102 protein-coding genes and 3 pseudogenes (2 of these 105 cut by a window edge) are annotated in these 115,343 nt (G+C 47.5%); 46 read left to right on the forward strand and 59 right to left on the reverse strand.

The features are described from left to right. From polA to PSE6802_RS0103705, 5 genes are all read left to right on the forward strand, one after another. Positions 1-717, forward strand: the end of a protein-coding gene (polA, locus tag PSE6802_RS0103685) for a DNA polymerase I (protein ID WP_019498714.1). The gene continues 2,094 nt to the left of window position 1, outside the view; the window shows 717 of its 2,811 coding nt (coding positions 2,095-2,811); its start codon lies off the left edge, out of view; its stop codon occupies positions 715-717. A 100-nt stretch (positions 718-817) separates the two neighbouring features. Then, the gene (gene nadC / locus PSE6802_RS0103690; protein WP_019498715.1) at positions 818-1,672 is read left to right on the forward strand and encodes a carboxylating nicotinate-nucleotide diphosphorylase; all 855 of its coding nucleotides are present in this window, start codon (positions 818-820) and stop codon (positions 1,670-1,672) included. Positions 1,673-2,047: 375 nt separating this feature from the next. Beyond that, the gene (locus tag PSE6802_RS0103695) at positions 2,048-5,692 is read left to right on the forward strand and encodes a WD40 domain-containing protein (RefSeq protein WP_026103034.1); all 3,645 of its coding nucleotides are present in this window, start codon (positions 2,048-2,050) and stop codon (positions 5,690-5,692) included. 61 nt (positions 5,693-5,753) lie between these two features. Next, positions 5,754-8,132, forward strand: coding sequence for a carotenoid oxygenase family protein (locus tag PSE6802_RS0103700; RefSeq protein WP_019498717.1), 2,379 nt, complete (start codon positions 5,754-5,756; stop codon positions 8,130-8,132). A gap of 437 nt (positions 8,133-8,569) precedes the next feature. Further along, a complete protein-coding gene (locus tag PSE6802_RS0103705) occupies positions 8,570-9,298 on the forward strand; it encodes a carbonic anhydrase (RefSeq protein WP_019498718.1) in 729 nt (242 codons plus the stop codon). Here PSE6802_RS0103705 and PSE6802_RS0103710 read toward each other — a convergent pair. From PSE6802_RS0103710 to pruA, 3 genes are read right to left on the reverse strand one after another with little or no spacing between them, the layout of a single operon-like run. Then, a complete protein-coding gene (locus tag PSE6802_RS0103710; protein ID WP_019498719.1) occupies positions 9,277-10,062 on the reverse strand; it encodes an ABC transporter permease in 786 nt (261 codons plus the stop codon). The two genes, PSE6802_RS0103705 and PSE6802_RS0103710, sit on opposite strands and share 22 nt — an antisense overlap. Further along, entirely contained in the window at positions 10,062-13,016 is a 2,955-nt protein-coding gene (locus PSE6802_RS27605) for an ATP-binding protein (protein WP_019498720.1), read from the reverse strand. Before PSE6802_RS27605 ends, PSE6802_RS0103710 begins: the two co-directional genes overlap by 1 nt. A 53-nt stretch (positions 13,017-13,069) precedes the next feature. After that, positions 13,070-16,138, reverse strand: coding sequence for an L-glutamate gamma-semialdehyde dehydrogenase (pruA, locus tag PSE6802_RS27610; RefSeq protein ID WP_019498721.1), 3,069 nt, complete (start codon positions 16,136-16,138; stop codon positions 13,070-13,072). Positions 16,139-16,465: 327 nt separating this feature from the next. On the opposite strand from pruA, the gene PSE6802_RS0103725 reads away from it, so the two are divergent. Continuing rightward, positions 16,466-16,687 (forward strand): DUF4327 family protein, encoded by a 222-nt coding sequence (locus PSE6802_RS0103725; RefSeq protein ID WP_019498722.1) that lies wholly within the window; start codon positions 16,466-16,468, stop codon positions 16,685-16,687. 312 nt (positions 16,688-16,999) lie between these two features. Beyond that, positions 17,000-17,938 carry a cyanophycinase gene (locus tag PSE6802_RS0103730; RefSeq protein ID WP_019498723.1) on the forward strand — a complete coding sequence of 313 codons (939 nt, stop codon included), beginning with the start codon at positions 17,000-17,002 and terminating at the stop codon, positions 17,936-17,938. Between the two features lie 95 nt (positions 17,939-18,033). On the opposite strand, the gene PSE6802_RS0103735 is transcribed toward PSE6802_RS0103730, so the two are convergent. Continuing rightward, positions 18,034-19,632 (reverse strand): Ppx/GppA phosphatase family protein, encoded by a 1,599-nt coding sequence (locus PSE6802_RS0103735; RefSeq protein WP_019498724.1) that lies wholly within the window; start codon positions 19,630-19,632, stop codon positions 18,034-18,036. A gap of 491 nt (positions 19,633-20,123) precedes the next feature. Here PSE6802_RS0103735 and PSE6802_RS27615 point away from each other — a divergent pair, with 491 nt between their 5' ends. After that, complete coding sequence (locus PSE6802_RS27615) at positions 20,124-20,717, forward strand: CAP domain-containing protein (protein ID WP_162139195.1); 594 nt, start codon at positions 20,124-20,126, stop codon at positions 20,715-20,717. Between the two features lie 9 nt (positions 20,718-20,726). Next, positions 20,727-22,994, forward strand: a complete 2,268-nt coding sequence (locus tag PSE6802_RS0103745) for an FdhF/YdeP family oxidoreductase (RefSeq protein ID WP_019498726.1) — start codon at positions 20,727-20,729, stop codon at positions 22,992-22,994. Positions 22,995-23,202: 208 nt separating this feature from the next. Here PSE6802_RS0103745 and PSE6802_RS0103750 read toward each other — a convergent pair whose 3' ends face one another. The 9 genes from PSE6802_RS0103750 to PSE6802_RS33105 form a co-directional block, all read right to left on the reverse strand. Continuing rightward, entirely contained in the window at positions 23,203-24,735 is a 1,533-nt protein-coding gene (locus PSE6802_RS0103750; protein ID WP_019498727.1) for a YifB family Mg chelatase-like AAA ATPase, read from the reverse strand. Then, on the reverse strand, positions 24,736-25,482 hold the full coding sequence (locus PSE6802_RS0103755; protein ID WP_019498728.1) for a DUF4276 family protein: 747 nt from the start codon (positions 25,480-25,482) through the stop codon (positions 24,736-24,738). Beyond that, entirely contained in the window at positions 25,479-26,678 is a 1,200-nt protein-coding gene (locus tag PSE6802_RS0103760; RefSeq protein WP_019498729.1) for an AAA family ATPase, read from the reverse strand. The genes PSE6802_RS0103755 and PSE6802_RS0103760 overlap by 4 nt, the downstream gene beginning before the upstream one ends. A 9-nt stretch (positions 26,679-26,687) precedes the next feature. Continuing rightward, positions 26,688-27,563 carry a diaminopimelate epimerase gene (gene dapF / locus PSE6802_RS0103765; protein ID WP_019498730.1) on the reverse strand — a complete coding sequence of 292 codons (876 nt, stop codon included), beginning with the start codon at positions 27,561-27,563 and terminating at the stop codon, positions 26,688-26,690. 213 nt (positions 27,564-27,776) lie between these two features. Next, complete coding sequence (trpD, locus tag PSE6802_RS0103770) at positions 27,777-28,814, reverse strand: anthranilate phosphoribosyltransferase (RefSeq protein WP_019498731.1); 1,038 nt, start codon at positions 28,812-28,814, stop codon at positions 27,777-27,779. 27 nt (positions 28,815-28,841) lie between these two features. Continuing rightward, positions 28,842-29,219, reverse strand: coding sequence for a nuclear transport factor 2 family protein (locus PSE6802_RS0103775; protein WP_019498732.1), 378 nt, complete (start codon positions 29,217-29,219; stop codon positions 28,842-28,844). 648 nt (positions 29,220-29,867) lie between these two features. Next, entirely contained in the window at positions 29,868-30,086 is a 219-nt protein-coding gene (locus tag PSE6802_RS34010) for a hypothetical protein (RefSeq protein WP_019498733.1), read from the reverse strand. A gap of 657 nt (positions 30,087-30,743) precedes the next feature. Beyond that, a complete protein-coding gene (gene thyD / locus PSE6802_RS0103785; protein ID WP_019498734.1) occupies positions 30,744-31,661 on the reverse strand; it encodes a thylakoid membrane protein ThyD in 918 nt (305 codons plus the stop codon). 211 nt (positions 31,662-31,872) lie between these two features. Continuing rightward, the gene (locus tag PSE6802_RS33105) at positions 31,873-32,016 is read right to left on the reverse strand and encodes a hypothetical protein (RefSeq protein ID WP_156815395.1); all 144 of its coding nucleotides are present in this window, start codon (positions 32,014-32,016) and stop codon (positions 31,873-31,875) included. Between the two features lie 78 nt (positions 32,017-32,094). On the opposite strand from PSE6802_RS33105, the gene PSE6802_RS0103790 reads away from it, so the two are divergent. Further along, positions 32,095-33,258, forward strand: a complete 1,164-nt coding sequence (locus PSE6802_RS0103790) for an NAD-dependent epimerase/dehydratase family protein (RefSeq protein WP_019498735.1) — start codon at positions 32,095-32,097, stop codon at positions 33,256-33,258. A 60-nt stretch (positions 33,259-33,318) separates the two neighbouring features. On the opposite strand, the gene PSE6802_RS0103795 is transcribed toward PSE6802_RS0103790, so the two are convergent. Further along, positions 33,319-34,368, reverse strand: a complete 1,050-nt coding sequence (locus PSE6802_RS0103795) for a PPC domain-containing protein (protein ID WP_019498736.1) — start codon at positions 34,366-34,368, stop codon at positions 33,319-33,321. A gap of 296 nt (positions 34,369-34,664) precedes the next feature. Between PSE6802_RS0103795 and PSE6802_RS30745 the strand changes: the two genes are divergently transcribed. Continuing rightward, complete coding sequence (locus PSE6802_RS30745; RefSeq protein ID WP_019498737.1) at positions 34,665-36,386, forward strand: protein kinase domain-containing protein; 1,722 nt, start codon at positions 34,665-34,667, stop codon at positions 36,384-36,386. Positions 36,387-36,402: 16 nt separating this feature from the next. Here PSE6802_RS30745 and PSE6802_RS0103805 read toward each other — a convergent pair whose 3' ends face one another. Together PSE6802_RS0103805 and PSE6802_RS33110 are read right to left on the reverse strand one after the other, a co-directional pair. After that, positions 36,403-38,718: a heavy metal translocating P-type ATPase gene (locus PSE6802_RS0103805; RefSeq protein ID WP_225902638.1), complete on the reverse strand. Its 2,316-nt coding sequence runs from the start codon at positions 38,716-38,718 to the stop codon at positions 36,403-36,405. 66 nt (positions 38,719-38,784) lie between these two features. Further along, the gene (locus PSE6802_RS33110; protein WP_156815397.1) at positions 38,785-38,925 is read right to left on the reverse strand and encodes a hypothetical protein; all 141 of its coding nucleotides are present in this window, start codon (positions 38,923-38,925) and stop codon (positions 38,785-38,787) included. A 244-nt stretch (positions 38,926-39,169) separates the two neighbouring features. On the opposite strand from PSE6802_RS33110, the gene PSE6802_RS27625 reads away from it, so the two are divergent. Beyond that, on the forward strand, positions 39,170-40,087 hold the full coding sequence (locus tag PSE6802_RS27625) for an MBL fold metallo-hydrolase (RefSeq protein WP_051050549.1): 918 nt from the start codon (positions 39,170-39,172) through the stop codon (positions 40,085-40,087). 24 nt (positions 40,088-40,111) lie between these two features. On the opposite strand, the gene PSE6802_RS0103820 is transcribed toward PSE6802_RS27625, so the two are convergent. The 6 genes and pseudogenes from PSE6802_RS0103820 to PSE6802_RS0103845 all read right to left on the reverse strand — a co-directional run bounded on the left by PSE6802_RS0103820 (position 40,112) and on the right by PSE6802_RS0103845 (position 45,865). Further along, positions 40,112-40,306: a hypothetical protein gene (locus tag PSE6802_RS0103820; RefSeq protein WP_019498742.1), complete on the reverse strand. Its 195-nt coding sequence runs from the start codon at positions 40,304-40,306 to the stop codon at positions 40,112-40,114. A 193-nt stretch (positions 40,307-40,499) separates the two neighbouring features. Further along, a complete protein-coding gene (locus tag PSE6802_RS0103825; protein ID WP_019498743.1) occupies positions 40,500-41,198 on the reverse strand; it encodes a hypothetical protein in 699 nt (232 codons plus the stop codon). A 283-nt stretch (positions 41,199-41,481) separates the two neighbouring features. After that, positions 41,482-41,622 (reverse strand): annotated as a pseudogene (locus PSE6802_RS36080) (glycoside hydrolase family 19 protein); the annotation flags it as partial. 396 nt (positions 41,623-42,018) lie between these two features. Next, positions 42,019-43,272 (reverse strand): IS256 family transposase, encoded by a 1,254-nt coding sequence (locus PSE6802_RS0103835; RefSeq protein ID WP_019498360.1) that lies wholly within the window; start codon positions 43,270-43,272, stop codon positions 42,019-42,021. After that, a complete protein-coding gene (locus PSE6802_RS0103840; RefSeq protein WP_019498745.1) occupies positions 43,266-45,671 on the reverse strand; it encodes a beta strand repeat-containing protein in 2,406 nt (801 codons plus the stop codon). The genes PSE6802_RS0103835 and PSE6802_RS0103840 overlap by 7 nt, the downstream gene beginning before the upstream one ends. After that, positions 45,641-45,865 carry a hypothetical protein gene (locus PSE6802_RS0103845; protein ID WP_156815398.1) on the reverse strand — a complete coding sequence of 75 codons (225 nt, stop codon included), beginning with the start codon at positions 45,863-45,865 and terminating at the stop codon, positions 45,641-45,643. Before PSE6802_RS0103845 ends, PSE6802_RS0103840 begins: the two co-directional genes overlap by 31 nt. A 190-nt stretch (positions 45,866-46,055) precedes the next feature. On the opposite strand from PSE6802_RS0103845, the gene PSE6802_RS33115 reads away from it, so the two are divergent. From PSE6802_RS33115 to PSE6802_RS0103865, 5 genes are all read left to right on the forward strand, one after another. Then, a complete protein-coding gene (locus tag PSE6802_RS33115; protein WP_156815399.1) occupies positions 46,056-46,244 on the forward strand; it encodes a hypothetical protein in 189 nt (62 codons plus the stop codon). Positions 46,245-46,728: 484 nt separating this feature from the next. Further along, entirely contained in the window at positions 46,729-47,976 is a 1,248-nt protein-coding gene (locus PSE6802_RS0103850; RefSeq protein ID WP_019498747.1) for an RNA-guided endonuclease InsQ/TnpB family protein, read from the forward strand. Positions 47,977-48,038: 62 nt separating this feature from the next. Next, positions 48,039-49,052, forward strand: coding sequence for a pentapeptide repeat-containing protein (locus PSE6802_RS0103855; RefSeq protein ID WP_019498748.1), 1,014 nt, complete (start codon positions 48,039-48,041; stop codon positions 49,050-49,052). A gap of 100 nt (positions 49,053-49,152) precedes the next feature. Continuing rightward, entirely contained in the window at positions 49,153-50,010 is an 858-nt protein-coding gene (locus tag PSE6802_RS0103860) for a hypothetical protein (RefSeq protein WP_019498749.1), read from the forward strand. Between the two features lie 190 nt (positions 50,011-50,200). Then, entirely contained in the window at positions 50,201-51,040 is an 840-nt protein-coding gene (locus PSE6802_RS0103865) for an IS5 family transposase (RefSeq protein WP_019498088.1), read from the forward strand. Positions 51,041-51,091: 51 nt separating this feature from the next. Here PSE6802_RS0103865 and PSE6802_RS0103870 read toward each other — a convergent pair whose 3' ends face one another. Further along, positions 51,092-52,165: a fatty acid desaturase family protein gene (locus tag PSE6802_RS0103870; RefSeq protein ID WP_019498750.1), complete on the reverse strand. Its 1,074-nt coding sequence runs from the start codon at positions 52,163-52,165 to the stop codon at positions 51,092-51,094. A 172-nt stretch (positions 52,166-52,337) separates the two neighbouring features. Here PSE6802_RS0103870 and PSE6802_RS0103875 point away from each other — a divergent pair, with 172 nt between their 5' ends. Then, the gene (locus PSE6802_RS0103875; protein WP_019498751.1) at positions 52,338-53,471 is read left to right on the forward strand and encodes an SAM-dependent methyltransferase; all 1,134 of its coding nucleotides are present in this window, start codon (positions 52,338-52,340) and stop codon (positions 53,469-53,471) included. On the opposite strand, the gene cobT is transcribed toward PSE6802_RS0103875, so the two are convergent. Both cobT and mrdA read right to left on the reverse strand, forming a co-directional pair. Then, on the reverse strand, positions 53,454-54,542 hold the full coding sequence (gene cobT / locus PSE6802_RS0103880; RefSeq protein ID WP_036945407.1) for a nicotinate mononucleotide-dependent phosphoribosyltransferase CobT: 1,089 nt from the start codon (positions 54,540-54,542) through the stop codon (positions 53,454-53,456). The genes PSE6802_RS0103875 and cobT overlap by 18 nt on opposite strands. A 96-nt stretch (positions 54,543-54,638) precedes the next feature. Beyond that, positions 54,639-56,453 carry a penicillin-binding protein 2 gene (gene mrdA, locus PSE6802_RS0103885; RefSeq protein WP_019498753.1) on the reverse strand — a complete coding sequence of 605 codons (1,815 nt, stop codon included), beginning with the start codon at positions 56,451-56,453 and terminating at the stop codon, positions 54,639-54,641. 102 nt (positions 56,454-56,555) lie between these two features. On the opposite strand from mrdA, the gene PSE6802_RS0103890 reads away from it, so the two are divergent. Beyond that, positions 56,556-56,951, forward strand: coding sequence for a sll0565 family protein (locus tag PSE6802_RS0103890; protein ID WP_019498754.1), 396 nt, complete (start codon positions 56,556-56,558; stop codon positions 56,949-56,951). Positions 56,952-57,086: 135 nt separating this feature from the next. Here the strand turns inward: PSE6802_RS0103890 and PSE6802_RS0103895 are convergent, their stop codons facing one another. Continuing rightward, positions 57,087-57,344, reverse strand: a complete 258-nt coding sequence (locus PSE6802_RS0103895) for a hypothetical protein (protein ID WP_019498755.1) — start codon at positions 57,342-57,344, stop codon at positions 57,087-57,089. A 60-nt stretch (positions 57,345-57,404) separates the two neighbouring features. Further along, positions 57,405-57,542, reverse strand: coding sequence for a photosystem II reaction center protein K (locus PSE6802_RS0103900; protein WP_026103041.1), 138 nt, complete (start codon positions 57,540-57,542; stop codon positions 57,405-57,407). Between the two features lie 163 nt (positions 57,543-57,705). Here PSE6802_RS0103900 and PSE6802_RS0103905 point away from each other — a divergent pair, with 163 nt between their 5' ends. The 4 genes from PSE6802_RS0103905 to PSE6802_RS0103920 all read left to right on the forward strand — a co-directional run bounded on the left by PSE6802_RS0103905 (position 57,706) and on the right by PSE6802_RS0103920 (position 62,150). Then, entirely contained in the window at positions 57,706-58,131 is a 426-nt protein-coding gene (locus tag PSE6802_RS0103905) for a hypothetical protein (protein ID WP_019498757.1), read from the forward strand. A 61-nt stretch (positions 58,132-58,192) separates the two neighbouring features. Continuing rightward, positions 58,193-59,473: a DUF3086 domain-containing protein gene (locus PSE6802_RS0103910; RefSeq protein ID WP_019498758.1), complete on the forward strand. Its 1,281-nt coding sequence runs from the start codon at positions 58,193-58,195 to the stop codon at positions 59,471-59,473. A gap of 102 nt (positions 59,474-59,575) precedes the next feature. Then, on the forward strand, positions 59,576-60,262 hold the full coding sequence (gene plsY / locus PSE6802_RS0103915) for a glycerol-3-phosphate 1-O-acyltransferase PlsY (protein WP_019498759.1): 687 nt from the start codon (positions 59,576-59,578) through the stop codon (positions 60,260-60,262). A 202-nt stretch (positions 60,263-60,464) separates the two neighbouring features. Continuing rightward, positions 60,465-62,150 carry a ShlB/FhaC/HecB family hemolysin secretion/activation protein gene (locus PSE6802_RS0103920; RefSeq protein ID WP_019498760.1) on the forward strand — a complete coding sequence of 562 codons (1,686 nt, stop codon included), beginning with the start codon at positions 60,465-60,467 and terminating at the stop codon, positions 62,148-62,150. Positions 62,151-62,199: 49 nt separating this feature from the next. Here PSE6802_RS0103920 and PSE6802_RS0103925 read toward each other — a convergent pair whose 3' ends face one another. Both PSE6802_RS0103925 and PSE6802_RS0103930 read right to left on the reverse strand, forming a co-directional pair. Then, on the reverse strand, positions 62,200-63,474 hold the full coding sequence (locus PSE6802_RS0103925; RefSeq protein WP_019498761.1) for a Y-family DNA polymerase: 1,275 nt from the start codon (positions 63,472-63,474) through the stop codon (positions 62,200-62,202). 427 nt (positions 63,475-63,901) lie between these two features. Then, positions 63,902-64,294: a VOC family protein gene (locus PSE6802_RS0103930; protein ID WP_019498762.1), complete on the reverse strand. Its 393-nt coding sequence runs from the start codon at positions 64,292-64,294 to the stop codon at positions 63,902-63,904. Between the two features lie 295 nt (positions 64,295-64,589). On the opposite strand from PSE6802_RS0103930, the gene PSE6802_RS0103935 reads away from it, so the two are divergent. Beyond that, complete coding sequence (locus PSE6802_RS0103935) at positions 64,590-64,814, forward strand: hypothetical protein (RefSeq protein WP_019498763.1); 225 nt, start codon at positions 64,590-64,592, stop codon at positions 64,812-64,814. A gap of 101 nt (positions 64,815-64,915) precedes the next feature. Here PSE6802_RS0103935 and PSE6802_RS27635 read toward each other — a convergent pair. The 10 genes and pseudogenes from PSE6802_RS27635 to petC all read right to left on the reverse strand — a co-directional run. After that, positions 64,916-65,281 (reverse strand): annotated as a pseudogene (locus PSE6802_RS27635) (hypothetical protein); the annotation flags it as partial. 192 nt (positions 65,282-65,473) lie between these two features. Continuing rightward, on the reverse strand, positions 65,474-66,799 hold the full coding sequence (locus tag PSE6802_RS0103945) for a cation:proton antiporter (protein WP_019498765.1): 1,326 nt from the start codon (positions 66,797-66,799) through the stop codon (positions 65,474-65,476). Positions 66,800-67,213: 414 nt separating this feature from the next. Further along, positions 67,214-68,515 (reverse strand): NF041680 family putative transposase, encoded by a 1,302-nt coding sequence (locus tag PSE6802_RS0103950; protein ID WP_019498766.1) that lies wholly within the window; start codon positions 68,513-68,515, stop codon positions 67,214-67,216. A 198-nt stretch (positions 68,516-68,713) separates the two neighbouring features. Next, entirely contained in the window at positions 68,714-69,577 is an 864-nt protein-coding gene (locus tag PSE6802_RS0103955) for a hypothetical protein (RefSeq protein WP_019498767.1), read from the reverse strand. A gap of 30 nt (positions 69,578-69,607) precedes the next feature. Continuing rightward, positions 69,608-70,066, reverse strand: coding sequence for an Npun_F0813 family protein (locus tag PSE6802_RS36085; RefSeq protein WP_465231542.1), 459 nt, complete (start codon positions 70,064-70,066; stop codon positions 69,608-69,610). A 168-nt stretch (positions 70,067-70,234) separates the two neighbouring features. Further along, a pseudogene (locus PSE6802_RS35720) lies at positions 70,235-70,477 on the reverse strand (Npun_F0813 family protein); the annotation flags it as partial. Between the two features lie 191 nt (positions 70,478-70,668). Beyond that, positions 70,669-72,246: a zinc metalloprotease gene (locus PSE6802_RS0103965; protein ID WP_019498769.1), complete on the reverse strand. Its 1,578-nt coding sequence runs from the start codon at positions 72,244-72,246 to the stop codon at positions 70,669-70,671. A 3-nt stretch (positions 72,247-72,249) separates the two neighbouring features. Next, positions 72,250-73,302 (reverse strand): class 1 fructose-bisphosphatase, encoded by a 1,053-nt coding sequence (gene fbp / locus PSE6802_RS0103970; RefSeq protein WP_019498770.1) that lies wholly within the window; start codon positions 73,300-73,302, stop codon positions 72,250-72,252. Between the two features lie 142 nt (positions 73,303-73,444). After that, positions 73,445-74,398, reverse strand: coding sequence for an apocytochrome f (locus PSE6802_RS0103975; protein ID WP_019498771.1), 954 nt, complete (start codon positions 74,396-74,398; stop codon positions 73,445-73,447). A 206-nt stretch (positions 74,399-74,604) separates the two neighbouring features. Further along, positions 74,605-75,144 carry a cytochrome b6-f complex iron-sulfur subunit gene (gene petC / locus PSE6802_RS0103980; RefSeq protein ID WP_019498772.1) on the reverse strand — a complete coding sequence of 180 codons (540 nt, stop codon included), beginning with the start codon at positions 75,142-75,144 and terminating at the stop codon, positions 74,605-74,607. Positions 75,145-75,422: 278 nt separating this feature from the next. On the opposite strand from petC, the gene PSE6802_RS27645 reads away from it, so the two are divergent. The 7 genes from PSE6802_RS27645 to PSE6802_RS34635 all read left to right on the forward strand — a co-directional run bounded on the left by PSE6802_RS27645 (position 75,423) and on the right by PSE6802_RS34635 (position 83,960). After that, the gene (locus PSE6802_RS27645) at positions 75,423-77,246 is read left to right on the forward strand and encodes a serine/threonine-protein kinase (RefSeq protein WP_019498773.1); all 1,824 of its coding nucleotides are present in this window, start codon (positions 75,423-75,425) and stop codon (positions 77,244-77,246) included. A gap of 290 nt (positions 77,247-77,536) precedes the next feature. Next, on the forward strand, positions 77,537-78,403 hold the full coding sequence (locus PSE6802_RS30760) for a COP23 domain-containing protein (protein ID WP_019498775.1): 867 nt from the start codon (positions 77,537-77,539) through the stop codon (positions 78,401-78,403). Further along, positions 78,403-79,353 carry a S1 family peptidase gene (locus tag PSE6802_RS27655; RefSeq protein ID WP_019498776.1) on the forward strand — a complete coding sequence of 317 codons (951 nt, stop codon included), beginning with the start codon at positions 78,403-78,405 and terminating at the stop codon, positions 79,351-79,353. Before PSE6802_RS30760 ends, PSE6802_RS27655 begins: the two co-directional genes overlap by 1 nt. A 246-nt stretch (positions 79,354-79,599) precedes the next feature. Continuing rightward, positions 79,600-81,462: an iron uptake porin gene (locus PSE6802_RS0104005; RefSeq protein ID WP_019498777.1), complete on the forward strand. Its 1,863-nt coding sequence runs from the start codon at positions 79,600-79,602 to the stop codon at positions 81,460-81,462. A 12-nt stretch (positions 81,463-81,474) separates the two neighbouring features. Next, positions 81,475-81,936 (forward strand): hypothetical protein, encoded by a 462-nt coding sequence (locus PSE6802_RS0104010; protein WP_019498778.1) that lies wholly within the window; start codon positions 81,475-81,477, stop codon positions 81,934-81,936. A 43-nt stretch (positions 81,937-81,979) separates the two neighbouring features. Next, complete coding sequence (locus PSE6802_RS30765; protein WP_019498779.1) at positions 81,980-83,749, forward strand: calcium-binding protein; 1,770 nt, start codon at positions 81,980-81,982, stop codon at positions 83,747-83,749. Positions 83,750-83,777: 28 nt separating this feature from the next. Next, positions 83,778-83,960: a hypothetical protein gene (locus PSE6802_RS34635; protein WP_225902639.1), complete on the forward strand. Its 183-nt coding sequence runs from the start codon at positions 83,778-83,780 to the stop codon at positions 83,958-83,960. Here the strand turns inward: PSE6802_RS34635 and PSE6802_RS0104020 are convergent. From PSE6802_RS0104020 to PSE6802_RS0104060, 9 genes are all read right to left on the reverse strand, one after another. Further along, positions 83,929-84,732: a PhzF family phenazine biosynthesis protein gene (locus tag PSE6802_RS0104020; RefSeq protein WP_019498780.1), complete on the reverse strand. Its 804-nt coding sequence runs from the start codon at positions 84,730-84,732 to the stop codon at positions 83,929-83,931. The two genes, PSE6802_RS34635 and PSE6802_RS0104020, sit on opposite strands and share 32 nt — an antisense overlap. 1 nt (position 84,733) lies before the next feature. Further along, positions 84,734-85,513, reverse strand: a complete 780-nt coding sequence (gene pyrF, locus PSE6802_RS0104025) for an orotidine-5'-phosphate decarboxylase (RefSeq protein ID WP_019498781.1) — start codon at positions 85,511-85,513, stop codon at positions 84,734-84,736. A 122-nt stretch (positions 85,514-85,635) separates the two neighbouring features. Beyond that, positions 85,636-86,022 (reverse strand): glycine cleavage system protein GcvH, encoded by a 387-nt coding sequence (gene gcvH / locus PSE6802_RS0104030; RefSeq protein WP_019498782.1) that lies wholly within the window; start codon positions 86,020-86,022, stop codon positions 85,636-85,638. A 34-nt stretch (positions 86,023-86,056) separates the two neighbouring features. Further along, positions 86,057-86,815: a TerC family protein gene (locus PSE6802_RS0104035; RefSeq protein WP_019498783.1), complete on the reverse strand. Its 759-nt coding sequence runs from the start codon at positions 86,813-86,815 to the stop codon at positions 86,057-86,059. Between the two features lie 240 nt (positions 86,816-87,055). Then, positions 87,056-88,120, reverse strand: a complete 1,065-nt coding sequence (rfbB, locus tag PSE6802_RS0104040; RefSeq protein ID WP_019498784.1) for a dTDP-glucose 4,6-dehydratase — start codon at positions 88,118-88,120, stop codon at positions 87,056-87,058. Between the two features lie 85 nt (positions 88,121-88,205). Beyond that, positions 88,206-89,273, reverse strand: a complete 1,068-nt coding sequence (locus PSE6802_RS0104045) for a CobW family GTP-binding protein (RefSeq protein ID WP_019498785.1) — start codon at positions 89,271-89,273, stop codon at positions 88,206-88,208. A 187-nt stretch (positions 89,274-89,460) separates the two neighbouring features. Then, the gene (locus PSE6802_RS0104050; RefSeq protein ID WP_019498786.1) at positions 89,461-89,985 is read right to left on the reverse strand and encodes a hypothetical protein; all 525 of its coding nucleotides are present in this window, start codon (positions 89,983-89,985) and stop codon (positions 89,461-89,463) included. Positions 89,986-90,000: 15 nt separating this feature from the next. Continuing rightward, positions 90,001-91,419 (reverse strand): ABC transporter substrate-binding protein, encoded by a 1,419-nt coding sequence (locus PSE6802_RS0104055; protein ID WP_026103047.1) that lies wholly within the window; start codon positions 91,417-91,419, stop codon positions 90,001-90,003. A gap of 95 nt (positions 91,420-91,514) precedes the next feature. After that, positions 91,515-92,483, reverse strand: coding sequence for a phosphate ABC transporter substrate-binding protein (locus PSE6802_RS0104060; protein ID WP_019498788.1), 969 nt, complete (start codon positions 92,481-92,483; stop codon positions 91,515-91,517). 138 nt (positions 92,484-92,621) lie between these two features. Between PSE6802_RS0104060 and psbA the strand changes: the two genes are divergently transcribed. The 5 genes from psbA to psb32 all read left to right on the forward strand — a co-directional run bounded on the left by psbA (position 92,622) and on the right by psb32 (position 97,012). Further along, positions 92,622-93,704 carry a photosystem II q(b) protein gene (gene psbA / locus PSE6802_RS0104065; protein ID WP_019498789.1) on the forward strand — a complete coding sequence of 361 codons (1,083 nt, stop codon included), beginning with the start codon at positions 92,622-92,624 and terminating at the stop codon, positions 93,702-93,704. Positions 93,705-93,813: 109 nt separating this feature from the next. Next, positions 93,814-94,362: a 2'-5' RNA ligase family protein gene (locus PSE6802_RS0104070; RefSeq protein WP_019498790.1), complete on the forward strand. Its 549-nt coding sequence runs from the start codon at positions 93,814-93,816 to the stop codon at positions 94,360-94,362. Between the two features lie 198 nt (positions 94,363-94,560). After that, positions 94,561-95,328 (forward strand): PspA/IM30 family protein, encoded by a 768-nt coding sequence (locus PSE6802_RS0104075; RefSeq protein ID WP_019498791.1) that lies wholly within the window; start codon positions 94,561-94,563, stop codon positions 95,326-95,328. 118 nt (positions 95,329-95,446) lie between these two features. Then, entirely contained in the window at positions 95,447-96,193 is a 747-nt protein-coding gene (locus PSE6802_RS0104080; protein ID WP_019498792.1) for a PspA/IM30 family protein, read from the forward strand. 108 nt (positions 96,194-96,301) lie between these two features. Next, positions 96,302-97,012 carry a photosystem II repair protein Psb32 gene (psb32, locus tag PSE6802_RS0104085; RefSeq protein WP_019498793.1) on the forward strand — a complete coding sequence of 237 codons (711 nt, stop codon included), beginning with the start codon at positions 96,302-96,304 and terminating at the stop codon, positions 97,010-97,012. A gap of 55 nt (positions 97,013-97,067) precedes the next feature. Here the strand turns inward: psb32 and PSE6802_RS27665 are convergent, their stop codons facing one another. From PSE6802_RS27665 to PSE6802_RS0104120, 7 genes are all read right to left on the reverse strand, one after another. Continuing rightward, a complete protein-coding gene (locus PSE6802_RS27665; RefSeq protein WP_019498794.1) occupies positions 97,068-97,733 on the reverse strand; it encodes a pentapeptide repeat-containing protein in 666 nt (221 codons plus the stop codon). Positions 97,734-97,965: 232 nt separating this feature from the next. Then, entirely contained in the window at positions 97,966-100,560 is a 2,595-nt protein-coding gene (locus PSE6802_RS0104095; RefSeq protein WP_019498795.1) for a secretin N-terminal domain-containing protein, read from the reverse strand. An 86-nt stretch (positions 100,561-100,646) separates the two neighbouring features. Further along, positions 100,647-101,411, reverse strand: coding sequence for a type IV pilus inner membrane component PilO (locus PSE6802_RS0104100; protein ID WP_019498796.1), 765 nt, complete (start codon positions 101,409-101,411; stop codon positions 100,647-100,649). After that, positions 101,411-101,785 (reverse strand): PilN domain-containing protein, encoded by a 375-nt coding sequence (locus tag PSE6802_RS27670; RefSeq protein ID WP_162139196.1) that lies wholly within the window; start codon positions 101,783-101,785, stop codon positions 101,411-101,413. The genes PSE6802_RS0104100 and PSE6802_RS27670 overlap by 1 nt, the downstream gene beginning before the upstream one ends. Before the next feature lie 183 nt (positions 101,786-101,968). Further along, positions 101,969-102,223, reverse strand: coding sequence for a hypothetical protein (locus PSE6802_RS0104110; protein WP_019498798.1), 255 nt, complete (start codon positions 102,221-102,223; stop codon positions 101,969-101,971). 5 nt (positions 102,224-102,228) lie between these two features. Continuing rightward, positions 102,229-103,347: a type IV pilus assembly protein PilM gene (gene pilM, locus PSE6802_RS0104115; RefSeq protein ID WP_019498799.1), complete on the reverse strand. Its 1,119-nt coding sequence runs from the start codon at positions 103,345-103,347 to the stop codon at positions 102,229-102,231. A 144-nt stretch (positions 103,348-103,491) separates the two neighbouring features. Beyond that, on the reverse strand, positions 103,492-104,310 hold the full coding sequence (locus PSE6802_RS0104120) for a prepilin peptidase (RefSeq protein WP_019498800.1): 819 nt from the start codon (positions 104,308-104,310) through the stop codon (positions 103,492-103,494). A 100-nt stretch (positions 104,311-104,410) separates the two neighbouring features. On the opposite strand from PSE6802_RS0104120, the gene PSE6802_RS0104125 reads away from it, so the two are divergent. From PSE6802_RS0104125 to PSE6802_RS27675, 8 genes are all read left to right on the forward strand, one after another. Next, on the forward strand, positions 104,411-104,938 hold the full coding sequence (locus tag PSE6802_RS0104125) for a hypothetical protein (protein WP_019498801.1): 528 nt from the start codon (positions 104,411-104,413) through the stop codon (positions 104,936-104,938). Positions 104,939-104,973: 35 nt separating this feature from the next. Next, a complete protein-coding gene (locus PSE6802_RS0104130; RefSeq protein WP_019498802.1) occupies positions 104,974-105,696 on the forward strand; it encodes an SDR family oxidoreductase in 723 nt (240 codons plus the stop codon). Between the two features lie 321 nt (positions 105,697-106,017). Beyond that, positions 106,018-106,362, forward strand: a complete 345-nt coding sequence (locus tag PSE6802_RS0104135) for a hypothetical protein (RefSeq protein WP_019498803.1) — start codon at positions 106,018-106,020, stop codon at positions 106,360-106,362. Continuing rightward, the gene (locus PSE6802_RS0104140) at positions 106,359-106,562 is read left to right on the forward strand and encodes a hypothetical protein (RefSeq protein ID WP_019498804.1); all 204 of its coding nucleotides are present in this window, start codon (positions 106,359-106,361) and stop codon (positions 106,560-106,562) included. Before PSE6802_RS0104135 ends, PSE6802_RS0104140 begins: the two co-directional genes overlap by 4 nt. Positions 106,563-106,709: 147 nt before the next feature. Next, complete coding sequence (locus PSE6802_RS0104145) at positions 106,710-108,053, forward strand: PrsW family glutamic-type intramembrane protease (RefSeq protein WP_019498805.1); 1,344 nt, start codon at positions 106,710-106,712, stop codon at positions 108,051-108,053. Positions 108,054-108,319: 266 nt separating this feature from the next. After that, positions 108,320-109,090, forward strand: a complete 771-nt coding sequence (gene folE, locus PSE6802_RS0104150) for a GTP cyclohydrolase I (protein WP_019498806.1) — start codon at positions 108,320-108,322, stop codon at positions 109,088-109,090. Between the two features lie 51 nt (positions 109,091-109,141). Beyond that, positions 109,142-109,732, forward strand: a complete 591-nt coding sequence (locus PSE6802_RS0104155; RefSeq protein ID WP_019498807.1) for a thylakoid membrane photosystem I accumulation factor — start codon at positions 109,142-109,144, stop codon at positions 109,730-109,732. A gap of 17 nt (positions 109,733-109,749) precedes the next feature. Continuing rightward, positions 109,750-110,157 carry a (2Fe-2S) ferredoxin domain-containing protein gene (locus PSE6802_RS27675; RefSeq protein WP_019498808.1) on the forward strand — a complete coding sequence of 136 codons (408 nt, stop codon included), beginning with the start codon at positions 109,750-109,752 and terminating at the stop codon, positions 110,155-110,157. On the opposite strand, the gene PSE6802_RS0104165 is transcribed toward PSE6802_RS27675, so the two are convergent. The 4 genes from PSE6802_RS0104165 to PSE6802_RS33120 form a co-directional block, all read right to left on the reverse strand. After that, positions 110,152-110,673 (reverse strand): tetratricopeptide repeat protein, encoded by a 522-nt coding sequence (locus tag PSE6802_RS0104165; RefSeq protein ID WP_019498809.1) that lies wholly within the window; start codon positions 110,671-110,673, stop codon positions 110,152-110,154. The genes PSE6802_RS27675 and PSE6802_RS0104165 overlap by 6 nt on opposite strands. 255 nt (positions 110,674-110,928) lie before the next feature. Then, complete coding sequence (locus PSE6802_RS0104170; RefSeq protein WP_019498810.1) at positions 110,929-111,825, reverse strand: NAD(P)-dependent oxidoreductase; 897 nt, start codon at positions 111,823-111,825, stop codon at positions 110,929-110,931. Between the two features lie 24 nt (positions 111,826-111,849). Next, on the reverse strand, positions 111,850-112,209 hold the full coding sequence (locus PSE6802_RS0104175) for an STAS domain-containing protein (RefSeq protein ID WP_019498811.1): 360 nt from the start codon (positions 112,207-112,209) through the stop codon (positions 111,850-111,852). A 199-nt stretch (positions 112,210-112,408) separates the two neighbouring features. Continuing rightward, entirely contained in the window at positions 112,409-113,437 is a 1,029-nt protein-coding gene (locus PSE6802_RS33120; RefSeq protein ID WP_019498812.1) for a pentapeptide repeat-containing protein, read from the reverse strand. A 325-nt stretch (positions 113,438-113,762) separates the two neighbouring features. Here PSE6802_RS33120 and alr point away from each other — a divergent pair, with 325 nt between their 5' ends. Beyond that, positions 113,763-114,920 (forward strand): alanine racemase, encoded by a 1,158-nt coding sequence (gene alr, locus PSE6802_RS27685; RefSeq protein ID WP_019498813.1) that lies wholly within the window; start codon positions 113,763-113,765, stop codon positions 114,918-114,920. A gap of 137 nt (positions 114,921-115,057) precedes the next feature. After that, positions 115,058-115,343, forward strand: partial view of a DNA helicase RecQ gene (gene recQ, locus PSE6802_RS0104190; RefSeq protein WP_019498814.1) — the beginning only. The gene runs 1,928 nt beyond the window's last position; 286 of the gene's 2,214 nt are visible here — the first part of the coding sequence; it begins with the start codon at positions 115,058-115,060; its stop codon lies beyond the right edge, outside the window.

The following is a 115,343-nucleotide window of genomic DNA, read 5'->3' on the forward strand; positions in this document are numbered from 1 at the left end:
CGTCGCATTCGAGCTGGATTCTTGCCCGAGGCAGGCTGGACGCTTGTCTCAGCGGACTACTCGCAAATTGAACTACGCATTCTCGCCCATCTCAGTCAGGAACCGGAACTAGTCAAGGCTTACAACCAGGGGGATGACGTGCATACGCGCACAGCCCAGATTTTGCTAGAGAAGACAGAGATTTCCAGCGAAGAACGCCGCCTTGCTAAAATTATCAACTATGGTGTGATTTATGGCATGGGAGCGCAAAAGTTCAGTCGCGAAACGGGTGTATCCGTCAGCGAAGCGAAGAAATTCATCGATGCTTTTAACAACCGCTATGCACGCATTTTTAGCTACATGCAAAGCGTAGAAGCGGAAGTTGAGGAAAAGGGATTTGTGACTACGCTAACGGGAAGGCGGCGCTATTTTCGCGAAATTAAACATTTAAGCGGTCAGCATCGGGCGGCAGCATTGCGATCGGCTGTTAATGCCCCCATTCAGGGCACTAGCGCTGACATTATCAAAGTTGCGATGATTAAGCTCCATGAATTGCTCCAAAACTATCAAACCAGATTGCTATTGCAGGTACACGACGAATTAGTATTTGAAGTGCCGCCTCACGAACTCGCAGCACTCCAACCTTTAATCAAATCAGTTATGGAATTAGCAATGCCTCTATCAGTTCCTTTAGTGGTTGACGTTCATAAAGGCCAAAACTGGATGGAAGCCAAGTAATCCGCGTAAGGTCAGTAAATAATCGAGCTTTCAAAGTGGTAGGTTATTTATAGTGGCAAATTTGTTTTGCTAGTCGTTAGTAGTTACTGTGAGCTAGATCGTGTTACCTCCTGCTATTGCAATCGATCCTATTTTAGAAAGTTGGCTGCGCGAAGATATTGGGCGCGGCGATCGCACCACAAATGCTATTTTCCCGGAACAGTCACCTCTAGGTACAGCCGTATGGATTGCTAAAGTTCCTGGTGTAGTAGCGGGTTTACCGATCGCGGCCAGGGTATTTCAGCTTTTAGATCCTGCCACCACATTCCAATGTTTGCTACCTGAGGGTACTTTTTGCGAGGCGAACTCTCAGATCGCGATCGCGCATGGCAGCATGTCTACTTTATTAATGGCAGAGCGAGTAGCGCTGAATTTGGTGATGCGGTTGTCTGGAATTAGTACGCTGACAAGGGAGTACGTTAAAGCTCTCAGCGATTCCTCCACCAAGCTAGTGGATACGCGCAAAACTACACCAGGACTGAGAATATTTGAGAAGTATGCAACTCTAATGGGTGGAGCGATTAATCATCGTTATGGCTTAGATGATGCAGTGATGGTGAAAGATAATCACATTGCAGCGGCTGGCAGCATCACTGCCGCCGTAGAGAGCATCCGATCGCGCGTTCCATTTACAACTCAAATTGAAGTAGAAACTGAAACTCTACTTCAAGTTAAAGAAGCAGCGGCATTGCATGTAGATGTCATCATGCTCGATAACATGTCTGTAGAAAACATGCGAGAAGCGATCGCCTTTATCCGCAGTCATTCTCCCCATACCAAAATCGAAGCTTCTGGTAATGTCACGCTCGACACGATTAAGGACATTGCCTTTCTAGGAGTAGACTATATTTCTACCAGTGCAATGGTGACGCGATCGTCCTGGTTAGATATCAGTATGAATATTTTGAGTAATTAACCAAAGACCTTACTTTTTCTTACTTTTTCTTACTTTCAAGCCTGAAGAGTTTCTATAAACTTCGTACATCGACTAAGTCCACTGATGCTACGCGGAGAAACCAGTTTGCAAGAAGTAATTAAGAGCATCTCAACTGTGCAATTACCACTTTGCTTACCCTCTATCAGGATGTTTTGCGTTAGCTTGCACGACGAGGCCAGCCGAAACCTGCCTTTGCGGCGAAGACGATGGGCGAGGAGGTCTTCAGCCCGCAACTCGAAGCGGAACCAAACACTACAGTCTTGTAAAGACAAATTGATCGTTAAAATAGTGAGGTACTCTTTAGGTATGAAGTTTAATTTATTATTAAACACCTACCTATACCCTAAAAATAGGATGACAAATGACGAAGCTACTGCGTTTCTAGATTTAGTGGTCAGTGTAAATAAGCTTAATAACCTTCAAGAACTGGTATTTCGAAAATCTTGGGAGGGGCTGAGCTATGTTGAAATTGCCGACCAACATGGCTACGATCCTGAATATATTAAGCAAGTTGGTTCAAATGTTTGGAAACTGCTCACGCAAGAGCTAGGGTTTAAGATTAGTAAAAGCAACTTTCGTGCCGTTATACGAAGATATATTTCTAAAGAATCGGGTGGACGATACGAGCAAAAAGAAGCGTGGAAAGTTTTTATTGGAGAGGATGTAAGCGAAGAGAGCTTGTCTGAAAAATCTGCTAAGGATCCACCACTTCAGCAGGATTGGGGGGCAGCAATTGACTTGCATACTTTCTACGGCAGAGAACGAGAACTCAATCTTTTATCGCAATGGATTTTGGGGGATACATCTAATCCCATTCAGAATGGCTGTCGCCTTGTTATGCTGCTGGGAATGGGTGGCATAGGCAAAACATCTCTATCTATTAAACTGGCTAAACAAATTTGCGAGCAATTTGACTTTGTAATTTGGCGCAGTCTTCAAAACGCTCCACCTTTTTTAGAACTTTTAACGGATTCGATCCAGTTTCTATTTCCTAGAAAAGGGATGCCAGTACCTGAAGCAACTGCTATTAAAGGATCGCTACTGGTTGATTTTTTCCAAAGCTCGCGATGTCTGATGATACTAGATAACATGGAGTCGATTTTGCGATCGGGGGATAATTCGGGTGAATTTCGAGTGGGATATGAAGATTACGCACTTTTTTTCAAGCAAGTAGGTGAGGAAAATCACCAAAGCTGCATTTTATTAACAAGTCGCGAGCGACCAAGATTACTCGAACCCCTAGCAGGAGATCTTTTGCCCGTGAGGTTTATGCCTTTACAAGGTCTGGTAAGACCGGAAGTAATCCAGATTTTTAAACTGCGGGGAGATTTTTCTGCTACTACCGAAGAATGGGATAAACTGACCGCTCACTACGCGGGTAATCCTCTAGCTTTGCAAATGGTAGCCCCGGTAATTCAAGATCTGTTCGATGGCAATATTGCTCAATTCCTAGAACTGCTGTACCAGGGAACGCTAATTTTCAACGATATTCGCAATTTGATCGATCGCCAGTGGCAGCGTTTATCTGTCAAGGAACAGGAGATTATGCATTGGTTAGCGATAGAACGAGAACCTATCTCTCTTCACGATCTTGCCGAGAGAATCCTGCCTTCATCAACCAATATAGATCTGCTAGAAGCATTGATGTCGCTCAGCCGTCGTTCTTTAATCGAAAAAATAACACTTCACGAACCAAATAAAAAAATTACGCGCTTTACGCTTCAGCCTGTCATTATGGAGTATGTCATCCAAAAATTTGTCGATGCGATCCACAAGGAGATCGTACAGTGTGAAATATCTCTTTTCAACAATTTTGCTTTAATTGAAGCACAAGCTAAGGATTACGTGAGGGATGTTCAAACTCGCCTTATTCTTAAGCCCATTGCCGAGCAATTTCTGGCAAGCTTTAACAGTAGCGTGACAAGAGTTCAGGAGCAACTACAGCAAATTTTATCTTTTTTGCGCGATCGCTACCAACTTCAACAGGGATATGGGGGAGGAAACTTATTAAATTTAATTAGTTACCTAAGAGTTAACCTGACTGACCTTAACTTTTCCGGTCTCGCAATCCGAGAGGCATACCTGCAAGGAGTCCCTTTACATAACGTTAACTTCTCTCAGTGTACCTTTCAAAACTCGGTTTTCTCTCAACCTTTTGCTGCCGTTTTATCTGTTGTGTTTCAACCTGATGGAGAAGTTCTCGCAACTAGCAATGCCAACGGGGAGGTGCATTTATGGCGAGTTAGCGACGGACAAATACTTTTGACCTGTCGAGGACATACAAATTGGGTGCGACGAGTTGCTTTTAGCCCTGATGGGAAAAAGCTGGCTAGTGGGAGCGAAGATCGAACGATTAGGATTTGGGATTTGAGTAGTGGTGAGTGCTTGAATACCATTAAAGGGGAAGGATTTAGCCTGCGCGCCATTGCTTTTAGCCCTGACGGTCAAAGTCTTGTTAGTGGCAGCGATGATGCAATTATTCGAGTTTGGGATCCATTGAGCGGCAGTTGCTTGAGACAAATACACGGTCACACAGGCTGGGTCATAGCATTAGCATTTAGTGCAGATGGTAGCCTGCTGGTTAGCAGTAGCGCCGATGAGACATTGAGAATTTGGCAATTTGCCACAGGAACTTGCTTAAAAGAAATTAGAGGGCATAAGGGGTGGGTCGTGCCAGTTAACTTTAGTAGTGACGGCAAGAGATTAGTCAGTGGGGGATTTGATTGTACGGTCAGAATTTGGGATATTGAAGACGGTAGCTGTTTGCGCGTTCTTCAGGGACATACGGCATGGGTATGGGCAGCATCCTTTAGTCCTGATGACCGACTTGTTGCCAGTGCCGGTGTAGATGGAACGATAAGGATGTGGGACAGCGAGACTGGAGAGTGTCTGCATACCCTGAAAGCACATACTAATCAGGTTTGGTCGCTAGCCTTTCACCCTGATGGCAAACTATTGGCTAGTGGCAGTGACGATCAGACCATCCGCTTTTGGGACGTACAAAATGGAAGGTGTCTTAGAATCATTCGAGGCTACACCAATTGGATTAAATCAGTAGCATTTAGTCTGGATGGTAAATTTTTAGTCAGCGGTAGCAAGGATGGTTTGGCCAGAGTTTGGGATATCCAAAACAGACAATGTTCGCACATTTTAAAAGAGCATAAGGAAGGCGCAACTACAGTTGCTATTCATCCAGGCAGTCAACTAATTGCCAGTGGGAACGAAGATTGTAAGATAAAAATCTGGAATCTTTTAAATCGATCTTGTGACTTTACGTTACAGGGACATACGCAGCCTGTCTGGTCAGTAGCCTTTAGTCCTGATGGGCAATGGCTGGCAAGCAGCAGTTTCGATCGCACTGTCCGAATTTGGAATGTTAGCGATTGGTCGTGCTTGCACGTTCTTGAAGGGCATACAGATCGAGTCGGGACGATCGCTTTTAATGCCGAAAGTTCCATCGTTGCTAGCGCCAGCGAAGACATGACCGTGAAACTCTGGGATGTGGCCAGCGGTAAATGCACTCATACTCTAAGGGGGCATACTAATCGAGTGCTTGCTGTCGCGATCGCCCCAAATGGAATCCTGGCTAGCGGTGGGATGGATAACACGATTCGACTATGGGATGTTCGGACTGGCGAATATTTACAAACGCTAGAAGGGCATAGTGGCTGGATTCTTTCTCTAGCATGGAACCCAAGTGGCTCTAATCTAGCGAGCTGCGGCTGCGATCGCACCGTAAAAGTTTGGAATATCGCCAATATGGAATGCAGTCATACGTATGAAGGACATACGAACTGGGTATGGTCGGTGGCATTTAGTCCTGATGGTTGCACGCTGGCGAGTAGTGGTGAAGATGAAACCATTAAGCTGTGGGATCCCTCGCAGGAACGTTCGAGTACTTTGCACATGCAAAGGCTCTACGAGGGTATGAATATTACAAATACAAAAGGTCTCACTGAGGCGCAAAAGGTCTCGCTGAGAGAATTGGGAGCGAAGTAGATAGTTATATTTTGTCTTAGTTTTCGATATACACCTAAGAGAATAAAGGAGCACCATCACCATGACGGGTAGAGTTTTTTTGCCTAAATCGATTGTTGAAACTACTTCTGAAGCGATCGCGAGTCGCCGCCAAGAGAGAGATGTAAACGATCTGGACGTGCAAGTTTGCTTTTATTGCGATCGCGAAACTTATGCGAGCTTAAACTTGAGTGCTGGAGTTGTGACAGAAATCATAGAGTTGCCCAGTGGATATCTACTTTGTGTTGACTGTCACAAACAAGGGGAGGATATAGCGATATCACAAGAAGTGCTGGAATTAGCGCAAAAAATCCATCCAGATATAGATTTCCTGGAAAACCAATTACCTTTACCGAGGGGACTGCATGGATATGCTTTTCACGTTGCTCCTATCCCTCCCGTAATCCCTTATGGGAAGAGAAGCTCGCGCGGATTCCGTATGGCGCTCAACGGTGATGGGATGGTATTTCGGCTGGGTTTTGAGTCTGGTAAAGCCCATCTCAAATCGAGAATTCCTAAACCTCCCGAGTACTATGCCGACCAAGCGACAAATGCATTCTATGCTGATGAAGCAACAAAAAACAACCATTATTGGATGGCTTTTCGCGATGGCGGCCTTGCTCGTACCAGCCTGCTTCTAGGCAATCCCGATCAACTAAATACCGCTTTTCTCGTAACGAAAGAACATCTCCTGCTTACCTTTGATGCAGGTCGCCCTTACATTGTCGATCCCGATACGTTAGAAGTAATCCAGCCGACGGGCGCAACCCAGGAGTGGCTCAGCATGTTTCCTGGGGTTCCGATTCCCTTTACCTTTTTAGGTATGCAAAGTCCCGCACACCCAGTCTGCGACGTGCGTAAAACCAGTAGCACCCAGGATGAGTTTTTTACGACCAACTATTCGACTGGTTACAACGGTGGATTTGCCTTTATCGTCAATTTTTTCTTCCATATTATGTTTTGGATTAATAAAATAATAAATGTGATTTTGGGCAGGCAAAAACCATCTTGTAAGGGTTACAAGGTTAGCTATACCGATCTACTGCGATATCGCTTTAGGCAAGGGGCGAGTCAAGCGATATTAGAGCGATGGCGATTGGTGCGGCGCGACAACCATAAACCCGTAGCTATTCAGCAGACCATGCATCAAATGGGCATTACTGAGGACTACATTATTTTGGCCGATATTGCCTTTAAGATGGAATTTTCGCAAATATTCTCGCCGTTCATTCTAGGATGGATACATGATGATTTTTGGATGCTACCTGGCTTAAAATGGCTGAGGTATCAAGTAGGATCGTTTCTCAATGCTTGCTTTCTACGTTTAATCAAACCCAAACCGTTCACGCAATTTTACATTGTCAATCGTAAAGACTTAGATACGATTCCTGGAGGAAGTGTTGAAAATACAGAAGATCTCCCCACTCTCGAAGTTACTCCCATAACCCTGCCTAAAGAAGTATCGCATTACGCAGTGGATTATCAAAATCCTGACGGTCAAATCTTAATTCAGGTCGCCCACAACAATAACTGGGATGCTACGGAATGGATTACAGAGTTTGAAACATCGAATCCTAACAAACCCCTCAGAACTGATTTGAAAGGTATAAATGCAGGCACGATGGATTTAGGATCGTTGGCAAAGTATACAATCGATGCCAAAACTGGTGCGGTAAATAGAGTTGGGAATCTAGTTGTCGATCGGGATAAAAACACCTGGTCGCCATCGGTCTATACGCACCGCGAACTCTGTCGCGATCGCGCTACCGAGTCAAGCCAAACTGTCAAAAACATTTTTTGGATGTCCTGGGGATTTTCCTGGGAAATTATTCCCGGTCGCGTTTATGAGGCTTACAAACAAGGCAATAATCGAACTTTACCCATCGAACAAATGCCTTCAGACGACAAGCCCATGTCCCTAGTGCGGTTGGATACGACCACGATGCAAATAGCCGACTATTTCGAGTTTCCATTTGGACATTTTGTGCGATCGCCGCAATTTATTCCTAGTTCTGAATTATGTCCGGCAGATCGGGATATCTCAGTACATGGTTATGTTGTCTGCCTCGTTTTGGGTGACTCTCCCGAGGGAAAACCTAAAGACGAATACTGGGTTTTCCATGCCTATGACCTTAAGGGCAAACCCATTTATCGTTTAAGCCATGAAGAGCTACAACTGGGCTTGACAATTCACTCCACCTGGATACCCAATCTTCAGCGCGACAAGTACTCAGAAGCAGAACGGCAGCAGCTAAGAGAGGACTCTGTCAGGCGCGATTACGAGGAGTTAGTAGATCGGGCGTGTTTGAGTGGGCGAAAGAAGAGAGAACTTTTTGATACAGTTGTGTATGAAGGTTATATCAGACAAGTTGCGGAGCAGGACTTAAAAGATTTTTACAAACAGCAGGGATGGCAACCCTAGAAGTGAAGGAACTGGTTGACTGACAAATCTATAGCCCCTCATCCCCCAACCCCTTCGCCCAAAAGGGGCGAAGGGGAGTCAGAAGGATCGATCGGCTTTCAAAGTCCCTCTCCCGCCCTGGGAGAGGGACTTAAGGTGAGAGCAGTAGACTTTTGTCAGTCAACCAGGGTTTGTCATAATAGAAATATAGCGGTTTTCAGATGAAAACGAGAAGGGGGTTTGGGGGCGTTGCCCCCAAGAAGGGGAGGCAGGGCGGTCTTGGGGGTTCCCCGCTAGAGCCACTGCCGTGTGAAACCCCTGCACCCCGTCAATAAAACCTGTTCTCAATTGAAAAACGCTATATGAGCGCAATTGTTAAATTTCATTCATTCACTCTAATTAGTTCATTCGTCAAACTTAGAATAAACATATTGACTTAAGACAACTAACAGGCACCTATGCGCAAACTAATTCGAGGTCTACGGGACTTTAAGGATAACCATTTCCCTTCTCATTTAGAGTTATTTCAACTGCTAAATATGGCGCAAAAGCCCAGGGCTTTATTTATTACCTGTTCCGATTCGCGGATCGATCCAAACTTACTGACCCAAGCGGAAGTTGGCGAATTGTTTATTATGCGCAATGCTGGCAATATTATTCCACCATACGGGATACGGAGTGGGGAGAGTGCTACGATCGAGTATGCAATTCAGTCGCTTGGTATCGAGCAAATCATCGTTTGCGGACATACGCATTGTGGTGCGATGAAAGGTTTATTAAAGCTCGATCGCTTACGCGAAGAAATGCCCTTAGTTTATGAATGGCTAAAACTAGCTGAGGGGACGCAGCGTCTGGTTTTAGAGAATTATACTAATTACCCTGAAAAAGAGTTGCTGGAAATCACAAGTGCGGAAAATGTTCTGACGCAAATCGATCATCTCAAAACCTATCCAATCGTGCGATCGCGTCTTTTTCAAGGTAGGCTCAATATTTACGGCTGGGTTTACAATCTGGAAACAGGTGAAGTACTGGCGTACGATGCCGTCAGCCATTCATACGTTCCGCCACTGCATCAGATCTTAGACGACCTTCCCGAGCCATCTTTTAACGCGGAAGCAATAGGCAACATGGAAGATTTGACCGCGCGAGATCCTAAGAAGCAGTATCAAGCTCCCATACCTGAGTAGTGTTTCAAACCCTTACGCCACAGCCAGCGATTGAGTATATAAAACATCGCACCCCAAGCGAACATCACGGCAATACCTTTGCCAAAGCTTACAGGTAAACCGATAATAATGGCAGATGGGAAATGTACCATGTACGGAAACGGAGTCCACAGTACTATTTGACGAACGTGCTCTGGAAATACCTCTAGCGGTGCCACCAGCCCAGAGAGGAAAAGGTAGATAAGGAACCAGAATTGCTCGATCGCGCTGGCGCGCTCTGTCCAGAAAGCAAATAAGGCAAACGTATACTGAATCAAGAATCGCAGTGAAAAGGCGATCGCTACCACTACCGCAAATTCCAAAACCTGAATTAAGTTAGGTATCCAAAACGAACCGGGATAGAGAGCAAAGAATAGACCCACCAGCACGAAGATGAATGGCAAACGAGCGAAGCGCTCTGCTACGTGGGAGGCGAAGTGATGCCAAACCGGATCGAGCGGTTGCAAAAGTTTATTGGATAACTTGCCCTGGACGACCTCCTTCTCGAATTCCCAAATCACCCACACTACGTTGAACTGTCGTACCACAAATGCTGCTAAAAAGTACCGCACAAAGTCTAGAGGCGAGAGACCAAATCGACCGCCCTGTGCCGCCTGTATCCAGACACCCATCAGGATGAATGGAAGGGAATTAGACAATGCCCACAGGAGCAATTCTGCTCGGTACTCCAGCATGTAGGCATAATAGGTACTGAGTAAGGTTCTGGCTACGCGCACTTGCTGCATTATTTCCGGCTCCAGCGATCTAAGACCATTTGCAAATCTTCGAGGCGAATGGGTTTGGCGATATAATCTTGCATGCCTGCCGCCAAACAGCGATCGCGATCTTCTTTCATGGCATTAGCAGTCATGGCAATAATGATGGGGCGTTTTCCCTTTTCAATTTGGGCATGAATGCAGCGTGTCGTTTCAAACCCATCCATCTCTGGCATTTGGATGTCCATTAAGATCGCGTCATAGTCGCACCGATCTAATGCAGCCAGGACTTCCTTACCGTTACAAGCAATATCTGCAACATAGTTGAGTTTGTGCAGCATGCGCAGCGCCACTTTTTGGTTGACGGGGTTATCCTCGGCGAGGAGAATGCGCAGTGGTAGGTGTGTGGGAGTTGTTGACGATCTAGTGCCATCGGTCGCATCTGTGGAAGCTTGAGCGATAGCAGCAGGCGGAGAAACTTTGCGAACTTTAATAGCGAATGTGAAAGTCGTTCCCTTTGCCAAGCCGCTGCTAACTGCGATATTACCACCCATAAGTCGGATGAATTTGCGGCTAATCGGTAGTCCTAACCCCGTTCCCTCTGATGCTTGGCGACCTGATGCGCTTTGGACAAATGGCTTGAAGACATTAAATAAATCCTCTCCAGCAATTCCCACACCCGTATCTTCAACTTCAAATTGGATAATTGCATGCTCGCTATCCCGATCCTGGTAACTCGCAGGCGACGACAACCGCAACGTGATGCTGCCCTCCTGGGTAAACTTAATGGCATTTCCAATTAAGTTAATCAAAATCTGGCGCAATTTCATCTCGTCTGTACATACATACTGAGGCACGTCATCAGCACGCTCGAATTGGAGATGAAGGCCCTTGGCCTCAGCTTTTAGTCGCAGCATATTTTTGAGACTGTCCAGCATGCGATAGAGATCGAAATTACTTTCATTTAAAACTACCCTACCCGCCTCGATTTTGGACATCTCAAGCACATCATTCACTAGAGAGAGTAGATGTTCGCCGCTGTTGCTAATAATACTAAGAGTTTCCTTTTGGGCAGCATTGAGCGATGGATCGTCGTTCATGAGTTGAGTAAACCCTAAAATAGCGTTGAGAGGCGTGCGCAATTCATGGCTCATGTTGGCTAAGAATTCGCTCTTAGCGCGACTGGCAACTTCGGCTGCTTCTTTAGCTTTTTGTAACGCATCCTCTACCTGCTTGCGATCGCTAATATCGCGAATCACCCAAATAACTGACTCGCGATCGATTGGAGAAATCGAGGCGGAAAACCACTTCTCTCGATCGGCAAATTTGAGGCTGTACTCAACATTAAAATTTTGCTCCGTGCTTAATACGGCTTGAATGTAGCGGAGAAATAAATCTGCTTGTTGTTGAGGAAACACTTCATGTAAAGTCTTGCCAACTAATTCGCTGGCATCCTGGTTCAGCAGATCGGCATTTGTCCGTGGAATCCTCAGATATCGCCCTTCGGCATCGAAGACCACTATTAGTTCTCTCATGGCGGCAAATAGCCCTCGCAATTCAGCTTCAGTCGAGCTTAGTTCTGCAGTTCTCGCCACCACTCGCATCTCCAATTCCAGGTTATTGGCTTTTAGGGCAGTAAAAGACTCGCGTAGCTTGCCAGCCATCTGGTTAAACGATCGCGCTAAACTCTCCAGTTCGCTAATACTTGTTGCCCGCACGTTACGATTTAATGCTTCTTCCTGTGGATTTGTAGCCTCAAACAGCGTGGCTAATTCCTCGGATGCACTGCTCAGGCGGGAAATTGGTTTAGCAATCCAGCGGGAAGTGAGAATCCCTAAAACTATCGTCACGCCCAAGGCTGCCAGACATAGGATAAATGTATTGCGCGTATTCGCATTAATCTCAGCCATAAAGTCATCTTCAGGCATTACCACTACAGCCAACCAATCGAGATTTCGCTCGTCTCGATATGGTAGGATCTGGACGTATTGCACTTTTTCTCCAATCTTGAAGTCTAGTTGGTAAGCCCGATCGATATTTTGGAGAAGGCCAAAATAATTAACTAGAAATTCTGCTGTAGAACGCGTGAGTTTATTTTTACTCTCCGTGGCTTTAATCCGCCGCGCCCAGCTATTGCCCTGAGTATCTTTCTCAAACAAATAAGGCTTCTCACTCGTAGAAGTAGCGACAATCGAACCAGAGCGTTCGATGATAAAGGTTTGACTGTTAGCACTCACTTCGATCTTACGCAGAAAATCGCTTATTTGCCCCAGTAACAAATCTACTGCCATCACGCCTTGCAAATTATCCTGGCGATCGTAAAACGGTTGCGCTGCTGTAATCCCTATTTCACCTTGAGCAAATGTATAGATCTCGCTCCAGGTCGGTTTCTTCGTCGCGATCGCCTTTTTAAACCAGGGTCTTGTGCGAGTGTCATAATCAGGTAGGACTTTTAAGAATTTGGTGCGATTGCCACGTTCGTCTAAGGCATAGATATGACGTTGCGGAAATTTGCCCGTGGTTTTCGCAACTATAGAACCATCTTCTAGTGACCCAGCCAGGGCGATATGACCGTTGGCTAAACCTATATAAATTTGACTAACTGATTGTTGGCGTTTTAGTTGTAAGGTGAAATGTCTTTCCAGCGCTGGCTTGTTATCAATATCTAGCTCGCCAAGCATGACGCTGTTAATGTTAGCTTGCGTGATGTGAAATGGTTCTTCTAAGTAAGTACTTAAATGTTGTTGAATGCGGTTGCTAACTTCCATCCGTGCCTGACCTGCTAGGGCGCTAGTGGCTTTTTGCCCGTTGCGAAATGCCAGCCATGCAGTTAACCCTACAACTGTCACCATTTGCAATACAAATGGCACGACAATCACCAGTACTAATGGCAAAGCTTTCGAGTTTTTTGCTGCCCGATCGGACAAAGCACTACTGGAGTTGTCAGACCGATCGGATAGTTGACTCAACTCAGAAGGTACCATTTCAGTTCTTTCACCGATTTGTTAGATTACTATCTACCCCCTTCTACTTTACCTCAATCGAGATCGAGCGGCGCAAAGCCTTGTCTTTGTGTATTTTCGGTAATTGCCCGAGGTTCGAGGAATTGGAGTAAATAGTCGGGGCCACCAGCCTTAGAGCCGATGCCGCTCAGTTTAAACCCGCCAAAGGGATGGCGATCCACCAAAGCTCCTGTAATGCCTCGATTAATATACAGGTTTCCCACCTCAAATTCTTGGTAAGCACGCTCGATATGAGATGGAGTGCGCGAATATAGACCGCCTGTGAGGGCGTAGGGCGTATTATTAGCGATCGCTAAAGCCCGATCGAAGTTATCTACCTTAATAACCGCCAGTACGGGGCCAAAGATTTCTTCCTGCGCGATCGCTCCTTCGGGATCGACATCGGTAATGATCGTCGGCCCAACGTAAAAGCCGCGATCGGGGGCAGGCATTTCCAGTGCTATGGTGGCCGTTTCGCGGCTCTTTTCGATATAGCTGCGGATCTTGGCTTGGGCGGCAGCATCGATGACGGGCCCCACCTTAGTATTGGGATCGCTGGCATCGCCAACGACCAGCGATCGCGTGGCTTCGACCAAACGCTGCAAGAAAGTTTCATATACTGGCGCGAGAACCACCACGCGGGAACAGGCAGAGCATTTCTGCCCGGCATAGCCAAAGGCAGAATGCACCACTCCCACCACTGCCTGGTCGAGATCGCTGCTTTCATCAATAACGATCGTATTCTTGCCGCCCATCTCTGCGATTATGCGCTTGAGATGTTTTTGTCCGGGGCGCAAAATAGCAGCATCAGCATAGATCTGACAGCCTACCTGTTGCGATCCAGTAAAAGCAATGAGATGTACGTCAGGATGCTTGACTAAATGCGCTCCTACCTCCGAGCCGCGACCGGGCAAGTAATTAAATACGCCATCCGGCATTCCCGCTGCTTGAAACACCTCTGCAATTTTTGACGCGATCGCCGATGACTGTTCGGCGGGTTTGAGAATGACTGTATTGCCAGTAACCAGCGCGCCTGCACTCATGCCCAGGGCGATCGCCAGCGGGAAATTCCAGGGTGAAATTACCACCGTAACGCCACGCGGTTGATAGATGTAGAGATTATCTTCACCGGGCACGGAACGCGCGTGCGGCTTGGTAATGCGTTCGATCTCTTTGGCATAGTAGCGACAGAAGTCAATTGCTTCCGATACTTCCGCATCAGCCTCGCGCAATGGTTTTCCCACCTCCCAAACGATCCAGGCCGCCAGTTCTGCCCGTCTGGTTTCCATAATTTCAGCGGCACGACGCAGGATATTGGCGCGATCGCTGGCCGACCTGTACTTCCATGCCGGAAATGCTTGTTTTGCTGCCGCGACAGCTTGTTCTGCTTGCTCTATACTTGCCAAACCAATCCTGCCCACTACTTGACTAGAGTGAGAAGGATTGAGCGAATCGACAAAGGTGATTGTGGATACGGCTTCTCCTGCAATTATTGGGAAGTAGGTTTGACCAAATTGACTGGCGACGAATTGAATTGCATCGGTGGCAGCGGTGCGTTCCTGCACCTGCGCGTAATCGGCATCCGGGGCATTGCTGAAGCCATCAAAGATGACCTGGCAATGCTTCCCATCTGAGGTTTCCATCGTTGGTGGAGCTATTAACTCCGATATGGGGCGCGATTCGCTCGTACTGAGCCGCAGAAACGAGCTATTTGCCGTATTCTCTAGCAAACGACGGATGAGATAGGACATACCTGGGATTAACTCGCCAAACGGGCAGTAGATTCGCATCCGATGCCCCATATCTACAACGGACTTGGCAAATCGATCGCCCATGCCGTATAGTGCTTGCAATTCAAAGCATCTTGGCGGGATTTGCAAAGTTTGCGCGATCGCGATTGCTTTAGCGAGCGATCGCACATTATGGCTGCCAATCGCTGCATAGAGATACTGGTGATTTTCCAAGAGAATTTGTACTAAGCGCTCGTAGTTAAAGTCAGTGGAGCTTTTTTGACTGTAGACGGGCAAATCCCAACTGTATTGATAAGCCTTAATTGTTTCTTGATCCCAATATGCCCCTTTCACCAGGCGTACGGTTATGGGCTTGCCGCGTTCCTTTGCCCAAGCGACTAAGTCGATCAAGTCCCGTTCGCTATCGCGCAGATAGCCTTGAAGAGTCATGCCGACATCGGTGCGATCGCGGAATTCTGGTTCCATTAAGACCTGCTTCAGAATATCCAATGTCAGAGTTTTATAGGCATACTGCTCCATATCGAAATGAACTCCGCAGCCTAACTCCGCAGCTTTCCTCAGTAAAGTGCGTGCGGGTTCGCTAACTTTTTTTGCTGTCGTCACGGGATCGAGCGGATCGAATTGCGAATAAAAAGCACTCAGTTTGACGGATACCTGTACCTTGGGCAAAAGTTCGTCACCAAAGCGATCGACACCTTCAATTGCTTGCCAGGTTTTAGCTCGCTCCGATAGCTCGTTCATCATGTGTAGATATCGATCTAGATAAGCCTGCGCCTCTTGCTCGCTAATCACCGCCTCCCCTAATAAATCCATCGTAAAACAGAAGCGATCGCGCCTCAGTTTCTCAATGGTTTTGATGGCTTCTGGCAAATTTGCCCCACTAATGTATCGCCGCGCCAAGGTTTCTACTGCTGTGCCAAACGTACTAGCAGCTAGGGTCGCAGTGGGAGAGTTGGGGTTATCGGTACCGAAGTTGAGAAGGGACTTAATGGCGGGCATGTTAACCGCATCGCTAGCGAGGTACTCGTGCATATGTCTTGCCGTTCCAGACTTGCTGCGTAGAGAAGGTAAGCAATCGATCAGGCGAAATAACTGCACGCGCAACCCCTCATTCGCCATCGCCCAAGCCATCAGCTTATCGTCAAGACGCATTTGCGCTTTCAGACCTTCCCAGAAAGTACCCTTACCCGCCGCCAAGATTTTCTGGGCAATTTCTTGAGTCGTTGCTTCATAGCGATCCTGAGACTGTGGGGTATTGGAGACGGGTAAGTCACGATCTTGGCTAATCACGTTAATAAAAACTCCTGATATGTCTATGCTTGGCAGCTTGGGAAATTTGAACTGCACGCTCATATTCTCTCTTATGCCACATTTGCAATTGTTGCCAAGTCAACCAACTCCAACATGGTAAACGGCTTGAAAACTATAAGTGGTTGAGCGCTCACTTTTATTTAATCCTTTAACCAGTAAGGTTTTACAGGTTTAGGCTTCAAGTGTATTGGGTGTTTTAATGGTGTTTTAATGGTGTTTTAGTAAAGCTTCTTTACTAAAGCTTAACTATTTAGAGCGATCGCAAAAAATTAAAAACGGGTATAATTTTTGTATAAATCGTGACAAAAAGTTGCGAAAAAGTTTGTATCGCAATTGTCTCAGCGAAATATACCTTAATCAAAGACATTTATGCTACCCACTCTCCATTATTCAATTGATGCTATTCGTGACGAGGCGCGTCATTTAGTTGAAACTGGTAGCCTTACCCGCCAGCAACCCATTCATTCTCTCTGCCGCTTCATTCCCGATCGCCAGTGGAGCGATGTCGAACACGAACTAGAGGTCAACCAGTTTTTACTGCGCGATCGCATTGCCGATCTGTTCAGTCAGGAGGACTGGTCTAACGACTAGCGACTTGCTTTACAGGTATGCCACCTATAGCCTGTAAGGTATTGAGAAGTACAAACAGGCCACTAACAATTGAGATAAGCGTAAAAAAGATCGCACTCCAGCTATGGTTCTTTAGCTAGGGTGATAGAGCGGTCTATTTGTTAGCGCTTGTTAGTAGGTACCAGCATGTAAAAATTCAAAAATTCTGATTGCAAGCCACAACATGCCATACTTTATATAATGTTAGGGCTTGTGTTTTTTAAAACCATTGTTAATATATTTTTAATTATTGAAACCTATTGAAATGATTTTTACGGGAGGTCACCAAGGAAGTTGGGCGGTAGCCAGGAGCATAAAGCGAGACAAAGCCAACAGCAAATTGACAGGCTCAAGCAGTTTGCCGATCTTTCTGCTACTATGCTGAACTTAGATACAGAAATGGCAGTGGCAACAGGCATGTCTCAACCAACTAAAGCTGCGACAATTGTAATTGGCGGTGGGGAAGACAAGGTACAAGACCGCGTAATCCTTCGTACGTTTGTGGAAAGATCGGGTGCCTCCTCGTCGCGCATTGCCATTATTCCTTCTGCCTCTCGCGAACCTGATATTATCGGACGCATCTATTATGAAATTTTTTCCGAATTGAGAGCTGAGAAAGTAGAAGTGCTTGATATTCGGGAGCGCCAGCAGCAAACTATGGAGGAAGCCCAAGAGCAACTCGATCGCTTCACTGGCGTGTTTATGACCGGCGGCGATCAGTTGCGCCTGTGCAGTCTCATTGGCGAAACTCCGCTTGCGATCGCCATTAGGGAAAGAGTCCATCAAGGCAAATTGGTGCTGGCAGGTACTAGTGCTGGTGCCGCCGCCATGGGGTATAACATGATTTCCGGTGGCGGCAGTGGCGAATCGCCCCATAAGGAAATTGTCACGATGAGTATCGGGTTGGGAATTTTGCCTGACATTGTCGTCGATCAGCATTTCCATAACCGCAATCGCATGGCCAGACTGATGACTGCGATCGCCGCCCACCCAGATAAGTTAGGTATTGGCATTGATGAGGATACGGCAGCCATCTTCGAGCAGGATGGCTTGATGAGGGTCATGGGTAAGGGCACTGTTACAGTAGTCGATCCTGGCGAAGTTTCCTACAGCAATCAGGTGTGGGTAAGTAATACAGCCCCCCTCACCATTCATAATTTGCGAGTACATATTCTTAGCTCAGGCGGTACTTACCACCTGAAAAAGCGAATGCCCTTAAGCCCGATTATCTAATACCAAATCTGCACCAATTACCCCCTATTGCCCGGCGACTGGAAGTAGGGGCTATACAAACAAAGTCGGCCTGCGCAAGCCCTGAAAAAAGTGGGTCAAACCAGTAGCGGAGTAACTTCCGCCGGAGCTAACGTTACAGATAGGCTGACGTGAAATTGCGATTCAAAGGGTTGCTTTTTATAATCCAGGCTCCACAGTTCCAGGGTGCAAGGATCGTTACTCTGCGCTGGGACAACTTGCAGATGACAAACTTGGGCTTTGAGGTCACAGGCGAGCTTAATCTCTTTGACTGCGCCAATTTGTCTGCGATCTAACGCTACCGCTAGCCTGAGTAATGGGTTGACCTGATCTACAAACAGGCGAAAGCGCTTGTTCGCGATCCGTCGATAGTTCTCGTGCTTCTTGCGCGGTTCGCTTTTGCGGTGGTAGCGTGCCAGATTGGCAATGGCTTCAATCTCTGATTCCGTATAGCCCAGTAGCCCACCGTTGCGAATTAGATAGTAGGAATGTTTGTGGTGGGCGCTATGGTTCACAAAGTGACCGCAGTTATGCAAGATCGCGGCGGCCCACAGCAAACTGCGTTCGGTATCTCCCCAATTGTGCAGGAAACCCCTGGTTTGGTCAAAAAGGCTTAAGGCTAGTGTTGCTACCTGGCTGGCATAGTTGATATTAACCCCAAATTTCTCAGCCAATTTCATCACATTGCGATCGCGCACGGAACTTTGGTAGCGCATCCGATCTTCGATCAGACCGTGCTCTAGCATCCACTCCACAATCAGACCTTCGCGCAGCGATCGCTGGCAGATCGTAATTTTATTGGCCTGGAGCATTCGCATTGTCTCCAGGAGAATCATCGACCCGGCTAAAATAATATCCGCCCGCCGTTCTCGTACTAAAGCAGTGCGCTCGGCCAGGTTCATCTTTTTGAGGCGCAATACAATTCTTTCCACGTCCGCAAAGGTCATTTCATATCCCTGCAGGGGGTTTGGCACTGTGCCAAACTTTTCTTTGGCATGGATCGCGGCAATAGTTTCAATCGTGCCGGAGGTGCCGATCGTGCGAGCTGGACTGCCATCTAACAATACGCGCAGATCGTCGGTCGGTCTTTCTAACATGCCGCGAACGTAGATTTGCAAGCGCTCGAATTCCGGATTCGAGATGGGATCGGTACTGATAAACAGGTCGCTTAGTCTCACGGCACCAACTTTGGTACTGCTCAGAAAATCCGGATCGCGTCCGTCACCTAAAATTAATTCCGTGGAGCCGCCGCCGATATCAATGATGACGTGGGGCTGGTTGTTGAGTTCGAGCGCCGATAGCACGCCCAAGTAGATCCGCCGCGCCTCTTCTTGCCCCGAAATTAGATCGACCCTCAACCCCAATTCCCGCTCGATGCTAGCAATGAAGTCCTCACCGTTGGGGGATTCGCGCACGGCACTGGTGGCGACCGCAATAATTTCTTCCACCTCCATGCTGCGACAAATTTCTTGGCAGCGGGCTAATGCTACTAGCGATCGGTGCATGGCCTCATCCGTGAGGCTACCTGTCTTAGCACAGCGCTCGCCCAGCCTGGTTGTCGCTTTTTCAGTCGCGATAATTGTCATGCTAGGCAAGTTAGTATTTACCTGTACAACCACCATATGGATGGAGTTAGTACCAATATCGATCGCCGCCAGGATTCTATCTGAGTTCATTTCGGTTACTTAGGCGTTCCCCAGGAATGATTTGAGCCTATTAGCTAAGTTACCAAAAAAATTGCGCTCCAAAATTACCGCAATATTTGTTTGCAGAAGTTTCAGGTGATGTTTGCGAAATCTTCATATTTATCGCAATTCTCACAGTCAAGATCCTTTTCATGCCGCTTCCCAGTTCAGACGGGCTATGCCTGCAATTGTTGTTTTATAGCGGTTTTCACTTGAGAACGGGTTTTATTTTTGGGGTGAAGGGGTTCCACACGGCAGTGGCTCTAGCGGGGAACCCCCAAGACCGCCCTGCCTCCCCTTCTTGGGGGCAACGGCCCCAAACCCCCTACTCTTTCCGATCTGAAAACCGCTATAGACTAGAATCCCACCGCCAAGAGCGAAATGCAGATGTGGAGGTATGTCAAAATTAACTTAATGCGATAATGGTAAAACTATGGTTGTTACGCAAAGTAGTCCCCTTAAGCCACCCGATGGCATCTAAGATGGCTAAACAAAAAAGCCACCCTGCTCTGGTTGGCGCTCTTGTCGTAGCGATCGCAGCACTAGCTGGTTGGCAACTCTACAACCTGCGGCAATATTTGGGACGCAAACAACCGCAAATTGATATTGCCGCCCTGGAAAGGCGGATTCACGCGCTGACGAACGAACAAAGGCGCAAACACGGTATTCCAGAGCTACAATTTGACGATCGTTTAGCAAAAGTTGCGCGCGCGCACAGCCAGGATATGTCAAACAGGAACTTCTTCCAACACATTAATCTGGAGGGTGAAGATCCGGGCGCGAGGGGAAAAAAGCTAGGCTATAGGTGCGTAAAAAACTACGACACCTATTACACTGAAGGCTTATCAGAAAACCTCATGCGTACCTATCTCTACGATTCTGTTTTGGAACGGGCTGGCATTGTGGTTGGCTACGACTGGCGTACTCCTGAGGAGATCGCCCAAATTAGCGTTGATGGTTGGATGAATAGCCCCGGCCATCGCCGTACCCTACTGACCGCCACCTACGATCGCGAGGGAATTGGCGTTACGATTTCACCGCACCAAGAAGTGTACGTTACCCAAAACTTTTGCTAGGAGGACTCTATGGCCGATCGAGATAAACAAGAATCTGGACGAGAATCCAAACCTACTATGGGTGGTGGGATGCCTGTAGTGAGCTATTGGGCTGAGAAGACTCTAACGCCCCAAGGGTCTCTTCTGTGGCAGACGCTGATGCACAAAAGTGCTTGTCTCTCTTGCGCCTGGGGCGCGGGCGGTCAAAAGGGAGGATTTCGTAATGAAGATGAAGAGCCGCTGCAACGATGTGCGAAAAGCGTAGAAGCGATCGCCTCAGAATTGATGGAGCCAGTACCGGAACGCTTGTTTGCCGATCGCAGCATCGCCGAACTCCAACAGTTAACTTCCCAAGCAGCAGATCGACTGGGCAGGCTCAGTTTCCCAGCTATCCTCAGAGCCGGATCGTCCCACTACGAGCGCATAAGTTGGGATGAAGTTTATGAGTTGGTGGCAGCGGCATTGCGAAGATCGCCGGAACGGGTAGCATCCTACAGTTCTGGACGATCTTCTAACGAAGCGGCGTATTTACTGCAACTGATGATGCGGGCTTTGGGTTCCAACAACCTCGCGGATTGTTCCGATCTTTGTCATGCTGCTTCTACGGTGGGACTGAAGCAGATGTTTGGTTCGGGCACGTCAATGGTAAGTCTGAGCGATCTAAAGCAGGCGGATTGCGTTGTGTTAATTGGCTCCAACGCTCCTGCCAATCACCCTCGCTTAATGAACGAGTTGATTAAACTGCGCGATCGCGGCGGCAAAATTGTCGTTGTCAATCCACTCCAGGAAGTGGGATTGGTGAAATTTGCTTCGCCAGCTTATCCCTTAACTTCGCTCTTAACTGGATCCGAGATTGCCTCGCTCTATATTCAACTAATTCCAGGTAGCGATGTCGCTTTGTTTGTCGGCATCCAGAAATCTCTACTAGAGCAGGGACTAGTCAAGTTTGACTACCTCAAACAACATGCGGAAGGGTGGGAAGCGGTAATTCACCAGGCCGAGCAGACTAGCTGGGATGCGATCGCCAGCACCTGCGGGATCGATCGCGAAGCGATCGCCGCTGCTGCCAAAGTCATCGGCACGGCGGAACGAGTAGTTTTCGCCTGGGCGATGGGTGCCACCCAACATGCTAATGGTGTGGATAATATCTTCAGTATCGCCAATACTGCCCTGTTAACTGGTAACGCGGGTAAGGTGGGTGCGGGGACGATGCCCATTCGCGGGCACTCCAACGTACAGGGTTTTGGCTCGATGGGCGTGACAATTCGCCTCAAAGAGGAGATCCGCCAGGCACTGGAACAATTGCTACAGCGATCGCTCAGTCGCGTACCTGGTTATGATACCCGTGCCGCGATCGTCGCAGCCGATGAGGGCAAACTCGATACTCTCTTGTGTTTGGGAGGAAATCTCTATGCGGCGAACCCAGACTCGACGCAAGTTCGTCGTGCTTTGGGAAAGATCGAGACGATTATTTACGTAGCAACCAAACCCAATCTGGGACATTTCCACGGTCTTGCTAAGCAAAATACGATTATCGTGCCAGTATTTGCTCGATTTGAGAATCCCCACAAAACCACTACCGAGTCGGGTAATAATTTCGTGCGGCTTAATGATGAAGGGACATCTCATCTCAAGGGGCGATCGGCCACGGATTTAATTTCGGAGGTGGAATTTCTCACTGAAATTGCCCATCGCTTGCATGGCGATACTCCGGTCGATTGGCGCAAGCTTCAGGATACGAAATATATTCGTCAGCTAATTGCCAAGACTATACCTGGTTACGAGCAAATTGGCGAAATCGACGACACAAAATCTGAGTTCACAATTAAAGATCGCATTTTCCACGCGCCGCATTTCCCCACGCCATCTGGCAAAGCCACTATGTTTGTCACTCCGATACCGAACCTGAAGCTACCCACTCTTGCCGACTTTGATATTCCCAGTTCTGCCAGAGCGATCGCGGTAACGCTTAGTACGGGACGGAGTTACTCGCAACACAATACTGTAGTTTACAAGCAGGGTGACTACTATCGCGGTATGCCCCATCGCAACTGCATTCTGATGAATCGAGATGATGTCGAAGGTGCTGGGTGGAAGGAACACCAGCGCGTTACGGTTAAGGGCGATGCGGGTAAGATGGAGAGTGTAGAAATTATCTACGGTGCAATTCGACGGGGTTGCGCTTTGATGTTCTACCCTGAAGTGAATGCGATTTTCTCTGCTCAGATCGATCCGCGCTGCGGCACGCCCGCCTACAAGCGCGTACCCGTAGCCATCTATCAGGAACCCATTCTATAGCCGTAGACAGATCTGTTAGGACAGGGGGTGTGGGGGCGTAGCCCCCACGCAGGGGAGGCAGGGCAGTCTTGGGGGTTCCCCGCTAGAGCCACTGCCGTGTGGAACCACTGCACCCCGTCCTAAGCCTATTGGCTATAGCTATATGAGGCGATACCCACGAAAAATTTACAGGCAATTTCTTCTTTCCAGTAGTTTGGCTTGGTTGCGTTCATGTCATCCGATCTAAGGTGCGGTATTGGACGGCCTCGGCGAGGTGGGGTGTTTCGATCGCTTCTTTGCCAGCGAGGTCGGCAATCGTGCGGGAAACTTTGAGGATGCGATCGGTGGCGCGGGCGGAGAGTCCAAGGCGGCGGATGGCAGCTTCAAGAAGGCTGAGGGATGACTCGTCGAGCTGGCACCACTTACGTAGGTGGCGACTTTGCATTTGGGCGTTGCAGTTGAGTTTTGCTTCTTTTTGGAAGCGCTCTTGCTGGCGTTGGCGGGCAGCCTGGACGCGCGATCGCACCTCGGTTGAACTTTCGCCTTCCTTATAGCTGGTCATTTCCTCGGGTTTGAGGCGGTTGACTGCGACCTGGAGGTCGATGCGATCCATTAATGGCCCTGATAGCTTAGCCCAATATTGTTCGCGTTGTTTGGGCGTGCAGGTGCAGGCTTGAATGGAATCGCCGTAGTAACCGCACTGGCATGGATTTGTACTTGCAACTAAAGTGAATTGGGATGGGTACGTAACGGACTGTCGCGTACGGGAAATAGATACGTAGCCATCTTCTAAGGGCTGTCGCAGGAATTCCAATACTTCGCGTTTAAATTCTGTAAGTTCGTCAAGGAATAAAATACCATGATGAGCGAGGGATATCTCACCAGGCTTGGGATAACTGCCACCACCCACAAGTGAGGGGCCGGAAGCGGAGTGATGGGGACTGCGGAAGGGGCGATCGCTGACCAAACCTCTGCCCTTGAGCAATCCGGCGACGGAATGCACTTGAGTAGCTTCTAAGGCTTCTTGGAAAGTCATGGGAGGCAAAATCCCCGGCAAGCGTCGTGCCAGCATGGTTTTGCCAGAACCAGGCGGCCCCACAAAAATCAAGTTGTGCCCGCCCGCCGCCGCAATTTCGAGGGCGCGGCGAGCGTGTTCCTGACCCTTGACATCTTTAAGATCTAATGGAAAGGGGGCGGCAGAATTGGATGAATTTGAAAGTGTTGTTGCCCTGCTGGCTGGAGTGTACTTATGGGGCGTAGCGAGAAATTCTCCCACTTCGGTGAGGTTGCGCAGGCCGTAGACAGATAAACCTTCAACTACTGCTGCCTCTTGAGCGTTCTCGACCGGAACGATCAGGGCTTTGATGCCTAGTTTAATCGCTGTAGCAGCGATCGGCAGCACGCCTGCGACGGGACGCAAGGAGCCATCGAGGGATAGCTCGCCCAGGAACAAAAAATTATCGATTAGTTGCACGTTGACTTGCTCGGAGGCGGCCATAATCCCGACACTGATTGGCAGATCGAAGCTGGGACCCTCTTTACGCAGATCGGCAGGCGTAAGGTTGATAACTATTTTTTTCATGGGAAAGGTATAGCCGGAATTTTTGAGGGCGGACTTGACGCGCTCTTTACTTTCCTGGACGGCGGTATCTGGTAACCCCACCACCACAATTCCCGGCAGTCCTCCGGCCACATCAACCTCAACCCCTACCTGGATGGCTTCGATTCCTAGAACTGAGGCACTCCAAACTCTTGCTAACATTTAAGTGCCCCTCCATGAATCTTGGCTTAATTGTATTTGTGTAATGCTACTAAGCTTCCCGTTTAAAAGTTGATATTGGTCAGTTCGAGGTTGATGCAAACATTGCCAACACCATGCAAATAATGTTCGCAAGGATGCACAGGTATCCGGGTTTGATAAAACTTTTTCAGTATCAAGGCAAGCGAGAATTTGTCCACCATGTTCTAACTCCTCAAAGCCCTGATAAATTGCCTTTAATTTATTTTTAGGATGAGGAATCTCTTCAACATCATAGTCACAGTCTTCTAAAGAAGTCCCCAGGACTGAATTTACTGCGCTAGCATCAGCAAAATAGTATGCTTCCAACATGTTAACGAGGAAATGCACAGAAGCTCGATGTTTTTCTTGAGAAAGCATCGTATCAAGTGCAAGTCGGTAACGATTAAAAACTTCTGTTGCTTGGTCTCTGCGATCCTGTTCTAGATCGTCAATCAAAAGTACATAGTCGATGTTTTCATTTAACCGCCTTCTGGCTTCAAGCCCAATCTCCTCCTCATCTCGATTGGGAATTGTTTGACCGCTCCCTACCATTTTTAACTTTTTCTTGTCAGAAGTAATTGGCGATCGCTGTCCGATTTGACGAATGACCTCAAAATAACAAGTCCCCAATTTTGTCAGCGAACGAAAAAGCATAGGTAAGTGTTGAGCTTCAGTATCTCCAGTCACAATTAAGCCAAACTTGACGAAACGCCATGCTGAGTCGCTCATCTAGCTAACCCTTCAACCAAAGTCTGACTTTGCCGACTTTGTGGTGCGATCGCCTCAGACATATACAGCGAACCAACAGCATATTCCTCTAGCAAATCCTGGACTTCCTCCATTTCGCTAACTCTTTTAATTACAGTTTGCCCCAGATCGTCTACTTCGGTAACTAATATATTTTCTGGATTAAATTGACTCATCAAAACAGGAGAATGAGTAGCAATAAATACTTGTTTATTCCAGCTTGTTGTAGCTAGTTTTACTGCCTTGGCAAAGGTAGCGATCGCCCAGGGATGTAGAGATATTTCTGGCTCATCAAATAAGATTAAAGAATTGCGCTCTTCTCCTTCAGAAAAAAGCGCTGTGAGGTGTATAAGCATTTGCAAATAACCATCAGACACTCCCGAAGCTTGAATTGGTTTTCGTCTTCTTCTCTCTAAAAAACTCCCATAGACTGTACTTGGGCCAGTCTGCTCGATTAAAAGATCGTCAAACAATGGGAAACTTTCTCTCATGAGATCGACAATTGTATCGTACCGTCGATCGATTCTGCGCTTATCATGCAGGTTTCTTAAAACTGACCAGAGGTTATCAGATCGATCCCACAACCATGTGTGATAGCTAGACTCCGATCCTCTTTGCTTCAAGACAAATAAGTTAGCTTGTCGCGCATGATAGAGATGTACGAAATGAAGTAACTTGTCTAATTCAGAGGTTTCTTCAACATCTTCTTGAAAATCAACATACTTACTAAAGGCAAGTCTTTCGGGATCTCTCAGATCGAAAGTAGCATAACCAAGGGATAGATGATAGAATTTAACCTTATCACTACCAACTTTGCGATCGATTAAATTAATATTTCTAACCTTGGAGTATAATTTTTCTCCTACAAAGGGTTCGATTCTTCCTGATGAATAGCTGAATAGAACCTCATATTTTACACTCTCAGTTTCAATCTCAATTGATATATTTGTATTTTCATCGTCTGCTCCATCCCACAATGCTCCAATGCCGTGGCTCCTAGCGCTGGATGCTTGTTCAACCCCTCTAATTGCACAATCTCGAATAAACCAGATTGTATCTAGAAATGTTGACTTGCCAGCACCGTTTGCGCCAAATAGGACGTTCAAATCTTTAAGCTCGATGTCTATATCTGCTAACGAGCGAAAGTTTTTAACTCTGAGGTGCGTTAATTTAGACATGGTACCTAACTAACTGTCTTGACTTATCTGAGCCTGACCTGTAAATACTTTTTGGGCTGGGCCTGTCATTAAGACATGGTTGGTTTCCGCAACCCAATGAATCTTGAGATCGCCGCCGGGGAGGTTAACGGTACAGGTGCGATCGCACAGGTCATTTAAGACGCCGGCAACCACAGAAGCGCAAGCTCCCGTACCGCAGGCGAGGGTAGCTCCAGCTCCGCGCTCCCAAACGCGCATTTTCATGTAGTCGCGACGCACCATTTCAATAAACTCGGTATTGGTGCGCTGAGGGAAAACGGCATGATGCTCGAATTTTGGGCCAATCTCAGCTAAAGTGATATTACCTACATCGGTCACAAAAGTAATGCAGTGGGGGTTACCCATGCTGACGGTGGTGACATGCCACGTTTGTCCTGCCACTTCAAGCGGAACGTTAATGGCTTTGCTGTCCGGCTCGGCTAGTGTAGTGGGGATTTCCCGAGCCAGCAGGCGCGGTTCTCCCATATCGACGGTAATCTGTCCGTCCGCATCCAGTTGCAGTACCATCAGACCCGCTCCAGTTTGGATGTGGTAGCGTTTGTCTATAGGAGCTATTTCCAGATCCACCATAAATTTGGCAAGGCAGCGGATGCCGTTACCGCACATTTCTGGCTCGGAGCCGTCGGAGTTAAAGATCCGCATGCGGTAATCTCCAGGCTGACCATCTGTGGCGGGGAGCAGGAAAATTACGCCGTCAGCACCAATGCCAAAGTTACGATCGCACCACTTAATTGCTTGTGCTGCTGTGAGTTTTGGTTCGGGGCGATCGCGGTTATCGATCAGGATAAAGTCGTTACCGAGACCGTGATATTTGCTAAATGCTAATTGTTCTACCTGTGATGCCATGCCCGAAACCTAGATCGTAAGTACTTATTTGCCTTAATCGTAACTTAATACCAATTTAAATTGTTGTGGTTGCGGATGGGAGGTGGGGGCAATGACCCCATGCAGGGGTTCTACCCCTTCACCCCGTTCGATCTGAGGACAGCATGTTGGACTGGCATCGGCATAGTGTGCGTGACTTGAAAGGGGCTTGCCCCCCATTGCTTAGTCCCCCCATCAACTGTTCAGAAATCCTACTAATTGCTCTAATTTTTGCCATGCGGCACCGCTGCTAATCACTTCAGATGCCAGCTTTACTCCTTCTGCCCAGGTATTTGCTTTGCCTGCTACCCGTAAAGCAATGCCACTATTGAGGGCAACGCAATCTGTCTGGGCGACTGTACCCTTACCCTGCAATACAGAGCGTAGAATTTCAGCATTTTCAGCGATGCTGCCACCTTTAAGTGCAGAGCTAGAAGCATTGGATAATTCTAAAGCTTGCGAGTCGATCGCTTCTAAGGTAATGCGATCGCCCTGTAGAAAGGCAATATCCGTAAGATCGCCCAAACCTGCCTCGTCCATCCCTTCGCGGCTGTGCAAGACGACGGCTTGCTGGCGACCCAGGATCTGGAGCGCCTGAGCCACAGTCTGAAGCAAATCCTTGTGATATACGCCCATTACCTGCGCGGTTGGTTGTGCGGGATTCACCAGTGGCCCGATCAGATTAAAAACGGTGCGAACGCCCAAACTGCGACGAATGGAACCCACAGCTTTCATGGCAGGATGCCAGTTAGGCGCAAACAGGAAGGTAATTCCCACAGAGGGGAGCGCGTCGTAAATTTTCTCTGGTGTCGCTGCCAGATTCACGCCCAGCGCTTCCAGGACATCGGCTGAACCCGAGCGGCTGGACATGGCGCGATTGCCGTGCTTGGCAACTGGAACGCCAGCGGCGGCAGCGACAAAAGCTACGGCAGTTGAGATGTTAAATGTCTCTGCTCCATCACCGCCCGTACCGCAGGTGTCCAGGAGACTGTTCATGCCATGACTGAGGGAGGAATCTGCCGCCTGCCCCAGAGATAGCTGCTGCAATACGCCTGCCATTGCTGCCAGTTCCACTGCTTCTATGCCCTTACATTGCAGTGCCACTAAAATTGCACCTGACAACTCCGGTGCGATCGCCGCGTCTAGCCAACCCTGCATCAGTGTAGTGGCTTGCTCGCGATCGAGCGATCGTTTATCAATCAGTTGTTTGAGAATCTCAGACCAATTTGTCATGTTAGTTGGGATAAAGATGTTGGGAGTTTATACGATCGCACTAACGCTGCCGCCTGCAATTTGCCAGCCGTTTTCGCCTTTGCGCCACACCCTCATATAGCGGTAGTCGCCCGCGAAGGCATTTCCTAAATAGGTACCGCTCAGGAAGATTTTAGCCGATGCCAGAACGAAGCGATCGCTCCAAACTCGTATCTCTAGCTCCTTGAGCACGAATTCATGGAACTGCGTGCCACCAGTGCGATGCAACTCCAGATCCATCGCTTTGGTCGCCAAATCGCCAGTCGGCCCCGCGAACAACAGGTCATCGGCGATGAGCGCGTCCAACTCGGCCACATCTGAAGCACGCATTGCGGCATAAAGTCGCGCTTCGCATGCGCGGATTTGGGTTTCGATGTCTGGACTCATGTCTTAAACAATTTGGGCTAAAGATTTAGCGTAGGTGGGCAATGCCCACCAGCCTTAGCCTGGATTATTCATGACGATCTGCAAAAATCCTCAAAAACCTCACTGGGAAAGCAATCTAGCGGGTTACCCAAAAATACAGTCTGTTTTTTGGAATCCACCCACCGTCAGGGTTTCGCGGACTGGTGAATAATCCAGGTTAATTCAGTGACATTCGATTATAGTTCCACTTGTCGATCACTGGTAGCTATCATTCCTAAATGTGATCGATTCGCTATGCTTACCTAACTGCGTTAGCTTGCGTGTCAGAGTCAACTGCTCAGTTGAATCAATTTCTTGTGTTCTGTAGAAGTGAGTGCTTCTGCTTACCTTTTAGCAATTATTAGGGCAAGATATTTCTCCCGAGTTTGGGCTGAGAAGCTGATGTCGATTTGTTGTAATAGTTCGGTTTCGGTAGTTTGAGGATGGCTGCTTGAGGCTGAAGATGTCCTTGCATATAAACCAATCTAAATCTCAATCTAGTTATTATTTTTGGGCGGTTCTTTAGGTGGTTTTACTGGCGGCATAGGTAACTTAATAGAACTGGGGGGCAATGAATGCTGCCTATCTTGTCGCTTCTCACCCTTATCTTCTTTCTTCCGTTCAAGCATTTTAGTTTCCTCCCAAATAATTCTGCTTAAAGTATTTCTCAGTTTTAGTTTCAGCCGTAGTGAGATATTTTTTGTTGTCTGGCAGAGGACTGGAAGACAGATAAAGATTTACAGCCTTCTGTTTCCTACGCTTTAGTTCAAGCGTTAGGTTATGAATTTCAGCATCTGTCAACAATCCTTCAGAGACTGCATACCATTTCTCCTCAGCATAGAGCAGCAAATCTACCAATTCCGCATTTAGAGACTCAATACTGCGTACCCTTTTTTGATATGGTAAGTGAGGTCTAATAGCAGTTATTAGATGTGATAATGCAATTATAGCAGCCCAAACAAATTGAGCTTTTGACCAAATAACCCAGCCTGCAATGCTGCCATTTGATACAACAGCCAGAAAAATTTCTGTTGATGTATCTAGTCGTACGGCTTCAAGATGAAAGCATTCGAGATACTCAATATGAACTTTTAACTCAACTAGCTCATTCCAAAATCGCTGCTGACAGCTAATAGCTTATACCTCCAATGTGACAAAGTTACTTAACCTAGATTACAGCAATCTTGCTTATAGTTATAGCTCAAAAGTCTGCCAATGAACTTATTCTAACTAAAGGTGTAATATGAAATCCAGCTAATTAATTATTGATACATTAACTGTTTACAATGGTTTCAGCCTATTTTTGCGATAAGCAATCAACCGGATTTCATAATAATTAAGCCATCATTAAGATCGCTTTTAACATACTCCTTAGAAGATTTACGCCAAAAAAAGAAACCTATTGTGCAGGCGTAAGAAGATAAGTAGCACTCATAGCCGAGGCGGTTAAAATTCAATTACTTCCATCATGAAGGTATGTTTTGTACTTTGAGCGCTAACTATGTCTTAAACAATTTGGGCTAAAGCCAGATTTATAGTGGGATACTGGAACTGAAAGCCGTACTGTGCTGCCTTTTTGGGCAGTACCTTTTGCCCTTCCAAGGCCAGGATGGAAGCTTCACCCAGCAGAGCTTGCAACGCAAACGCAGGTACGGGTAATGGGGCAGGGCGCTTCACCACCTTGGCTAAAGCTTGGGTAAATTCCTCATTAGTAACAGGGTGAGGAGTCGTAGCGTTAACCGCCCCTTTAATTTGCTCGTTTGTAAGAGCAAAAATAATCAGATTCACCAGATCGTCGCGGTGAATCCAGGACAACCATTGCTGGCCGGAGCCAAGCTTGCCGCCCGCACCCAACTGGAAGATAGGCAGGACTTTACCTAAAAAGCCACCCAAACCCATGACAATGCCGTTGCGTAGTTTGACGACCCTCACTCCTAATGCCTCAGCCGCATCGGCTTCTGCTTCCCAAGCTTTGCACACCCCGGCGAGAAAATCGTTGCCTCCCAAACTGTATTCGTCGAATTCCTGGGTTGGGTCGGTACCGTAGTAGCCAACGGCTGAAGCATTCACTAACACCTTGGGTTTAGGCGAGGCCATCTTCATCGCCTCTACAATTTGGCGCGTTCCAAGCTGACGGCTTCGTAGAATTTCCTGCTTGCGGGACTGACTCCAGGGTGTCTCGGAAAGCGGCGCTCCAGCTAAATTTACAACGGCATCGCAGTCAGAAAATATTTTGCCCCATTCACCGGCAACGGTTGGGGTATAGCCGATCGCATCTACGTTTGGAAAAACTGCTTTGGGAAATTGGCGCGTTGCTTTTTGGGTATTGCGCGTCAAGATGACGACAGCATGACCGATCGAGTTTAACTGCTCTACTAATCTCATGCCTACAAACCCAGTAGCACCAGCTACTACAACCTTCATGCCAATATTTCCTTAGTTAACTTGCGGTTAAATTATTGTAGCGTGGGATTCATCCGAATCCATCTAAGGTAACCTAAGTGATTAAGTTGTTCGATCGCTGAGTTGGTTACTGCCTGCTTTATCGATAATTTGGGTTGGGTAGGCGTTAATTTAGACAGCGATCGCAACCAAAGGTGACGATTCCTGCTAGGGTAAAGCAATAATCTGCTTACTAGCCATTTGGCTCCCGTTTGTGGTTTAGCGATCGGCTAACATCAAACATAGTCGCAGTCAACAGGCTCAGGAAGGAATGCAAGGGTTCTACTCCTGCATGGGGCACCCCCGTATTAACCGAGCTGCCTACAGCTATAGTCATTAGTTTGAGTCTAAGCTGGCAGGCAAGAACAAACAAAATGGTCGAAGTTGCAAATTTTTAAGTTAAAAGCGAAGTTTCATGAAAGTTTTGGTGATTGGCGGCGATGGATATTGCGGTTGGGCTACAGCATTATATTTAGCCAAACAAGGTCATGAGGTTGGTGTTTTAGATAGCTTGATACGGAGGCATTGGGATCTAACGCTAGGGGTAGATACCCTCACCCCGATCGCCCCTATCCACAAGCGCGTAGAACGGTGGAAGGCTGTGACAGGCCAACATCTGGATCTATTTGTGGGCGATATCACCAACTACGAGTTTCTAGAAGCTGTATTTCGTCAATTTGAACCGCAAGCTGTCGTGCATTTTGGCGAACAGCGTTCCGCTCCCTTCTCTATGATCGATCGCGAGCGCGCTGTCCTCACCCAGGTAAATAATGTTGTTGGTACGCTGAATATCCTCTATGCCATTCGAGATCTTTGCCCTGAATGCCATCTGGTCAAGCTAGGCACTATGGGCGAGTACGGTACCCCAAACATTGACATCGAAGAGGGTTACATCACAATCGAACATAACGGGCGCAAGGATACGCTACCCTATCCCAAGCAACCGGGCAGTTTCTACCATGTCAGTAAGTGTCAGGATTCTCTGAACATTCACTTTGCCTGCCGCATCTGGGGCTTGCGCGCCACCGACCTCAATCAGGGCGTAGTTTACGGCGTTCTGACGGAGGAAACTGGATTTGACGAGATCTTGATCAACCGTCTCGACTACGATGGTGTATTTGGTACGGCGCTGAATCGCTTCTGCATTCAGGCCGCAGTCGGCCACCCGCTCACCGTCTATGGTAAGGGCGGACAAACCAGGGGCTTCCTCGATATTAGAGATACGGTGCGTTGTATCGAGTTAGCGATCGCTACTCCAGCGGAACCTGGCAAATTCCGCGTCTTTAACCAGTTTACCGAGCTATTTTCCGTTGAGGATCTAGCGCTGATGGTACAAAAAGCCAGCCAGACCATGGGGTTAAAAGTGGATATCAACTACTTGGACAACCCCCGCGTCGAGCTAGAGCAGCATTACTTCAACGCTAAAAACACCAAGCTTTTAGATCTAGGTCTGCAACCGCACTACCTTTCAGATGCCTTGCTCGATTCCCTGCTGAATTTTGCGATTAAATATCGCGATCGCGTCGATGCCAACCAGATACTACCCAAAGTTTCCTGGAAGCGCGGCATGGCAAAGTAAAATCTAACAATTAAGAGGGCGAACGTAGTTCGCCCTCCATTGTGTTGATAATCTGGTAGTTTAACGCAAGCGCGAAGAAGAGCTAATCGTTAGTCGATAATTGCCGCGATCGCCAGGTCTTAATGAATTGACCAGAACCTTATAGGTGCCGCTTTTCGGTAGGCGGTACTCCAATGCAGCATTGCGATCGCCGATGGAGTTGTCATTGCTAGCGAGAACGCGATCGTCAGAGTCGAGCAAAAAAATGACTGGGAAGAAGCTAGAACTGCTGACCCTGACCGTAACGAGGCGATCCTGCTCCCCCTGAAACTCGGAAATATTGTAGGGGCTATTATCCTGAATGAGCCTGGAACTACGAGCGTCCAGTTCTTCTATGCGATCGACACTGTAAAGATTAGAGTCTCTCTCGACCACCACACTGTAACGTCCGGTCTGTTTGGTATCGCCATTGCTTGCCAAGATCGTGTAGATGCCAGTTTCAGGCAATTTGATATTCACCTGCGCCACTCTCTGTCTAGTGGCGTTATCATCAGCGGCGATTACCTGACGCTCTGGATCTAGCACGATCAGATAGGGGCTTAGTTGCCAGTCACCTGGCTTGCCACCGATCAACTTAGCGACAATTGGCTGATTAGCTTTGCCCTGAAATTGATAGATGTGCATTGGTCTGCCACTGCTGCGAAAGCTGTTGTCACCCAGGACGCAGTGTACGACTTCACCATACCTAATCCGGCGAATCGCTCTGATATGACCTTCTTCATCGCAACTCACCACACCACTGGGTAGGGGCGGTCGAGGGCGTGTTTCTACAACGGTTTGCGGTGGTGGGCCTGGCTCGTACACGGGTAGGGGATCGTAACTTTGGTTACTTACACTGGTAGATTGGGCACGAGGGGACTGAACGGCAGCTAGTTCTGGCTCCGGTATCCTATTGACGGGAACTGGAACAGCAGCAGGTGGCTGGGGTGCCGGTACCCTTGGCTTTGGAACTTCAGTCGGGACGGCATTTGCCAACGAAGCTGTAGCAAGAACTAGCAGACAATCAAGTACAAAAGTTGCCAAGCCTAGGTTTAGCAAGTACTTGTGTTTTTTAAGGATGTCTCTGGGCATGATAAAAACTCACAGTCTCAGTTAAGGGAAATGCGTCGTTTCAACGCTAATTATGTACGCTGCAAAATTTAGCCATGCTAAATGCGGGAAAACCAGAAGAATGTTTTAATAACCACCCTGGTTTGCATTTTCCCACAGATGCACGATCCTGCTGGCTACTATGACGCAACTTCGTAAATTTAGTTCGCAAATGCATGCGCTTGCTTGGATATTTAGCTACCTAATAGAGTCTTCAAGCAAATGGCAAGTATGGCAAAATAACTTATATTCGCCTATAAAGTCAAGACAAGCTTTTTGTGATAGTTGGCACAATACTCCGCAATCGTTATCGGATTACTCGACAGCTTGGCAGCGGTGGCTTTGGTGTCACTTATTTAGCAGAAGATGAAGATTTACCAGGTAAACCCAAGTGCGTTGTCAAGCATTTCAAACCCAGGCATCCCAACCCATCGACCTTACCGATCGCTAAAGGTTTATTCGATCGCGAAGCTAACGTTCTCTATAGACTCGGACAAGAACACGACCAGATTCCCAAGCTATACGCCCATTTTGAGGAGGATGGAGAATTTTACTTAGTCCAGGAGTACGTTCACGGTCATAATCTCGCCACAGAATTTAAGCAAGATCGGTGTTTGACCGAACCAGAGGTTTTTAATCTACTATTTAGCATCTTGGGCGTGCTGTCAGTCGTCCATCAGCATGGCGTAATCCATCGGGATATTAAGCCACCGAATTTGATGCGCCGCTACCGCGATGGCAAAATTGTCCTGATTGATTTTGGCGCAGTTAAAGAGGCCAGCACCTTAACGGTCGATGCTCAAGGCCAGACGAGTATCACTGTGGTGGTTGGCTCATCTGGCTATATGCCCGACGAGCAAGCGAACGGCAAACCCAAACTATGCAGTGACGTTTATGCTGTGGGCATGATTGGGGTTGAGGCACTGACAGGTGTAGCGCCCAGCAAACTACCGGAAGACTCCGAGACAGGTGCAATTATCTGGCGCGATCGCACCAATGTCAGCGATAGTCTGGCGAGTGTTTTAGATAAGATGATCGAACCCCACTTTAGCCAGCGCTACCGCTCTGCTTCCGAAGCACTGCAAGCACTGCTCGCGGCGGCGGCAATAGCGACACCACATCGCACTGGCGATCGAGTTAGTGCCGCCATTAATACGGTCGATCCGCCGTTAACGGTACTGGATGCGGACACCGAACTGACTCGCAATCTTTCTGCTGACGACCTCTCCACATCTGACGTTCTTACCATGGCAGACAATGGAGATTCCTCAGAGATCGTTACCTCGGAAACCGTTATACTCAGCAATATTCCCACATCTATATCTCCAGGTTCAGCGCCGTTGCCTACCCACTTAATCGATACTCCCACCGCGATCGCTCATCCAACCGAGACTTCTGAGTTGCCAAGATCTTCGATTGTCGCTATAGCGCAGGACAAATTCGGCTACTATTTATCCTCTCTAGGATCGAAACGATTAATGTTGGGAATTGGAGGGATAGGCGCGGTAATTGCTGCCGTGCTTGTGAGCTTGAGCTTTTCTCAACTATCTACACCAAATCGCTCAGAGGTTGAAACAACTAAACCCGTATCGCCCATCCCTACCAAAGTCACAGTGCCTGTAGCTCCTCCAAAAGTTAAGAAAGGGAAGATGGCTATGCCTGGTGGAACTACATATGAGGGAGAATTGGTAAATGGGAGGCCAAATGGTAAGGGTAAGATAATTGCAAAAACCTATAGCTGTGAGGGGAATTTTCGGAATGGAGCACTTAACGGACGGGGGTTTTGCAACTATAAGAACGGCGATCGCTACGAAGGAGAATTTAGCGATAATAAATTTAGCGGTCGCGGAAAAATTGCATATGCTTCAGGCATTCGCTACGAAGGAGAATTTAGCAATGATAACCTCAATGGCAAAGGAGTGCTGATTTATCAAGATGGTAGGCGAGATGAAGGCATCTGGAAAGATGGGGAATTAGTGGATCGTAAAAGCATTAAATAGCCGTCCTTATAGAACACTAGGAATATGCTTTTCGGGAGAGCCAACGGAGAGAAAGAGAACTGACGACAACGCTCACAGAGCTAAACGCCATTGCCATCCCTGCCATCATTGGATTCATGAGAATACCAAACTGAGGATAGAGAATGCCTGCGGCAATGGGAATACCGATCGTGTTGTAGGCAAATGCCCAGAAAAGATTCTGACGGATTTTGCTAAAGGTGGCACGGCTGAGAGCGATCGCATTTACGACATCGGTAATATCCTGGCGCATCAAGACAATATCGGCAGTGGAGATCGCCACATCCGTCCCCGAACTAAGGGCTATTCCTACTTCCGCACATGCCAGAGCGGGCGCGTCGTTAACTCCATCGCCCACCATTGCTACCCGTTGACCCTGCGACTGTAATTGCCTGATGGCAGCAGCTTTACCATCGGGCTTGACATCAGCAATTACCCGCTCTAAAGGTAGGTTAGCCTGAGCCGCGATCGCTCTGGCGGCGGCATGGCGATCGCCAGTGAGCATCCATACCTGCAAGCCCATATCTTGCAAAGTTTTGACCACTGAGATGGCTTCGGGTTTGAGCGTATCCCGGATGGCGATCGCGCCAAGCAGTTCCGGTAATTGTGGATTCTGTTCGGAGCCAAAGACTTGCGCGACAAATACTGGGGTCTTCCCATCATCTGCCAAATTGTTTGCTCGTTCCTGCCAGGAGTTATCTATATTGACACCCTCGCTTTGCAGCCAGGTCTGATTGCCAACCCAGATCCTGCGATCGCAAAATTCTGCCTTCACGCCACCACCACTGATGAGTTGGCAATCCTTCGCCATTTCCAGAACTAGGTCGTGCTGCTCGGCCTCAGCCACAATTGCTGCACCGAGGACGTGGTTAGCGCAAGCTTCGGAGCTTGCAGCCCATTTCAGCAACTCCAGACTCCGAGCGGAGCGCTCGGATGCATGTGAGTCGAGCGCGGGAACGATATCGGTGACTCTGGGCTTGCCCTCTGTCAGCGTACCAGTTTTATCAAACATAACCGCCGTCAGGTTATGCACTTTTTCCAGACTGGCACCGCCTTTGATTAAAATGCCTCGTTCTGCCCCCATCCCCGTACCAACCATAATGGCACTGGGCGTTGCCAGACCAAGCGCGCAGGGACAGGCAATCACCAACACCGAAATCGCATTTTTGAGGCTAAATACCAATTCGCGCTCGCCCAGCACCCACCAGAAGAGAAATGTCAGCGAGGCGATCGCCATCACCGTATAGGCAAAATAGCCTGCCACTCGATCGGCTAAATATTGGATCGGAGCTTTGCTGGCTTGCGCCTCTTCGACCAACGAGATAATTCTGGCCAGGGTTGTTTGTTCTGCAGTTTGCATCACCTCTACTGTAATTGCACCGGTGAGATTCAGGGTTGCCCCCGTTACCCGCGCGCCTTCCTGCTTGACTGCGGGCAATGATTCACCCGTCAACATGGCTTCGTCAACGCTGGAGTTGCCCGCAATGACTTTGCCATCGATGGGAATCTTTTCGCCCGGTAACACGAGAATGCGATCGCCAATTTGTAAATCTTCTACCGCCACCGATGCCTGTATGGGAGGCTCGGCACGACCGACTAACAATCTGGCAGTAGGTGGCTGTAACTGCATCAAACTACTAATTGCTTCTGCTGCCCGCCTGCGCGCCCGTTGCTCTAGCGATCGCCCCAATAGGACAAAGCCCAATAACATTACTGGCTCTTCAAAAAAACAATGCCAACCTAACTTTGGCATTAAAAGTGCCGTCATACTGGCAGTGTAGGCGGCCAACGTCCCCATACCCACCAGAGAGTTCATATTGGGCGCGCGATACCAAAAGCCCTTCAGACCATCCCACCAGATCTGACGACCGGGGATTAATAAAGCGAGCGTGGCGATCGCGGCATGGGCGTACATGTTACTGAGTACGGGCAGTTTAATTATGCCCATCGGCCCCAAATGCCCCAATACCGCCAGACCGATCAGAGCTAAAGCCAAAAATATATCCAGCGCCGCTCGATTTTGCTTGTCGTCAGCAACTTCTTGCAGCTTTATCTGCCTGCGTTCCTGTAGCTGGGCCACAAAACCTGCCGAGGCGATCGCTTCAGTCATGCTCGTTACGAATGCGGAGCGCTCGACTTCAGCATCGTGAACGACAGTAGCTTTTTCTGTCAGCAGATTAACTGTTGCTGCACTAACACCTGGGCAGGCTAACAGGCGCTTTTCCACCAAGGCAACGCAGCCCGCACATTTCATGCCCTGGATACTGAGTGTGGTGGAAGTTAAAGCAGAAGAAGTTGATGGGGTTGTAGTCACGATAATTGAAGTTACTTGGTCTATCTTGACCTATGATGCCATAAGCCCTATCTTGCATCTATAGCCCTAATACATGGGGTCGAGACAAAAGCGATCCGTCTCGGACAGAATCACCTGGAAATTGTCTAATTTGCGATCGAGATCACTGCATTTAGCGGCATTTGTCGATAATTTGCGATCGGCATTGAGCAACCTGAAATTATTCAAGATTTAGTCCCGCAGACTGGCACGATCGCCAACATAAATCCATTAAAATTTAGAGATGCAAGTCGGATTGTAAAATATTATTTTCAAATTTTTTAAAGTAATTAAAGTAACTATTAACCACTAAAATTAACCAGACTCCGCTATTTATGTTGCCTTAATTTGCTCTTTCGACTCCCAGAAATATGCAGCTAGGGCTGTGCGATCGCCACTTTGTTCTGTGAATAACCACAATCTAAGCGCACCCATGTCCATAATTGACAGCCAATTTTCAATACATTTTTGGGGGGTGAGGGGTAGCATAGCTACACCTGGCATTAGTACTGTCCGTTATGGTGGCAATACTCCTTGCGTGGAGATGCGCTGTCACGGCAAGCGTTTAATTTTTGATGGTGGTACGGGCATGAGGTCGTTAGGGCACGATCTGATGCGATATGTACCTGTGGAAAGCGATATTTTCTTTACCCACACCCATTGGGATCACATTCAAGGGTTTCCCTTTTTCACACCGGCATTTATTCAAGGTAATAAATTTAATATTTACGGTCGGCAAACGCCTAGCGGAGCAACCATTCAGGAAATTCTAGAGGGACAAATGCTGCATCCTAACTTTCCTGTGCCCCTAAGGGTAATGGCAGCATCGATGCAATTTCATAATGTGAAGCTCGGCGAGCCTATAGAACTTGGGAATGGTGTAATAGTAGAACCTGGAGCGTTAAATCATCCTGGGGAAGCAACTGGTTATCGGGTAAGTTGGGGATCGCAAGTGGCAGTCTATGCCACAGATACAGAACATTTTCCCGATCGCCTCGATCCCAATCTCGTTTACCTGGCGCGCAATGCGGACGTGCTTATCCTTGACTGTACCTACACCGATGACGAGTACTGGTCGGAGAAATCGCCTAAAATTGGTTGGGGGCATTCCACATGGCAAGAAGCAGTTAAAGTGGCAGAAGCAGCAAACGTGAAAAAACTAGCGATCTTTCACCACGATCCCTGTCATGACGATGATATGTTGGATGCCATTGGAGAGCAGGCCAAAGAGAGGTTTCCAAATGCAGTGATGGCCAAAGAAGGGATGTCATTAGAGATTTCCGCTGGCGATCGAGATCGCGAGGCGGTGCTTTCTAGTTCAAGAGCAGGGGCTGTTGATCTGACTCACTGACAAAACCCCAAAAACCCTGATTCTTTATTCTTCGAGCCAGTGATTTTGACAAACTTGCCAGCATCTCGCAATATCCCCACCCGTTCCAAGCGAGCTATCAGAGCGCAACCAGCCAGACTCAATATTGCCATCAGCACTTTCAACAGTTATCGCCCCACCATCACCCGCATAGAAAACAGTCTGCACATTCGTGATCGCCACATCCTTAGTCCCCTTCACAATTACCTCACCAGAACTAGAGTTGAAACCAGTAGAGCCAAGTAGAACCGATCCACTGCATTGTAATCTTGGAGTTCACTTCATATACTACCGTATCTGATAGTGTTTAGCGGGATCGCACCACCACTACCACCTATCCATCAATCTATATTGGTGCCTTACGCTGTCGCTAACGCACCCTACTTGGCCACTCCTAGCTAGATTTTCTGGGATAAATGATAGGATACTCCTCTGGGTTACGCCGAGCACACGGTAAATTAACTTTAAAAACTAGGAGATTGAGTTTGTTATCTTCATATTTATACTCTGCTAAGTGGCTTCCACAATCGCTTCCTCCAGCCCTAGAAAACATCCTAAAGGTTCTATTTTTTGGGTTGAATGTGGGAAGCCCAGCTACTGATTTTTTGGACACTTCTTTCAATAAACCGCCATCTTCTATTATAACTTCTTTTAGGGGCAAAGGTCTCAAACTAACTTTCTGGTTGGACTTTTCATAGATAAAAAATTCAAAATTACCTTGATAACTTGCCCAAAAACAAAGTACTTCAACAAAAAATTTATTTTCCCCCACGCGAAATATGTTGAGTTGTCTATCTTTATTCTTTTTGAATTCCCTATCGAAGAAAGAACCTGTGTAATTGCAAATCTTAAATCTTTCTCGATTTGAGAAAACAAACGACCATATCTCTAATTTCTTTTCGGCGCTGGGTAAATAGTCTTTTAATTTCTCTTTTTGTAATTCCACAAAGCTTTTCTGTGACGCAGGAACCTCTTGATTTCTTTTGGAAATCTCACACCCCTCACTTGCTCCTTTGAGTATAAAAGGTACAGTAAAAAGAATGGTGACAAAAGCTTTTAAGCAGAGATTATCGAGCATGTTTTGATTAGGCATAAGGATCTAGTTGATTAAGAATTGCTTTGCATTTGCTAAATATACACGTCTTCTACTCAAGTAAGTGCGAGGCCCCTCTGTAACATCACCATTTACTATTAGAGTAATGTCTCGCAATATCTTTTCGCTATTTATCCCAACATCTTGATCTGCTATTAAACTGAGATCTTGACCTTTAAAGATTTTCCAAAAATATCCAGCACTAAGGGTTGCTAAAGCCGGATTAGTCGCAACTTGCTTTGGGAAGGGATCAATAGTAAGAGTTTTTCCTAAGCCTAAGTAAAGTGTAAACGTCTCTTCCAGTAATCTGGATTAATCCTCTACCCTTAAATCGCTTGCCATCTCCTGGTTCAGTGTTGCCAAGATCTAATCTTCCTTCGTATTCAGAACCATCAGCGTATTCCTCAGTCGTATTAAATGAATCTGCTTCCTGAATTAGCTGAGCAAAGAAGTGAGACTTCCTAATACCTGTATTGATAGTGTAGACAGCCATAACAACATTTAGATATGGAAGTAACTGACTGGCTAACTGTGAATTAGTCTCAGGAGCAATTTGAAGAAGCTGTTGTAATGTAACTTGAGGAGATAGACTAAGAGCTAGGCTTACTTGGGCAAATGGCGATCCTGTTGAAAGACCTGGTAGGAACGGGAGCATATCACTAATCACCTTATCCGTTACAGACTGGGAGCCATTACCTGCAATAATAAAGGGCATTCTGATTTGAATATTATTCCAATCACAGTCAGCAACAAAGGCATGAATTCCACTGCTCGCATCAAAGGGAGAGTGCTCAGATTTTTGTGTAAGCGAGAAATAAGGTCAGTAATTTAAACGTCCTGGGAATAGGATAGCAAAATATGACAACGCTGCCTTCCAATCTTTAAGGGGGCGAGTCCAACGCTTGGCAATGTTATGCATGGCCAAGAACATGAGCTTGAAGACAGATTCCTCATCGGGGAAGACAGCCTTGGTTTTAATCACCTTGCGCAGGGAGCGATTGAGGGATTCAATGGCATTGGTAGTGTAGATGACTTTGCGGATGTCCATGGGATAGTCAAAGATGGGGATAATGTTCTGCCAATGGCGCAGCCAGATTTGGCTAATCGCGGGGTATAGGCGATCCCACTTGGCGGCAAAAGCCTCAAGCGCAGCTTCGGCTTCTGCCAAAGTGGCAGCATGATAAATGGGCTTGAGGTCAGCCACAACAGCTTTAGCGTCTTTCCAGGGCACATGACGCAAACAGTTGCGGATCAGATGCACAATACATAGTTGCACCTGGGTTTGCGGGAAAACAGCCTCAATCGCCTGGGGGAATCCCACTAAGCCATCGCAACAGGCAATCAGAATGTCCTTGACCCCACGGTTTTTGAGGTCAGTCAGCACCTTGAGCCAGAACTTAGCGCCTTCGGATTCCACCTCCCCAATCCACAGCCCAAGCAATTCTTTGTTGCCCTCAACCGTAATACCCAAGACGACATAGACCGCTCGCTTGCTCACCCGACCCGACACCTTGATATTCACGTAGAGGGCATCGAGGTAAATGATGGGATATACAGGTTCCAGGGGACGGCACTGCCAAGCCTTGACCTCGTCGCTAACTGCATCAGTGACCTCACTGATGAGTGCGGCGGAGATCTTGGCACCATAGAGTTCTTCGAGTTGAGCACTAATGTCTCGGGTGCTTAATCCCCGTGCATACATAGCCAGGATTTTCTCATCGAGTCCTGCTATTCGCCTTTGGTGTTTCGGTACCAGCACGGGGTCAAACTCGCCGTTACGGTCTCGCGGTATCGACAACTCCATTTCGCCCTGTTGCGACTGCACCGTCTTCTGCGAGTAGCCATTGCGGCTGTTGCGTCGCACAACTTCGTCTTCTACCGCTTCCTCTCCCTTAGGCGTGCTTGATTTGAGGTGATGGCTCAGCTCTCCCGTGAGCGCTCGCTCGATTAGTCGTTGACTCAGTTGCTTCAGTAAGCCCGATTCTCCTAGAATGTCCTCGGGGCTATGGCACTCTGACACCAACTCGTCTAGTAGTTCATCTGTACGATTAGTTGCTTGTTTGCCTCTTAACATGTTGCGGTCTCCTTGGTTTTTGTGATTCTAGACCGCTTACACAAAATTCTGATCAGTCTCTCAAAGGTGGCAAATCCATCTGACACTCCACTAGAAGTTCCATTTATATTTGCATTACCAATAATAAATTCACTTGGACTGGAGGTGATTCGGCGACTATTTGTGATTTTTATAGATGCACCTTGCGGCTCAGTAGTATCAACTGAGTCTGTGTAAATACTAAAGTCAACGCCATCGATATTCTCAGAACCAGTGACTTTGACAAACTTGCCAGCATCGATCGCAATATCCCCACCCGTGCCAAGAGAGCTATCAGACCGCACAGCCCCATTGACTGTAATATTTTGGGCATTACTAGTAATCGAAATATCGCCACTGAGACCAGGTCGCACCGCCTGACTAGTCACCCTCCCATCCAGCACCACATCCCCATCACCCTTCACCGTGATGTTGCCACCATTGCTCTCCTCCGAATACGACACCACTCCCTTGGTTGTGACTTTGCCACTATCGATAACACCGCCATCAGCCGCATCCAGCAAAATACTACCGCCTTTGCCATTCGTTGTAGCAGTAGTCAGAAACCCGCTCACACCTATATCACCTGCCGAGGTCTTCAGAGTGACATCACCACCATCACCATTAGTACCACCAAAAGCATACAACACATCCCCAACTGTCACATCGCCCTTTGTAGTAGTCAGACTCACATCTCCAGCCGACTTTGACTCCGAAAAAGAAGTAATCCCACCCGTAGAAATATCACTAGAAGCTAACAGTTTGACTGCACCACCATTACCACCCTGCGAAGTAGTGGTGATGCCCTGAGTTGTAATTTTGTCGTTGTTAAACATACTGCCATATCTGACCGCATTTAACTCGATCGCACCACCGTTGCCACCTCCCGCCGCCGCACTAACATAGCCATCCGTCGTGATATTCCCCGATGTTGTTAGTAAAGCAATATTGCCAGCATTCTTGTTAGGACTGCTGGAATTGGCATAGGTACCAATCCCTTGGGTGGTGATATCATCCTTTGATGCCAACGTAATATTGCCGCCAATGCCATTTTCCGAAGCTGCGGTAAGATAGCCCCCCACATTAATCCCACCTAATACGCTCGTGAGTGTGATATCACCACCATCACCTAAATAGCCATCAGCCCCAGAAAACGCATACATCCATCCGCCAATATCAATATTGCCTTCAGCATACAAGTTGATATCACCCGCCGAATTTGACTCTGAATAGGAAACCACACCACCTGTACTGATGCTGCCATAGTTAGCATTGAGCGTAATCCTACCACCAAGCCCTCCCTTGGCTGCCGCCGTGGTAAATCTACTGATGGCAATGTCACCCAACTGGCTGGCTAGAGAAATATTCCCTGCCTTGGTGGTACTAATTGCAGAGCCGTTAGTAAACGCATAAAGTTCCCCGCCTACGGTGATGTTATTCCCGGCATTGAGCATTACGTTGCCAGCCGTAGAGTTCTCCGAATGAGCGGGCACACTGCCCGTCACAATAGTATCGTCGGCAGTCATGGTAATGCTGCCAGCCGTATTCTCAGCCGCAGTGTCGATGTCACCTGTCGTAATCTTGTTGGCATTGATATTCAAGCTCCCACCATTGGTGCGAATATACCCACTGCTAAAGTCGTTCCCTGCCATAAAACTAAGCGAACCACGGCGATCGCCGAAGTCTAACCCAACCGCGATTGTCAGGCCTCTCGTGGCAAATAGCGAGGTGGAGGCACCTTGCTCGATTAAAGCCTGGGCGTTGATGTACGTGGTGGGTTCGCCATATTCGGTCTCGCCAGGCCTAACGATAATATCGGTGGGATCGAGCAGCAGGGTGCCAGTTTTGCCCTGCGCCGCTGTCAAATCTGTGATGCCATCAAACCCCAGGTTTTGCTTGCCCGATACCTCGGCAAATCCACCATCGCCAAACACGCTACCACCACGGGCGTTAATCTTGCCAGAGAATCTGGTGGTGTCGTCTGCCCAAACGATTACCCTGCCGCCATTCCCACCTTGCAGAGCATTGGCATTGATTACCGTATCGCGACTCACAAACGTGCGTTGGGCGTTGGAAACGCTACCTTTGCCCTGATAATCGCCACCAATCAAGACCGTACCGCCACCATTGGTGCCAGAGGCATCAATCTTGACTCCACTCAAGTCAACTTGCTCGCCCAGTAAATGAATCGTGCCTCCCTTATCGCTGTCCTGCGCTGTAATAGCCCCAGACTCCAACTTCAAAGCACCGCTGCTGTTGAGCGTAATCCCACTGCCAGAGAGCGAACCCCGGCTGGTGATATTTGCAGCCGCGACATCAATGCGATCGCTACTGCTAAGATTACCGTTAATCAGGATGTCATCATCGGTAGCAATCTGCAAGCGATGATGACATCCTGATTCCCCAGGATCAGCGTATCGCGTCCATCGCCGCCATCAAAGTCGATCCGCGATATCGTGTCGCGGGTAGCGCCGCGCAGCCGCGCATCGAAGAAGGCAGAGAGCGGATCGCTAGATTTCACCTGTCCGTCGATATCGATCTGGAGATAGCCATCATCTCTCATCCACTGTCGCACGGTGTTGTCTCCCGCATCGACTTGAATCGATAACTGTCCTGTCGTCGCGCCAAAGCGAATGTTACCAAATGTTACAGGGGGTAAGGCGTTGGTGGAACTGGAGTTGAGGCTTCCGAAAAACCTGACTCAGTGGAAATGGACGCAGCACCGATTTCTTCTTGCCACATAGTTGTTTGTGAATTCTATCTGAATGGAATATTGGTTGGGAAAAGTTATCTATCTCATGCGGAAGTGTCTGGCGATCGCAATGCGTATCGCCACATGGGAAGCCCACATCTCATGCAGACACTGCTACGAGAACGCGATCTCAACAGGATGTAATACAGAAAACCTAGCCCATACTGCATTTATGTCTCGGATGCGCAGTACGGAGAAGTAGATCGAATCTTGCGACTTATTGGGTAGAGATAACCTAGCAAATTTGCGATCAAAAAGATATATTTCTTTATATTTGGTCTAGGTTATACTCTTGCGATCGGCAACCCCGAAAAATTTTTCGGGAGTACCTTTTGCACCGAGTTAAGAATGCTTAAAGGGGAGGGGGTGGCAAAAAGGGGGTTAATATTTTTACAATCTGGTTTGTATAGCTGCCTTTTAATTAGAGAAGCAGCTATCCTTTTGTGTCTAGCATAGGACTACCAGCTTAACTATTAGAAAAACAAAGTTCGGGGGTACACTGGTTAACTAATTGGGGGGGCGATAAGTCCCGCGCTCTACCTGAAAGTTGAGCATCGGGATACATGGACTCCCCGCGTCGATTGAGGGGTACTTTGCGAGAAGCCGCTTCGCGTCTACGATGCCCCGAAAATCGACAAACTATCTATCGGTTCTAACAGAAAAAGTAAATCTGTTAGAATGTAAGCATGTTGAACTTGACCTACAGCTACCGAATCTATCCAGGACTTGACCAAGAAGCAATGATGCTCGACTGGTTGGAGCAATGCCGTCGTGTTTACAACTACGCCCTAGCAGAGCGAAAAGACTGGATCAACTCGCGTAAATGTCCGGTCAACGCTTGCAGTATCAGACAGGAATACATCATCCCTGCTGATACACCCTATCCCGACTACTACAAACAGCAAAACGCACTGACCAAAGCAAAAGAGGAGATTCCAGAACTCAAGGCAGTTCACTCTCAGGTCTTGCAAGACGCTTTGAAGCGACTGGATAAGTCGTTCAAGTTTATGCAGGAGAGAGGATTTGGATTTCCTCGATTCAAAAAGTTTGGTCAGTATCGCTCGTTTGTGTTTCCACAGTTCAAATCGAATCCAGTCAACGGATTTGAAATAAAACTGCCGAAAGTTGGAGCCATGCCCATCAACCTGCATCGACCAATTCCAGAAGGATTTGAGGTCAAGCAAGTTCGAGTTGTGTTCAAGTCATCGGGATGGTATGCTCAACTGATTCTGCAAGCCGATGTTTCCGTTCCTGAGCCAATGCCTCATGGTGAACCCATTGGCATTGATTTGGGATTGGAAAAGTTCTTGGCAGTGAGCAACGGCAAATTGGTAGAACGCCCTCGCTTTTTCGTGGATTTGCAAAGCAAGCTTCGATGGCTGCAACGCAAATTGAGCAATAAGAAAAAGGGTTCTGCGAATTACCGGAAGATAAGCGCCAAGATTCGCGCATTGCATGAACACATTTACAACGTTCGTCGTGAGTTTCATTTCCTGACGGCGCACTCGCTCTGCGACATTGCTGGGACGATCTTTGCTGAGGATTTGAACCTCAAGATGAGCAGTCGCGGCATGTTGGCAAAGCATTGTCTGGATGCTGCTTGGGGAAGTTTCCTGGAAATCCTGAAATGGGTGTCCTGGAAACGGGGTATTTACTTCGCTAAAGTTGACCCCAATGGGACAAGCCAGACTTGTCCCCAATGTGGGACGCATACCGGGAAAAAGGAACTAAGCGAACGGGTGCATCATTGTGGCGAGTGTGGATATGTAACGGATCGAGATATTGCTGCTGCTCAAGTGGTAATGCAGCGTGGACTGCTATTTGTAGCCGATGGACAGTCGGTGATACTGCCTGTGGAGGAAGGTTGCTTGGGAACCCCGATGAAGCAGGAAACCTCAAGAGCGATCTTGGGAAGCCAGCACCGTACCCGCTAGGGTCGGTGTCTGGAGGATGTCACGGAAGCAACGAACCGCAACTAATAGGGAAGTGGTAGCCCATGAATTCAGGTTTTACCGATCGCGTTTCACTAGAGCTTTTACAAAGTTATGCCGCTGGGAAAAGAGATTTCAGCAAAACCAATTTGGTTGGGGCAGATCTTTTGGGAGCAGATCTTTTGGGGGTCAATCTCACCAAAGCAGATCTGCGGCGAGCCAATCTCATGCTTGCCTATCTGATTAAAGCCAATCTGACTAATGCCAACCTGACTGGCATTAAGCTCAACGGTGCTATGCTCAATCAGGCAAACCTGACTAACGCCAACCTTAGCGATGCCGATCTGCACGGCGCTTCTCTACAAAGAGCTAACTTATTTGGCGCGAATATGTCTCTGGCAAACTTGATGGATGTTAACCTGGCTGAGGCCGATCTGCGTAGTGCCAACTTGAGTGGGGCTAATCTGCGTTGTGCCATCCTGCGCGGGGCGCTCTTACGCGATGAACGCGGCTATGCCAGTGCCAATTTAAGGGGAGCTAATCTGCAAAAGGCAGACCTTAGCGGAGCTAACCTCAGCGGTGCAGCGCTGAGTGGTGTCGATCTCAGCGGTGCGTGCCTGCGAGACACTACCTTAAGCAAAGCAGACCTCAGCGGAGCCAACCTGAACAGTGCCGATATGCGCGGTGTAAACCTGGGTGAGGCAAATCTGGCTAAGGCAAACCTGGTTGGCTCAAATTTAGCGGAGGCAAATTTGGCCAGAGCAAACCTGGAGCAAGCTACTCTTAGCGAAGTAAACCTGAATGGTGCCAATATGTCTAAAGCTACTTTGGGGGGCTGCGACTTGAGCTTGGCAAGCCTGCAACAGGCAGTGCTCAGTGGGGTCAATCTCAGTCGCGCTAATTTGACTAAAGCTAATCTTAGGGAGGCAAGTTTAGTAGATGCGGACTTAGCAAGGGCAAATCTGAGCAGAGCCGATCTCAGCAATGCCATACTCACCCGCGCTGAGATTAGTGGAGCCAATCTGTTGGGTGCGATTCTCTCCGGCGCGACGATGCCGGATGGTAAGAGCCATAGCTGATAAATAGCCAACAACAGCCAGCCATATTTTGGTAGGATGACGAGATAGCATGAAAGCTTCTATGCAACCAACCGATCTACCCTAAACCTACCCTAATGTCATGTCAGGCTCAAATTTTCTAGATGAAATACTAGATGAAATAGTAGACGAACTGGAGCAAAGCGACAATGTGACGAGAGTTAAACGGTTGATTCTCTTCACGTGTCATGACTATTGGGTAAACGATGTTAAGGATCTGCAAAATATAGACTTGAAGGAGTTGATTCAAGAGCTATTAGCGGTAATCCCAAGCCTGAACAATCTCAAGCTGATGTTGCACAGTCATGTCAAAAAACTATCAAAACCGGGAGCATATTTACTGGCAGCCGATATGATTGTTGATACGGTAGGACAGTTGTATGCCCTCAAGACTAATGACGCACCTGAACCCTTACCTCTTCTAGTGCAAGAAGAGCGCTTTGCCCCCTCAACTCTAGCGACACCATCGGCGGTCAATCTTAGTCCCAAATTCCCAGGTATTGATAATCTTAATTACCCTGCTGGTGATGGTTATAGTTACGAGATCGATGAAGCAGAATCCAATCTCCCATATCAAGAGGAGTTCGAACAAGATGTCCAGATAAATGGGGATACACGACCTGCAGAGAAGCCTCCTAAACTCGACTACATCGCCAAACCGTTCGATTTGAGGTACGAAATTGCTAATAAAGTCAGTCCTTTACGGGCGAAAATACTAATCTTCTCCTCGCTGCACTATAAATTTAGCCCCAGAGATCGAGACTGGGCAGATCTCAGCAGTCACGATCTCGACGATCTGCTCCTGGAGCTATTTCAAACCTGCCAGACCTATGAGGAACTGGAGACAAGACTCTATGCAACAGCACGGCAATTGGAAGATCCGCAGGAACAAGAGCAGGCGGCAGGCTCGATCGCAAAGTCAATGCGATCGCTCTACTAACCCTGGTGGACTGACAAAAGTCTACTGCCCTCACCCTAAATCCCTCTCCCGCCCTGGGAGAGGGACATTACTATTTTGCCTCACTACCAAATCAGTAGACCTCTTGCAGATTAGGTTGAGGTTGAGTTGCCAAAGAACCCCAAGATAGGAAAATATCAGGACATAGCAATAACGAAAAAGCGTCCTGATGATGAACTATATAATAGCGCAAACCCTACCTGCTGCACACTTTAAGCGTCGATTTGGTATCGAGACTAATACGTTCAAAGCAATTGTGAAAGTGCTTAAACCAGAGTGGCGAGCAACGCCAACACCTGGAGCCAAGCCTAAACTCGGACTAGAAGACCGCATATTGGTTGCCTTCGAGTATTGGCGGGAATATCGCACCTACTTTCACATCGCCACTAGTTGGGGCATCAGCGAGTCTACAGTTTGTCGAATAGTGCATTGGGTAGAGGAGACTTTAATCCGCTCACGTCGCTTTCGACTACCTGGGAAGCGCCAGTTGGTGCGGGGCTTTGGGATACCTACAGTCGCGATCGTTGATGTGACTGAAACTCGCATTGAGCGTCCTAAGCGGCACCAACGTGCCTTTTATAGCGGCAAACAGAAAGGGCACACGCTCAAATGTCAACTCATAATTGACGCTCTTACTGGGCAGATTATCTGTACGTTTTTCGGCAAGGGGCGACGGCATGATTTCAAGCTGTTCAAAGCTTCTGGCATCCATTTCCATCCTCAAACCGAGAGTTTGCAGGACAAGGGTTATCAAGGCATCCAGAAACTGCATCTCTACTGCCGCTTACCCCACAAGAAACCGAAAGGTGGTCAGCTTACGCCTGAGCAGAAAGCGTTCAACCGCCAACTTGCGCGCCAACGGGTTGGCATTGAGCATGTTAATCGCCGCTTGAAGATCTTCCGCATCTTATCTGGACGCTATCGCAATCGTCGTCACCGCTTTGGTTTGCGTTGCAATCTAATTGCTGGTCTCTACAATTTTGAACGCTCTCAAGGCTCCTCAGTTGGCTAATTTGCAAGAGGTCTAGTATAAGTGCGGTACTTTCTGGCGCATCATCAGGTTTTATTGCAGCGGGCACGGCATGGAAATTTGTCCAGACCAAGTGGTAAAGGTGCGTGCATCCTGGTAGTGCCTGGGCGTGTGCCTTAATAGATGCCAAGCTTCGCTGGCACTCAGGTAATGGAAGCGCTCTGGATAGTGAGTTCTAAGCAGTTCCTGCACGATGGGGTAGTAGTCAGAGTTAAGGGCAGGAAAAATGTGGTGCTCGGTGTGATACGAGAAATTCAGGTGCAGGAGATCGAAAAATTTGGGCACGCCAATGGAGACGCTGTTAGCGAGGGGATCGTTAACTTCTGTCATCGGGCAAATCATGTGATTTGTATAGACATAGAAAATGATGCCGCTATAGCCCAACCCGATGGGCAAAAAGTACCCGAGCAGGAGTTCGATCGCATCGAATTGCAAGTAGAACCAGATGCTAAGGTGAATTGCACAAATCAGGAGAAATTCCCCAGCGATCGCCGCTCTCTCTTTAGGGCGAACCGTAAAAGCGGCTGGCACGTAATCGACGGATTCCTGATTGAACAACAGAACTGCAGTTAAATTGCGAAAGGCATAGATACCCCATGCAGTTGCCATGCCCGCGATCAGCCAAACCGGATTTACGAGTAAGGAAGGCACAAACAGGTTTTGAATCCATTTCCCCCAAGTGTTGGGCTGACTGTAGAGGTAATTGCGATCGGGATCGGCGAGGGAGTTGGTCTTATTATGGTGTACGCGATTGTGAACTGCCTGCCAAAGTGTCGGTGGCATCCATAACATGCTCAATCCCAGCAAGCAGATCGATCGCTGCCAGAAATAATTCTTAACGACACTGCCATGCATCAGATCGTGGGAACTAAATAGCAATACGATAACGCTGTTTCCCATTACCACCGAGAGGGGTAAATACAACCAGCATAGGTATACAGGGATGCGATCCAGGTAAGTCGCGATCGCCCAACCCACAATCAAAATTGCGATGTTAATCAATAGGATCGCCAGCTTGCTTGGGTCGGGTTGAAATGCCTCAGCAGGTAGGAAGGGACGCAATTTCTTGGCATATTCCGCCTGTGGGATCGGGTGCTCTGCAGTCATGACATTCACGAACTTGTATGAATCGCGTGTGAATTTTATTATTCTCGCAGACTTGGGATTGTATATTTTTCTGTGGTAGTTAACAATTTCAAATATAAGTATGCTTTTCTAGTGAGTAGGTTGGAATACCAGAGGTTCGATCGCAACAAATCAATAACTCAGGAGGATCGCCATGATCGCTACATCGCAAACATCATCCATCGATCGCTATCTACCCCTTTGGGGCGATATCAATCAAAAAAATCCTCTCGCCTACAAAACAACGCGCTTGGCAGTTTCAGCCGTAAATGCCGTACAGATGGCAGTAGCAGAAGCCTATATTAATGGATTGGAAGTGCCGGATGCCGCATTAATCTCTCTATTTAAAACCTGCATGCCCGTCTTTTTTAAGCACTTCCCAGCTCTACTCGCCCCCTACGAGTGGGTTTTACAAGAGACCGAGCATATGGCAGAAGGATCTAAAGATCTAATGGACATCCAATATGACTTGCCTCAGGAAATGCTAAACGTCATGCTCGGTGATAGCGACATTATTTACCCCAAGTACAGTATGGGCTTGTGGGAAAAAGGAGCGGAGAACCTCGAACAATCCCAAATGCAGATGATCGACGACTTAATTGAGAAGCTCGATATTCAAGATGGCGATCGCATTCTCGATTTTGGCTGCGGTTGGGGCTGCGTGCCAAATTACATCATGTCTAAGTTCCCCAACGTGCAGTTTACGGGATTGAATCTCAGTCACCATCAATGCAACTACATGCGGCAAAAGATGCAAGATCCCAAGAGCCAACTCAGTTCCGGTAGATTTACCCTATTGGAGATGGATTTAAACGATGCTCGCTTCGATACAAAATTCGACAAAATTCTCTCCGTTGGCGTGTTCTGTCATGTGGGAAATCTCACGCAATCGTTCCAAAAGCTAGCTTCGTTCTTGAAGCCGGGCGGGAAGGTGTTTATCCACATCATTACCGTGCGCACTCCCAACAACATCTCCAGCCCGTTCACGCACAAATATATTTTCCCTCACGGACGCTATTGGAATTTCGATGCCGTACCCAGCCATAATAAAGATCTCAAAACAATTAAACGCTGGTATCTCAATGGAATCAACTATCATAAAACATTCTTTACCTGGCTGCAGAACTTTGACGCACACCAATCTACGGTGAAAGATTTAAACTACAACATGGACTATGCCAAGTTCCGCCGGATCTGGCGATTTTATTTGATGTGGTTGGGGACTAATTTCGCCACCTGCGATGGCGAATATAACGGCAACGGTCAATTCCTAATGGTTCATGCCTAATTGTCCAGCCATCAGTGCTTCAATGCGCTGTAGCAAATCTGCTTGCGTCCATCCTTGATAGAGAGAAGCGGCGATCGCCGCTCCCCCCGCTCCTACCCCTTCTTTGACGAATCCCTGTTCGTAGGCGCGTAACTGTGGATAATAGGAATTGGTGAAACTGAGTTGAGCAGCCAGGAGCGGCACATCGCCAATATTTTCCGCCAAACCCACCGTATCGCCGGTGGGATCTTCCGCCACCCACCGCGTCGTACCTACCACAATCCGTTCTGGATTCCAGATCTTGCGAGTAGCCCTCGCCAAGGCGTACACCGCCAGCATTTGCGTCCCACCTGCCAGCAACACGCCGACATGACGACTAGCTGCGATCGCGATCGCAGCCGCTACAATTTGCATCGGATCGCCGACCGCTGCCGCAATCTCCCACGCGGTTGCAGGTTTTGCCAGCTTGGCATTTTGGATGCCCTGTCGGACTAATTCCCACTTTTGACCGTGGTTGCAAATAGGATGGGAGCTATTCACCTTGTCTTGAGCGTTAATTCCCAATGCGGTCAGTACGGCCAGAGCCGTAGTCGTGCCTCCCACAACGCATTCACTGAGAATTACATATGCGCCCTGTCGTGCCAGTTGCTCTCCCCAGATCAGACCCTGCTGCCAGAGATGCATTACTGTAGCTAAAGGTAAAGCCCGTCCCGTACTTAAACAATTCGCAGGCTTCCCATCTAGATCGATATGCTCTACGGTTGGCGGTGCGAGTAACCCGGCATTGAAAATATACAGAGGTAAATTCTGCCCTGCTACTACTGCACGCGAAATCAAAACTGGTGAAGCTCCAGAAACTAAAGGTGGCAGGGGGAAATGAATATTCTGACCTGTTGCTAGAAACTCAGCATCGGCGATCGCCGTATATCGCCGCGATTCCGGCGTTGCCCCAGCAGCGGAGATCCCCGGAATTAAGCCAGTTGCCGTAAACCCTAACACGCAAGCAAAGACTGGTTGGCGACCGCGATAGGTTTGCAGCCAGCGATCGGCTTCAGACAATTGCGTATACGCTCGGATCGTGGTGATTTGCATGCGAAGGTTAATATCCAGATCGCAGTGGGGTGCCCTGCGATCGCAGTTCATTTGAAAAACGCTATAAAGCTATAGCTGGCAATGTCCGTAAGGGCATTAACGCTTGGAGGGAAGGGGCTTGGCGCTCTTTGCTTTTTGCTTGAGTTTCATATACGCCTCAATGACTTGAACTACCTTGGGGCCCTGTTTAGAACCACCACCGCCGCCAGAGTTTTCGCCAAACGATACTACTAAAATCTCGGGTTTGTCGGCAGGTGCGTAGCCCGCAAACCAGGTATGGGAAGAACGGGGTGGATCTTCAGCAGTGCCAGACTTGCCCGCCACCGGCACTGAAGCATTGTTTAAAGCTTGCGCCGTACCAAATGTGATTACACCTCTTAACCCCTCCCGCAGTACCTTAATCGTACTGGGAGCGAGATTTAACGACTTACGCCATACCTTTGACTCGGCGTTATCGAGTAGTATATGGGGTTTGATCAGATAACCGCCATTGGCAGGAACAGAAGCCATTACTGCTACCTGAAGGGGGCTAGCCTGGAGGTCACCTTGCCCAATGGACATATTAATAGTGTTGCCCTCGTACCAGATGTCGTTCAGTACCTTTTTCTTCCAGGCGGGGTCGGGGACTAGACCTGGTGCTTCTTCATCGCTCAACTCTATGCCTGTGCGAGAACCAAAGCCAAACTTGCGCGACCATGCCGCCAATGACTCTACACCAACCCTCCTTCCTACTTGGTAGAAGAAAGTATCGCTACTAAAGGCAAGTGCCTCGGGGAAGCCAATCGTACCAAAACCAGCATTATTATGATCCCAGAACTGAATGCCCCCTATTTCCAAATAGGCAGCCGTAGATAATACATCGTCGGGCGAAAATTTCTTGGTTTCTAGTCCGGCTGTAGTCGTAATAATTTTATACGTACTGGCTGGGGGATAGCCCTGTAGCGCGCGGTTGACAAAGGGGTGATCCTCCGCTTGCAAACGCTTCCAGATCGCATCGGTAATTTTGGATGAAAACACGTTAGGGTCAAATGTAGGGCGGCTAGCCATTGCCAACACCTCACCGTTATTGGGATCGATCGCCAGGATCGCACCTTGCATATTACCGAGGGCAGATTCTGCTGCTTTTTGTAGATCGAGATCGACAGTCAAATGTACGGATTTACCAGGTTTAGGAGGCTTTTGCCCTAAAACGCGAATCACTTTTCCCCACGCATCAACCTCTACTTGCTGTCCTCCCCAAGTACCGCGTAACTTTGACTCAAAGGCTGATTCTACACCTGCTTTACCAATGACATCACCTAGACGGTAGCCCTTTGATTTGAGCTTATCTAGCTCCCAATCCGCAATCTCCCCAGTGTAGCCTATGATATGGGCAGCGATATCGCCATTGGGATAGTAGCGCACTGCTTCGGGATCGACCTGAACTCCAGGCAACTCCCGACTGTGTTCGGATAGGTGGGTCACGATTTTGGGGCTAATCGCGCCGCTGACACGCACTAGATCGGCGGAGTTGTAACCTTTTTGTTCTAACTTTTGGAGGATGCTTTTGGCATCAATTCCCGTAATCTCAGACAGCTTGGCGATCGTGGCAGGCCATTTTTCCTTAGGCTGTGCCACTGGCCAAAGATAAATCACATGAGCCAGCCGACTAGAAGCAATTATCTTATCGTTGCGATCGAGAATACGTCCCCGTTCCGGAGCTTTAGCAACTAGACGGACGCGGTTGTTTTCGGCGAGTTGACGGTTGCGATCGCCCTCAACCACTTGTAGAAAGAATAACCTGCTCCCCAGTAAGAATATTAGAATAAACACGCTAAAGGCAAACAATATGCCTGCCTGTGTCCCCCTTCCCATCGTGCGGGTGGTAGCTTCTTTGGGTTTGACAAGTTTTTTCCTTTGGGTCAGGGTCATGCCGGATGAATGTAGAATGCAAAGAGTTTTTGGATTAACTGCGCCTTAATTTATCTAACTTTTACCTATTATTTAACAACTATCTATAATCTCGATCTCTTTGTGAAAACTGAAAAAAGCAATTCATCCGATCCATTACCTCCAGAACAGTCAGAATGGCATGAAGTTGAAACTCAAATTCAGCAACTAGAGCAGGCATTGCAAGAGTTAAAGCAACGGCTAGCAAATGTTCGTGCTATGCAGAACGAACGCGCTCGGCTCAAGGAGCAGCAACACGATCTGCGATCGCAACTACAAGGCTCGCCAGCTTCACCACAGCTAAAACAACAGTTAAAGCAAGATCTTGCCCAGATTAGCAGTCAATTGGATTTGTTGGAAGTAGACCTTGAAAGCCGCCTAATTTCCTGGAGTAGCTTTCGGGAACCCTTTTGGCAAATAGTTCGTTTTGGCGGCTTAGGTGTTCTGATTGGATTTGCCATAAAAAGTTGCACGGGCTAGAGGACTTGCGGTTAAATAGCGCCCCAACCATAGGATGCGTTACGGCTAATGCCTAACACATCGCGGGTATCCTATGTTCGTGCAAATCCCTAGAGGATTGCTCCACTCGTTCAGGTTACCCAAAAATATTATGACTTAGTCCCTAGGCATCCGACGATCGTTTTTGTTAGTGTCAGCAATTTTAGTAATTACGCCGCTAGCGATCGCACCTGCCATCATAATACCCAGCGCCGGTTGAATTAATGGTTGCCACAACTGCTGCCACAGCCCCCACCCCAAGTTCACGTGCAGGGATTCAGCGGTTACTGCCACTACAAACCAAGCAAAAAAGAAAAATACTAAAAATAGATCGAATACGAGCGCCTTATTTAGCCAGCGCAGAAATGTTTCCATAGCCTTTAAAAGTGAAGGGCAATCTCAACAATTGCCCCACATACATTTATATTAAGTTCTTTATTTAAAACCAACCGCTGCTTGCCAGACAAAAGCCAGCAACAAAAAGAAAATAGGAATTACAGGTAGTACGTCAATCAATGGATCGAACATTCTGTATGCTTCGGGCAAAACTGCCAATAGCATTGATAATTGCATCTAAAGGCTAACCTCCTTCAATATTTAACCAGCATTTTATCACGTAGAGATTCCCGTATTTGCTAGACTCAAGTTTGCTGTGTCAGATAATTCCTTAATCTTGGAACCGCTCGTTATGTCAGCATCTAAAGTTGTTAATTCCCTAAGGTTAAACTTCCGGTTAATGTGGCAAACTGCCAAAACTCTGCTTTTAGCTGGATTGATTTGCCTAATGGCCTGGGTAATTAGTCCGCCAGTTGGAGCCGCTACCCAAATTAAGCTCACCAATCTTACCTACGAGCAGTGCCCGGAGGGGATGGGTAAAAACATCGTGTTGGGTGGTGGTGTAATGTCAGCCAGATGTTTTTTGGTCAAAGGCAAGGCACTTAATCCTACGAATAAGACCGTCTTTGATGCAGATATATTTGGACGAGTTTATGATGTCAATGGTAATGATGTAATACCGGAACGCAATCGTCTGGGGGCAATTCCCGAAGTGCCGCCCGGAGAAAGTGATTTTGAAATGATGCTCAGCGTACCTGCCGATCAAGAACCACCGCTGACCTTGAAGCAGTTTAAAGCTTCTGGGTTTACGGCACGGGTGCGTTAGTGTTTTGTGTTTGAATTAAAGTATTAGCTGAATTGCCCACCGCTTAAAGCCGATCGTCGCCATGTCTCCTGAGAATCTCCCCATAGAAGAAGAAAACATGTCCGCACCTTTACCGGTGGAGGATACATCTGCAACCACTAGTCAATCTAACCAATCTAGTCAAAGCGATCGCCTGAGCCAGTTTGAACAATCGGACGAATTAGATGAATTGGGCGAATTAAGTGCGGACGAATTAAGCGCGCTGGACGATCTAAATGAGTTAATTAACAGTGCAGAGCCAATCGAAGCTCCTGACACCAGCAGTGCCGATCGCACCGACACCAGTCCTGAACTAGCGCTTGTATCAATTCCAGAATCAACGACCTTACAGCAGGAAGCAGATCGCCTGAAGGCAGAAATCGAGCTACTCAAGACAACAAAGCAGGAGATTTTAGAGGCTCAGGTGCAGGAGTTACAGGCTGCAATAGTACGGGCAACCCAGGATAGTTTGGGCGATTTAGAAAAGCGCCAGCAGGAGTTGCAGGCAAGCATTGCCCTCCTGCAAAGGAAGCAAGAGCGACTGCAAAATGAGATGAAAACAACCTATGCGGGCGCATCTCAGGACATTGCCGTGCGCGTGCAGGGCTTTAAAGACTACCTGGTCGGTAGCTTACAGGATCTAGTGGCAAGCGCAGAAAAACTAGAGTTAGTTCCACCCAAAGCAGAGCCTCTAGCCGAACCAGTGGTAACAGCGAAACCACAGGTAGAAGAGTCGCCAATGCTGGCAGAACAAGCGTTTGAATCACAAAAACAAAGGATCGAACAGCTACTAGAGCGCTATCGTACCTTACCCGATTACTATGGCCCCCCTTGGAAACTGCGGCGCACGTTCGAGCAGGTTCATGCCGATCGCGTTGCCAACTGGTTCCTAGCCCAAGCTGGTAGAGGTGCGATTCGCAGTATGGGCACCCGGCTGCAAAATATTCTAGTTGCCGCTGCTGTCGTATCAGTTCTGCGGGCTTTGTACGCTGACAAAGTGCGCATTCTGGTTTTAGCCACTTCCCCGGAACGTCTGGGAGAATGGCGGCGCGGCTTTCAAGATTGCCTGGGCATCGGTCGCGATAACTTCGGCCCTGAAAAAGGAGTTGTTTTATTTGAAGACCCCGATCCGCTATCGCTTAAAGGCGATCGCCTCGTCAGCGAAGGCTTAACCCCGCTCGTAATTATTGATGAAGCCGAGGAATACATCTCCGTCGATCTCCTGCGGTTCCCACTCATACTTGCCTACGGGCGCGATCCGCAAGCCAAACCCAGTTATGCGTCTAGGGATAAAGATAGAGATAGAGACTTTCGCGATTTCTAAGCCCCACCTCGTAAGGGTTTAGCATTTGTGACGAATGCTAGTGTTTGATGCGAAGATTAGTAGACAAATGTCCCACCCCAACCCCTAACACCCATAAACCAAATGCTAGAACTTGCCTTACTCCCCATCGCATACCTGCTCGGATCGATTCCCACTGGTTATATTGCTGGGCGTTTGGCAGGCATGGATATTCGCGAACATGGCTCCGGCTCGACGGGTGCCACTAATGTGTGGCGCTGCGTGGGCAAGGAAGCAGGCATTGCTGTATTTGCGATCGATTTACTCAAGGGTATACTGGCAGTTTGGTTAATGCAACGTGCGGAAGCGATTAGCGCCTGGCTGCGAGGGATTTTAGGAGACGGTCTGCCGTTTACTAGTGCTGGCACAGCATGGGGACAGGAATGGTTTGTCGTAGCAGCAGCCTTGCTGGTTTTATTCGGACATAGCCGCTCCTGCTGGATTGGGTTTAAAGGTGGCAAATCGGTGGCAACGGGCTTGGGAGTTATCCTGGGCATAAATTGGATTGCCGCTCTCGGAGCTTTTGGTTTGTGGCTGGCAACAATGGCAATTTGGCGTACCGTATCGATTAGTTCGATTATTGCGGCGATCGCTTCGCCCATATTAATGTTTGTGACGCGATCGCCACTTGCTTACGTCTTAATTACAGTGGTAGGCGGGCTGTTTGTGATCTGGAGGCACCGTTCTAATATCGAACGGATTCTACAAGGCAGAGAACCGCGCTTTGGTTCTCCCCAAATAGAGCAGAATTCACAGGAACCCACGAGTTAACTAACGCGAATATGCCTAAACTTCCCGTATCGCGCGATCTAATATAGCCGTAAACAGATCGGTTAGTGCGGGGGTGTGTGGGGGCTGCGCCCCCACGCAGGGGTTCCACCCCTGCACCCCATCCTAAACCTGTTGGCTATAGCTATAATTTTTGACCTAGGTTTCTGCAAACAGAGTGCGAGTTCAACATAAACTTTTGGTAATGGCAATCGGCCTATCCTGGCTGAGTTTTTCGCCCCTGTTATGGGCGCAGACCCCTAATTCACCCAATACACTCGATCCAACTGAGCGTAGTCGTCCCAAGTTGCCTGCTCTCCCAAGCGACCTGCCAACCCCTCAACCCCAACCCCTAACTCCCAATCCCCAACCCCCAATCCCCAACCCCCAATCCCCAACCCCCACTACCAGAATCCTGGTCAAGCAAGTTCGAGTTTTGGGCAGTACGGTTTTTGATGTTGCAGAACTAGACAAGATCGTTGAGCCTTTTATTGGCAAGGAATCTACATTTGAGGATTTGCTAGCTATTCGGACAGCGATTACGCAACTTTATATCAATCGCGGTTACGCGACATCAGGTGCGTTTCTACCCCCTCAAGATGTTTCCGATGGCGTTGTCACAGTGCAGGTAATTGAAGGCGAGCTAGAGCGTCTCGACCTCAAGGGATTAGCTCGCCTCAAACCGGAATACGTCCGCGATCGCATCGGCATAGCAACTCAAGCTCCGATTAGTATCCTGCGCTTAGAAGCGGCATTGCAGTTGTTACAGTCCGACCCACTGTTTGCATCCGTGCAGGCAGAGCTAAAGGCAGGTACCGCTCCCGGTCGCAGCGTTCTGGAGGTGACACTAAAAGAAGCTCCAACGGTCAAAGGCGATCTAATCGTAGAAAATCGGGATTCACCCAGTGTAGGGGCGATTCGTTATAGTGCGAGTTTGAATCATATTAATCTCTTGGGGTTTGGCGATCGCCTCAATGCTGAAGTAGGATTTACTTCTGGCATTAGCAGTTACAGGATTGGCTACGATTTTCCCATCAATGCCTATGATGGTAGCCTGAGCATTAATTATAGCCGCGACAATAGCAGAATTATAGAGCAGCCGTTCTCTGCTTTGGATATCAACGGTATTTCTCACACTCTTTCTTTGGGATGGCGGCAACCGCTCATACGTACTCCCGATCGGGAATTTGCTTTGGGATTGAGCCTGGACTTGCGCGAAAGTCAAACTTACTTGTTAGGAAATATGCCATTTTCGTTTTCCCCTGGTCCTGAAGATGGCAAATCGAGAGTAACTGCCATTCGCTTTAGTCAAGATTGGGTCAATCGCAGTCCCACGCAGGTCTTAGCAGCGCGATCGCAGTTTAGCCTGGGTATCGGTGCCTTTAATGCTACCATCAACGATTCTGGTACAGATGGTAGATTTCTCAGTTGGTTGGGACAATTTCAATACGTGCAATCCCTCGGGCAGGATGCCATTCTAATTGGGCGCATTGCGGCGCAACTCAGTAATGGTTCGCTACTTCCCATTGAACAATTCAGCATTGGTGGTTTAGATACGGTGCGCGGCTATCGCCAGAATCGGATTGTGGGAGATAATGGCATAGTTGGTTCCATTGAGGCACGGTTACCGATTGTGAGAGAACCTGAAGGCATTGGCCTAATCCAAATCGCACCATTTTTTGATATTGGCACAATTTGGAATCATGCGGGTGTTGCCTCAAATCCCAGTACACTTGCCAGCATAGGTGTGGGATTGCGATGGCAAATCGGTTCTGTGGCAACTATCCGACTTGACTATGGCTTGCCGCTGAATCGCAATAATCAACCTGGCAACTCCATAGAGGATAATGGTTTCACCTTTTCAGTGCGCATCCAAGCTATGTCCTACTGAGCAACGTGTCAGGATGCTACGCAGGAATGGGTCGGATCGTTAATGGCTACTAGGCTTTAACAACTGGTAGTTCTTCCCAGCAAGTTGTGTATCTGGGGGATCTATACTGCGATCGCAACCTCCATAACTGCTTAATCCCCTCAGCCGCAAACTTAATCGCATCTTGACCTAGCTTGTGATTAATTTCATCCACTGTTTGCATTAACTTTCGCGCGCGTTCGCGATCGCGTTCGTCAAATAGATCGATCTGCGATCGCTCCGCAGGCACTAACTCAGACATGAGAACGCCAACTTTTTTGTAGCGATATCCTGACTGATAGATATCTTCTAGAGCTTGAGTGGCGTACTGAATTAACTCCGGCGTGTAATTAGAGGCAACTGGGAGGGTAATAGTTGTAGATTTACTATACTGCTGGGTTTGATGGCTAAAACGATTAGTTGTGAGATAGACGCTAAGCAGATTGGCCGCCAGGTTTTCTCTTCTGAGTTTCCGCGCTGCTTTAGCAATATACGTGGCGGTGGCTTCTTTCAGTTCCTCTAGCGACTCCACAGGATGGCTAAATGATTGCGACACTGTAATCCCATGCCGTGCCACGGGCATAATCGCCAGGGGCAAGCAGGAGATACCCCGAAGCTCCAACACCACGCGCACGCCAACTATGCCGATCGCTTGCCGGATGATTTCTTCATCGGCATCGCGTAGCTGTAGTGCGGTGTTAATGCCATGCGATCGCAAGTGCGTGGCTAGTTTTTTGCCAATCCCCCATACATCTTCTACATTTAGCGTGGCGAGTACTGCTTCCTGGGCTTCCTCAGTTAATAACTCTGCCACTCCTCGTGCAGATTGCTTGGCGACGTGACTTGCCACTTTTGCCAGGGTTTTGGTCGTCCCGATGCCAATCGATACGGGAATTCCAGTCCACTGACGCACTTTGGCGCGCATAAACTGGTTATATCGCAGCAGAAACTCGGGTGCCAAACTGGAAAACCCTGATAGATTTAGGAACGCTTCATCTACAGAGTAAATCTCAACCTCAGGGACAAAATAGCTGAGAGAATTCATCACTCGCCGTGACATATCACCATAGAGCGCGTAATTGGAGGAATATACCTGCACGTTATGCTTTGCAATCAGATCTTTGGCTTGGAAAACTGGGATGCCCATTTTGATACCCAATTCTTTAGCTTCAGGCGATCGCGATACCACACAGCCATCATTATTAGATAGGACGATCGTAGGCTTGTTTTCTAAACTCGGATTGAAAACCCGTTCGCAGGAAACGTAAAAATTATTGCAATCTACTAGCGCAAATAGTCCAGACATAGTTGTTCTGCAATTTCCTTGGTTGTGTTCGGTAGGGAACTAATACCCAATCCTGTTTAGCTACCCCCTTTTATAGCCATAGACAGATCTGTTAGGACAGGGGGGTGTGGGGGCTGTGCCCCCACGCAGGGGTTCCACCCCTGCACCCCGTCCTAAGCCTGTTGGCTATAGCTATACTTGAAGTCCAAGCAGGTAGACTTCGCTCGTGTAGCCGCGACTTTCAGTCGCCAGGCAATATTAGGGATAACAGTAGTCCTAAAGAAGTAAGGATATTTAGATGTTGGGGGGAGCTTCCCCCAAGTAGGGGCATAGCCCCTACAACCACACTTTCATCATTACTTCTATACCGCTACTGGGATAATTAACGCGGATTTGGGATAAAACGAACCAGCCAGGGGGACTCTCTTCCCCCTGCTGTCATGAAGCCTTAACTGTTTGAATAGGAAATGAGGTTGATTACGGCTCCTTGGGGATCTTGGATGACAGAGAACCGCCCCGTGTCGGGAATATCGGTGGGCGGCACCAGTACCTTCGCCCCAAGTTGCTCGGCTAGCTGTGTCGAGGCATCTACATCTGCGACCGTAACGTAACTATTCCAGCATGGGTAGGGGGCGCTAGTTTGAGGCGGCATGGGCATAATGCCACCTACACTGCGATCGCCGACTTTAACCACCGTATAGGTCATGTTCATCTGAGGTAAGGGCTGATCCTCCATCTGCCAGCCAAACAATTGACCGTAAAACTGCTTGGCCGCAGCCACATCGGTGGTCATGAGTTCGCACCAACTGAAAGCGCCGTGCTGTTTCATTAAATCGCTCATAAAAAGTCTCCTGAATAATGTACAATTATCAAATCATGTTTTTTGCTTTTAGGCAACCTTTGCGATCGCAAATTTCAAACAATTTTTTCGAGTAAGCATTTTGACTTATAGCACTTTTCAATTGAGAACGGGTTTTATCGATCAGGGTGAAGGGGTTCCACCCCTTCTTGGGGGCGTTGCCCCCAAACCCCCTACTTGTTCCGATCTGAAAACCGCTATAAATCCTTGACTTGAAGAAACGTTTTGATTATAGTACAATAATCTATAAAAGCAAAGCAACCACATAAAAAAGTCAATGGCAACCAACCCCAAAGTAAAGGCCGATCTGAAGTTCACGCAGATCGATCCGCGTACCTGGTCAACCGTAGGTACGCAGGGCAACGTATATACGCTCAGCTTGTTATCTAGCTCTCTACACTGCAACTGCCCTGCCGGTCGGCATCGCAAAAACTGCTACCATGCCGATCGCCTGGCACAGCTTTTCAAGGCAGAGCTAAATGACTGTCTTGCTTCTTTTTAAGGCAATACCCGTTCGGTTAATCCCCACTCCCAACTCTGGGGGATAAAATTTCTCAAAACCCACAAGATCGGAGGGATTTTAAAAGGCGATCGCAGTTTGAATCTGAACTCATCAACTTCAACCCCGACTAACACATAACGGAATGGAGGTGCAAACCGTAGCGACTGATAGAGCAAGATACCTAACTCTGTCATTAAGTAGGCACTTTCAGGACTGTCTATTCCCACTTCGCTAAGATTATTGGGCGAAACCCGACACCACCAGTTTTTTTCTATGTCTTGGAAGATGTCCGTGCAACATTGGCAATGGCGACCATTTGACAGTAACCATGATATTCCCTCAAAATGTTCAGCGAACTTATGGGCGTTGCCCTCATCAGAACCACATTCTGCTGACAAACCAAATATCCATTTACGCTGTGATGCTGGCAGCAAGTAGCCTTGTCCATCTAGGTATCCCGTAGGCATTTGCTCAATGTTTATGTAAGCACGAGAATCAATAAGGTGGCTCTTATTGACAAAAGCGAAATTCTCAACAATACGAGCTTATTGAGCCTGGTGACTAACGGAAAATCGTTGTTTCAAGGCTAGGTTGAATATATTTCAGGCGCTGCATATAATGGTCGCTTTTTTCTTGCGCTTAGGATTCTAACTCTTGATTTAGGATGCTTGCTGTTCGGCAAGTTCTAGTTCCTGTTGTGATGCTATCTGTTTGCCAAACGCATCGGCAATTAGAGGGCTAGCTAGGCAAGTGACAATGATATAGACGATAATGGCATTAAAAATTCCATCGTTAATTAATCCCACGTTTTTGCCATACAGGGCGATTACCAATACCAAAGCTGCTCTGGACATCGTGAGGCTAAACATCACCATCACTTCCGCAAATGTGTAGCTAAACGCTTTGCCAGCGATCGCAGCGGCCAGGAACTTCGCGCCTACAGCACCAGCAATTACTGCCAGGGCAATGCCGAGGTTTTCAGGATTGGTGAAGAAAATTTTAGGATTGCACAGTACTCCAACTGCAATCATAAATGCGGGGATAAACAGGTTATTGCCCACAAATTCAATCTGTTTCATTAAGGGACTAGTGAAGGGAATCGAACGATTTAAAGCCAGTCCCGCAATAAATGCACCGACGATTGAATCGATATTCAGCAAAAGAGTGCCAGCGGCAACAATAAACAAGCAGGAAAGCACGTAAATAAACTGCCCGCCCAAAGCATAGTCCTCCTTGGCTCCCAGCATAAATCTGGAAACTTTAGGTAATCCCCAAAAACATAAAAATACTAGCATTGGGAATAGAACCAGTAGGTTAATCCATAATTGGGTTCCCACATTCCCACTTTTAACTGCTTGCACTATTGATAAGCCCACTAACGTGAGAATCGAAGTTACAACTGTGCCCCCAACGGCAACCCCAACTGCTTCTTTTTGAACGATGCCATAACGCGACATAATTGGATATGACATGAGGGTATGGGGAGAATATAAAATACCTAGCAACACGGCGGCTAACCCGCCTGCTGTCAGCCATTGCCCTGAGATTAACCCAGTTGTAAAAGGAACGCCAAAGGTAAGCAGCCCAAATACGAGCGATCGCACGCCCAAGCGTTGTAGGTTCTGCAAGTTCATCTGCAAACCTGCCAGCAGCATTATATAGAGCAGCCCTATCCTTTCTAAACCCTGGAGTAACGACTGCTGGTTCAGCACCTTTAACAGCGCCGATCTTTCCGATGCGAGTATTTCACCTTTGTCAACCAGGGCAGATACTATAGTAGATGTGCCAGCCACGTCTCGATCCAATATTCCTAAGACGTTTTTGCCCAGGATGGTACCCAGGATAATTAGTACGACGAGGGGCGGTATTTTGAGGAAATTAGCGATAGGTGGCGCGATCGCAATAATCAATAGGATAACGCAAAAAATATAGACGGGGTCGTTAAGGGGCAGGGTGCCGATGGGAATAGCAGCTAGAGGGGGCATTTGTCAGTCTTTTACTCCAAGATAATTTCACAGAATTTTTAGGTTCAAGGCATAATTACCCTTACTGAGGATGCAGGGCGATCGAAATCGCTGTTAGCCTCAATCTTATAGTGCATTTTTAAGCTTTCTGATGATCTAAGTCACAGTTTTAATAACTCGCACTACGCGGGAATTAAACCCCTAACCCCTAACCCCTCCCCCTCAGGGAATTTGCGATCGCATTTCCTCATCCTTTACGACATGTATAGCCAGCCGTAGACAGATCTGTTAGGACAGGTGGTGTGGGGGCGCAGCCCCCACGCAGGGGGGGAACCCCTGCACCCAGTTCTAACTGGAGTTTAGACTAAAAGGCAACAAGAAGCATCTCGCTAGATAGAAACTAGCGAGAGAGAGGATAAAAGGGAAGAAGTTGAGCTAAGCAGTTGCAGCGGAAGCTTTTTTGAGGGGCTTGGCATAGCGTTTTTTGACAGTAGGATAACGAATCCGTTGGGTTCGTTTTTTCCCAAGAGGCCAACCTGGAGACTTACCGCGAGGTTTAGGGTCAGGGGAAGGAGAGCCAATCCTGACCAAAACTAAAGCAAAAGCATTTGCAACTCGACCAGGAGACAATTTAGTCATCGGTTTCTGCCAAGGCAGAGGAGAGTCTTGGACAAGTTCACGAGCGAGCCACAATTGCCAAGTAAGTAAAGGCATCAAGTCCGACCAAGTCTCCATCTGAGCAGGGGTAGAAAGCTGAGGGATTGTCCAATGGAGACGTTGACGCACCAAGCGATACCAATGCTCAATGGCAAATCTGCGCAGATATTTTTGCCATACCTCACTCAAGATTGGCTCGTCTTTAGCGACCCAAATCAACCACAGGGGTTTCGATTCAGGCATATCAAGACGTTCGACCAGAATGAGTGTAAAGGGATGGTCTGCGGCTTGCTTTAAGTGCAGGTTTGGCCATCGACGAATTTGCAATCGTCCCAGTTTAGGCTCTGCAATTGTGATGTCTGCTTGGGGAATAGACCAAGTGTCAGAGTCTTTGAGGCTAAATTTCTCTCCATGCTTATGGGGTCGCCCATGCCCCTCGTAATCCTTTGGGGCATGATACAGAACCCGGTTGGGGCGTAGCCTGAGCAGCTTGATACACGGGATGTCTGCTGTTTGCTGCAAAAATGGTGCGCACCCATACTCGCCATCCCCCAGGAAAAGCACAGTCCCAGGAATTTCCGCACAAACCAAGCGTAACTGACTAGCGGCTTTCTGAATCGGGTTCTCGAAACTGGTGATCCGCTCATGCCGCAACGGTAAGGCAAAACTCCCTTCTGACTCTGGAATCCAGGCAATTGTGCTGTATCCTTGCCCCACCGTAACAGGTTTGCTTCCTACTCCCGGTTGAGGTTGATGTTCGTAGGTGCGTTCTTGTAATGTCACCGCATAGGGACGCGACCAGGCTGTATGGTCGCCCGCCAATATCGTCACCTCTGCTGCCGGCATTTGCTGTATGTATTGCTTCATCAAGTCTTCACGTGGAGGATGACTATCTTGCAGTGCTTCATAGATACTCGACCACTCCCTCCGAAATAATGGGCTTAACGAAAGTTCCACAAACGATGAAACACTCCGACTCGTCAGTACCGCATCCATCAAGTCGAACAGCGCATCTCTCCCGTTCCCTATAATTTCGTACGTGTACTTGCGAAATTGCTCAAGTTTATCCAAACTAATCATGATGAAGCTGTTGATTTTATAGTCTTTTCAGCTTCCATCATCAAGCGGTCAGTCTGCAATGGCTGGCTGCTTTTTACCACTTTTTAGTCTAAACTCCAGTTCTAAGCCTATTGGCTATAGCTATAACATCAACCCAAAGCGATCGAGAGCAGGGGTATCCCCCCTGCACCCCACCCCAAGCCTATAGCTATATCAAAACTATTTTCGGCGAGCAGACGCAGCACGTAAAGATATGTCCAACTCCACTGCTGCCGCCATCCCAAAGAATAAAAAGGCGAAAATCCAGAACAGTTCGATCAACTCGCCACTTTGATAGGGTTTAGCCTCGCTAGCAATGTTATTCAGATAATTAAAACCTAAATCTGCAATATACATCGATCCTCCCCCCATGCCTAAGAGTTGCCAAGAGCTGGCATATTTACCGCCTCTAAATGCCTGGAATAAAATTGCAGCTACAACCAGCAAAAGGATATCCCCCAAAGCATAGACGATATACAAGTAAGTACCCAAATTTAATTCTACGGGTTGCCCATCTTTACCAGCTATAAATGTAACGAATCCTGCTACAGCTATACCAACAATCGCTACCACAGCCACAATTAACCATTGCCATAAACGCAAATTTATCCGCCTGCCAATTAACGACATCAACATCCCTAAGGACAGAAAAATGTAGGTTACTACGAAGAATGCATCAGCAAGTGAGGGAAAGGGATTCTGCTTTGCAATCAGTTCTATATAGGCAAAAATCAGGTTGCCTATACCCCAGGAAATTACGCCAACGCCAATGCCCAGCCATACTATGCGATTGCCAATAATCTTAGAGCTGCGAAAGTTACGCAAGCACAGAAATCCGGTAAGAGCGATCGGGATTGTCTGGAATACATAAATACCAATTCGATACCAATATGGGCGTACCAGTTCCTCTCCAGACTGTTCTGTGGGCAAGCCAAGGAACAGATAATATAAAATTGCTAGAATTGCCCAAGTGATACTTCCTAAAATTACATATTGGGTTGGTGGGAAGATAGATTTATAGTCTGAAGGGCTCGCTTTAGTCATATTCAGCTATGCAGTTTCCTGTAATGGGTTTTACTTATACCAAATCTGGCCATTAGGCATTTTTGTCAGCCAGGTTTGAAATATCTTTCTTGTATCCGGTGACATATCGGCAATAGTATTTTTAGACGCTTCTAAAAATGCCGTGCCGCCAAAGTGAGATTGGGCAATCTTATATAGATTGTTGAGAAAAAACAGGAGATGGTTATCGTTCCAAGTTGGAGTTGGACTATCCATCAGATCTTGAGTAGCCAGTAACCGCTCCAATGACTCTATAGTGTCAATTTGAGGAAACTTTTCTTTTTTGAGCGGTTTCATAATATCTAACTTGAATAAGTTGCCCTGATTTCTGCCGAAAAGGTCATTAATTTCAAGATATATAGCTCTTAATATCATTAAGCAAGCTTTAGTAACAATATGCTCGACAATTACCCCTTTTTGAGTTGCCTTACTTGCATCTATCTCTGGTAATTTAGGGATAATTGGTTCCATGCTTCTGCGAACTGGCTCAGGGCTTACTTGCTTTGGAGCCAATGGTTCTGGGGATACTTGCTTTGGGGCTAGTGGTTCTGGGGATACTTGCCTTGGGGCTAGTGGTTCTGGGGATACTTGCCTTGGGGATGATGGTTCTGGGGGCTTAGTAGCGATTATCTCTTTGCCGAGCGAAAATTTACCCCATACGCTATAACGTTTAATTTCTGGTTCTTCTAACAGAACGCATACCTTACCTTTGTTATCCACTAGATCTCGCCAATAGGTTAAAGCCTCTTCCCGGTTTTCACCAAACATAGTCAACAGTCCAAATGTCTGGCGTTGATAAACGAGAACGGGAAGTTGCAGACCCTCTTTTTGTGGATGAGGAACGTTAACGATCTCTACGTCCTGGCGGTTCAATATGAACATTGTTTCTTTTGATGGACTAGAACATGATGTTACCCCAGCCAACCACAATAAACGCAAAACTAAAAGTTTTGTAAAATTACGGCTAATATCCGTTTAATTTGAGAGCGCTCTGATTTTTGTGTAAATTGAGTCCTGAAGTACGTATTTACGCTGTTTCAGAGGCTCGATACACAAAATTTCGATCGGACCGTTTAATTTATACCCAAGAGTGGTAGGCAGAACTTGGGGACGGGGGAAATAACTAACAACATTAATGCCAGAGATAGAAATCCTATGGCATCATGCCAGTTATTCAACTCGGTTGCTTCGTCTAAGACAGGTGGCCTGTAACTATCGACTAGGAATAATACCAGCACAAACGCGCACAACCAAGAGCGGGCAACCAGAGATAGGGTTAAGAGCAACAACCGCGATATTTTGCCAATAGTTGCTACCCTACTTATGCCAAACATCGCGTGGATCAGATGACCTCCTTCGAGCGTGCCTAGCGGTATCAAACCGATCGCCGAGATCGCAAGACCCAAGCAACCAGCTAAAGCTAATGGGTGCAGGTCAACAGCACCCGTACTAAACTTCCCCCATGCGATCGCTTGTGCCACAGTTGCCATCAAGATCGAACTTTTGAGATTAAAAGGTACCAGGTAAGCGGTTAAAAAATTGGATGGAGTTGCTGGCTGTACTGCGGAGTCAGATTGTAAGATACCCAAAACAAACAAGAATAGTGATAGCAAAAAGCCTGCCACACTTGGCACGATCGCTAGATCGAATAGGGCGCGTCTGTGGGGAACAACGCTACGCAGCCAGGTTAAACTACCTAAGCAGCCAAAGCTGCCAACAAATGGAATGAAATGGGTGGGTGATATCTGCAATTGATACTGCTTTGCCACGCGATCGCGCGCGAGTTCGCGACAGCCAAAAATAGCAACAGCACCTAATAAGTACGCGATGCCATCCTGCGTTAGTGCCATTGCATCAGCAAATATTTTCGCGAAGTCAAATGGTTCGGTGGCGACTGAAATTGTTAAATGCGTCCCGGTCCACAGCAATGTCAGGAGCGTAACCAACAGCAAAACTACGGATAAAGCGGATGATGACCCAGACCGCCCGCTCGCTCGATCTAGACTGGCACTAGGAATGAGTGCAAAGTAGTAGCGATCTTTGCTGCTATTGCTATCTGTGTCGGTCTCAGGATCTGAATCTGAGGAGTGAGTGTCGCGTTCTTGAAGTAATACCAAAAAGCGATCGCCAAACTTTTGCTGGATGTTATGGCAGATGGATTTATAGGCAATGGCGGTGGCAACTTCTCCGGATTTAAGTTTAGGTTTATAGCGCAGTTGTCCCTGACAGATTATTGCCTGACTGTAGTACTTAATTGACTGCAAATAGAATACAGATAGAGGGAAGCAGTCTTTGAGCCTTGCTTCCTCACCTTTAGTTAGTTGTGTAGATGGAGAGGGCAGACTGGGTTTAATGCTAATATCCGTGGCGATCGCCGCAGCCAGAACTTCTTCATACGCTACATCTAGAGTTGACATTTCCGATCGCGCTAACCGGAAGTACATCCAGGTACAAATTAGGTATATAGAGATAAATAGAAATTGTGGCAGAGGTCGCTGACCCAGAATCTCCCATCCTACGAGCAAAATGGGTGCAAACAGCAAAATAACCCATAGGGGTACGGGCGACTTGACCCCACGCCGAATACTGAGATAGGCAGCAAAAATCCCCAGCCCCAACAGAGTTAGTAAATTACCTACGCCAATTAACATGGGCTAGCCCACCGCTGCGATCGCATCTTTTTGACCAGTTAAGAACGATTCCACCAATGTAACATCATCAGGACTGCCAATAATCAGGGGCGTACGAGCATGTAGCTTCTGCGGCACCACATCGAGAATGTCTTCTTTCCCAGTAATTGCCCGCCCGCCTGCTTGTGTCACCAGGTATGCCAATGGAGCCGACTCATATAGCAGGCGCAGTTTTCCATCAGGGCGATCGATCGTGCCGGGATACAAAAACACGCCGCCCTGAAACAAGATGCGATGAATATCAGCTACTAGGGCACCGGAATAACGCCCGGAATAGCCAGGCTGGCGATGAATGTAGCGAATATAATCTCTCATGGACTCTTCCCACTGACAAAAATTACCCTCATTGATGCTGTAGGTAGACCCGTGCGCTGGAATGCGAAGGTTTTCCTGAGACAGAATAAACTCGCCGAGGCTAGGGTCTAAAGTAAAAGCATGTACGCCTTTGCCAACGGAATAAGCAAGCATTGTACTGGAACCATACAGTATGTAGCCTGCCGCAATCTGTTTGTGACCGTTTTGGAGCAAGTCTTTTGCGTCGCCCTCATCGAATCCTTCTTGCTGGCGGACTGAGAAAATCGATCCTACGGCTAGATTAGAATCGATGTTGCTAGAACCATCAATTGGATCGAACAGGAGAGTATAGCGTCCAATGGGGCAATTCTCGGGGATATAGTACGGTTTTTCCATCTCCTCTGATGCTAACCGACAAACCAGGCCACTTTGCTCAAAGGCACGAATAAACACGCGGTTAGCATATTGATCCATCTTCTTCACTGCTTCGCCCTGCACGTTGACTTCACCCGTCACGCCCAAAGCATCTTCCACTAAACCGGCACGGCTCAGGTGCCGAGAAATCATTTTGCCCGCTAAACCTATACGACCCATCAGCGCGCTCAAGTCGTAGGCATCGGGGGAGTAGGAACCAAGATGCGAGAGTACGTGTCGTGAGAGCGTAGTAAAGTCACGACTTAGAGCGGTTTCTTGCGCGGCATTGAGTTGGATATGTTCTGTCATAGCAGTATTGGTTCCTCAAATCTTGCGATGCCTGATAACTCCAGTTTACCCGCAAACTCAAGAAGAGGTCTGCCTTAAGCAAACAAACAAAAAGCAGGCATAGCGCCTGCTTTATACCAAAAAACCTGAAAAATATAGAAAATTAGAACTTCATTTCTACTGCTTGTACTTTTTCTACCTGCTTCTTCTTCAGAACCAGCATGATTTGAGAAAGGATTACAGAAGCAAAGAAGGCAAGCAACCATTGTATGCGCCTGGGATCTTGCAAGACAATCTCGCCATCTTCTTGTCCGAATCCTCCCACGTTGGGGTTCATGGTTAGAGCCTCACCAGCCTTAACTTCCTGTCCTTCAGTTACAATTATCTCTGGGCCAGCTGGAATATTTTCCGTGGCAACTTTCCCATCATCGGACTTAATCGTGACGGTGTAGCCGCCATAGATGCCCTCGTCTTCATTTACAGGAATTTCGGCAATCTGACTGATTCTGCCAGCAATTGGTGCCGCAAATTGGTTATTGTTGCTCTTTTGCCCTGTGGGGTAAACCTGGCCGCGACCGCGATTACCACCAGCATATACGGGATATTTGAGGAAATGTACGTTCTTGTCGGTCGCTGGATCGGGCGACAGGACTGGGAAGACAATCTCAGAATATTCGTCGCCGGATATAGGCCCAACAATGACAATATTTTCCTGTTCGTCACTGTAGGGTTGGTAGAAAAGATCTTGAGTCTTTTCCTTAAGCTCTTCGGGAATGCGATCTTCAGGAGCGATTTTAAAGCCTTCCGGTAGCATGAGAACGGCACCAATATTCAGCCCTGCCTTAGTACCATCTGCGGTTACCTGCTGTTTACTGTGGTCGTAGGGAATCTTAACTACGGCCTCAAATACGGTGTTAGGTTCTACCGCCTGCGGTATTTCCAATTCAATTGGTTTCTGTGCCAGGTGACAGTTGGCGCAGACAACTCTACCCGTAGCTTCTCGGGGATTTTTATATGCTTCTTGGGCAAAATAAGGGTAAGCCTGTGCTGGGGATGCAAACAGTCCATTTAGCAGGAGGACTAGAGCTGCTAGCCCAGCTAATAAAGTTTTCTTCATTTACTTTTAATGGTATTGCGAGATATAAGAAGTGCAAAGAGATATTGAATCTATTAGTCGTCCACTCGTCATTTATTTGTCATATGCGCGCTGCGACTAACAGCTATAACGTTTTAATTAACGTTGCAAGAATGGGGCGATTGGCTTTGTCAGGCAAGCTAACGCAACTGCAAAACATACACGAAATATGCGGTGTCGATCGCAGCTTAAGCCCACCAGGGATCTTCACCAGTGCGGAAATCAGTTTCAGTCCAGGGCGTGAACTGTACCTTATCATCCTCAACCTGAGCGTGTACTAGAGCCAAAGATAAAGGTGCGGGGCCGCGTACTACTTTACCTTCATTGTTGTATTGAGAACCATGACAAGGACACATAAACTTGTTTTCCGCCACATTCCAGGGCACAACGCAACCTAAGTGCGTGCAAACTGCATTAATGCCAAAGGAAGCAATTTCTTTGTTATCAGTGACGACAATGTAAGTGGGATCGCCCTTCAAGCCCTGAGCCAGGGTGCGATCGCCAGGTTGATGCTCTGCTAAAAATCGGGAAGCAACCACATCATTACCCAGGGCATCTTTGGCAGTAACACCGCCACCACTGCCACCACTAGAGGGTGGGACAAAGTATTGCACTACAGGATAAAGTGCGCCTAATACCGTGACACCGACTGCGCCGCCTGTTAAAAGGTTCATGAATTGGCGACGACCCATGCTGGGCACATCACCAGATACGGAAGCTTGACTCATACTCGTACGTTATATCCTCGCTCTATAGTGTAATGATCTCTGGAAGCTAGCCATTTGCGACGCGCTCGCGATCAATATTACAATTTGTATACTGAATCTTAACTATCATATCGAGAATCAAGTCAGTTCTTCGTAGTTAATTTGCAACGAAATGTTAACAAACCAGATCGCCGCAAGCACGTGCGTGCAATCTAGTGCGATATACAGTTAAGTGAATTGGCAAACAAGCAGAATTAGACTGGACTTTAGGAATATATTCACATTGTTATATCGTTGCTATGGCCCTGAGTTATGAAAAGAAACCATCCAGGTATCGGATCTTGGGTCTGGTGGGAAGAGGACAGTTTGGTCGAGTCTTTTGCGCGCGCAATCGCAAAACTGGGCAGATAGTTGCACTAAAGGAACTGGAGCAGCAAAAGTTTCCTACGAGCAAATTTCTACGGGAACTACGTTTTTTGCTGAGTTTAGAACATGAAAATATTGTTTCGTGCATGGCGCTAGAGCATAAGTCGCACAAGCGCTATTTGGTAATGGACTACTGCGAGGCCGGAACGTTACGCGATTTAATGAATCGGCAGGGTTACTTAGCACCCCGAGAGATCGTGCCATTAGTCCTGGATATTCTGTCTGGACTAGAACACGCTCACAACTCTAATATTATCCACTGCGATCTTAAGCCTGAGAATGTATTGCTCAAGCTCACACCGTCTGGAATACAGGCAAAGCTGTCAGACTTTGGCATTGCACGCCTGACCCAGGAAATAACCACCATGGACTCCAACAATACCGGATCGCCAGGATACATGGCTCCGGAAAGATTTTACGGTCAGTTTTCGATCGCATCCGACCTTTATGCAGTTGGCATTATCCTTTACGAACTTTTGCTGATGGCGCGTCCGTTTTCTGGCAAGCCCAACGATCTCAGAGCAGCACATATCAACCAACGCCCCCGCATGCCTGAAGGTATGCCCGAAGCACTCAAAGCAATTTTGACCAGATCGCTAGAAAAGCTCCCATCCAAAAGATTTGCAAGCGCAACCCAGATGCGACAGGAGTTGGTTGCAGCTTGCAATTCCTTAGATATCGATCGGCTCGATCTATCTGCCTCGATCGATCCAGAGGAGCTACATCCGCCTATTTCTGAGATCGAGCTATCCAAAGCTGGTGAGTGCGTCAAGGAATATCTGTTACCTGGGCGGGTAGGATCTTTAGCAACAAATGAATATCATCTCTTCAGTTCCAGTAATCGGCAAGTAAAGCGGCAATTGATATCTTCCTTGGGACAAACTGAAGTAATTGCCGAGTTTGAGTCGGAAGTTCTAGAGGTAGTCAGTACTGCTACACTCCTATTTGTCGTAACAGAGCGAGGCATATACGCTTTAAGCGCTGACGGAGCTATTGCTAAAAGCGATGATGCTAAAGGGAATCCCATCTCAGGATCGATCGGATCTCGATTTCAGTGGGCAATTTCACCGCAAGGTAACTGGATGGCAACAGCATTTCAAGATAGTTTGGAACTGAGAAATTTAGTTCACCCTAAAGTCACTAAATTAGAGTTTGGAGATCGGGCGATCTCGGCGATCGCTCCACTAGATCGACATCATCTAGTTGCGATCGTTTCCCAAACAGATAGCAAAGAAAGCCAGATCGTGTTGATTTCGCGGCGCGGTAACGTGATGTGGCAGGTAACATTACCTTCAACCGTGTCGCGAGCAGTTTTGAGCAAAGTTGCAAATCGCCTGCTGCTAATCGACGGACTGTCCTCAGAACGTCTGATGTTAGTGGATTTAAAACCCTATCGCATCCACCGGATCGAACTTGCCGAGCAACCTGGTGCGATCGCAGCTACATTATGGGGTTACGTAATTGCCTCTACAGGCACTAATTCAACCTCCGCCCAAACTCCATCCAGTACGGTTAACTTGTTTGACTTTGAAGGTATGTGTGTAGGTAAGCTGATCGTGGATGGACAAGTTACGGCGATCGCGCCTCTGAATATCAATACTCTGGCGATCGCGATCGAACGCATTGACAAGCATGAGAGCGAGCATAAGCTCTATGTAGTAGATTTGAGCAAACTAGACCTAGATTTAATTTTTTAGCTTGCATTATAGCGGTTTTCACTTGAGAACAGGTTTTATTTTTGGGGTGAAGGGGTAGAACCCCTTCTTGGGGGCAACGCCCCCAAACCCCCTACTCTTTCCGATCTGAAAAGCGCTATATCTAAATGGTGGCATCGAAAGTCAGGTTATACCCAGACAGTATGGAGTTTTGTAAAGCGCACTACAATTTTGTCTAAATTTTATTTACTGGTGCCCCCAACTCAATAATGCTTTTGCGATGATAGGGATAACAGTATTTAGGCATTAATTCGCAGATAATCAAGCCTCCTATGACCATCAAACTAGTTGCTAAGGCTTCACTTGCCACGATCGCCTTACTTAGCTCTCAGTCTTTAATGCAAGGGCTGACAATCGAAGCAGGCTGGGCAAAGCCCTCTGATGCAACTCCTCCAGTAAAGCCTTCCAATGTAACTCCTCCAGTAAAACCTTCCAATGCAACTCCTCTGGTAAAGCCTTCTGATGTAACTCCTCCAGTAAAGCCCTCTGATGTAACTCCTCCAGTAAAGCCCTCTGATGTAACTCCTCCAGTAAAGCCCTCTGATGCAACTCCTCTGGTAAAGCCCTCTGGTGCTACTCCTCCAGTACTCACAACTTTTCATTGCGTGCAAATGGGGGATGCATCATATGCTACAGTGGCGCGGCGCGGCGATCGCCAAACCCCTCCGATGATTTTGTGGAGGAGTACTTTGGGCGAGTACGGGCAATATACTCCCCAGCGTCGCTGCCAGATCGTGAGCGATAAGTTTACTCGTGCCGTTGCCCTCAATGGTGGCAAGCTAGGTGGCATGTCATTGACCTATGGCATCAATAATCGCCAGCGCGTGATTTGCCATGTCAATCATTTCAGAGAAAGCTGTAACTCCGAAAATCAATTATTTACGCTGCGTCCATCTGATTACGGCAGAGAACGTCAAATCCTGGAGCAGTTAGTCAACTTTAGTGCAAAAGGTTCGGGCACTCCCGTGCAGCAAAGTGGTGAAATATTCTACGCCGATTTAGGGGATGCCATCGAGCGCTTTTTCTCCACCAAGGACGCTCAAACTCCAACTTCTACCCCTTCAACCCAACCACTATCTACACCCAAACCACTGGTTCCCTTTAAAAATCCAACTACAAGTAAGGATAATTCGATCTAGTGTGGCTTCAAATTCTTTTTAGGGCAGCAACTGCGACTGTTCCCTTTCTCGCATTTCTTGCTTGCAGTACTTCTGTCCAAGCACAGAAGCTATCTGACACGGAAGTCAATAATGTCGCTCAGCACGTCACTGTGATTATTGCCGAGGGACTGCAAGAGGGAGATGTGGAAGCCCAAAATGAGTTTAATCCAGGCTCGGGTTTTATTGTCGCTAAATTAGGAAACACCTATTTTGCCGCGACTAATCTCCACGTTGCCCTGAGACCAGATGCGATCTATGGCATTCGCACCTATGATGGGAAAGTGCATTTTTCCACCAACGGCAAGGCTAGTAGTAACTTATCCAAAAAAGGCATTACTAGTTTCCCCATAATCTACTTTGGAGAAGCCGGTGAAGATGGCAAGATTAAAGGATTCGATCTGGCAGTTGTGGGATTTCAAAGCGATCGCGACTATCCGGTAGCAAAGGTTAATTTAGTCGATTTCAATAAAAACGATCGTACCTTTGTTTTTGGTTGGCCGGATCCCGGCGATCGCACCCCCCGACGGACATGTCGATTTTCTCCAGGCAATCTGCAAGAGATTTTAAATCCACCCAATCCCAACGGTGGCTATGGGCTGCTATATAGCTCTGAAACCTATATAGGAATGAGCGGTGGCCCTGTATTTAACGATCGAGGCGAGATTATTGGAATTCACGGACGCGGTAAGGAGCCTACAGTTCCATTCAATCAGGGAATTAAAGCTCGCGATCTAAAATCTGAAGCCGAGAAATATAAACTCCAGGTTTTTCAATCGTCGATCGACCCTAGTTCTCTCGCAGCGATCGCTCCACCTCCGGCAGCATGTCTTATTCCCAATATTTATCAGGACTTTACTAGAGATTTTAAGTCTGCTGCCTTGGGAGATAAGCCTTCAGGAGGTGATGGCAACATATTGATTCCCGATTAACTCCAGTCATAGTCATGGCGGTTTTCAGATCGAAGGAAGAGGACGGCGACTGTAGCCCCAGTAGGGGTTCCACCCTTTCACCCCATCAACAAACCCTTTCTCAGTCGGAAAGCACTATAAAATGCCTTTAGATGCTTAACAAAGCTTAATTAAAATTAATCAGCCTGATTCCATCGTTTATCTTTGGAGTTGTTGCGGTTGCGATGTGCATAGGGATACAATTATGCCGTGTGTGAGGATGCAACCATGAACAAGGCACAATTAGTCATATCAGGTTTTCTGTGGCTTGCAGTATGTACACCTGCGGCTTGTTGGGCTGAAGGGGTCGAGCTAGATGTGCAGCCAGACTTGCAGTTAGACTCTCAGATCGTACGGACTACTCCAGGCGATCGCTCCGAGCCTACAACAAATCAAATCGAGCAAAATACTCCACCTAATACTGCGTCGAATATCCCGCCAAATACGGCAAATCAACCCGCACTCAGTCAAAATTTAGCTGCTCCGTCAAGCTTAGTTCAAGAGATTCAACAGGTAAATCGAGGCATTGAATCGACTCAGGCACAAGTAACTTCTGTCTCTCAACTTTCAGATGTCAAGCCGACGGATTGGGCATTTACGGCTCTGCAATCTCTGGTAGAACGGTACGGCTGTATAGCAGGTTATCCCGATCGCACCTATCGCGGTCAGCGTGCCATGACTCGTTATGAGTTTGCTGCCGGATTAAATGCTTGCCTGGATAAGATTAACGAAATTATTACAGCAGGGCTGGCAGATAAAGTCAGTAAAGAAGATCTCGCAGCACTACGAAAGCTACAAGAGGAATTTGCGGCGGAGCTAGCAGCCCTGAAAGGCAGAGTGGATGCGCTGGAGTCTAAGACAGCGGAAATAGAGTCGCAGCAATTCTCCACTACCGTCAAGTTGGGTGGCGAAGTGATTTTTGGACTTGCTGGTGCGACGGGTGCCAGTCCTGGCTTTAGCAACCCTAATATAGTCTTTACCAGCTTGGCGCGTCTCGGTCTAACGGCTTCATTTACGGGTGACGATCGCCTGCGTGTAGGTCTGCAAGCAGCGAATTTCGGCAGTAAGGGCAATCCCAGAGATCAATCGGGGCTTGGCTTTGCCAGCGGGCAAGCACTGGGTACCTATATGGCGCTGCTGTCCTATCAATCGACTACTAATAACAATTTTGAGTTGGAAATGCTGGAATATCGCTTTCCAGCATTTGGCGATCGCGTCGTATTTACGTTTAGACCAGTTGGCTTTAGCCTCAGCACCGTCCTGACAGCCAATTCGCCCTACTTTGACAATGGTAGAGGTTCGATATCGCGCTTTGGCGAAGCGAGTCCGCTATTTAAGATCGGCAACTTGCAAGCAGGTGCGGGGTTTGACTGGCTGCTGGGCGATCGCGTCAGGCTGCAAGTAGCATACGGTACGGCAAACTCTGGAAATTCAACTGCGATCGATCCAGTTACAAACAGAACTATTTCAGGCGGAATTACGGGTTCGGATAGCAGTGCCTTGGGCGTACAATTCTTACTCAAGCCTGCTGATAACGTTTGGACTGGCATTGCCTATATCAATGGCTACTCTGCCAATGGCAGGCTGAATACTGCTACAGGCAGCGTGGCAGCAGATACTAGTGGGGTACGCGGCAGTGCAACCAATCCAAATGGTCTGGATTTTACCAATGCGATTAATCAGCCTTCCACCATTAACGCGATTAGTGGCACCTTAAACTGGGCCATCTCTCCCACCGTGCGGCTAGGAGCATGGGGGGGATGGACTTTTACCAACTCACAAACATCCAGCGCCTATGCCAATACCACCACGTGGTTGCTATCTCTAGGTTTCTCCGATCCCTTTGGGCGAGAAGGCGATCTTTTAGCTTTTCTATTCGGTCAGCCACCCAAACTGACGCAGGGTAGAAGCCCCACCGGACTGAATATTGCTGACACTGCAACAGGGCTGCATTATGAGGTCTTCTATCGCTATCAGGTTAATAAAAATATTTCGATTACGCCTGGCTTCTTCTTTGTAACCAATCCAGATCATGCTGCTGGAGCCAACACCATTTTGGTGGGCACGATTCGTACAGTTTTTCGCTTCTAAGGAGGAGATACCATGTTATCCATTGCACTATCTAAGCATTCATCTAAAGTTTTATGGCAATTCTTATCTTTGCCTGTCTTGACTGGAGCGCTTGTGGGTGCGATCGCCCTCGATCTAAGGCTTAGTTCTGGTGTCCGGGCTCAAACCACTGGAACTACTCCAGCTACCACAGCAGCAACTACCCCACAGCGTCCTCGTTATAGATTCTTTGAAGAAGAACGTCGCATTCGCACGCCTACCCCAACAGAAGAAAGGGAAGATAGAGCTTTACGCTCTAGCACGGGGTTTAATGCCACGTTTCTACAAGATGCAATTAATGGCAACCAGGATCCAGGTGCTTTAGTAGGAAATAATCCCAGCGTAGAAGATAATCGCGGGCCTGGATTTTCTAAGGGTACAGTTAATGCACAAAGTCCGCAGATACCAGGGCCAAGTATTTCTGGCAGTTTTGGAATTTTCCAGACTGCACCATAGCATCATACATTCTCACTTTAGAAGTCGAAGGCATTAGAGCAAAATGGCAATTAGTGACATATTAGGTTTCAATCAGCGCTTTTTTCAAACAGGCTCTCCCTTAATTACTTCTCCCTTTCCCCTGGGAGCAGACTTCCAAAGCGCGGGATCTCAGATTGTTTTTTCAGCTACTGCGAGGTTTCTGGCTTCAAGTGAGAGTGGTAGTAACGGCTATTTCCCAGGTCAGAATATAGTCGTGGCAGACTTCGATAGTCCTTCGATCGAGTTAACATTCCAAAATTTGCCCCAAACAGGCTCAGGGGAATTTAGTTTTGACTATGTCGCACCTAATGTGACAGATGGACAACTGAGCGTTGAGATCTTGGACGATCGGGGTCAGCAGATTGGGTTTCAATTCTTACCACAAACCAGCGGCACCTATGAAATTCCTTTCACCACAGCAGAAAACCCCTACAATCCAGATATCACCGTACAATTTCGAGGAACCCCTAGCCTGATCCGAATTGGAGGTGTTCGACGCGAGTTTGGCATCGACAACATTCGACTCACAACCGATGGCGATCTCCCAGGCAACCAACCACCTGACACCATCACACCTCCCACAATTACGGCACAGCCTGGCACGACCGTACAACTGACCGGGCTAAGTGGGACTGACTCAGACGGGACTGTGACGCAATTTAGAATTACCAGCCTTCCCGCAGCAGAACAAGGGATTCTCTTTTTGGGGAACTTTGCTGCTGATGGCGCACCAGTTACGCTCAATCAGATAATTCCGGCTGACCAGATTAATAATTTATTTTTCCAGGCTAATTCTAACTTTAGCGGCGCGAGTTTTACCTATGCGGCGATAGATAATCAAAACGCTCAAGATTTATCTCCTGCCACGGTAACCATTAATCCTGGCGATATCTCACCACCATCGGGACAGCCTGATGCTGTAAATGACAGAATTTCTCCCATTCTTACCTTCAATGGAACTAATGGAGCTGATAATTTTGATGCCCTAACATTTCCAATTAGGATCGATTTCTCTAATGTCCTGACAAACGATACCCCAAATGGTGGTACTATTTCTGGCGCTCAACCTATTGCAAATGGCACGGTTTTGCTTGACGTTGACAACTCTCAATTTGTATTTACACCAGATCGAGGATTTCCACCGAGTAGTTTTCAATACAGGCTTGCTAACAGTGTCGGTTCGGATACCGCAACTGTCACCATAGCTACGGTCGCCTATGTGGCTAATGGACTGGCAGGTAACGATTCGCTGGCAGGAAGCCCTGGGAATGATACGATTTTTGGCAATACAGGGGATGATAATATTTCCGGTCGCGGAGGCAATGACGGTTTATTGGGCGGCCAGGGTAACGATGCTCTGGTGGGTGGTGCTGGCAATGATACGTTGATTGGTGGTTTTGGCGGTGATGAACTTACTGGTAGTAATGGAGCTGACAGTTTTCTATACAATTCACCTGATGAGGGGCTTGATAGTAGCACTGAAACTAGCGATATAATTACTGATTTTTCTGCTTCTGATGGCGATCGCATAGTCATTTCCGCCTCTGGGTTTGGTGGTGGATTGATCGCTGGCGGTTCTCTTACCAATGCTAACTCGCCAAGTTTTATCGGACAATTTTACGCCGCGCCTGGTGCAAGCCTACCATTTAATACTTCTAACAGGTTCATATATAACACTTCTAGCGGTAATCTCTATTACGACGCAGATGGGATTGCTTCGTCAGGCACTATACTAATTGCCACTTTGCAAGGTGCCCCCCAACTAACAGGTGGAAATTTTGTAGTTTTCTAAATGGATATTGAGGCGATCGCTCTGTACCATGATTGAGATAAAGAGCGATCGCTTATCTCTAGCTTACAGAATGCTTATTCTTGACACGCATCTGTCTCTTTTCCGCAACCTTTGCCACGAAATCACTCATTTCTCTAGCGACCTGTACGGATTTGTCAACCTCTGCGATCGCTTTCAGGCTAGATCGACAAACTGCCTCGCAGAACTGTGACGGCAAATCCCTTTAGTTTTACTCTGTCACCTATATGCTCGACTTCCAAATCACCCGTGCGTTGAGATAGCTGTTTTGCCTGTAGTGGATTCTTATTCAGGCGCTTTGCCCAGTATGGGGCTAACGTGCAATGAGCTGAGCCAGTGACGGGATCTTCATTAATACCGACTTTGGGTGCGAAGAATCTGGATACAAAATCATAGGGATGTTCTGGATCGGCGATCGCTGTAATAGTCAACCTGCCAACCGATAGCTGGGCGATCGCGGCAAAATCCGGCACGAAATTTGCAACGGCAGACTCGTTGGCTAAAACTACAGTGACGTTATCGGCGACACCCAAACACTCATAGGGTTGATTTCCCATGATGCTTTCCAGGAGAGATAGATCTTGGCGATCGCATGGTGTGGGATAGACGGCGGGAAAATCCATCACGATGCGATCGCCCTCAAGGTTAATTACCAAATCGCCGCTGAGGGTTTGAAATACTAGAGGTGAACTTAGATCGATCGCTCTCAATTCTTTCAAGTAATGGGACATCGCTAACGTGGCGTGTCCGCAGAGGGGAACTTCGGCGGCTGGGGTAAACCACCGCAGATGGAAAGCATTTGGCGATATTGGTTGGGCGAATACGGTTTCTGACAAATTCATCTCAGCCGCAATTTTCTGCATCAGAGCATCGTCAGGGAATTTATCCACTAAGACAGTTGCAGCGGGATTGCCACTAAATGCCGTTTGGGTGAAAGCATCAATCGTAAATATTTGATATTCCATCTTACAACGCAAACACCTTGGCAATGCGGGCTTGGAAATCTTGCGCGGCTTTGTATGGATCGTCAGCTTGCTTAATCGGTCTGCCAATCACGACGTAATCAGCACCGCTCAGGAAAGCCTCTTCTAGATCAACCGTTCTCTTTTGATCGTCAGTATTATCGACATTATCATTATCAACGGGCCTAATGCCTGGAGTAACGATCAGGAAATTTTCACCCAGGTCATCTCTTAACGCTTTTGCTTCTAATCCAGACGAAATGACCCCATCACACCCTAATTGAAGGGCTCTCTTAGCTCTTGATAAAACCAGAGCTTTCTCATCGCACTGAAAGCCTAAATCTTCTAGATCTTTGCGATCTAGGCTAGTTAAGACAGTCACTGCTAGTATTTTTAGGTCTCCTTTCTCCGAAACTGCAGCTTCCAAAATTTTATCGTTCCCATGTACTGTAGCAAAGGTAGCGCCCTTATCCTTCAACTGTCTCACTGCGGAAGCAACAGTTTGGGGAATATCAAAAAACTTCAAGTCAACAAAAACTTTCTTTTTTTTCTCCACTAACTGCTTTACTAACTCGATATAGCCACCCGCCATGAAAAGTTGTAGACCAAGCTTATAAAATACAACTGTATCGTCAAGCTTTTCTACCATACTCATAGCTTCTTCGCTACTATCGAAGTCAAGAGCAACTATTAGTCTTTCTTTGACATCAATCGGCTTGGTAGATAAGTATGAAGAGCCATTCATCGCATCAGTTTTTGTGTTTAGAATTACAGAACTCCCCATTGGTTAGGCTAATTTTGAAAATTTAAGAAAACTCTTTAATTCTCTAACAAAAGTGAGCCTTAAAAACAAAATAGTTAAAACATATCTTGAGTTCGAGCTAACTTTACGGTATCTAAACAAACTTAGGTACCTTCCACTTTGCTGCGATACTCTGCGGCTGTCATAAACTCGTCGGCCTCCTCAGGATCGTCTACACGTACCTTGACTAGCCAGGATACACCATAGGGATCTTCGCCAAGTTGCTCGGGGTTATCGATCAAGCCAGAGTTAGTCTCTATCACTTCGCCACTTAAAGGAGCGTAAATATCCTCGACTGCCTTGACCGACTCTACGGTACCGAATGTCTCGCCTTTAGTCAGGCTGGTGTTAGGTTCTGGCAGATCGATGAACACAATATCGCCTAGTTGATCGATCGCAAAGGCAGTAATGCCAATCGTAGCTATATCGCCCTCAAGCCGAATATACTCGTGCGAGTCGGTGTACTTTAGATCGTCAGGATATTCAAACATGCTCGATCGCCCTATGTTGCTTTTGTCTGTGCTTTTATGTTTTTTTAATGACTTCTTCGTCAGGCTGCTCGATCGCAACAGCGCTCAGGTTTAACTCTGGTAAATCTGGTAATTTTGATTTTGTATGCTTTGAGAAGCCCCATAAAAATATACCTGCTATGCAGGCTAGCATCAACCACTCAGGCGGGACATAGGCATCGGCAATCACCTTAAGTAATAGGCGGCACCCCACCAGCCCCACAATTAAATAACCCGCTGCCTCTAGACGCGCAAATTCTGCTAGCAGCTTAATAAATATCTCAGCGAGTAGGCGCAGAGCAACAATACCGATAAATCCTCCCAATAATACCAGCCAGGTTTCCCGCGCTACGGCGACCGCCGCTGTCACGCTGTCGAGCGAAAATGCCAAATCCGTAAGAGATACAAGCAAAACAACTTGCCAAAGTTTGTCCGCCACGGGAACGGCTTCGCCTTCAGCGTGGGGCTTAGCACTAGCAAAAAAATACTTGCCAGCCAGCCAGAGTAGGTAAGTCGCTCCTAACAACTCAAACTGCCAATACTGAATCACCCAGGTTGCAGTCAGAATCAGGATTATACGCAGTACGAACGCACCGATAATGCCATACTGCAATGCCCATTCTTCCTGCTTGGGATCGGGAAGACTACGGACTAAAGCTGCCAGGGCGATCGCATTATCAGCAGACAAAATCGCCTCTAGCAAGACCAAAACCAAGATTATTGGTAGAGTTTCAATCCGTAAGGAACCACCCCAGATGTTTAAGCGATCGAGCATTATTAGCGATATAAACCTAAAAATAATTTGAGCATCGCAAAACAGCTTAGCTTTTAAGTGCGTCAAAACTAATTATAGGTTGTGAGTCTTAATAATTGAGCCTAACGCAAGGTAGAGGTTGATTATTTGAGATCGTCATCAACCCCAATTCCAGGTGTAGGGGGCGGGTTTTGCATAAGCATTACCAGTGTCAAGCCAGAACTTTTTGCTAAACTTGCCCTTACATGTAGCTATTGCATACTATCTACCGCTGTAGTTTTGCTCGATCCAGTCTTTGTAAGCTCCCGTCCGTACCCGATCCACCCATTCAGAATGGCTGAGATACCACTCTACAGTTTTTTGTAAGCCAGTCTGGAAATTTTCCTTGGGTTGCCAACCTAATTCCTGCTTCAGCTTATGGCAATTAATGGCATAGCGTCTGTCGTGTCCGGGGCGATCTTTAATGAACGTAATGAGGGAGGAGTGCCTAAAGTTTGGTTTGGGTGCCAGGCGATCGACGATCTCGCAAATTGTTTCTACTACCTCTAAGTTGGCGCGTTCGCTCTCACCGCCGATGTTGTAAGTTTGCCCCACCTGACCTTGCAATAAAACTAGATAAATGGCATCGCAGTGATCTTCCACATAAAGCCAATCCCTCACGTTTTGCCCATCACCATAAATTGGCAATGGTTTACCTTCCAAAGCGTTGAGGATTGTCAAGGGGATTAATTTTTCCGGGAACTGGTATGGCCCGTAGTTATTGGAGCAGTTGGTGGTTAGCGTCGGCAGGCCATAGGTATGATGGTAGGCTCGCACGAGGTGATCCGCCGCTGCCTTTGATGCAGCATAGGGGCTATTGGGTGCATAGGGAGTTTGTTCGGTAAAGGCAGGATCTGCGCTGTCGAGGGAACCGTACACTTCGTCAGTGGATACGTGCAGAAAGCGAAATTCCTCGCGTTTTTGGGGCGACAAGCTCTGCCAATAAAAACGACTCGCTTCCAGCAGTTGAAACGTACCGACTACGTTAGTCTGAATAAATTCATCGGGACTAGCGATCGAGCGATCGACATGGCTTTCCGCCGCAAAATTCACGATCGCCTGCGGTTGATATTTTTTGAGCAGGTAAGTAACGAGTTCGGCATTGCCAATGTCACCTTGCACGAAGTGGTAGTCGGGATCGCCACCTAATTCAGCGAGAGTCTGTAAATTTCCAGCATAGGTGAGCTTATCGAGATTGATCGTCTCCGCCCATTTTTGCTGTCTGGCCTTCAGTACAAAATTCGCACCGATAAACCCAGCCCCGCCTGTAACTAATATGGTTTCCATTTACTCAGTGTCATTCAATTATCGTGCCTATTTATGCTAAATCATCGCTCCTTAAATTGCAGGCAAATTTGCTATGGGCTAATCCCTACACAAGACATTCTGTCAGTTGTCGTTGCAATTCAGCGCGATCGAGATGGCGACCGATTAGCACGAGCTGGTTAGTGGGAGGTTTGAGCCGATCCTCGGTTTTAAGCTCGTAGCGCTTGCCGCTGAGTTGGAAAATATAGCGGTTGGGAATGCCTGAAAACCAGAGAATTCCCTTCGCCCTAAATACATCTACAGGTAACTGTTTGTCGAGGAAATTTTGGAAGCGATCGAGGTCAAAGGGGCGATCGCTTTGGAATGAGATGGAGACAAATCCATCATTCTCTAAATGATGCGAGTGATGGTGGTGATGGTCGTGGTCGTGATGGTCGCGATCGTGGTCGTGATGGTCGCGATCGTGATGGTCGTGGTCATGATGATGGGCGCGATCGTGCTCTGATTCTGGCTCGGATTCGATTAGATCTGGATTGTTCAGGTTGACATCCAGGATTAACGGTAGAGGCACGACACCGTGACGCGATCGCAACATTCTCGCTCCAGATTTCTGCTCGCCAATATAAGTCTCTAACTCAGCAATTTTTTCTTCAGAAGCGAGGTCAGTTTTGTTGAGCAAAATGATATCGCCATACATAATCTGACTGAAAGCTGCTTCGCTGTTGTAGTGTTCTGGCGTGAAGGACTCCGCATCAATAACGGTGAGGATGGAGTCGAGTCTTGTCAAGTGCTGCAATTCCGTACCTAAAAACGTGAGCGCGATCGGCAGAGGATCGGCAACGCCCGTGGTTTCCACCACCAAATAATCAATGCGATCGCTCTTTTCCAGAACGCTATAAACCGCATCCACCAAACCGTCGTTAATCGTGCAGCAGATACAGCCATTGCTCAGTTCCACCATATCCTGGTCTACCGAAACCAGCAGTTGACTGTCGATGTTGATATCGCCAAACTCATTTACCAGAACGGCTACCTTGAGATCCTGTTGGTTCTGCAAAATATGGTTGAGCAAAGTAGTTTTGCCACTCCCCAAAAAGCCCGTGATAATCGTAACGGGCATACCGCGCTTCGGAATATCAATGCCGACAGTTGCTTGAGTATCTGAGGTTTGCATATTTGCGATCGCCAATGATGAAACTGTAATTTTCCCACTATTTTATACCAGCGTTTTAGGGCAGGCACGAGGCGCTGCCCCTACAGTTTGTAAATTTTCTCGTGCGAACAACTTATATCAAACCCTCTTGTAGTCGCAACTTTCGGTCGCCAGACAATATTTAGGAATAATTAACGCGGATTTGGTATTACCTGCCAGGAGATCGCCCATCTTTGCCAATAATGCGCTCGTAGCCCATATAAGCAATACCCAGCAGAATGGCTAGCAAAAACAAAAATGTCGAAAATGGCATGTAGGAGAAGAAAATAATATAAACGCGGTGCGATAGCCAGGAAATTACTAGAAACACGCCTGCAATTACGGCTAAACCCTGCAATACTCTAAATGCAGGGATCTGGTCTAGCGGCATGCGTTTTGAAGACATCCACAGCGAGGCAATTACGTAATAAATCGGCACCAATAACAAGAATAAGTCCGCTTCCTTTACTACCCTCGCCCAGCCGCCTTGATTGGTGGCATAGGCCAGATAGCCCGCCCACAGCAACAAGCTGAACACTGCTAAGCCCAAATTAACGCTGAGTACAAACGGTTCCTCGCGACGACCGGGAATAAGATAGCAAATTAACCAGGTCAACCAGGGCAGCGCTAGAACCACCGCTATAGCGATCGCGCGGTTCTCCATAAGCTGCTGAAAAAAGGATTCAAGGGTCATAGCGATTTATGTTGGTTAAGGCAAGACAAAATCGTAGCCAAAGCCGGAGCGCTTACCTGGTGCAACTTTGACCAGTACGGCAGGACTGTTGCGATCGCCAGATGTCTGAAACTGAATTCGACTCGCCGCGCCTTCCGTCGAGAAGTTTGGATCGGCAAGCGCCTTTTGCAGACCTGCGCGAGTACTATCCTGCTTGAGTCCCGAGAGAATTGCCTGCGTAGCATCATAGGCCATTGCCGTACGCCAGTTCACATCGCCACCCCAGAGACGCTCTGCTTGTTTGGGAAAGGTGGCAGCAGGGTTGGCTAAAATATGCCACGGCACAGCTAGAACCATATCCACAGTTTCACTACCACCCACTTGCAGGGTTTTGGCAGTGTACATGCTGTCACCACCGATAATTGGCAATTGCCTGCGATTAGTTGCTACTACCTGTAATGCCCGATCTAGCGTAGCTGCATTGGTTGCCAGCATAATTACCTCTGCACCTTTCGTCTTTGCCTGGTTCAGACTTTGAACGGCATCAAATCCAGCGCCACTCAAGTCAAACTCGGTTACTACCTGACCGCCATCGCCAAACACCGCAGTCGTAAACTCATCTTTGAGCGATTTGCTATACGAGCTATTCGAGTTAAAAAATACGACGGCTCTTTTCTTTTTAATTTGATTTAGCATGTAGCGGGATAGGGAATTGGCGGCAAAGCGATCGCTAGGAACAGTACGAAAAATATAATTACCAAATCCAGATAACTGCACTGACGTACTGGTCGGCGAAATCAACACTAGTTGTCCTGCCTGATAGACCTTTGCCGATGCCAGAGTTGCATCGCTGCCAAAATTACCCACTACGCCTAAGATGTCAGGATTGGCAACAAACACTTGGGCAACCTGCGCCGCGATCGCCGGATCGTTACCGTCATCGGCAATTATTACCTGTACTGGCACGCCATTAATTCCACCGGACTGGTTAAGCGTATCTTGAGCCTGTGCCACCCCGCGCAAGATCTCCTTCGCCACATTTTCATTGCCGCTAATCGGCGCAGATACAGCGATTTTCAAACTCCTGGCATTACCAATTCGGGCGTTGTTGAGATAGATCAAAGCCTCAGGATCGTTACGCTCAGAACGCAGGCTTGCTTCTAGCGAGGCGATCGCTGTTTGCCAGTTACCGGAGGCGATCGCTTGCACGCCTGCTTGCTTATTGGAGTTTGTGGCTGAAGCAATTAGAATCCTGTCGCCTTGACTGATACGACTATCCACCGCCCCCACATTGGAAGAACTGGTTGGAGATGCTCCCGGACTAGCAGTTTGGCTGGAATTAGATATGCCGCTGAGAATGTTATTCCTAAATAGCCATAGCCCGCCACCCGCCGCCCCCGCCGTAATTAAGAGCGTAACTAGAAGCGCAACTGTTTCCTTACCACTTTTTGCCATATTCTCAGCCAGAGTATATTTAAAATCGTATACCGTATAGCCAAATAATATCGCGGTTAAAGGAACTGTCAGGTTCGCTGTACTGGCGATCGCCTTCACCTGATGGGCACAAAACCCAGCCGTTGTAGAGTTTGTTGACTTTGTGGAGATAAAGCTAGATCGACGAATTGCTTAACTGCGGGACTGGTTTGCTTGCGTACCGCTAAAAACAGGCTGCGACTAATTGGATAAGCGCCGCTTTTCACTGCATCAACATCGAGTGGCGATTTCCCCTCAATCGATACAATCCTGACAATTTCCTGGTTAGCAACTTGAGACACCGTGGCATAACTAATACCGTTATTGCCAATAGTTCTAAGAATGGCAGTAGTTTCGTCCTGCGGCCAAGTGATGAAGTTGGCGCTATCGGGCGCAAATGGTTGACCTAGCATTACCGTATCCTGGAAAAGCGATCGCGTGCCACTAGTTGTAGCGCGGTTAATTACTTTGATGGGCAGATTAGTGCCGCCAACCTGCGACCAGTTCGTAATTTTACCTGAGTAAATATCGCGTAATTGACCTACTGTTAGATCGCTTTTAAACGGGTTATTACTTCCAATTACTACGGCGATAGAATCTTTGGCGATCGCGATTAGCTGAATACCTGCCTGTGCTTCGTTCGGTTTAAGCGGACGCGAACTAGCTGCGATGACTACAGAATTATTAATCAGATTTTGAATGCCCTTATCAGTACCGCCTGGTTTACCATCAGGTATGCCAAATGTCGTGGGAATATTAGGATTAAGCTGCGCGTAAGCATTGCGTAATTCTCTAATTGGCAGCACTAAAGTCGTACTACCATCAATGCTCAAAACACTAGGATCTGGTACTGATGTATCTAAGCTAACGCCGTTGGATGGAGTTGAGACTGATGTACTATTTGGGGTCGGAGAATTTAATGGTTGTGGGCTATTGACTTTGGGATTGTTTGCATTTTGTTGAAAATACCAATAGCCTCCTCCAGCAACACCAGCAGTAACTAGAAGGGTTAGTAATAGTGCCGTTGTCTCTTTACCTCTAGCCATGCTCGCTATCTCAAGTAATAATATTGGACTTTGTTAATTTTAGTTAAGTATTTTGTGCAAAAAGAAATATTTGCTTTAGTCTTTACTTTAAGGGACTTAATTCCCTGTTAAATCATACCCATATTAATTCGCAATATTATGACAACCACAGCACAAAGACGCGAAAGCGCCTCCTTGTGGGATCAATTTTGCAACTGGATCACCAGCACTGACAACCGCCTCTACATTGGCTGGTTTGGCGTACTGATGATTCCTTGCTTAATTGCTGCTACAGCATGCTTCGTAATCGCCTTCATTGCCGCACCTCCTGTGGACATCGACGGTATCCGCGAGCCTGTTTCCGGCTCGTTAGTCTATGGCAACAACATGATTTCTGGTGCTGTAGTTCCTTCTTCCAACGCTATTGGCTTGCACTTTTACCCCATTTGGGAAGCAGATAGCTTAGATGAGTGGCTCTACAATGGTGGCCCTTACCAATTTGTAATTTTCCACTTCATCATCGGCATTTGCTGCTGGATGGGTCGTGAATGGGAAATGAGCTACCGCTTGGGTATGCGTCCCTGGATCGCTGTTGCTTACAGCGCTCCCGTCGCCGCTGCTCTAGCCGTATTCTTGATCTACCCAATCGGCCAAGGCTCCTTCTCCGATGGTATGCCTCTGGGGATTTCCGGTACGTTCAACTTCATGATCGTGTTCCAAGCCGAGCACAACATCCTGATGCACCCATTCCATATGCTGGGTGTTGCTGGTGTCTTCGGTGGCAGTTTGTTCAGTGCCATGCACGGTTCGTTGGTAACCTCCAGCTTGATCCGCGAAACCACTGAGAACGAGTCTGCAAACTATGGTTACAAGTTCGGTCAAGAGGAAGAAACCTACAACATCGTTGCCGCTCACGGTTACTTTGGTCGTTTGATCTTCCAATATGCCAGCTTCAACAACAGCCGCGCTCTGCACTTCTTCTTGGCACTGTGGCCAGTGGCAGGTATCTGGTTCACCTCCTTGGGTGTAAGCACGATGGCGTTCAACCTGAATGGTTTCAACTTCAACCAGTCAATTACTGACAGCCAGGGGCATGTGGTGCCAAGCTGGGCAGACGTAATCAACCGCGCTAACCTGGGTATGGAAGTCATGCACGAGCGCAACGCTCACAACTTCCCGCTCGACTTAGCAGCAGTAAACGTTGCTCCAGTAGCACTAACCGCTCCCGCGATTGGCGGCTAACTTGAATGGTTATGTCCGATCGATTCGTATCGATTAGGTAAATCTAAATTAGAAACAAGCGCCCACTATTTGGTGGGCGCTTGTTGTTAGTGGAGTTGTCGATCTAAAAATGCTATTACGTCTATTTTTGGCACTACTACCACCACGATCGATTCAGGCTGAAATCGCTGAGATTCAGAAATACTTCAGCGATCGCTACGATAGCCGAGCTGCGCTTAGATCTCCTCCCCACATAACATTGCAAGCCCCATTTACGCAATCTCCCGAAAACATAGCAATCTTACATAAATCTCTGAAAGAATTTGCCCATAACTTTACAACAGTCCCGATTACCTTAAATGGTTTTGCTGCCTTTGCACCGCGAGTTATCTACGTTGATGTAGTTCAGTCCCCTGCGCTGATGGCCATACAAACAGAGCTGGCTCAGTATATGGGAACTAAAGTGGGTATTAGAGATGAAAATGCTCGAACTCGGCCCTTTAAACCGCATGTGACTGTAGCATTTCGCGACCTGAGCAAGCCAAACTTCCAAGCTGCCTGGACGGAGTTTAAGACAAGATCTATAAGTTTTGAGTTCGATGCTAATTTCCTCACGCTTTTGCAACATGATGGTCGGAGATGGCATATTAATGCAGAATTCCCCTTTAATTCACCCTGACCATAGCGAGACAGGGCATCTCTGCGAACCACTTTTGCCAGAATCTAAACTAATCCCGTTAGGCTATCCAGCACCAGCAATTAGGCGTGATAGTATGTATGCAATTCAGTTATTAGATTAGTTATTCGACTTAATAAACAGGTTAGGTATTTGCGCTAGCAGGTTTTCTCTCAATTATTTTAAGGAAGAAGGTAAGTTATGGGATTACTAGATCGCATCGGTATGGTGGTCAAATCCAATGTCAATGCAATGGTCACCGCTGCTGAAGATCCTGAAAAAATTCTGGAACAGAGCATCATTGACATGCAAGAAGACCTGGTGCAGTTGCGTCAGGCGGTCGCGCAAGCCATGGCAGCCCTCAAGCGTCAAGAGCAGCAGTATACTCAGTCTCAAACCCAAGCCAATGAGTGGGAACGTCGCGCCATGCTAGCTTTGCAAAAAGGAGATGAAAACCTGGCTCGCGAAGCCCTGAACCGCAAGAAAACCCATGCAGATAGCGTGGCAACCCTCAAGCCAGCTTACGACCAGCAGGTTGCCCAGGTCGATGTACTCAAGAAAAATCTTGTAGCCCTGGAAGGTAAAATCTCCGAAGCTAAAACCAAGAAGGAGATGCTCAAGGCCAGAGTGCAGTCTGCCAAGGCTCAAGAAAATCTCAACAATATGTTGGGCAAAATCAATACCAACTCTGCTGCTGCTGCCTTTGAGCGCATGGAAGAGCGGGTGATGATGGCAGAAGCTAAAGCTAGCGCTACGGCTGAGCTGGGGATGGATAACCTGGAAGCTCAGTTTGCTACCTTAGAGTCGGGCAGCGGTGTTGACGACGAGCTAGCCGCACTAAAAGCTAAAATGATTGCGTCTTCTGCCCCCGCTCCTGCACTTTCACCTGCTGATGCCAATAAGCCTTCAGTTGGTACGTTGATTGATTCCGAACTAGAATCTCTACGCAAGCAAATCAATCAGGGGTAGCCATTAGGTTTGTCAAAATTTAGTCAAGTTATTGTGTGTCCGGTTGGCTGTGTTCGATCGGGCACCTATAATTTATGTAGCTACAAATTCCCTTCAATCCTTTATTACGATTAAAGCTATGGGACTACTATCTCGCATCAGTACGATCATTAGATCTTTCCTTAACGATCTGGTTAATAGAGCGGAAGATCCGGAGAAAATTCTGGAACAGTCTGTGATTGATATGCAAGATGAACTGGTGCAGATGAGGCAGGCTGTAGCCCAGGCGATCGCTGCGATGAAGCGGCAGGAGCAGCAATACCTAGAGGCCGACAAACAGTCTACGGAATGGGAGCGTCGTGCCATGCTGGCTCTGCAAAAGGGACAGGAAGATTTAGCGCGCGAGGCATTGGTACGGCGCAAATCACAGGCAGAGACAGCAGGCAAGCTAAAAGAGAGTATCGACAGTCAGTCTGGACAAATCGCTGTATTAAAGAAAAATCTGGTCGTGCTGGAAGGCAAAATTGCGGAAGCCAAGACCAAGAAGGAAATGCTGAAAGCCAGGATTCAATCTGCCAAAGCCCAGGAAAACCTCAATAATATGCTCGGTAAAGTCAGCACTAACTCAGTTTCTGGTGTCATCGAGCGCATGGAAGAAAAAGTGTTGATGGCAGAGGCAAAAGCTAGTGCAGCAGCAGAGTTAGGTATGGATGAAATAGAAAATCGCTTCAAGCAACTGGAGCAGTCTAATGTTGATGAGGATCTCGCGGCGCTAAAAGCCAAGATGCTATCTTCAAGTCCTACAACACCAGCATTAGAGGCAGGTGCATCCAATGCCAGCGTCGATGCTGAACTAGAGGCTTTGCGTAAGGAATTGGGTCATTGATATGGAGTCAGATCGGCAGACAGCTATTAGCTTTAGGCAATTGCTCTGCTTGCTTTAACAAAGAAAAATGTCACAATTAATCGATATAGAAGTCGGGAATTTGTGCCAGTGTTAAAAAAATTTTTACTTAATCAATTTAAACGCCTGGCGATCGCCCTCTTTACCCTGGCGATCGCTTTCCAAGTTTTTACTGCAACCGCGATCGCTGTAGAAGTATACGATATTCCAGAGCTACCAATCGGCGATCGCACCTGGGTGCAGGATATGGCAAAAGTCTTGAGCAGTACCACAGAGGGTGCAGTTAGGGACAAGATTGACGAACTAGCTGAAAAAACAGATTTTCAGGTCAGATTTTTGACGGTGAGGCGAATTGACTTCGGGCAGCCTACCCAAGAATTTACCGATCTGGTATTTGACAAATGGTTTGCCACGCCGGAGAGCAAAACCAACCAGGCATTAATCGTGTTTGCTACCGAAGATCATCGCACTGCGATCGCGACAGGCGAGCGGGTGAAGGCAGCGCTATCCGATGCGATCGCCGCCAGCATTACCGATGAAACCATGCTATTCCCGGCGAAAAAATCTAATTACAATCAAGCTGCGATCGACGGTATTAATAGGTTAGCAGCCATACTAACTGGCGAACCCGACCCAGGTCCTCCTAAAGTTGTGGAAGTAGATCTCCCTCAAAGTAGCAGCAACTTTAAAACCGCCGAAGAAACTGATGGCTCCAGTTCCACGATTGTTGTAATTGGCTTACTAATTGCTGCCACCGTCATTCCAATGGTGACGTATTTTTGGTTCCAAAATCAGTCGTAATAAACAAGATTAGTAGGGTGTGCATTGCCACCCTACTGTTCATTCATCTCTATCCCTATTCACCCCAAGGACAACCTTCTTTTGAGACTTTGCCGTCGGGCAAAATCGTCTTGCACATTTTCGTTTCATTAAAAGTGGCACGAGAAATATCGGCACCAGTCAGATCGGCTCCCGATAAATCTGCGCCGCTGAAATCGGCCCTGTACAGGTCGGCATTTTGCAAATTGGCTCCCACGAGATTTGCTCGATACAGGCTAGCTTGACGCAAGCTCGCATTGGTTAAATTAGCGCCACTGAGGTTGGCATAAACCAATTCCGCATCAATTAGATTTGTCTGGCTCAGGTTGGCTTTTCTCAGATCGGCGTACTTCAATCTACTGTTTCTAATATTTGCGCCCAGCAGGTTAGCACCGTAAAGATCGGCACGAACAGCAAAAGAGTTGTTGACATTGGCACCGATCAGATTAATGTCTCTCAAATCAGTTCCAGATAGCTCAGAGCGAGTGAGGTTAACTTCTCTGAGCCTGCTGTTCTGCAGATCGGCATTATTAAGAAATGCACCATGGAGATTAGCACCATTGATATCGATATTAGAAAGCTCGCATCTCTGACATTCTAAAGTGCGAAGCAATCTCTGGATGTGTTCGGGATTGTCTGCATAGGCTCCAGCAGCAAAACCCATTGACAGCAATAAAGTAGCAGCGAAGGCTTTGAATTTCATATTTTCACTATTTCCTCACAATAAAGCCAGTTTCCTTAGCAAGGAATAAAACTCCTTACCTTTAGAGCAAAAATTTACCCTAGTCTAAACACCTGCCACCTGAATCTTTATCGCACGCACTACAAAAAAGCGTGCGATCTAATCATACACCGACTCTTATTTATACACAAAGCGAGGCGTAATTAAGTTACGCCTCGCGTTTCAACATCTAGACATCAAATGGACACCAGAGCTACTGATTTTGGAATGGAATTCTATTACTATCCAAAACCTTCTGTGCCTCAGGGCCTGGTTGATAGATATAACCCCAATTCGCGGTCTCACTGTCGTTGATAATGCGCGGCGTGACTATAATAATCACCTCGTTGCGTCGATTTTCCGTACTTTCACTGCGGAACAGCGAACCGATAATCGGCAGATCGCCCAAGAAAGGCACCTTAGAAATTGTCTGGCGATCGGCATCCTGGATTACGCCTGACAGGATCAGAGTTTGTCCATCTCTGAGGCGAATTTGACCAGAACTCATACTCCGCTTGGTAAGCAAATCGACTTCACCATCAAAGGAGATTCCACCCGTATTATTGCCGATGGTTATTCTCCTTCTAAGACCCGGCGTGCTGACTTGAGGTAGGAGCGATAAATTGATGAAGCCATTTTCATCAACTCTTGTAATGTTCACTGACAGACGAAGACCTGCCGTATCTTTGGTCACAGATCTACCATCTGTTGCCAGAGTGATAACTTCATCACCCAGATCGAGTGCAGCAGTTTCTCCTTCCTGAACGGTCAAAGTCGGATTAGAAAGCACCTTAGCATTGCCATTTTGAATGGTAGCTTCTAGCTGAGATAGGAACTGCTTGGGATATTGGAAGACCTGCGGCAAAGAGTAGGCAAACTGTGCCGCCTGACCAATAGTGTCTAGCAGTGCGTTAGAATTGGGTGCCTGTGCAGCTACTGCTGCCGTAGAAATTACTGGCTGGCCGGAAACAGGATCTAAAAGCAAAGGTGTATTCGCAAATGGACCGGTCTTGAAGGCAGGGTTTAAACCTGGTAGATTAGCATTGATTACGCCGCCTGGATTGAGATAGTAGGTAGCAGGTCTACCCACTACACCGGCATTACCACTGGTATCTAGTACTGGCTGACCGTTAGCTGGGTTAGTTAAAATCGTTGGCGAAGAGTATGGTTGTACTCCATTGGCGGGTAAATTTTGGAACTGAGTAATGGCATTAATACCTGGAGTTAGGGGATTCCCATCAGGACTGAAGACAGAACCGGGTTGATTGGGACTACGATTGACAAAATTTCCAGTTACAGGGTCGCGCACTCTTTCTGTGCCGTTCGGGTTCAGGAACAACTGCTGACCTGCTAGCGGATTATTAACAATTGGTTGGCTATATAAGCCATTGTCAGCGCGTGCTGTTACAGGTACATTTCCAGCGGGAACGTTTTGTCCAAAGTTCAAAGTTGCAACGCCCTGGTTGATTGTAAAGAAGGTGTCGTTAATACCAAACGAGCTACTGCTGCCAAATCGTTGCGATGCTAACAGGTTAACATCGACGATCTTGACGTTGATCGCGACCTGACGCTTGCGTATATCTAGACGAGCCAGTTGAGCTGCCGCATACTCTACCAGACTTGGAGGGCCAACCAGCATGAGAGTGTTGCCACGCTCGTCACCAATTACCTGCAAGCCTTTAAGCGGGAGCAATGAATTGGGACTACCCTGCACGCTTTCCAGAACAGGTACCGCTTCTGTGGGCGTATTTTGTACGACCACACCACCTGCGCCCACGTTAGCCGCTGTAACGCCGGGGATGGGTCGTTGGCGGTTGATCACGCGCTCTGCGCCTAAGCCAATTAAGTAGGCTGACGCTTCACCAACTGTAACCTGGTTCATGCGATAGGTGCGAGTGATCGTATTTTTCAGGTTAAAGGGCAGTTTGGCGGCGACGAATACCGTGCGACCAATGCGGTTGGCATCTAAACCTGCGAGGCGTAAAACGCTGTTGAAAACCTCTTGAGCGGTCTCATTTTCGATGTCAAGCGTAATTCTGGAATTGACTCCGGCTGCTTGTCCAGGCAGCCCAGGTGTCGATGGTTGCCCTGCCTGTTGGGAGGCATCGTCAGCAAAGGCTACGTTTAAGCCAGCAGTGCGAGCGATGATCGACAAAACTTCGCGCACAGGAGCCTCTTTGAGCGAAAGCCTTGGTACGCGAGCGGCACTGCTCAGATCGACAATGTCAGGGCGCAGAAATGTATTGCTGACTGATATATCCCCTATCGGAGCTGGTACAGGTCGACGTTGGAAGGGAGGAACTTGACCTTGTACTCGTCCCGGCAAGCGTAAATTTGTCGAACTGGATGGGGTAGTAACCGATATGGATGGCTGCTGTACCGGGCTAACTGGTGAGGCTTGCGGCGTTGACTTCGGTTTGCCTCTTTCATCGGTGATGGTCACCCTGGGCTGGAATAGGGGCTTGCCTGCATTCTGCGCCACGATGGTCGGCGATGTCGGTGTAGCGATCGGTGCTGGTTTTGGTGTTGGCTTGTTGGCTGAAGTAGCTGCCACTGGTTTTGGCTTGGCGGCTGGCTTTGATTTTGACTGAGCCACGATCGCTTCGTCTTTAGCATCTTTGTCAGCACGTTGCTTGTCAAGATCGGGAACTATGCTTTTCTCTTTATTTGTTGTATCTCGTGCATCTTCTCGAACTTCAGAACTTGGCTCGCTGTTAGTAGCACTCTCGCTACGAACGGGTGCAGTAAATATTACCTGCGGGAAAATAGTTGCCAGAGCGAGCCAGCAAACGAAAACATACCTATTCATAAATTCAACTCCTCATCTAAACCACTGAAATGTCTAAACCCAGGCATATAGTTTACCTGAATTAAATGAATCCAAACACAATTAATTTATTTTTTTGGAGCAGGAGCAGCGGCCTTCTTCTGAGCTTCCTGTGCCTGCAGTTCTGCTTCAGACAGCGGCACGTATGCGATCAGCCTGAAACTGGTAGCAAGCAAAGGCGTTGCCCTTGTCTGCACTATTTTCTGCTGGTCGGGCGTGAGTTCTTTGCCGCCGATCAGTGGCCTGACACTAGCATTTGGCACTATTTTCAGATCTTGAATCACGAGAAGCGGCTTTAACCTTTCGATCCTTTTCAGTGTTGCCACCGTCTCAGCATAAGTAGCCGAAAAACGCACGTTGTATTGGCGAGTAGTGAATTGTGCGTCGCCACCTGCTTTTGGCTCTCCTTCTGGCCGGAATTCTTCAAATAGACCTTTTACTTGCAAGGCCCCTACAGGGCTACTAAGGGAAACGCTTTGCGGAATCTGAGCATTGAGATCGCGTAGCAGCACGTCCATACTGTCCGCGCTAGGTAGTAAAGTCAGTACTTCTTTATTCCGCTGCTGTGCTTCGGCTACCCTTTGCGACACGTTTCCCTTGCTGGCAACTTCTTTCTCCTTGCTCTCTACGCTAGTCCGCTTTTGAGCAATTTGACTTTTTTGTTGCTCAATAGATTCATACAAAGGGAGAGTCTGCGTAGCCGTTCCGTAGGCGGCAAGAGCAACTCCAACTACTGCCAGAATTATACCTAAAGTTTTAGAAGATAAAGATATGCCGAATAGCGATATGCCAGGCGATGCCTGAAGCTCATCGGCACCAATATTAGCTGCCATTACTTAATTGCTCCTTTCTGCTGCAATAACTTGATACGGGTAACCGTGCCTTCGGAACCAGACTTTTGTAGATCTGGTAAAAGCTCGCTAGCACTCTTTTCCACTAAGTTCGAACTGATTTCATAGTCAACTAGAGTAACCTTGATATCCTTGCTATCTGGACGCAGTCTTGCACTCCTGAGCCTTGTTTTTTGATTATCTAGATAGGGAGATGACTGCAAAAGCAAAAGGAAATCGTTGACATCGTCGAAACTAGTTGCCAGCCCGACAATTCTCACACCTTTACCGCTTTGGTCGATGTTAGAGATTTGCACGTTGCTGGGAGCCCGTTCTCTGATGTCTTGTAAAATTGCTGATGGTGGAAGTGAACCCACAAATAACTGCACCAGAGCATTAGTACGATCGTCAACAGCTTTAACTTGTTGCTCGGCAGTAGATAGCTCCTTTAGCTTCGCATCTAAGAACTCATTTAAGAAAGTATAAATACTTAGTATTTTTTGCTGCTTCAGGGGATGTATGGTACTGAAATGCTGACTTCTTACATGGTAGCAATGTGACTAAAAGAAGCTTTTCTTGACTTCCCAAATGGGTTCTAAGGTTTGTTCCTTGCTAGACAAGGTGGCAAACTCCTCTTGCAAGCCTTGGGAGGAGAATTGGAGAAAGAAGTAAGCTCCTGCCGCTGCCGCGATCGCCACTAAAGCAATTGCGCCGCCACCGATTAAAAACTGCTTATCAGCAAGGGGCTGCTGTTCCTGAGCTACCTCCGTTGCTGTCTCTCGGTCATTGAGAAAGTTAATATCAAGAGAATACATTCTACCTAAACCTCCCTAAGTCCTAATCCTAGCGCTACTGATAATCCCAATCGTTCCGCTGAGGGAATCTCTTGGTCAGTACTAATTGATAAAGCGGCGATCGGATCGACTGGTGTTGCTGCAATACCAAGACGTTGGCCAAAAAACTCGTTGAGCTGGCCGATGCATGCTCCCGGACCAACCAACAAAAGTTGTACAACATCAGACCCAGCAGTCTGACTGGTATGGAAATCTATCGACCGACGCAACTCATCTGCTAAGTCTCCCAGCACCCTTAAAAGGGCAGCATCGCCAGGACTCCCTCCTACTCCCCCGGCTAAACCAGCGGTGTCGATCGCTTGCACGGGAACTTTCATAGCATATAGCATGTCCAAATCGGTATTGCGACGCGGTGGGAGATTTAAGGCGCGTAGCTGGGCGTTTTGAATTTGTTCTGTGCCAATCGCCACGGTACGAGAGAATTGTGGCACCCCGTCTACGGTGATTGTAATTTCAGTTGACTCGTATTCAATATCTATGATTGCTACCGCCTCCGCCATCGAAGAAAATTTAATTAGCTCTTCACGCAGAGAACGGATGATTGAAAAGCTAGCCACTTCGACAATATCAACTTGAAGCTGAGCAATCTCCATAGTTTGAATATAAGTATCGGTCACTTCTTTAGGAGTGGCAACCATCAAAATTTCTAACCTTTCCACCCCATCATCATCAAGACTGGTACCGAGTTTCTGATAGTCAACATCTGCATCTTCACGGGGAAAAGGTAGATAAAGACTAGCCTCCTGGTTGAGCACCATTTCGCGCAGCTCTGTATCGGGAATCTCGGCTGGCAACCGGATCAGTCGGCTAACCGTCTCCCTTCCTGGAACTGCCGTCGCAGCCCTTTTTGCCTTAATCTTTTTCTCTGAAAGTAAACTGCGAATCGTTTCCCCCAACACAATGGGGTCATTAATTCTGCCCTCCTCCACCGTTCCTTCAGGCAAAAGTGCAGAGGCATGACCTAACAACTTATAGGAAGATTGCCCCTTGCGCCGTAGTTGCACGACATTCACTCTTTCCGAATTGATTTCTATGCCTAAACCACTGGGTTTGCTGCCAAAAAGGCCGCTTAAGCTACTGAACATAATCTTTTATTGATTTGAAAGTACCAACTCACACCACTAATGCAGGGATTATAGAACTATGGAATACTTTGTCAATAGTAGAACGTGCAAACTTAGCTCTGATTTTTATTATTTTTGCATTAGGGATGAAATCTCTAGCCGTTTCTAGCTGATACCAAACCAACCTAAATATACTGTCAAAATTTTGTTGCCAAGGAATAATGAAATTGCCCCTCCTAAAGCCAAAAACGGCCCAAACGGAAATGCTTGTTTTTGACCTAGCCTACCCATGGCGATCGCTCCTAGCCCCACTACCGAACCGACAGCCGCCGCAACCAGCACCGCCAGTAGTAAATTTTGCCACCCCAACCACGCCCCCATTGCAGCAGCTAACTTAGCATCTCCAGCACCCATTGCCTCTTTTTGCAAAAAGATACGACCGCACAGTCGCATGATGTCGAGCAACCAAATGCCGACCACTGCACCAGTAATACTGGCAATAAGCTCACTCCCCCAGGTAATGCGACTGTCACCTGCGATCGCGGCGTTAAGCAAATGATAGACCACACCTAAGCCGAGACAAGACTGGGTAAGCGCGTTAGGCAGGGTCATAGTATCGATATCGATTATGGCTAGTGCTAGCAGCCATGCCAAGAATAAGCAATATAAGATCGAGATTAAAAGTGGTTGTGAAGCGCCAAAGGCAAGGGCAACCAACCAAAATAGTAAAGCTGTGATGAACTCAATTAGGGGATATCGCCATGAAACCGGAGCGCGACAATAACGACATTTCCCCTTAATCAACAGCCAGCCCACAATAGGAATATTGTCTTTAGGACTGAGTTGTTTGTGACATTTGGGGCAACGCGACGGTGGAAACAGTAGGGAAAGCCCTGCCGGGAGGCGATAGATGACAACATTGAGGAAGCTGCCAATACTGGCACCTAGAAGTACGGCGAACACTTGTAAAACCAGGCTTTCCAATTGATGCCTCCCAAAAATTCATGTAATGCAAGTACCTACATTCGAGCTATAACGAGCTATAAATGTATTTTAAGAAGATTAGCACCACAAAATTAAGAAAATGACTACAGATCGAAGATTGGATAGTATAGAAGCCCAATTGCAGTCTATAGCTGAGTCTAACGCCAGCGCCAGTAACAATATCGATCGATTAGTAACGACTACCGAGCGGTTAGCAACTACCACTGAGCAATTAGTAGCAACTACGCGGTTGCTGGAACAAGCATCTGCTAATGCCCTCAATGGCATTATTGAGTCAAGGGCTGAAGTGAATGATGAACTCAAACAACTAGTAGCAACTACGCGGTTGCTGGAACAAGCATCTGCTAATGCCCTCAATGGCATTATTGAGTCAAGGGCTGAAGTGAATGATAACCTCGAACAGTTAGTAATGACGACTCAGTTATTAGAACAAGCAGTTGCTAATGTTTTCAATGGTATGACTGAGTTAAGAGCTGACATCAATATTGACCTTAAAGCTGAGTTAATCGAGATCAAAGAAACCGCCAAAATACAAGCAGCTATAGCAGATAAACAGGCTGAAAGCGTAAGGTCGTTAATTCAGATGCTCGATCGAAGACAGGCTTAGCTTAGGATGGGGAATGAGACTTTAAATTAACAAGCATGACTTCGCAATTAGCTGGGCAAAAAATTCTGATTACGGGGGCTAGTAGCGGGATTGGGAAAGCTACTGCTAGCGCGTTGGTTAAATTAGGCGCGAGCGTGGCATTAGTTAGCAGGAATCCCGATCGAGCGATCGCTGACATTAGCGCGCAAAAAACAGCGAGCGCAAGTGTAAAAGCTTACGAACTCGATCTCTCAGATGTGAGTTCGGTAGCTGCCAAGATCGAAAATATCGTGGCGGATTTTGGTGGCGTTGACACGTTAGTCAATAATGCGGGGATGGCATACATCGGAGAGCTTATCGATACGCCCTTAGCGGATTGGCAAAAAGTAATCGATCTAAATCTAACCAGTGTATTTCAATGCATTCAGGCAGTTCTGCCTGCGATGCGACGACAACAGCATGGCACGATTGTCAACGTGGCATCGATCGCGGCTAAACAAGCTTTTCCTCAATGGGGAGCCTACTGTGCTAGTAAATTCGGCTTATTAGGAATGGCTCAAGCTTTGGCAGAAGAGGAGCGATCGCACGGTATTAAAGTCATGTCAATTTGTCCTGGCTCGGTTAATACACCGCTATGGGACACGGTAGCGGCGAACTTCGACCGGGAAGCCATGCTTACAGAAGACAACGTAGCAGATGCCATTGTTTATCTGCTGTCATTACCAGCTAATGCTGTAGTGAGCGATCTGGTGCTGATGCCAAATGCGGGGGTGCTTTGACGCAGGGAATGGTTACATTCATGGCAACCGCATACTCTGAAGCCAGCCAGATCTATCTATATAGTAAGGAAAAACTTGAGTGGGGCTAGATGTAGATAAAGGTTTATTTCTATTGACTTAATTCTTAGTAATGTTAGGAATTAGCTTGCCTTATTGATATTATGCGTTTGCCCTGGGTATGGTGGCAGTTTGGTTGTGTTACCCAGAAAGTTTCCGTGTAATCATCCTATATTAGACCTACACTCTGCCACAGTTTTTGAAAAGGAGCATGAGTTTGATGGTAATCTCTTACCAAAAGTAAGGGTTGCTTTCAGCACGATTATGGCAAAAATCCCACCCGAAATCTCTGAGACAATCTGGAGGCTAAAGCGACAATTAGCAGATGTTATTGATACTGCCAGATCCACTGAATTTTTCTTATTTGATACATTTGGTGAAACAAAAAGGACAATTGTTTATCTTGACGACTTGCAAAGTGTTGCAGAACAGGCAACAGAGCGATTTTCCCAGTTTTCGAGTCTGCAAATCCGGATTTTTAATGTTCAGCCTCATGTTCCAGGAGATATGCTAGAGCTAGTGATGCAGAGCATAGCGACTACGCAGGCTAGACTACCAGCACTAGAGCAAAGTATTCGAGAAATTAGGACTGAGTGGGAGTTACCATGACAAACCAACCATTGATGCCAGATCCGTCAGTTGATCGACGTCTCTTAGGTAACTTGCGTTGTGCTCGCCTGGAAATTGAAGAATTAGGGTTACAGCTTGATGAAGTGCTAGCTAGATTTGATGAAGAGATTCGTCAGCAAAGATTGAAACGCATTCAGAAATCTTTAAGTCTTGCTAACGAACAAACACTCAGTCCTTGACTTGTCTAACTTTGACACTAGTATCCTTTCGCGTTTCTGAAAGATGGAGCAACAACAGTGGCGATGCTAGCATCGCTGTTTGGTTAGAACGCTGTTTAGCTAGAATTAGTTAAAGAGCCAGAAAAATTAAACCATAGCAAGCGAACAGTGAACCAAGCATCTTTAAAGCAGCTCGATAACGATAGGCTTTACCCACTTTTGATCGCCCAGGAGATGAAGATCGGACGGGAGTCTAGTTGTCAGATTGTCCTGGACTCTGCCCAATACCCTTCTATTTCTCGTACGCACGCCGTCCTGAGACCTCTAGCATCGGGGGGGTGGGAAGTTTGCGATCTTAACAGCGCTAACGGTACCTTAGTCAACGGTCAGCGTTTGTATGGGTGTCAAAGATTACAATCTGGCGATCGCATTACAGTAGGGCAAAACGCTGTGACTTTCTTGTTTGCGATCGAAGCACCAGCAGGAGCAATTAGAGATCGAGAATTCATTCCCCCATCACCACCCAGAACGCCTGTCGGTTCGCCATCTGCTTCCCCCTCATCTAGTAGTGCTGGTATTTCACTATCGCAACTCGTACCCATCCTTTCAACTGGCAAAGACCTGCGCCGCAAGGCTTTCCTGATTCCAGGCATTGTAACTGTTGCGGTTGTCGTCTCCATGTTTGCGACAATCGGCAACTTTACTGCTTTTGCGGGGTTGTTGGCTCTTTACCTGGCTCTGGGTGGTTTCTACGTTATCTATCAAATGTGTGGCAAGTCTAAACCCTGGTGGTTGTTGCTTAGTGCCGCCATTATGACGATGGCGCTGTTGATAATTCCTCCTGTATTTTTGCTGTTTGAATTGGTATTTCGGCGATTGCTGCCTGGTAACGTAGCGGGCTTACCTCAAGGTGCAGGTTTTATCCCCACTTTTGTGGCGCATTTTTTCGGCGCAGGCATGTTGGAAGAATTGTTTAAAGCGATACCAATTCTGGTCTTTTTTGCGATCGGTTCGTGGTTGCGCAGTCCTCTTCGAGAGCGCGTAGGAGTATGGGAACCGCTAGATGGAATTTTGATAGGTGCAGCTTCTGCGGCTGGGTTTACTTTATTGGAAACTCTAGGACAGTACGTACCCAATCTTGTCGCCCAAGTTGCAAGAGAGGCAGGGCAAGGAGCAGGGCTTTTTATCGGACTGCAACTCCTGATCCCTAGGGTTTTGGGGTCGGTTGCAGGACATATGGCTTACAGTGGCTATTTTGGTTATTTTATTGGCCTTAGTATTTTAAAACCTAAAAGTGCGTGGGTAGTTCTACCTATTGGCTACCTGACTGCATCTGCTCTACATGGTTTTTGGAATGCCTCTAGTGCTTTTAGCCCCAACCAAAATACATCGCTGGTCGTGTCGGCAATCGTAGGGATTTTGTCCTATGCCTTCCTAACAGCAGCAATTCTAAAGGCGCGATCGCTCTCACCCTCCCGCGCTGAAAATTTTGCTACCCGGCTCAAACCTTAGGATAGACAAATTTGTTCTTACTTGAACCTTCGAGATCTTTGGCACTAGCAACCCACAAATCTTAAGAAATGATTTAGAATTGTAAAGGAGTGTAAAAAAACTTCTCTCTCTTGGCAAAAATCATGATGTCGAAAGATAGATGAATGTTTCAGCCTGGTATCTTAACCTTATCTTTAGAATCTAGTCTCCAAGATAGGTGTTTGAAGGACTAGACAAGGGTGTTTTTTCCTCCTCTTGTAGTGTCACGCAAAAGTATTTAAATCAACATGACAATCTCTTTATCTCGCTCGCCTGCTTTTAATCAAGATAACGAACCAAATTCCTCTAGACTTTCTACAACCCAAAAAATTGCTAAGATGCCGATTTCGCAAATAATTCGTACCAGATTAGAGACGGCAAGCGCTCCTTATTTTGCTAATGACAATATTTCAGAATTTATTAGCGATGAGGAAAGAAAAGAGTTAAAGAAGGAGATCGAAGGCAAGCTCCAAAGCCTATTTGATTCTTTGGTGATCGATACGCAGAACGATCACAACACCAAGGAAACAGCGCGTCGCGTTGCCAAAATGTACGTTGACGAGGTGTTTAAGGGTCGCTATCATCCCATGCCCAAAGTCACGGATTTCCCCAATGCCAAGGAACTTGACGAGGTATATACCCTGGGGCCAATCACGATACGTTCTGCTTGCTCGCATCACTTCGTGCCAATTGTGGGGCAAGCCTGGGTTGGTATTCTCCCTAGCGATCGCGTCATTGGTATTTCAAAGTTCAATCGCATTGTAGACTGGGTAATGAGTCGCCCTCACATTCAAGAGGAAGCAGCCGTGATGGTAGCTGACATCATCGAAGACCTGATTAAACCAAAAGGATTGGCGTTTGTAATTAAGGCTCAACACATGTGCATGAGTTGGCGCGGGGTAAAAGAACCCGATACGAAAATGATCAACTCAATTGTACGCGGTGCTTTCCGAACCGATCCTTCTTTAAAGAAGGAGTTCTTCGACCTGATCCGCGCCCACGGCTTCCATGAATGCTAAGGCGATCGCAGCGATAACTTGACTGTGACTAATGTCTGAAATAGGTCTGTGATGAAAAACTGGCTGAGTAGTTTTGTGCGTTTCTCTGTCGATCGGATATTCAGGTCGGTTGTTTGTCTGATCTGTGTACTGGCAATCGTAGGCGCGATCGCAAGTCCCGCCTATGCCAACCTCAAAGACGATCGCTTTGATGGCAATATTTTTGCGCTTTATGGTGGCAATGGTTCGCTCGTACCACCCAAGGTCGATCTAAAAGAATCCTTGCGGCTTGGAAAACCAGCCGTAATTGCTTTTTACATTGATGACAGCTATGACTGCAAGCTTTACACGCCAGTACTAAATGACGTGCAAGCTTATTACGGTAAGGCTGTCAGCATCATTCCCATTGCTGTAGATAGTCTCGATCTAAGCACTCCTAAAACCAATTTCAACACTGATGACGAAGCATATTACTACCGAGGCTTTGTGCCGCAGACAGTTGTGCTTAGCCCAGATCGCAAGGTGTTATTTGACCTGGACGGTAAACCTGACTTTGCCGATCTCGATGCCGCTCTAAGACAGATTCCTGGTTTGTCTGCTCTAGCGCCAAATGTTAAGTTACGCAATCCCGTCACCAAACAGGTCAACGAAGTTACACCCTAGGCGATCGCGCGAAAATGATGACAAATGCAAATGCTGATGCTCTTGAACAAGATCTCAAGCAGAGCTTAGAGCGCCAAGTGCAAAAGCTATCCCTGAATAGGATTCAGCGACATCTGTTTTTGTGTGCCGATCAAACTGAAGCTCTATGCTGTCAGAAAGAAGTAGGATTGGCGGCTTGGAATTACTTAAAGCGTCGCATTAAGGAACTCAAGTTAGAGGCCAAGGTATTTCGCACCAAGGCAAATTGCCTGCGCGTGTGCGAGCGCGGCCCTATTTTAGTTATTTACCCCGAAGGCGTATGGTATCGCTCAGCCACGCCAGAGATCCTGGAGCGCGTTCTCCAGGAACACGTAATTCAGGGCATATTGGTTGAGGAATACGCATTTGTGACACCTCCAACCGAAATTAAGCTGTTACCGTTATGATTGCTTGGCGGCAACGCGCTTGCGTAATGAATTAGCGCGGCGCTTAGCAGTGTCGTTATCGGGAGCGATCGCTAAAGTCTTTTCATAAACTTCTAGTGCTTGCGGCACTAGATTTTTTTGTTCGTAGGCGTGCCCCAGATTATTAAGCGCGAAAACGTATTCGGGGTTTAGCTCCAGGGCTTCTTTGTAATGTTTGATTGCCAGATCGTATTGCTTTTGGGAAAAATAGGCGTAGCCCATAGCGTTATAGATCTCGGGAGCGTTCTCGCCACCAGCTTTGATTGCTGTTTGAAACTCGCTCAGTGCCTTGGCATAGAGTTTCTTTCTCAGATAGACGCTGCCTAACTCGTAGTATTCCTCGGGAGTACCTTTCTCTTTTAGTAATTTGGGTTGCAGCTTAGAAATTACTGCTTCTAGACTGCGGCTCTTCAAGATTTGGCGCAGTACGAACCATCCCACACCGAATAAAATTGTTACCAGGCTAACAAGATAGGCGATCGCAAGTTTGTCGTCCATGAATGAATAAATATATTTCAGTAAGTATCGTAGATTATTTTACAGGTTGGAGGGTTGGGGTTGGGGGTTACGCAGAACGCAGGGGTTTAGCATTTGTCAATAACGCTTGCGTTTGATGTGAAGATAGTCAGACAAATGCTAAACCCTTACTGTCGGTTCCACGAGACGACCGATCGCATTGATGCCGATCGCGTTGAGATTTGTCAATAACGCTTGCGTTTGATGCGAAGACTATCGCACAAATGCTAACCCTTACTATTCCACCAGAGGCTGTTGGCGCTCGCGGTAAGCGCGAATCATTGCCTGCGTGCCTTGCTCTGCACCATCATCTAGCTCGCTCACTGCTTGAAATAATTGTCGAGCTAGTTCTACGCCCATTAACCGCTTGTCATCAGCATTAGCAATCGCGGTGACAAATTTTAGATCTTTGAGCATGTTGGCGATCGTAAATCCAGGCTGGAAATCCGACTCCGCCACCTTCATGCCCAGATTGGACAGCGCCCAGGACGCTGCGGCCCCACTACCGCATACTTCCACAACTAGATTGGGGTCGATACCAATTTGCTCCGCCAGCAGCATTGACTCGCAGATGCCCATCATGTACGTCGATACTAAAATCTGATTGCAAAGTTTAACCCCTTGACCGCTCCCCACCGCACCGCACCAACGCATAGTGGTGCCCATTGCCGCTAGTAGTGGCTGACACTCCTCAAAATCCGAGCGATCGCCACCAACCATGAATGTAAGCGTGCCATTTCTAGCACCGATGTCGCCGCCAGAAATCGGTGCATCTAAAAAGCGGAGGTTCTGGGCCTGCAAAGCTTGATCGATGCGTCTAGCTGCCTGAGGACCAATCGTGCTGGTGTCAACGACTAGAGCATGGGGGCGGGCATAATGCACCACGCCTGTATCTCCCAGTAATACCTCTTCCACATCTGGAACATCAGACACGCAGAGGAAGATGGTATCAGCATCTGCCACCGCTTCGCGAATCGAAGTAAAAATTTTAGCCCCTGCTTCTCTAGCAGTAGTGATGCTAGGGCGATCGCTAGAGCGATTCCAAGCGTTAACATCAAAACCTTTACGCGCCAGGTTAGCTGCCATCGACCCGCCCATAATGCCCAAGCCTAAAAAGGCAACCTTTGAATTCATAGTGACGTTAAGCTGAGTAATTTGTTAAGCAGGGAAGTTAGCGATCGCAGTCTCTTCATCGTCAAAACTGGGGAATAGCGGCTCCATACCACAGGCTTCCAGCGCGATCGTCACCACGTCTGGCGACCTGCAAATTGCCATATATCCACCTGCGGCTTTGCACTTGCGCATAGTTGAAACCAGTACTCCAATCCCAGAACTGTCAAAACTGGTAACCTGCCCCAGATTCAGGAGCAAATTGGGGTAACCGAAATCAACAATTTGTTGAATTTTATTGCGCACGTCCATGGTAACGATAGAGTCCAAGCGACCTGCAATTGGCACAATTGCCAATCTTTGCCCTTGAGGAGTAATAGCATCGCGAATCTTTAGTTCAAAACTCATAAATGTTAGTTATCCAGATGCCCAAAACTATGCGATCGCCCTCACTTTACCTGTAATACCAAATCCTGGTTTGCTCCCCCCTTTTTACTTAAAGTCCGCCTGCGCGGACTTTGTTTGTGTAGCCGCGACTTCCAGTCGCCAGGCAATAGGGGTAATTAATGCAGATTTGGTTATGATAGGTCGATCGAAGCGTACCCAATTATAGTCCTGGAGCAATACCTAATTTTTTACAATTGCGATTGCTAATTGTGGCATCGGATAAGATGGTTTTGCACAAAAATGCATACTCTAGATTGACATTACTGAGATTGACATTGTTGAGGTTAGCGTTGCTGAAATTGACACTGTCTAGATTAGCGTTGCTGAGATTGGCATTGCCCAGGTTCGCGCCACTAAGGTTAGCTTCGCTGAGATTGACGCTGCTCAGATTAGCCCCGCTGAGATTAGTATTGCTGAGATCCGCACCATTAAGGTTGGTACCGCTCAGGTTGCTGCGGTAGAAATTCATGCTGCTAAGATTTGTATAGCTGAGATCTGCATTGGTAAGAGAGATAACTGTATTATCTCTTTCGATTAGCTTCGCTTCCTGTAAAAACAAGAGCAGAAGACCCTTACGCTTGCTATCCAAGCTCTGCAAAGTAGTGATTGTCTTGGCGTGGGCAATTACTCTAACTTCATCGTTGTCTTTGGCCGTTCTCAGCTTGCGATCGAAAAGCAAAGCAGTCATGGTGTCGAAGTATCTATTTAAGCTCTCTTGTCTGGCATTATCCTGAACTAGCGCCTGCTCCCTTTGGGTAACAGCTTGATGTCCTTCAATCTCTCGTTGTTTAGAATGCTCCTGCAAGTAGACAATGCCAGATACTAGGGCAGCAGAAACCAATAGCACTTTCAGAGAATTCCACAGTTTCTTCTCTCGCAACCCAGCCCTTCTCAAAGAATTATCGGAAGATGGGGTCGGTGCTTGTGGTTTAGATGGCGGCAAACTCATCAGACTGCTTTCCTTGCTATAGTTGGCGATCTCGGTTCGATCGGTGGGGCTAGAGTTAAGATCTTGCTTATCTGGCTTGTAATGCTCCAAATCCAATCTTTCATACCTTTTGACCAGGCCTTCCCATAGCTGCTTGACCTCAGTTGATGCTGCGTAGCTAGCTGCTGTATCAGGAGCTTGAGAGTTACTAGTACCGCTCTCCAAACTTACCTTTATGGTGTCTTGTTGCTCTTGTGACATGCCTGATACTCAAACCTTATTAATTACCTATGAATGCTATAGGCTGACTATACCCAGAATCAGCCCGAACTAAACTATTGCAAATTATTTCTGGGCAAATTTTTGGATCTCTGGCAAAATTTAAGCGATCGCTACAGATATAGCTATAGCCAACAGGCTTAGGACGGTGTGCAGGGGTGGAACACGGCAGTGGCTCTAGGGGGAAACCCCCAAGACCGCCCTGCCTCCCCTGCGTGGGTGCGCAGCCCCTGTCCTAACAGATCTGTCTATGGCTATATGTCTGGTGAATATGCGAGGATATGGAACATAGTGAGGAGTGCGAACAATGTTGAAGCAAAATCATCGGGCTTGGGTAGAGATCGATCTATCTGCCATTAAGCATAATGTCAGCCAGCTTAAACGTTTACTATCGCCTCAGACAGAACTAATGGCGATCGTCAAAGCAGATGCCTACGGTCATGGTGCCATTGGTGTAAGTCAGGCAGCACTGCAAGCAGGTGCTAGTTGGCTGGGTGTTGCCACTATTCCCGAAGGTATTCAACTGCGTAATGCCGGAATTACTGCACCGATTTTAATTCTGGGGGCAACCAATAGCGCCGATGAAGTTAGAGCGATCGCTGAATATCGCCTCCAACCTACAATTTGCACGCCCAAGCAGGCGCTTATATTTCACGAGATATTGCAAGAAATTGGCAGCCGTATTGCCGTTCACCTCAAAATCGATACGGGCATGTCTCGATTGGGTACGGATTGGCGATCGGCAACGGAGTTTGTCCAGTTGGTGACTAGCTTGCCGGAGCTAGAAGTCGAAAGTGTTTACTCCCACCTCGCCACCGCCGACGATTTGGATCGCACGATCTTAAACCAACAAAAACAAAGATTTACGACAGTCATTAAGGCTTTGCAGGATGTCAGCATTTATCCACGCCGCCTTCACCTCGCTAACACGGCTGGGATGCTCACAGATCCCGATCTGCACTACGACATCGTGCGTCCCGGCTTAGGCATATATGGTTTATACCCTGCCCCACACCTCAAAGATGAAATCGAACTGCGCCCGGCTATGCAGGTAAAGGCAAGAATTACTCAAGTTAAGGAGATTGATGCTGGAAGTGGTGTCAGCTATGGCTATTCGTTTATTGCCCCTACTGATATGAAAGTTGCGACAGTGGCGATCGGTTACGCTGATGGCGTACCGCGCGGTTTGTCCGATCGCATCAAGGTTGTGGTACACGGTCAAACCGTGGCGCAGGTGGGGACAATTACTATGGATCAGTGTTTAATTGATGTTACCCACGTTCCTGAGGTAGCGGTGGGAGATCCCGTGACTATTTTGGGTAAGGAGGATCTGACAACAGCCGACGATTGGGCAAAGGTTCTGGGCACGATCTCATGGGAAATCCTCTGCGGCTTTAAGCATCGTTTACCCAGAATCTACGTTACGCAATCCGATCCAGTCAGCTATGTAGCTCGATCGCGGTAAATCCAGGGATCTGCGATCGAATCATCCCAATTCCTCAAAGTTGGGCTATGCATAAATCTCTTTAGGGGCGAATGGCATTCGCCTTTACAATTGGTATGCTATTAACCTGCATTCCCGTACAAGAGTAAAGAGAACTAATGTCAGGCGCGCCTCCCAATTTACTGACGGCACTGAAACAATACTTTGGGTACGATAGTTTCCGCCCTGGGCAACAGGAGATTATTACGGCGCTGCTAGAGCGACAGGACGTGCTGGCAATCATGCCAACTGGAGGCGGTAAGTCAATGTGCTTTCAGCTACCTGCGGTGGTACAGCCGGGCATTACCCTGGTTGTCTCACCCCTGGTTGCCTTGATGCAAGATCAAGTATCCGCGCTCAGGAATAATGGGATTCCCGCTACTTTCCTGAATAGCACGCTCGCCA

The sequence above is a fragment of the Pseudanabaena sp. PCC 6802 genome, from assembly GCF_000332175.1.
Taxonomy (GTDB): domain Bacteria; phylum Cyanobacteriota; class Cyanobacteriia; order Pseudanabaenales; family Pseudanabaenaceae; genus PCC-6802.

What these genes read in the sequence shown, in the direction of transcription:
- PSE6802_RS0103695 (WP_026103034.1), top strand. Translation starts at nt 2,048, where the DNA reads ATGACAAATGACGAAGCTACTGCGTTTCTAGATTTAGTGGTCAGTGTA.
- PSE6802_RS0103700 (WP_019498717.1), top strand. Translation starts at nt 5,754, where the DNA reads ATGACGGGTAGAGTTTTTTTGCCTAAATCGATTGTTGAAACTACTTCT.
- PSE6802_RS0103705 (WP_019498718.1), top strand. Translation starts at nt 8,570, where the DNA reads ATGCGCAAACTAATTCGAGGTCTACGGGACTTTAAGGATAACCATTTC.
- PSE6802_RS0103710 (WP_019498719.1), bottom strand. Translation starts at nt 10,062, where the DNA reads ATGCAGCAAGTGCGCGTAGCCAGAACCTTACTCAGTACCTATTATGCC.
- PSE6802_RS27605 (WP_019498720.1), bottom strand. Translation starts at nt 13,016, where the DNA reads ATGGTACCTTCTGAGTTGAGTCAACTATCCGATCGGTCTGACAACTCC.
- pruA (WP_019498721.1), bottom strand. Translation starts at nt 16,138, where the DNA reads ATGAGCGTGCAGTTCAAATTTCCCAAGCTGCCAAGCATAGACATATCA.
- PSE6802_RS0103725 (WP_019498722.1), top strand. Translation starts at nt 16,466, where the DNA reads ATGCTACCCACTCTCCATTATTCAATTGATGCTATTCGTGACGAGGCG.
- PSE6802_RS0103735 (WP_019498724.1), bottom strand. Translation starts at nt 19,632, where the DNA reads ATGAACTCAGATAGAATCCTGGCGGCGATCGATATTGGTACTAACTCC.
- PSE6802_RS27615 (WP_162139195.1), top strand. Translation starts at nt 20,124, where the DNA reads ATGGCTAAACAAAAAAGCCACCCTGCTCTGGTTGGCGCTCTTGTCGTA.
- PSE6802_RS0103745 (WP_019498726.1), top strand. Translation starts at nt 20,727, where the DNA reads ATGGCCGATCGAGATAAACAAGAATCTGGACGAGAATCCAAACCTACT.
- PSE6802_RS0103750 (WP_019498727.1), bottom strand. Translation starts at nt 24,735, where the DNA reads ATGTTAGCAAGAGTTTGGAGTGCCTCAGTTCTAGGAATCGAAGCCATC.
- PSE6802_RS0103755 (WP_019498728.1), bottom strand. Translation starts at nt 25,482, where the DNA reads ATGAGCGACTCAGCATGGCGTTTCGTCAAGTTTGGCTTAATTGTGACT.
- PSE6802_RS0103760 (WP_019498729.1), bottom strand. Translation starts at nt 26,678, where the DNA reads ATGTCTAAATTAACGCACCTCAGAGTTAAAAACTTTCGCTCGTTAGCA.
- dapF (WP_019498730.1), bottom strand. Translation starts at nt 27,563, where the DNA reads ATGGCATCACAGGTAGAACAATTAGCATTTAGCAAATATCACGGTCTC.
- trpD (WP_019498731.1), bottom strand. Translation starts at nt 28,814, where the DNA reads ATGACAAATTGGTCTGAGATTCTCAAACAACTGATTGATAAACGATCG.
- PSE6802_RS0103775 (WP_019498732.1), bottom strand. Translation starts at nt 29,219, where the DNA reads ATGAGTCCAGACATCGAAACCCAAATCCGCGCATGCGAAGCGCGACTT.
- thyD (WP_019498734.1), bottom strand. Translation starts at nt 31,661, where the DNA reads ATGAAGGTTGTAGTAGCTGGTGCTACTGGGTTTGTAGGCATGAGATTA.
- PSE6802_RS33105 (WP_156815395.1), bottom strand. Translation starts at nt 32,016, where the DNA reads ATGACTATAGCTGTAGGCAGCTCGGTTAATACGGGGGTGCCCCATGCA.
- PSE6802_RS0103790 (WP_019498735.1), top strand. Translation starts at nt 32,095, where the DNA reads ATGAAAGTTTTGGTGATTGGCGGCGATGGATATTGCGGTTGGGCTACA.
- PSE6802_RS0103795 (WP_019498736.1), bottom strand. Translation starts at nt 34,368, where the DNA reads ATGCCCAGAGACATCCTTAAAAAACACAAGTACTTGCTAAACCTAGGC.
- PSE6802_RS27625 (WP_051050549.1), top strand. Translation starts at nt 39,170, where the DNA reads ATGTCCATAATTGACAGCCAATTTTCAATACATTTTTGGGGGGTGAGG.
- PSE6802_RS0103825 (WP_019498743.1), bottom strand. Translation starts at nt 41,198, where the DNA reads ATGCCTAATCAAAACATGCTCGATAATCTCTGCTTAAAAGCTTTTGTC.
- PSE6802_RS0103835 (WP_019498360.1), bottom strand. Translation starts at nt 43,272, where the DNA reads ATGTTAAGAGGCAAACAAGCAACTAATCGTACAGATGAACTACTAGAC.
- PSE6802_RS33115 (WP_156815399.1), top strand. Translation starts at nt 46,056, where the DNA reads ATGGAATATTGGTTGGGAAAAGTTATCTATCTCATGCGGAAGTGTCTG.
- PSE6802_RS0103850 (WP_019498747.1), top strand. Translation starts at nt 46,729, where the DNA reads ATGTTGAACTTGACCTACAGCTACCGAATCTATCCAGGACTTGACCAA.
- PSE6802_RS0103855 (WP_019498748.1), top strand. Translation starts at nt 48,039, where the DNA reads ATGAATTCAGGTTTTACCGATCGCGTTTCACTAGAGCTTTTACAAAGT.
- PSE6802_RS0103860 (WP_019498749.1), top strand. Translation starts at nt 49,153, where the DNA reads ATGTCAGGCTCAAATTTTCTAGATGAAATACTAGATGAAATAGTAGAC.
- PSE6802_RS0103865 (WP_019498088.1), top strand. Translation starts at nt 50,201, where the DNA reads ATGAACTATATAATAGCGCAAACCCTACCTGCTGCACACTTTAAGCGT.
- PSE6802_RS0103870 (WP_019498750.1), bottom strand. Translation starts at nt 52,165, where the DNA reads ATGACTGCAGAGCACCCGATCCCACAGGCGGAATATGCCAAGAAATTG.
- PSE6802_RS0103875 (WP_019498751.1), top strand. Translation starts at nt 52,338, where the DNA reads ATGATCGCTACATCGCAAACATCATCCATCGATCGCTATCTACCCCTT.
- cobT (WP_036945407.1), bottom strand. Translation starts at nt 54,542, where the DNA reads ATGCAAATCACCACGATCCGAGCGTATACGCAATTGTCTGAAGCCGAT.
- mrdA (WP_019498753.1), bottom strand. Translation starts at nt 56,453, where the DNA reads ATGACCCTGACCCAAAGGAAAAAACTTGTCAAACCCAAAGAAGCTACC.
- PSE6802_RS0103895 (WP_019498755.1), bottom strand. Translation starts at nt 57,344, where the DNA reads ATGGAAACATTTCTGCGCTGGCTAAATAAGGCGCTCGTATTCGATCTA.
- PSE6802_RS0103900 (WP_026103041.1), bottom strand. Translation starts at nt 57,542, where the DNA reads ATGCAATTATCAATGCTATTGGCAGTTTTGCCCGAAGCATACAGAATG.
- PSE6802_RS0103905 (WP_019498757.1), top strand. Translation starts at nt 57,706, where the DNA reads ATGTGGCAAACTGCCAAAACTCTGCTTTTAGCTGGATTGATTTGCCTA.
- PSE6802_RS0103910 (WP_019498758.1), top strand. Translation starts at nt 58,193, where the DNA reads ATGTCTCCTGAGAATCTCCCCATAGAAGAAGAAAACATGTCCGCACCT.
- plsY (WP_019498759.1), top strand. Translation starts at nt 59,576, where the DNA reads ATGCTAGAACTTGCCTTACTCCCCATCGCATACCTGCTCGGATCGATT.
- PSE6802_RS0103920 (WP_019498760.1), top strand. Translation starts at nt 60,465, where the DNA reads ATGGCAATCGGCCTATCCTGGCTGAGTTTTTCGCCCCTGTTATGGGCG.
- PSE6802_RS0103925 (WP_019498761.1), bottom strand. Translation starts at nt 63,474, where the DNA reads ATGTCTGGACTATTTGCGCTAGTAGATTGCAATAATTTTTACGTTTCC.
- PSE6802_RS0103930 (WP_019498762.1), bottom strand. Translation starts at nt 64,294, where the DNA reads ATGAGCGATTTAATGAAACAGCACGGCGCTTTCAGTTGGTGCGAACTC.
- PSE6802_RS0103935 (WP_019498763.1), top strand. Translation starts at nt 64,590, where the DNA reads ATGGCAACCAACCCCAAAGTAAAGGCCGATCTGAAGTTCACGCAGATC.
- PSE6802_RS0103945 (WP_019498765.1), bottom strand. Translation starts at nt 66,799, where the DNA reads ATGCCCCCTCTAGCTGCTATTCCCATCGGCACCCTGCCCCTTAACGAC.
- PSE6802_RS0103950 (WP_019498766.1), bottom strand. Translation starts at nt 68,515, where the DNA reads ATGATTAGTTTGGATAAACTTGAGCAATTTCGCAAGTACACGTACGAA.
- PSE6802_RS0103955 (WP_019498767.1), bottom strand. Translation starts at nt 69,577, where the DNA reads ATGACTAAAGCGAGCCCTTCAGACTATAAATCTATCTTCCCACCAACC.
- PSE6802_RS36085 (WP_465231542.1), bottom strand. Translation starts at nt 70,066, where the DNA reads ATGGAACCAATTATCCCTAAATTACCAGAGATAGATGCAAGTAAGGCA.
- PSE6802_RS0103965 (WP_019498769.1), bottom strand. Translation starts at nt 72,246, where the DNA reads ATGTTAATTGGCGTAGGTAATTTACTAACTCTGTTGGGGCTGGGGATT.
- fbp (WP_019498770.1), bottom strand. Translation starts at nt 73,302, where the DNA reads ATGACAGAACATATCCAACTCAATGCCGCGCAAGAAACCGCTCTAAGT.
- PSE6802_RS0103975 (WP_019498771.1), bottom strand. Translation starts at nt 74,398, where the DNA reads ATGAAGAAAACTTTATTAGCTGGGCTAGCAGCTCTAGTCCTCCTGCTA.
- petC (WP_019498772.1), bottom strand. Translation starts at nt 75,144, where the DNA reads ATGAGTCAAGCTTCCGTATCTGGTGATGTGCCCAGCATGGGTCGTCGC.
- PSE6802_RS27645 (WP_019498773.1), top strand. Translation starts at nt 75,423, where the DNA reads ATGGCCCTGAGTTATGAAAAGAAACCATCCAGGTATCGGATCTTGGGT.
- PSE6802_RS30760 (WP_019498775.1), top strand. Translation starts at nt 77,537, where the DNA reads ATGACCATCAAACTAGTTGCTAAGGCTTCACTTGCCACGATCGCCTTA.
- PSE6802_RS0104005 (WP_019498777.1), top strand. Translation starts at nt 79,600, where the DNA reads ATGAACAAGGCACAATTAGTCATATCAGGTTTTCTGTGGCTTGCAGTA.
- PSE6802_RS0104010 (WP_019498778.1), top strand. Translation starts at nt 81,475, where the DNA reads ATGTTATCCATTGCACTATCTAAGCATTCATCTAAAGTTTTATGGCAA.
- PSE6802_RS30765 (WP_019498779.1), top strand. Translation starts at nt 81,980, where the DNA reads ATGGCAATTAGTGACATATTAGGTTTCAATCAGCGCTTTTTTCAAACA.
- PSE6802_RS34635 (WP_225902639.1), top strand. Translation starts at nt 83,778, where the DNA reads ATGATTGAGATAAAGAGCGATCGCTTATCTCTAGCTTACAGAATGCTT.
- PSE6802_RS0104020 (WP_019498780.1), bottom strand. Translation starts at nt 84,732, where the DNA reads ATGGAATATCAAATATTTACGATTGATGCTTTCACCCAAACGGCATTT.
- pyrF (WP_019498781.1), bottom strand. Translation starts at nt 85,513, where the DNA reads ATGGGGAGTTCTGTAATTCTAAACACAAAAACTGATGCGATGAATGGC.
- gcvH (WP_019498782.1), bottom strand. Translation starts at nt 86,022, where the DNA reads ATGTTTGAATATCCTGACGATCTAAAGTACACCGACTCGCACGAGTAT.
- PSE6802_RS0104035 (WP_019498783.1), bottom strand. Translation starts at nt 86,815, where the DNA reads ATGCTCGATCGCTTAAACATCTGGGGTGGTTCCTTACGGATTGAAACT.
- rfbB (WP_019498784.1), bottom strand. Translation starts at nt 88,120, where the DNA reads ATGGAAACCATATTAGTTACAGGCGGGGCTGGGTTTATCGGTGCGAAT.
- PSE6802_RS0104045 (WP_019498785.1), bottom strand. Translation starts at nt 89,273, where the DNA reads ATGCAAACCTCAGATACTCAAGCAACTGTCGGCATTGATATTCCGAAG.
- PSE6802_RS0104050 (WP_019498786.1), bottom strand. Translation starts at nt 89,985, where the DNA reads ATGACCCTTGAATCCTTTTTTCAGCAGCTTATGGAGAACCGCGCGATC.
- PSE6802_RS0104055 (WP_026103047.1), bottom strand. Translation starts at nt 91,419, where the DNA reads ATGGCAAAAAGTGGTAAGGAAACAGTTGCGCTTCTAGTTACGCTCTTA.
- PSE6802_RS0104060 (WP_019498788.1), bottom strand. Translation starts at nt 92,483, where the DNA reads ATGGCTAGAGGTAAAGAGACAACGGCACTATTACTAACCCTTCTAGTT.
- psbA (WP_019498789.1), top strand. Translation starts at nt 92,622, where the DNA reads ATGACAACCACAGCACAAAGACGCGAAAGCGCCTCCTTGTGGGATCAA.
- PSE6802_RS0104070 (WP_019498790.1), top strand. Translation starts at nt 93,814, where the DNA reads ATGCTATTACGTCTATTTTTGGCACTACTACCACCACGATCGATTCAG.
- PSE6802_RS0104075 (WP_019498791.1), top strand. Translation starts at nt 94,561, where the DNA reads ATGGGATTACTAGATCGCATCGGTATGGTGGTCAAATCCAATGTCAAT.
- PSE6802_RS0104080 (WP_019498792.1), top strand. Translation starts at nt 95,447, where the DNA reads ATGGGACTACTATCTCGCATCAGTACGATCATTAGATCTTTCCTTAAC.
- PSE6802_RS27665 (WP_019498794.1), bottom strand. Translation starts at nt 97,733, where the DNA reads ATGAAATTCAAAGCCTTCGCTGCTACTTTATTGCTGTCAATGGGTTTT.
- PSE6802_RS0104095 (WP_019498795.1), bottom strand. Translation starts at nt 100,560, where the DNA reads ATGAATAGGTATGTTTTCGTTTGCTGGCTCGCTCTGGCAACTATTTTC.
- PSE6802_RS0104100 (WP_019498796.1), bottom strand. Translation starts at nt 101,411, where the DNA reads ATGGCAGCTAATATTGGTGCCGATGAGCTTCAGGCATCGCCTGGCATA.
- PSE6802_RS0104110 (WP_019498798.1), bottom strand. Translation starts at nt 102,223, where the DNA reads ATGTATTCTCTTGATATTAACTTTCTCAATGACCGAGAGACAGCAACG.
- pilM (WP_019498799.1), bottom strand. Translation starts at nt 103,347, where the DNA reads ATGTTCAGTAGCTTAAGCGGCCTTTTTGGCAGCAAACCCAGTGGTTTA.
- PSE6802_RS0104125 (WP_019498801.1), top strand. Translation starts at nt 104,411, where the DNA reads ATGACTACAGATCGAAGATTGGATAGTATAGAAGCCCAATTGCAGTCT.
- PSE6802_RS0104130 (WP_019498802.1), top strand. Translation starts at nt 104,974, where the DNA reads ATGACTTCGCAATTAGCTGGGCAAAAAATTCTGATTACGGGGGCTAGT.
- PSE6802_RS0104135 (WP_019498803.1), top strand. Translation starts at nt 106,018, where the DNA reads ATGGCAAAAATCCCACCCGAAATCTCTGAGACAATCTGGAGGCTAAAG.
- PSE6802_RS0104140 (WP_019498804.1), top strand. Translation starts at nt 106,359, where the DNA reads ATGACAAACCAACCATTGATGCCAGATCCGTCAGTTGATCGACGTCTC.
- folE (WP_019498806.1), top strand. Translation starts at nt 108,320, where the DNA reads ATGACAATCTCTTTATCTCGCTCGCCTGCTTTTAATCAAGATAACGAA.
- PSE6802_RS0104155 (WP_019498807.1), top strand. Translation starts at nt 109,142, where the DNA reads ATGAAAAACTGGCTGAGTAGTTTTGTGCGTTTCTCTGTCGATCGGATA.
- PSE6802_RS27675 (WP_019498808.1), top strand. Translation starts at nt 109,750, where the DNA reads ATGACAAATGCAAATGCTGATGCTCTTGAACAAGATCTCAAGCAGAGC.
- PSE6802_RS0104165 (WP_019498809.1), bottom strand. Translation starts at nt 110,673, where the DNA reads ATGGACGACAAACTTGCGATCGCCTATCTTGTTAGCCTGGTAACAATT.
- PSE6802_RS0104170 (WP_019498810.1), bottom strand. Translation starts at nt 111,825, where the DNA reads ATGAATTCAAAGGTTGCCTTTTTAGGCTTGGGCATTATGGGCGGGTCG.
- PSE6802_RS0104175 (WP_019498811.1), bottom strand. Translation starts at nt 112,209, where the DNA reads ATGAGTTTTGAACTAAAGATTCGCGATGCTATTACTCCTCAAGGGCAA.
- PSE6802_RS33120 (WP_019498812.1), bottom strand. Translation starts at nt 113,437, where the DNA reads ATGTCACAAGAGCAACAAGACACCATAAAGGTAAGTTTGGAGAGCGGT.
- alr (WP_019498813.1), top strand. Translation starts at nt 113,763, where the DNA reads ATGTTGAAGCAAAATCATCGGGCTTGGGTAGAGATCGATCTATCTGCC.